This is a genomic window from Bacillus sp. MYb78, from assembly GCF_002975115.1.
Taxonomy (GTDB): domain Bacteria; phylum Bacillota; class Bacilli; order Bacillales; family Bacillaceae_G; genus Bacillus_A; species Bacillus_A cereus.
This window is the reverse complement of sequence record NZ_PCOB01000013.1, coordinates 57,672-152,795: the sequence shown is the minus strand read 5'-3', so window position 1 is coordinate 152,795 and position 95,124 is coordinate 57,672. Positions and strand designations below refer to the sequence as shown.

Genomic DNA, 95,124 nt, shown 5'->3' with positions numbered 1-95,124 from the left:
TTTCAGCAACACTCTCACTTCACGTCTAAACGCTTATAGAGAAACGTGTCGCGCCGGCAGCTTGCATGAGATCAATTGAAATCTTAATGGAAAGCACAGAGTTACATGATCGTCTATGGGAAAACGGTCGTTATTTAAAACAAGGGTTAAAAGAACTTGGCTTTAACATTGGGGAAAGTGAAACGCCAATTACACCTTGTATTATTGGGGACGAAGTATTAACACAAGAATTTAGTAAACGTCTAAATGAAGAAGGCGTATACGCAAAATCTATCGTGTTCCCAACTGTAGCAAAAGGAACAGGTCGTGTTCGTAATATGCCTACAGCAGCTCATACGAAAGAAATGTTAGATGAAGCAATTCGTAAGTATGAAAAAGTAGGGAAAGAAATGGGCATCATTTAAGTAACGACATCTTTTGAATAGCTTGCAAATGAGGAGTGGGGAAAATGAAAAAAATTCTAGTAACCGGTTCTTTAGGGCAAATTGGTTCTGAACTAGTAATGAAACTTCGTGATGTATACGGCGCATCAAATGTTATTGCAACAGATATTCGTGAAACAGACAGTGAAGTAGTAACGTCTGGTCCATTTGAAACGTTAGATGTAACAGATGGACAAAAACTACATGATATCGCAAAGCGTAATGAAGTAGATACAATTATTCATTTAGCAGCTTTACTTTCAGCAACAGCAGAAAAAAATCCGTTATTTGCATGGAATTTAAATATGGGTGGACTTGTAAATGCTCTAGAAGCAGCTCGTGAATTAAACTGTAAGTTCTTCACACCAAGTTCTATCGGTGCATTCGGTCCATCGACGCCAAAAGATAATACACCGCAAGATACAATTCAGCGTCCTACTACGATGTATGGGGTAAACAAAGTAGCAGGAGAATTACTATGTGATTATTATTATCAAAAGTTTGGTGTAGATACGCGCGGTGTCCGTTTCCCAGGTTTAATTTCTTACGTAGCTCCTCCAGGAGGCGGAACAACTGATTATGCAGTTGAAATTTATTATGAGGCGATTAAAAAAGGTGCATACACCTCATACATTGCTGAAGGAACGTACATGGACATGATGTATATGCCTGATGCTTTACAAGCGATCATTTCATTAATGGAAGCTGATCCAAGTAAGCTAGTGCATAGAAATGCATTTAACATTACAGCAATGAGCTTCGAGCCAGAGCAAATTGCAGCGTCAATTCGTAAACACATTCCGACGTTTACAATGGATTATGCAGTAGATCCAGCTCGTCAAACAATCGCTGATAGCTGGCCAAACTCTATTGATGCAACAGCAGCAATGAAAGAGTGGGGCTTCAAAGCAGAATACGATTTAGATAAAATGACAACTGACATGCTGGCTAAGTTAAAAAAAAAGCTCACAGCTGAGTTAGTGATGAATTAATAGGAAGAGTCGATTCTTAGGAATCGGCTCTTCATCATTTTTGGAGGGAGAGAAGTCTTATGCAGAGAGTTGATGTCGTATATGCACTAATACATGACGAAGAAACAGATAAAATATTAATGGTACATAATGTAGAACAAAACGTTTGGTCATTGCCAGGCGGGGCTGTGGAAAAAGGTGAAATATTAGAGGAAGCACTAATAAGAGAAGTGAAAGAAGAGACAGGTTTAACAGCTGCGTTAGGTGGACTTGTTGCGATTAATGAAAAATTCTTTGAAGAATCAGGGAATCATGCACTATTTTTTACATTCCGAGCGAATGTAGTAAAAGGTGAACTTATTGCGGAAGATGAAGGTGAAATTTCTGCAATAGAGTGGGTGGATCGAACAATTGCGAATGAGCGCTTCCCATACTATGACGGAGGATTTGAATCTTTGTTAGAAGTAGCCATTCCATACAAGTTTCAACCAGAAACAAAGTAATTGAACGAAAAAACAGGAGCCACAAGGCTCCTATTTTCTATTCAATCGTCTTCAGTAATAATTTTTTCAGTAATGGTTTAATCTTCAATCGTAAATCTTCAGCGTGATTTGCAACTAAGAAGTGATGGTTATAAATGTTTTTCATCAATTGATAAGTTGCTTCTTTCGCTTCGCCTTCTTCGATGAAGATACCGATTACTTCCATACCACTTTTACGCGCGAGTTTAACAGCTTCATGCGTATCTAAAATTCCGTCTTGTTGATAGTCTAGCGCAGAAGGCTCACCGTCTGTGAAGACTAGTAAGAATTTATGTTTCTCAGGTCTTTTGGCAAGCTTTTCAGAAACGATACGAATAATATATCCGTCGCGGTTATCTTCTTCTTCACGAAGTTGCATAATTTCTGGACCGACGTTTGGTAACGTTGAGTTTTTATAATTTACAACTTCATGGATAACGTTCGGCTTATCTTCAGGTTTAGCGCTAGAGGCATCTTCCCAAAATCCGCTAATAGCGTGCGGGATTTTTAAAGATTTTAAAGCTTCATGGAATAGTACAACACTCTTCTTCGTTTCTTCCATTTTGTTATACATAGAACCAGAACAGTCAACTAACAGTTGGAATGCAACATCGAGTTCTTGTGACTCTTGTCCTTTTTTATAAAACATCCGCGGTTGTTTTTCGGTATAAATACGAAGGAATTTCTTACGAAGTCTTCCGTAATATTTATCACTATTCGCATTCGTTTTATTTTCAATCGTTTTTTCGATAATTTTCTTTAATTCTTTTACATCTTTATTGACGACTGATTTGATAGCTTGGTAATCTTTTTTCTCATCAATATTTACTTTGCGAGCTTCTTTAAATGTATGAGAAGCACCTACATTATACTTCCCATATGCACCGTCGTGCTGGCTAGAAGCGTGTGAAGCCCTTGCTTCTTCTGTATCAGCGCCATCAAAGTTGGATTGTGTACTTTTTTGAGAAGTACCTTGTACAGAACCAAGTGCTTGGTCGCCATCTTCTGATTCACGAGCAGTATCGCCCATCATGTTTGTTTTTGTTCCGCTTTCTAATTCAAAGCGTAAAAAGTTCTCGTTTTCGTTATTTTTATTTTCACGATGCCATGTGGAGAAACTTTCATCCATTTTGTTTTTATTTTCATCGTCATCTATAAGCTGCGTATCATCATTTGCTAAATCTTCGACGCGACAGTTCTTTTCGTCTGCAAGAACAGATAAGTAAAGTGGAGCATGTCCGAAATAGTTGTTAAGCATATCACTTTCAAGAAGCGCCTCTAAGCGATAGCGAATTTTCTCAACGATATACATAATATCTTCTGTATTACGTGCTTGGAATGCTTCATGTAAAATCGCTTCAATTTGCTCAAAATATTCATTATTAAACATTTCATATTTATCGCTCGTTAATGAAAGATAGCATAGGCAAAATAGACGATCACCGTGATAATTACGAACGCGGTTTATTTCATTTTGAGAGCCGAAATAATTGCGGTACATTTCTTTTCGGCGTTTAAAAATATGTTTCGTGCCAGGACGTAAGTTCTTTACGATTTCCTCAACGCGTAAATCTTCTAATAGAACAAATAATTGTGTTAAAAACTTTTTTAGGGGCGATTCTTGCAATTCAATCGCATACGAACGAATTAAAGTCATGTCCGAGTAATGTTTATTACCAAGTGCTTTTAAGAACACTTCGCTTTTTAATCCGATTACTGTATCTTCTTCTTTTCGATCATCCCAAAAGTGACTAATGACAACTTTCTTTTCAATTTCGTCGTAGTATGCTTTATAGCCATATTCAAGATAGGCATCGTCTTCTTTTAGAAGGGCATACATTAAGTTTTCCATTTGTAGAAACAGCGACGCATCAATTTTTTTGTCACTAAAAATTTGTCTCATAAATTATCCCTCAAAGAAATAACTTTCTGCTAATTCACGGACAGTCATTTGTTCTGTTTCATCATTAAGTTTTGCAATTATGCTTCGTTCAATCGCTCGCATAACAGGAATATATACACCTAAATCACATGCGTCGATAATACCACGAATACTTGCTGCTTCTTCACTTACACGTCCATCGCGAGCTAAAGGCATAAGGTCGCTTGCAAATGCAACAAACTTTTCAATTGTTGCAACATCATTTAATTTTGATTCTGCTAATAATAGTTCTTTTAATGTGTCACCTTGAATGTAAGGAACTTCAATAATAACGAAACGGTTTTTTAATGCTTCATTTAGTTCACTTGTTCCAACGTAACCTTCGTTAATCGCAGCAATTACACGGTATTCGTCATCACCGTATACAACCTCTTGTGTAAATGGGTTTGTGATCATTTTACGGTAATCTAATGCGCCGTGAAGTAGCGGTAAAGTTTCAGGTTTTGCCATATTGATTTCGTCAATATATAGGAAGTGACCGTTCTTCATTGCTTTCATAAGAGGACCGTTAACGAATGAAACTTCAGATGCACCATCTTTCGTTTGTAGTGTGTTGTATCCTAAAATACCTTCTACATCTAAGTCGACAGAGCAGTTAATGCTATGCATTGGTTTTTGGAATAAAGAAGAAAGAGTTTCCGCTAGTACTGTTTTACCACTACCAGTCGGTCCTTTTAATAGAATGTTCTTGCCAAGAAGAAGTGCTGTAATCGCATCTTCAATAATGCTATTATCAGACGCTTTATATATTTTCGTTCCGATTAAATGTGCATTTTCACCAGCTTCTTGTTTATTCTTTTCATGAATCGTAGAAAGCTGTTGTTTTAAATCAGAATGTATATGAAATTGTTCTAACATGTATTTCCCACCTAACATTATTTTCATAAAGTAATACATCTTATGATAACTTGTTTTAATATGGTATGCAAAGAAAAGGAAGGAGGATAAAGGGAAAAGAAAAAGCAATCAAGATGAAGTTGATTGCTTACAGTAAAGGAGAAATGAGCCTCATGAAAGACTCCAATATGCGTTTTTTTATACTTCTTTTTTGGAAAGAGTTCCATTTAATTTCAGTTGAATGTTTAAAGTCTTCTTCAAAATCACGTTTAATATCGTGAACTGTTTTTGATTCATAAAGTACGCTAATAATTTCGTAATTCAATTCAAAGCTACGTACATCCATGTTTGCTGTTCCAATAGTTGCAATTATATCATCAACGAGTACAATTTTTGCATGCATAAAACCATCTTTATAACTGTAAATAGAAGCACCAGCTTTTAAAAGCGGAGTGAAATAGGATTGAGATGCTTGATCACTAATGATGCTATCACTTTTACCTGGATATAAAATCCGTACATCTATTCCGGCAATTGCACTTAAGCGTAATAATGTTAAAGTTTCTTGATCTGGAATAAAGTAGGGTGTAGCAATCCAAATTGATTTTTTTGCAGAGCCCATAACAGCTAATAATGTATTACGAATACTTTTATCATCGGAGCTTGGTCCGCTGGCTACGATTTGAACAGCACCTTCTGCATTTGAAATCTCTTTACCTGGGAAGTATTGTCTATTCATGAATTGATCCCAGGAATAAGTATTTAAACCACTAGAGGCATAGAGCCAGTCTTCTAGAAAGATTGCTTGTAATTTATATAATGCTTTTCCTTCTATTTTTAAATGACTATCACGCCAAACAGGAAATTTCTTTGAACGACCAAGATATTCATCACCGACATTGAGTCCTCCGGTAAAACCAATTTCTCCATCTACAATAACAATTTTTCGATGGTTACGATAATTGACAGTTTCAAGTAACCAAGCTGAAAAAATAGGGTCAAATTCTACAATTTCAATCCCAGCTTCTTTCATAGGTTGTAAAAATCGTCTTCTTAACGTATTACTTCCAAGGCCATCATAAAGGAAGCGTACAATAACACCATCTTTTGCTTTTTGTATTAAAGCATCTCGAACTTTTGTACCAATTTCATCAGATTTATAAATGTAGTATTGAATATGTATATGATGTTTTGCCTGCTCTATAGCTCGCAAAATTTCTGGAAATGTTTGATCTCCGTTTGTTAAAAGTTTTGTAGTTGTTTTATCTGCGGCAGGACCGCCTCCAAATTTTTGTATGACTTCTGTTAAATGTAAGGAACGTTCATTTAGTGGGACTGTGAGTAATAACTCTAGTCTTCTTCTTTCTAATATTTCACGGAATAATTTTCTTTGTTCTTCTGAACGATGGAGATGTTTTTTTCTTCTCCAGCGGCTGCGTCCGAAAATAGCGTATAAAAGCACACCTATAATAGGAAGAAGTGCTAATACTAAAAACCATGCTAATGTACTTTGTGGAGATCTATTTTCTATAAAAATAACGAATGAAATTCCTACGATTGTGATGGACCATAGAGCACCGACAAATGTATATAACGAGATATACGATGTATTTAATAGGAACAGAACGATAGATACAATTGTAAATATTAATAGTAATTGAACGATAGGTTTTTTCATTTCTATATAATTCCCCTAATCTTTTTTCAATATAGACTTCTTAAATAGAAGATGTAATATGACATCTTTATTATAAGGTGTTTTGCTTTTTTTACAAAATATAGACATTTCACCTATACTTTCCGCATTTGTCCTACATACAGTGTACTATCCCATTTTTTATCTCACTCTTAACGCATATGAAAATGAAAAAATCGAAAAGGAGCGGAGAAACATGAATTATATAGAAAATAATGGATTGTACTATCGGAATCATCATGGTGGGCACAATCATAACGGCGGACATCATCACCATGGAGGACACAATCACTATGATCACCATCATCATCACGGAGGCGGATGGGGCTGGGGTGATGGTAGTTCATGGGGAGGCGGATTTTTCCCTGGAAGCTTTGCAGGAGGAGTGTTAGGCGGACTGACAGCGGGTGCATTAACAGGTGCAACAAGTGGAGGATATTATCCGGCTCCATATCCAGTAGCTTATCCATCACCATACCCTGTAACGTATCCAATGCCATACCCAGGTTATCAGCAAATACCATATTCGTATTAAACTAAAAAAGAGGCTATCCTCTTTTTTAGTTTAATACGGTATTTATTTATAAAATACTTCCAAAATTAAGGTGAAAATATGTTAATATTTTGTTATTGTAATTCAAAAACATATACATTGATGTAGAGTTTTATATTATTATTCGTGAATAGTTATGTAGTATGTTCTAATTTCTATTTCGTTATTAAAAACAAAGAGATCAGATGTGAGTGGTATTAGTTGGAAACAAGGCTTGCATAGAGCCACTTAAAGGGATTGCAGTATAATAAGGCGCGAAATAATTAGGGAGATGAGAAGCTACTAGTTATAATTGGAACGGTATAATATTGCTTTTTATTACAAATAATATTATGTTATTTTAATCGGTCTATTTAAAAAGATAATTTATGTAATGGGCTAGTATTAGAAAATGAAATATCTCTATTTCTATGAAGAGAAACAGGTTGTGTTTTAGTCAGATAGAAGCAAGGAGAGATGCGCATGCTAGAACAGAGAGGTCATGCATTATATGACTCTTCATTGCGAGATTTAAAGTTAGCATTAGATGAGTCTTCAATTGTTGCAATTACAGATCGAAAAGGTCTTATTACATATGTAAATGATAAATTTTGTGAAATCTCTAAATACAAAAGAGAAGAATTAATTGGAAAAGATCACCGTATTTTAAATTCAGGACATCATCCAAAAACCTTTTTTCAAGACTTATGGAAACGTATTTTGAATGGGAAAGTATGGACAGGTGAGATTCGGAATCGAGCAAAAGATGGTACATATTATTGGGTCAAAACAACAATTGTTCCATTTTTAAATGAAAAAGGAGAGCCATACCAGTTTATCGCAATTCGAAATGATATTAGTAGTAGAAAAGAAGCGGAACATAGATTGCGGCTAAGTGAAAGTCGTTATAGGGAGCTTGCCTATCATGATGCTTTAACGAGTTTGCCTAACCGTTTACAATTAATAACGACCGTTAATAAATTGATTGCAGATAAAAAAGAATTTGGTATGATTTACTTTGATTTGGACCGTTTTAAATTAGTAAATGATACGTTAGGTCATATGATAGGAGATTTACTTTTAAGCGAAGTTGCTTCAAGGTTGCATTATGTACTAGGAGAGAAAGATGTTCTGGCTAGGCTAGGTGGCGACGAATTTGTGCTGTTAACAAAAAATCATAGACAAGATGATATGAGTCAGTTAGCGACATCTGTGTTGTCATGTTTCCAGGCACCATTTATGCTTGAAGGCCATGAAGTATACATTTCAGCTAGTCTAGGACTTTGTTCTTATCCACAAGACGGACAAGATGTGGAAACTTTATTGAAAAACTCTGACTTAGCTATGTATAGTGCAAAAGAACAGGGGAGAAACGCTGCATGTTTCTTTACAGATGAGCTACGCGCGAAAATAAATCGTAGAATGAAAGTTGAGTTTGCTTTGCAAAAGGCAATTCGTGATGAAGAGTTAGATGTAGCATTGCAGCCTATTATTGATTTGAAAACGAAGAGATATTCTGGTATAGAAGCTCTAGTACGTTGTATGACAGAAGACGGACCTATTTCACCAAGCGAATTTATCCCTGTTGCTGAAGAGTCTGGACTTATTATAAAGCTAGGAGACTGGGTATTAGAAAAGTCATGCCGATTGTTTAAAACATTGCCAAATTATCAAGAAGGACTAAAGTTATCTGTGAATTTATCTATACAACAATTAATGCAGAAACGTTTTATTTTGTCTGTACGTAGCATTTTAAAGAGAACTGGTTTTCCTCCGAACCGTTTAATATTAGAAATAACGGAAAGCATTGCAGTTCGCCATTTTGATTATATTATTGCTACATTACAAGAATTAAGAAATATGGGTGTTTTAATTGCTTTGGATGATTTCGGAACTGGCTATTCTTCCTTATATTATTTAAAACAACTACCACTGGATATTGTAAAAATTGATCGTAATTTTATTCGTGAATTTCATTATGATCACGCACAACCAGAACGAACGATTGTAAAATCCGTTATTGAAATTGCTCATAGTTTAAATTTAGCAGTAGTTGCTGAAGGGGTAGAAACAGTAGAGCAAGAGAGTTTGTTACAATCAATGAGCTGTGATTATGTACAGGGATTTTATTATGCGAAACCTTTATCTGTAGGAGAGCTAAAAGAAAAGTTAATTACAGATTTTTAATAAAAAAGAGAAGCCAGCAGCTTCTCTTTATTTAATCCGTTTTTTGTGAGTCTTTCATTAGTACAGGATAAAGAATAAGACCTAATACGAACAATCCAATTCCTAAGAAGAACGTTTTTAAGTCAGCAGTTCCTGTTTTGATAACCCAAATTGAGTATACAAATGCTAATGTAGTGATGATCCCGTCCTTTATTCGAGAACCAGGCATTATATCATACGTTTCTCCTGTAATAACCAGTTTGAATTGGTACAGAGTAGAAACAAGGTATGGAATTAAATAGGCTAATGTTGCTACGACGATAGCGAAACTATACGCTTCTGAAACAGTACCAGAAATCGTTGAAAATAAGAAGATTTGCGTCATTACATTTGTAATCAATAATGATTTTGAAGGACTACCTTTTTTATTTGTTTTCCCGAAAAACTTAGGGAAAAGTCCATTCTTTGCTGCCTGGTAAGGTACTTCTGAACTAACAACAATCCAGCCAACTGTAGATCCAAATAAAGATATAAGAGCGAGTAAAGCCATTATATATGCACCTTTATTTCCAATTGCTAAATTTAATGCGTCTACTAAAGGTTTTTGAGACTCTTTTAAAGCATCTTGCGGAAGAGCTCCCATTGTAAGTAAAGTAATTGACATGTAAATAAGAAGAGCGATAATTAATCCGAAAATCGTAGCTTTTTTTACATCGCGCTGTGATTTTGCACGATTAGAAAGCATAACTGCTGATTCAATACCGATAAATGCCCAGAGTGTTGCAATAGCAGCTGAATTGATTTGTCCACCTAATGAGATTGATTGTCCTGCTTCATTCATAAAGGTTTGACCATCTCCGAAATTAGAGGCGTTGAAAATGAATAATGTAATTACAATAAACATTGTAAATCCGATAATTTTTGCAATGGTAGCAAGTAGATTCATGTTTCCAGCTCGATCAATATTTTGAGAAAGAATATATTGAATTCCCCACAGCATAAGGCTACATACGAGGAAAGTTAACCCTTTTCCGAGTTCCAGTGAAAATCCATTTATTGAAAAAAGAATTTGCTTACTTTGTAAAACTGGAAAGAATGTTGATAAATATCCAGCAAAAGAAATAATAACAGATGCTGTTGCAGCCCAGTTAGCAGCCCAATATCCCCATGCCATACTATATCCTGCAACTTTACCAGCTTTTTTTGAAGGAAACATCGCTTGAGCATAGCTTTGTGGTCCAGCTTTTAATTCTGGTTTCCGAATCGCTAAATTTCCAAATACAAGTGCAATCATAAATACGCCAAGGCCTGTAATACTCCATGCGAGTGTAGAACCCATTGGCCCTGATACTTGTGCTAAATTTGCTGGTAGCATAAATACGCCACCGCCAACCATATTCCCGATAACAAATGCTGTTAAAACCCATAATCCCCATTTTTTCGTTTCCATTTTTGTTAACTCCTTTGTAGTAAGTTTTGCTTAAACATCATTTTTTACTAGCTTTTTGACAATAAAAAAAGAGCCATGTAGATAAAAAAATACCTACATGGCTCTTTCGCCAAAGCGTAGGTACAACGGGAATAACCCTTGTACCTACGCGTAATTTTTCCGCTAGGTTTCAAGGGTTACGTATGATGATGATGTTTTTGTGCAAATGTAACTACAGTTGTTGTATAAGTAAGCATAGTTCTTTGCTCCCTTTCTCCTCTGATTTTGAAGTTAGTATACTACATGTTTTTTTGAATGAAAAGAAAAATATAAAAATTTTTATAAAAATACGTTTTAAAGATTAAATATTTACCTATATTTTTCTTGTACTGGAAAATAAGTGAGAGATTGGCAGAAGAGTGAAGCATGTTATAATACATATAGAATTAGAAGGTGACAAGGGGCTATTGTAGATGATGAGTAAGTATGAACAAATTTATACAGAAATCAGTAAATCTATTGATAATAAACAATTAAAAGAGGGATGCAAAATCCCATCAGAAACAGAATTAATGAAGCAGTATGAGGCAAGCCGAGGCACGGTAAGAAAAGCTGTAGATTTACTGCAAGAGCGTGGATATGTGCAAAAAATTCATGGAAAAGGTGTTTTTGTTTTAAAGCGAAAAAATATTGAATTTAATTTTGGCGGTATTGTAAGTTTCCAAGAAGAAAATGAACGTTTAGGACGTCATTGTATTACGGAAGTTGTGGAAATGGACAAAGAAAAAGCCACAAAAGAAATTGCGAAATTATTAAATGTAAAAGAAAAAACAGAGATTGACCATATTAAACGTGTACGAAATATTGATGGAGAAAAAGTAATTTTAGATATAAATCATTTTGTATCTGAGTTTATTCCAGGATTAACGAAAGAAATTGCAACTGCATCGATTTATAAATACATCGAGAAAGAGCTTGGGCTACATATTAGTTATTCGCAGAGGGTAATAGAAGTACAGCCATGTACAGAGGATGACAGAAAGTATTTAGATTTAAATGGAACAGACTATGTTGTCGTTGTGAAAAACTTTACACATTTGTATGATGGAAGTCAGTTTGAATATACAGAATCACGCCACCGTTTAGATATTTTTCACTTTTCGGATGTGGCACGCAGGAAGTAAAGAGGTGGAACAAAATATTGTTTCATCTCTTTTTTTATAAAAAAAACACAAACTCGTATATACGAGTGTTGACTAACTTATATATACGAGTTAATATGTAATTGTAAACGGTATCAAAAACAGAAAAGAGGGACGGGAATATGGGGAAAGACTATCGTAAAACAGCAGAGGAAGTGTTGCAGTATATTGGTGGGAAAGAAAATATTGAACAAGCTGCACATTGTGTGACGAGGCTCCGTATCGCTTTAAAAGATGAAAGTAAAATAGATAATGATAAATTACAGTCTGTTTCATTAGTGAAAGGAGCGTTTCATAACGCTGGTATATTTCAAGTTGTAATTGGTCCAGGGGATGTAGATCGTGTTTACGCTGAATTGATAACGCTTGCAGGTATGAAAGAATCGACTGTAGCTGACGTAAAAGACTCTGGAAATCAGAAGTTAAATCCAGCTCAAAAGTTTGTAAAAATATTTTCGGATGTATTTATGCCGATATTACCAGCGATCGTAACAGCTGGTTTACTAATGGGTATTAACAATCTATTAGGGGCAAAGGACTTATTTTTTGATGGGAAAAATTTATTAGATGTTTATCCGAACTTAGGCGGGCTTTGGGATTTAATTAATATGATGGCCAATACAGCATTCGTATTCTTACCAGCACTTGTCGGGTGGTCAGCAACGAAGCGTTTTGGTGGTAGTCCAATACTAGGGATTGTTATGGGATTAATGCTTGTGCACCCGGCCTTATTAAACGCTTGGGACTATGGAAAAGCAGCGACTGGTTTAGAGGGTCAAAAGATTGAGTACTTCAATATTTTAGGACTGTTCCAAATTGAGAAGGTAGGATATCAAGGACAAATTTTACCTGTTTTAGTAGCAGCATTTGTATTAAGTAAAGTGGAAATTTTCTTAAAGAAACATGTACCAAATGCAATTCAATTATTAGTTGTACCAATTACAACAATCGTTGTGACAGGTGTGTTAGCATTAGGAATTATCGGTCCGGTTACACGTCATATCGGAGATTTATTAACAGTAGGATTAGTAGGTGTATATGAAACAGTACCAGTAGTTGGAGCAGTATTATTTGGAGCATTATATGCACCGCTCGTAATTACAGGTATGCATCATATGTTTATTGCAATTGATTTACAATTGATTGCACAGCATGGAGGTACATTTATTTGGCCGATGATCGCTCTTTCTAACATTGCGCAAGGTAGTGCGGCACTTGCGATGTTCTGGATTTCTAAAAATCAAAATGATAAAAGTATGGCATCGACATCAGCCATTTCAGCATACTTCGGTATTACAGAACCAGCGATGTTTGGTGTGAATTTACGAAATAAGTTCCCGTTCTATGCAGCGATTATTGGATCGGCTATTGCAGCTATATTTATTACGTTAAATGGTGTATTAGCACCTGCTATCGGAATTGGCGGATTACCAGCATTTATTTCTATCATTCCGAAATCGATTCCAATGTTTATTGTCGGAATGATTATTGCAGTTGTAATCCCATTTACTTTAACATGGTTATTTGCAAAAAGAGTCAAACAGAAGTAGGAGGAAGTTAAACATGAAGGATTGGCATAAAAGTGTAGTCTATCAAATTTATCCGAAGAGCTTTAATAGTTATTACAATAGAGAAACCGGTGATATAAAAGGGGTTACAGAGAAACTAGATTATTTAAAAGAACTCGGAGTGGATTATATATGGTTAACACCGATATACCAATCACCACAAAATGATAATGGATATGATGTAAGTGATTACTACAGCATTGATCCATCTTACGGAACGATGGAAGAGTTTGAAGAACTTTTAGAGGAAGCGAAAGTACGTAACATTGAGATTATGCTTGATATTGTTGTAAATCATAGTTCGACTGAACATAAGTGGTTTAAAGAAGCGAAGGAAGATCAAAATAGTCCATATCGTAATTACTATATTTGGCGTGATGAAAAAAATAATTGGCAATCTAAGTTTGGTGGATCTGCTTGGAAATATGATGAGAAGACGGAGCAATATTATTTACATTTATTTGATGAAACACAAGCTGATTTAAATTGGGAAAATGAAAAACTTCGTGAAGAAGTATATGATATGATGCGTTTTTGGCTGGATAAAGGAGTAACAGGATTCCGATTAGATGTCATTAACTTAATTTCAAAAGACCAATGCTTCTTAAACGATGAAGGTAGTACTGCGACAAGTGATGGACGCAAGTATTATACAGATGGTCCGCGTGTTCATGAATATTTACAAGAGATGAACCGAAATGTTTTTGAAGGAAAAGATGTAATTACAGTTGGAGAAATGTCATCTACGACAATTGATAATTGTATTAAATATTCTAATCCTGAGCGTAATGAATTAAGCATGACGTTTAGTTTCCATCATTTAAAAGTAGATTATCCGAATGGTGATAAGTGGACGAAAGCAGAGTTTGATTTTATTAAATTAAAAGAGATTATGTCTAACTGGCAAATTGAAATGCAAAAAGGCGGAGGATGGAATGCGTTATTTTGGTGTAATCATGACCAGCCTCGCATCGTGTCACGCTTTGGTGATGATGGAAAGTACCGAAACGAATCTGCAAAAATGTTAGCGACAGCCATGCACATGCTGCAAGGAACGCCTTATATTTATCAAGGGGAAGAAATCGGTATGACGAATCCTAAATTTGAGTCCATCGAGCAATATCGTGATGTGGAATCGTTAAATATATACGATATAAAGCTAAAAGAAGGGCTATCAAAAGAAGAGATTATAGGGATTTTAAAGCAAAAATCTCGTGACAATTCGCGCACTCCAATGCAGTGGAATGAAGAGATGAACAGTGGTTTTACAACAAGTACACCTTGGATTTCAGCGGCTGAAAACTTTAAAGAAATAAACGTAGAGAAGGCATTAGAAGATAAAGAGTCCGTATTTTATCATTATAAAAAGTTAATAGAACTTAGAAAAACGTATGATGTAATTACTGAAGGAGAATATGCTATTTTGGATAAAAATGATCCTAAAATTTGGGCATATACTCGTACTACAGAAAGTGAAGTACTACTTGTTATAAATAACTTCTATGAAGAAGAAATAACTTACTCTATACCAGCGCACGTTCAATTAGATGGAATGAAACAAGAAGTACTACTGTCGAATTATAAAGATGCCAGCAAGGATATTGCAAAACTTAACTTAAGACCATATGAATCAATTGTGTATCGATATACGAAATAAAAGGTTGTATGCCGCATGGGCATACAACCTTTTATTTTAGGACACCACTGTACAAAATGTTTACCTCTACCTCAGGTTTGAATTTTACTTTTGCATAATCTTTATTCCAATTTTTCTTCTTCCATAAGTCAGGGTGATAGGCGATAAGGTGTCTGCCGATACCGAAAGCATCACAGTTTGCTTTTTGTAACTTTTTCGTTATCTTTTTAGCTTCTTTCGTAAGTTGTTTAGACAATTCTTTATTTAGTTTTTTTCTTTCATCCATTTTGTAAAGATTATCTCTCGGAGCTTCAAGCGCTATAACTTTTAGTTGGAGCTTAATGTGAGCATAAACATTTCCTTTTTTATCTGTTGTTATTTTTAAGTCTCGTTTTAACTTTCGATTGCTAATTTCCATTGTTAAATAATCAGATGTTTTCTCTGATTCACCGCTAGTAAGCTTTTGGGTTATACGGGCACTTGTTCCCATTTTTCCGGTTAATAATACGAATAAAACAGATTGTTTCAAAGGTAAATGCCCAGTTAATTTATCATTGTTAAATAAAGCTAGACCGTTTGTAATTACTTCTTTTCCTTTTATTTTTATAGAAGGGAGGGTAAAGTCTTTACCGGGATCTAACATTTTTGTAGCAGCTGTTTCTAAAGTTTCTTTTGGAAATACACTCATATCTTCTAAGCTTTTCACTTTTTTCTTTAGAAAATCTCCAATTAGTAAATTTCCTACTTTCTTTTTTTCTAGTATCTCCGATGTTTCACCATCTACTGCAATAAGTTTTACTAAAGCAGTTGGGTTTGTTGGGTCCCGAAAGCTGACATCTAAATAAGGTAATATACCTTTTTTTAGGATTTTGGTTCCTAGTAATTGAACGCCATATTTAAAATAGAGAATATTCCCAGTAACATTTTTTTTTAGGGCATCGCTTGTATCCCTTATGTTATGCCCCGTTGCTGAATGTATTTCATTTTCGAATGAAGATTGCTCTCCGCTTGAACTTTTTACGAGCTCGATTGTTTGCTGGAGTTTATTCTCTTCCGTAATATCAGATCCAATACTATAAGCTAACCTTGCTTCCCTTAATGGTTCTTGATCCCAACAGCCAGAAAGGAGGGAACTAGCACATAATATAGAAAGTAATTTAACTTTTCTTGTGAACATACTGTTCTCCTTTCTTATTTCGTATCACAGAATAAAGTAGAAATAAAAGAGGGAGGACAACAATAAAAATATACGTGAACTTATCAGTGAAAGTTGAGATTACTTTTAATTCTTCAGGTGTATCTATAAATAAGGCTACACTAAAAGCAATAATACCAATGATTGGAACAGCTTTTTTATGATTAGCAAGATTGAATATATGTCCCACTCCGATTGAAGCAGCGCAATAATAACTAGCGATAGAAGCTGCAACTGTTATCATCCATATGGGAATGAATAGTAAATCAGTCCGGTCTATAATCCCAATATGTAAGGAACGTAATAAGTAAGCAACTGGTTCTGGAATAAGCTCAATTTGTTTTGGACTAAATACGATAAAGCAAATCCAAACAGTAAAAGTATAAAAAAGTGTTACAAATCCATTAGCGATAGAAATGGCCTTCAGTTTTGCGACAGAACTGCCATTTACTTTTGGAAAAGCGATAAGAATAATTTCAAAACCATACATGGCTGTAATTGTTTCCTTGGATGCTTGAATTATATTCCACCAGCCGGCTTCTGTAATGGGAAAAATATAAGAAAAATCAGCTCGGGAAAGCCCTAGGGCAATTAAAAGGGCCATTGGAATAATGAGGATAGAGGCCATGACATAAAATCGTACGATGACTTTAAAAGTGTTATAAGCTACATAACAACAAGCTATTGTAAATAGCATGAGAATGGCAGACCAAGGAGTAGCTTGTAATATCCAAACTTTAATGACATTACAAGCATTTAACATAACTGTCATACCGATAAGGGTAAAATAAAAAACATAAGCAAAACCTAATAGTTTTCCAAACTTATTACCAAATAGCATACAAACACTTTCGTACATATCTGCATCAGGAAATCGTTTTAAGAAAAGCCACATAAGTAAAATAATAAGCTGAATGCAAGCCCAGCGATGAGAGCAGAAATCCATCCGCCACCTTTCGCTATCGGGTGAAGACGGTTTGGTAAAGAAAGTATACCAACTCCGATTTGGCACTGAATAACGAAAAAGGTAAATTGAACAAGTGAAATTTTACTTTGCGTGTTTGTCACCGTCCTCATCCTCTCTCGTTACATGTTGTCGTTGCATTTTTTTCGGTTTTGGATCATGTGGTCGTTCCCAAAATGACCAAATTGGAAGTCTTACAAAAGAATCTTTCATATCTTTGATCCGCATCGGGGCAACAGGAGAAAGATATGGTGTATGAAACGAATGAAGCTGACATAAGTGAACGAAAGTTATAATTAGACCGAATGATATTCCTACATATCCGAATATGGCAGCAAGAAGCATTAACGGAAAACGAAGAATTCGAACTGCTGAACTCATATCATTTGATGGAACGAGAAAAGATGAGATTGCAGTTAAAGCTACAACGATAATCATTGTGTAAGAAACGAGTCCGGCTTTTACAATCGCATCACCAATTACTAAACCACCTACAATACCGATTGTTTGTCCAACTCGGCTTGGCAAGCGAATACCAGCTTCCCGTAATAATTCGAAAATCAATTCCATTAAGAGAGCCTCAAAAATGGGAGGGAGAGGTACTTTTTCTAATGAAGCCTTAATTGTATAAACGAGCTCGAGTGGCAACACATCAGGATGAAAAGCGACGGTTGCGATATATATAGCTGGTAGGAGAAATGCAATTAAAAAGCTCACTAGGCGAATCATTCGGACGAAAGAACCAACAATCCAGCGGTTATTATAGTCATCTGGTGATTGATAGAAAGCGAATAACGTAACAGGAACGATAAGAGCTGTTGGATCTCCGTCAGATAAAATAGCAACTCGTCCTTCCATTAAATTTGCTGCGACTCTATCTGGACGCTCTGTATTTAATTGCTGTGGAAATGGTGAGAAAGACGTATCCTCTATAAATTCTTGTATATATCCTGGAGGCATAAGTGCATCTGTTTTAATCGTTTGCAACCTTCTTTTTACTTCTGTAACTAAATCGTCATTAGCTATGTTTTGCATATAAGCAATAGCTACTTTCGTGTGCATTTCTTCACCGAGTGTAAAATATTTAACAACTACATTTGGACTCTTAATGAGTTTACGAATAGAGGCTAAATTCGTTGCTAAATCTTCTACAAAACCAGTATGCGGTCCACGTACAATACCTTCATTATCAGGCTCTGTTATATCTCTTTTTAAAGATAGAGCCGTTTCAAAAATGCAAAAGCTTTCGACATGTTCATGAAAATATAAAGATTTACCTTGTAATAAAAGCTGCACACCATAATTTAAATTCGTTTCTTTTTTCATATTTAATGTAGAAAAAGCTTTATCTAAAGATAAATCCGATCGCGTTAATAATGGCTCAAGAGCTAATTGATGAATTAGATTTGGGTCTGCTAAAGATTCGATATATATGATTATTCCTTTTCCGTTTTGAAAAGGGAGATCTAATTTTTTTATATCATCAGAATGAGAAAGTTTATTTTCAATGTAATTAATGTTCTCAGGGAGTGATGGAAACATATGCTTTTGTTTTTTACTCTCTTGCTGTTCTTTTTGCTCTGTCATAATTTCCACCTCTTTTAGTATAAAGTTACTTCTGTTAATTTTTGCTTTTTGTGAGAAATTTATGCTTGGATTATTTTTGAAAAAGCAGCTTGAAAGTTACGTTACGTCATCTTTTATACTATAGAAAATAGGATATAGGGGATGATATAAATGACTTTGAGGCATATGTGGGGATGGAAAGAAGTTTTATATTTATTTGTGTTTGTATTTATTATTGTTCCAGTAACTGTTGAATCTCTTTTTTATGACTATGCTTTAAAAATAATAGGTAACTCATTATATGCTGGGGTATTAATGGGATTTATAATGGCAGTGATATTTACTACTGTAGTTTATCTTTTTTGTATAAAAAGGTATAAACTCTCGTGGAAAGATATTGGAATTCGGAAGCTTTCATGGAAAAATCTCTTATGGACAGTTGGAGCGGTTATTTTCTTAATTGTAGCTAGTATTGCTGTATTAGTGATAATGGAGAAAATGGGTATTTCTTTTGAGAACAGTAAGACGGAGACGGTCCAAAATGATAAATCAATCTATTCATTCTGTATCGCGGTAATTGGAGCAGCAATTATATCACCAATCTATGAAGAGATTTTATATCGAGGTGTTTTTTATACATTTTTTCGTGATCGATATGGCATGTGGGGCGGTATGTTTATAAGTTCCATAATATTTACCGTTGTCCATATTCCAACATATAACACATTACCGGTGAACTTTTTAAGTGGAGTAGTATTTGCTTGGTTATATGAGAAAACAAATTCTATTTTATCGGCTATGATTGCCCATGCATTATTCAATTTCATAGCAGTACTTCTCACATTTGTGTCGAATTAAGAAGATATATAGGAGGGATATATATGGAAATAGCTGTAGAACGTGTTTTTACGAAAGAGATTTTAAAAAGAGCAGCGGGTTTGTTTCATGTAACAGTAGAAGAAAAGCCACTTGGGGATTTTGAGAATTATATTTTTAAGGCGAAGGGTGATAATGATGAAGATTACGTATTACGTTTAACACATTCTTCTCATCGCTCTAAACAAGAGGTAGAGGCTGAACTAGATTTTTTACGATATGTTGCGGAGAATGGGGCAAAGGTAGCAGGGCCTCTTCATTCAAAGTCTCAAAATCTTGTAGAAGAGATTAGAGCAGAGGATGGGACTTTCTTTTTCGCTTCCTTATTTACATATGCAAAAGGTGAGCAAGTAAAAGGAGAAGAATCGCCTTATTGGGGCGAGCCTCTCTTTGAAGCGTGGGGAAAAGCGATTGGACAACTGCATCGCCTTACAATGGATTATCCTAAAACAGACTACCGTGATACGTGGGAAGAAGACGAAAGTGGAATTGCTAATGAATTAGAAGATGAGAAAGTGAAAGAGGTTGCTGCTGTATTAATGGGGGAAATAAAGACTCTTCCAATTGGAAGAGAAACATTCGGCCTTATGCACGGCGATATTCATCCAGGTAATTTCCATTATGATGGGAAAGAGCTTACAATCTTTGATTTTGATGATGCGGCCTATAATTACTTCATTCATGATTTGGCAATGGTTCTTTATTACTCGGTCCTTTTTACACCGTGGACAGTGGAGGAGAAGACGACATTCGCTCGTAAACAGTTACAAGTGTTAAGAAAAGGATACGAATATGAGCACAGGCTGGCGGATAGTTGGTATGAATCGTTACCACTATTTTTACGCTTACGTGATATAGGTTTATATGGAACGCTTCAAAAGAAGTTTAAAGGGAAAGATATGCCTGATAATTTCTTGAAATTATCGGAAGAGCTATACGGAAGAATTATCGAAAAAGAAGCAATTGTGAATATATAATACATTTAGTTCAAAACAAAGTATATAAAACAAATATATACTTTGTTTTTTTATACAAAAATATGTTTACTTTATTAAAATAATATTGTCCTAGATTCGGTATACACTTATAATTTTATATATATTCTGAATATTCTTTATAAAAAGAGGAGGGGGAATGTTGGAAGCTATCGTAAGTTGGATCAATAATATTGTTTGGAGTCCAGCACTTGTTTATTTATGTTTAGGAGCAGGTTTATATTTTTCCATTCGAACGAGGTTTTTACAAGTAAGGCATGTAGGAGAAATGGTGAAGCTTACATTTCAAGGAGAAAAATCGGATGCTGGTGTTTCTTCGTTCCAGGCGTTAGCACTTTCTTTATCAGGGCGCGTTGGAACAGGAAATATTGCGGGTGTTGCAACGGCTGTTGCATTTGGTGGTCCAGGAGCTGTCTTTTGGATGTGGGCGGTAGCTTTTCTAGGAGCAGGTTCTGCTTATGTAGAATCGACACTTGCACAAATATATAAGACGAAGCATCAAGGGCAATTCCGTGGTGGTCCAGCTTATTACATTGAAAAAGGGTTAGGGGTTAAATGGTATGCATTAGTATTCGTTGCAGCAACAATTCTTGCAACGGGGATGCTGTTACCGGGTGTTCAGGCAAATAGTATTGCTGTAAGTTTGGAAACAGCTTTCGGTATTAATACTTCTGTATCTGGAGCGGTATTAGTAGCGGCATTAGCGCTTATTATTTTTGGTGGAGTTAAGCGAATTGTTAACGTAGCGCAAGTTGTAGTGCCATTTATGGCGCTTGGTTATATTTTAGTAGCTTGCGTCATTGTTGCTATGAATATTGAAAAATTACCAGATGCTTTCATGTTAATTTTAAAAAGTGCATTTGCATTAGAAGCAGCTTTTGGTGGAATTATTGGTTTAGCAATCTCTTGGGGAGTAAAACGTGGTATTTATTCCAATGAAGCAGGACAAGGAACTGGGGCCCATGCGGCGGCAGCTGCTGAAGTATCACATCCAGCTAAACAAGGGTTAGTACAAGCATTTTCCGTTTACATTGATACATTATTCGTCTGTTCAGCAACAGCATTTATGATGATTATTACAGGCATGTATAACGTATTTGATGCAAGCGGAAAAAACTTTATTGTCAATAAATTAAATGGTGCACAGCCGGGTCCTGGTTATACACAGGCAGCAGTAGAATCTGTTTTTCCTGGATTTGGAAATGGTTTCGTTGCAATCTCTTTACTATTCTTCGCGTTTACAACAATTATGGCGTATTACTACATTGCAGAAACGAATATTGCATACTTAAATCGTGATAAAGACCGTCCTTGGATGTCCATCGTACTAAAATTTGTATTCTTAGGAGTCGTATTCTATGGTTGTGTAAAAACAGCTGCAACAGCATGGGCTTTAGGTGACATTGGTGTAGGGATTATGGCATGGGTTAACATTATCGCGATTTTACTACTACAAAAACCAGCATTGATCGCATTAAAAGACTATGAAAAGCAGAAAAAAGAAGGGAAAGATCCAGTATTTGATCCGCAGGAATTAGGAATTAAAAATGCTGATTTCTGGGAGCATGAGTACGGGAAAGATAAGAAAGAAGAAGTATCTTAACAGAATAGAAATGAAGAAGCAAAGGGGAAACTCTTTGCTTTTTTTTATGGACAAATTGAAGCTAAAAGTTATTTTTGGGACTGTTTTTGAATATAAAAAGAATGTACATGCTTTGTTAGGGGAAGGGGTGAGTATGTTGATAGAGTTTCGTAACGTAAATAAATATTATGGCAACTTTCAAGTTTTGAAAAATATTAATGTGCAAGTGAAAAAAGGCGAAGTGGTAGTAGTAGTTGGTCCTTCAGGATCAGGAAAAAGCACGTTGCTTCGGTGTATAAATCAGCTAGAGACAATTACCGACGGAGAATTAATCGTACAAAATACGGAGGTACACAATGCAAAAACAGATATGAATGAATTACGCCGAAATATCGGGATGGTTTTTCAGCATTTTTATTTATACCCGCATAAAACGGTTCTTCAAAATATTACACTAGCACCTATTAAAGTAAATAAAGTTTCCAAAGAAGAAGCAGAAAAAACAGCAATGTTTTATTTAGAGAAAGTAGGAATCCCGGAGAAGGCTAATGTATATCCGCATCAACTATCCGGAGGACAACAGCAAAGGGTAGCAATTGCTAGAGGACTTGCGATGCAACCGGAAATTATGCTGTTCGATGAGCCTACGTCTGCTCTTGATCCGGAGATGATCGGGGAAGTACTTGATGTTATGAAAACGCTAGCTAAAGAAGGGATGACGATGGTCGTCGTCACGCATGAGATGGGATTTGCAAGAGAAGTAGCAGATCGAATTTTATTTATGGATGATGGCAAAATCATTGAGGATACAACACCAGTGCAATTCTTTGCAAGTCCTGAACAAGAAAGAGCGCGTCTATTTTTAAGAAGAGTGTTAAATCATTAAAGGAGGAATTTCATGCTTAAAATGAAAAAGTTGTTTACGTTAATCGTATTTTCATGTTTATTCGTACTTGTCGTTGCTGGGTGCGGAAGTAAAAAAGATGAGGCGAAAGAAACGAATACGAAGCAAGGCGGGGCTGTTGAACAAATTAAGAAGCGCGGGAAACTAGTAGTTGGAGTGAAGAATGATACGAACTTATTTGGCTTGAAAAATCCTTCAACAGGGCAGGTAGAAGGATTTGATGTTGATATCGCAAAGGCGCTTGCGAAAAAAATCCTTGGAGATGAAAAGAAACTAGAATTAAAAGAAGTAACGTCTAAAACGCGTATTCCACTACTGAAAAACGGTGACATTGATGCAATTATCGCAACAATGACAATTACGGAAGAACGTAAAAAAGAAGTTGATTTTTCAGATGTATATTTTAAAGCAGGGCAATCGTTACTTGTGAAAAAAGGAAGCAATATTAAGAGTATTGATGATATAAAACAAGGTGTGAAAGTATTAGCTGTAAAAGGCTCAACATCTACAAATAACATTCGTCAAAAGTCACCAGAAGCGACTGTATTAGAATTTGAAAATTACAGTGAGGCATTTACGGCGTTAAAAGCAGGAAAAGGTGATGTTTTAACGACAGATAATGCAATTCTTTACGGTATGGCAAAACAAGATTCAAATTATGAAGTTGTAGGGAAAATTTTCACGGATGAACCGTACGGAATTGCAGTGCAAAAAGGTGCAGATGATTTAACGAAAGAGATTAATAGCTTGCTAAAAGATATGAAAGCGAATGGAGAATACGATAAATTGTATGAGAAATGGATTGGTCAAAAACAAGAAAAATAAAGTGACACTTAATTGGAATAAATAATAAGAGTGAGAGGATGAGGGATGCTCATCCTCTTCTTGTAAAGAAAGAGGGGAGAATATGTGCCTGATTTTTCTATACTAACGAATAACATTGATATGTATTTAGAAGGCTTTAAGTATACAGTTATGTCTAGTGTAATTGCATTAATAGGAAGCTTTATTTTAGGAGTAATTTTGGCGGTAATGCGTATTGCACCGATTCGTATTTTAAATTGGGTAGGATCAGCTTTTGTAGAGTTTGTAAGAAATATTCCACTCGTATTAATTGCATTTATATTTTATTTCGCTTTACCTGTAATAGGAATTACTTTAAATGGTTTTGTAGCAGGAACAGTTACGCTTACGGTATATACGGCAGCGTTTATTGCGGAAGTTATTCGCGCTGGTATTCTATCAGTTGCGAAAGGTCAGATGGAAGCAGCACGTTCCTCAGGATTGACTTATACGCAAGCAATGTACCATGTCGTTTTACCTCAAGCGATGAAAATCGTAATCCCTCCTTTAGGAAATCAATTTCTCAATTTAGTAAAAAACTCTTCCATACTCGGAATTATCGCTGGTACGGATTTGATGTATCAAGGAGATTTAATTTCAACGAAGACGTTTGTTACGTTTGATGTCTATATATTTGTCGGGATGTTTTATTTAATATTAACAATTCCGCTCAGTATGCTAGTGCGTTATTTAGAAAAACGCTTGGCAAAGGAGGCGGTGTAAATGGATTTTAAGGGAGCAATTACAGGAGATCATATTCTATTTTTATTAAAAGGATTACTTATAACATTAGAGGTAGCGCTCGTAGCAATTGTACTTAGTTTTATTATTGGAAGTGTAATCGGTATATTGCGCTACACGAAAATACCTGTCGTCTCACAAGTATTAGGAGTTGTAGTTGAAGTGATTCGAAACTTACCACTACTGTTAATTATATTTTTCACGTATTTTGCACTTCCAGAAGCAGGCTTGAAATTAGAAATTATAACAGCTGCAATTGTTGCTTTAACAATATTTGAGGCAGCAATGATATCTGAAATTGTTCGAAGTGGTCTGTTATCTATTGAAAAAGGACAGATTGAGGCCGCAAGATCTTCAGGATTAACGTATGTGCAAGCGCTTTGGCATATTATTTTGCCACAAGCATTAAGGAGAATGGTCCCGCCGCTTGTCAGTCAGTTTATTTCATTGCTGAAGGATACGTCGCTAGCGGTTGTTATATCACTCCCAGAGCTTATGCATAATGCTCAAATTATTAGCGGGCAGAATGTAAATTATATGATTCCAACGTTTATAGTAGTAGCTTGTATGTATTTTATCGTAAATTATAGTTTATCAATTTTATCGAGAAGGTTAGAACTCTGTTGACTCTTACAATATATGTAAGGGTTTTTTCCTTGTTTATCCTTATTTTCCTCTAAATAGAATCTAAATCTTGCAATAATTAGATTTTTTATATTATTTTATCAGAAAAGTTTTAATTTTATATAGAAAATGTAATCGCTTTCGTGTATATTTTTATTATCAGAAAATTTTAACAAGACATAGGGGTATGGTAGGGGGAGGATTTAGATGCAGCAACCAACGAATGAGAAATTACATCGTACGATGAAGAGTAGACATTTATTTATGATCGCACTTGGTGGTGTAATCGGAACTGGTTTTTTCTTAGGTTCAGGTTACACTATTAATCAGGCTGGACCAGGGGGGGCCATCCTTTCATATTTAGTAGGCGGATTTATTATGTATTTAACAATGCTTTGTCTTGGAGAGTTAACGGTAGCAATGCCAGTTTCAGGTTCTTTCCAAAAGTATGCAACGAAGTTTATTGGACCAGGAACGGGCTTTATGATCGGCTGGCTATACTGGCTTGGCTGGGCAGTAACAGTAGGACTAGAATTAACGTCAATCGGTTTAATGATGAAAAGATGGTTTCCAAATGTTGATGTTTGGGTATGGTGCCTTGTATTCGGCGTTATTCTATATGCGTCAAATGCTATCTCAGCGAAAAGCTACGCTGAATTAGAATTTTGGTTTTCTAGTATTAAAGTAATTACAATCCTTGCATTTGTTGTTCTTGGTGGTAGTGCATTATTAGGATTTATATCATATGACGGAAAAGAAGCAGCACCTCTTTTCTCTAACTTTGTAAGCGATGGTGGACTTTTCCCGAATGGACTAGCTGCCGTATTACTTACAATGATTACAGTTAACTTCTCGTTCCAAGGAACAGAGTTAATCGGAATTGCAGCGGGAGAAAGTGAAAATCCAGAAAAAACAATTCCACGTGCGATCCGTAATACAGTATGGCGCATTATGTTATTCTTCATTTTAACAATGACGATTTTAGTAGGATTAATTTCTTGGAAAGAAGCAGGCGTAATTGAAAGCCCATTTGTAGTCGTATTTGATAAAATTGGTATTCCATACGCAGCTGATATTATGAACTTCGTTATTATTACTGCGTTATTATCTGTAGCGAACTCTGGATTATATGCAGCGACGCGTATACTATGGTCACTTGCAAATGAAGGAATGGCACCAACTTCTTTCAAGAAAGTAAATAAACGTGGTATTCCAATTACAGCGCTAGTCGTAACGATTGCGGTAGCTGGATTATCCCTATTCACAAGTTTCCTTGCAGAAGATACAGTATACATGTACTTATTATCGATAGCTGGTTTATCGGCTGTTTCAAGTTGGATCATTATTGCTCTATCGCAACTTCGCTTTAGAAGTCAGTATATAAAAGGCGGAGGAAAGTTAGAGGACTTAAAGTATAGAACACCACTATATCCGATTGTTCCAATTTTAGCTTTAATTACAAATAGCATCGTTGTTATTAGTTTAGCGTTTATTCCTGAACAAAGAATGGCGTTATACTGCGGTATTCCATTTATCATTTTCTGCTATATATATTATTATTATATGAGTAAGAAACAGCAGAAACCGATGAAAGTGGAGATGGACAAAACAAATGAAACTAACAATCAAACACGATGATATAAAGGCAGATTTATCGTACGCTCAATTAGCGATTGGAAAAGAAAACGGGTATTCACCGTTACAATTACTCGTTTCTTCTATCGCAGGATGTAGTGCAATTGTCTTTCGAACAATTTTAGAAAAGAAACGTATTACATACGATACGTTTACGATCGAAACTGAAATTGGTAGAAGTGAAGCTTTATCCAAACCAGTTGAAAGTGTTCATTTGCACTATAAAATTAAAGCGGAAAACATTACAGAAGAGCAGTTGGACAAAGCATTGCAGCTTGCAGTGAAAAATTGCACGATTGTTCAATCTGTAAAAGACAGTATAAAAGTTACGGAAACAATTGAACTAATAAAGTGAAACATAAAAGCGTGAGAGTATAGCTCTCACGCTTTTATGTTTTTAACAGAGGAGGAAGTATTATGAAATGTTTAGGTTGTAAATTAGCAAACGAAGAGGAAAAAATATATAAAGTATATGAAGATGATTATGTAACTTGCTTTTTAGATCATGCGCCTTTCTACCCAGGACATACTTTAATTGTGCCAAAGCAGCATGTTGTAGAAGTAGACGAATTAGATGACGTTGTAGCAAGATCAATTATGGATGCTTCTAAGCTGATTGCAAAAGCGATTAAGGCATTATATAAACCAGATGGAATTACAGTTTGTCAAAATGGTGGAGTATTTAACGAGTTAACACATTACCATATGCATGTCGTACCAAGATATAAAGAGCGTTCGTTTGCTGAGTTTTATACGGTGCAACCGGAGGAAAAGAAGAATCATAACTTTGAAGAGATAAAGAATTTGTTAAAAGAAGCGATAGAGCAAATACTGCATATTGAAAAGGTGTAAAAGAATTTTTCTTAGAGATACAGTCAGGAAAATTCTAATATTAAAAAGCCCAATTTCTTAGTTACAATAGAGAAATTGGGCTTTTGCTTATTCTATTATTAAATTTTATCTATAAAAAGATTTTGCAGTGTCACAAAGTTACAGTGCTCATTCGTTATATAGAGTGAGAGGAGGAATTATATGAAAGTTACAAACAACGATTATGAAAAGATGGAAGAGCTATATGAGTTGTATGAACAAAAAATTTATTATGTAGCTTATTCTATTTTAAATAATATTCAACAGGCTGAAGATGCGGTTCAAGAGACGTTTATTACTCTTTATAAGAACTTGGAAAAGCTCCATAGCTTGAGCACTGAAGAGCTTAAACGCTATATTTTGAGGGTCGCGAAAAACAAGGCGATTGATAGTTACCGGAAAAATAAACGACATGAAACATTTTTAGAAGAATATGAAAGAGAATCAATAGAAGCAGTAGATGAAAATATTGAAGAGTGGGAAAAACGTAAAATGTCTGAGGTTCAAATTGATACATTGCTAAACGAGTTAAATGAATCTAACAGACAGGTGTTTAAGTACAAAGTCTTCTATAACTTAACGTATCAAGAAATTTCAAGTGTAATGGGGATTACGGAGGCTAATGTCCGCAAGCAGTTTGAACGCGCTCGAAAACGAGTCCAAAATATGATAGGAGGTATACAACATGACGAATTCAAAGAACTCCAAAGAAATATATGAACTTGCTGAAAAAATTGCTTTAGATGATTTTGATAAATCCGAAGAACAACATGAATTTTCACATACATATACGCGCAAAAAGAAATTGTTTATGGAGGAAATGAAGCTGAAAGATGGACAACCACAGAAAAAGCGTAAAAGACATCGTATGTTAATCGCTGCTGCCTGCTTATTGATTGGTATGCCGACAACCGTTTTTGGTGCAGTGAAAGTCTATAATATGATTGTCCAAAAACAAAATTACGAAGTAAATGTTTCAGTAACAAACAAGGACTCGAAAAAGAGTGATAAGTGGTATAAGTTGAAGATTGGTAAATTGCCAGAAAATATGGAAGCAATTGATGACTCTGCTATGAAATATTCATTTAAAGATAACGACGCAAATGGAGGCTTTTCATTTAGTCTTTGGAGAGTAGGGGAAAATGCGGACTTTCAAACTTTATATTCAAAAAGCTACGAAGAAAAAGAGATAGGTGGCAAGAAAGCAGTAATTGTTCATAAAGAAACTGGAAACAACAATGTAATGTTTGATAGGAAGGTCTTTCTCTTTTTTGAGAAAGAAGGGATTATGTTAGAAAGTTTTATTGGATCAGATATAAATGAAGAACAAATGATAGATGTCTTAGGGAATATTTCACTTGAGCCCACGTCAAAAGAAAAGGCATCACATATATCAAATTATGATAAAAAGTATTTTAGCCAAGCAGATGAACCTAAAAAACCTAAAGTGATTCCTTTGAAAAAAGATAGCAAACGACTATTTCATATAGGGCAAAAGGTTCCAGTAACGATATCTATGGATAACAGCCAAATTGAATATGTGATAGAAAAAGTTGAAGTTTTTGATTCGATTAAAGATTTTAAACAAGAGAACTTTAATGAACTTGGCCTAGGGATATTAAGCAAGAAGAAGGCTTTAGATCAGACGGGAAAACTGCTATCGTACAAACGGGATGTATATAAATTAGGGAATGGTAAAGATTCAATTGATACATTAGTAGATTCGCAATTAGTTAATGTTAAATTTGTCTACTTGACAACAACAGTGAGAAATATTGGTAAACAGGCGACAGAAGAAATCTATATGCATCCATCCATAAAGCAGCTTAAATTTGAAGGGAATGCATGGAAATACGCTAAAGAAGAGGGAATGGATGCAACGCGTATTATGACGGGAGAAGTTGATTATTTAGAGCCTCACGGAGATGGGAAAAGCTTCTACAATATTGGCAATATCCGACCAGGAGAAACGGTAAAAGTTAACTTCGGTTATTTTGTAGATGAAGATAAACTAGATTCAATCTTTTTGGATGTTTTTAATTACAGAGGGACTGGCGACACTGAAAATATGAATGCGAAACATCGTTGGTGGTTTGATATTCGTCAATAGTAACAACTGAACAAAAAAGCTGCTTATATTTAGCAGCTTTTTTCGTCTTCATACATATGTAAAACTTCTTTTGCGCGTATACGTAAACCATCTATCAATTCTTTCGGTTCTAAAACTTTTGCATCTTTTCCAAGTCTATAAAATAAAGGAGTAATAAAGTTAATCTCACTTTTATCAATTGTTGAATGTATATATCCTGTCCCATCTTCGTTTACTACAACGAATTCCTCAAGATAAGGAACGCTTTTACATTGGCGTACGCCTTCTGTTGTCAGTAAAACATGTAACTGAGTAGGATTGTGTACTACGTTAGAGTTAGAGGCAAACCACTCTTCTAAATTCATGAATGTATCTGTATTTTCTTCCATTGATAATATTGAGAGAATACGATCAACGCGATACAGTAATACTTTTTTTCTACCGAAGTCATAGGACGGTAAGTACCATAACCCGTCGTGAGCATATACACCAATCGGATGAACATGTTTTGTTTTTATCCCTGATTTAGATTCGTATTGAAAGTGTAAATTTTTATTTTCAATAGCCGCTGTTAACACTTTGTTTAAAAGTGGGGTCTCAATTGTTCTCTTCGGATTCCAAAAGGAGATATAAGAACGTATTTTATCAACTTTCGCTTTCGCCTCATGTTGTAGAGAGCTATATAGTTTATGAGTGACAGAATTGATTTCTGTATTAAAAGGCAAGTCTCTGTAGTAGCTTAAAGATTGAAAGGCAAAAAAGATGGAGACCGTTTCTTCTTCCGTAAATAAGATAGGTGGAATGACCCTAGTTGTTAATACTTTATATCCTCCATTACGACCTTGTTCAGCATAAATGGGTAATCCCATATCACTTAAATCTAAAATGTATCTATGAACCGTACGAACGGAAATGTTAAATTCATCAGCTATTTCTTGAGCTGTAAATGTTTTTTTCGCAGAAGCAAATATAAGAATATCTAATAAGCGTTTAGCTTTTGACAAATGTATCACCTTTTCTTTTTAACATGACATAAATTGTCATGTTTTATTGTTAGTATATTGTTTACATCATATGTTATCAAGATGAGATGCAAGGAGGAAAAGATATGTCACGTGAAATAGTTTTATTTATAGCGGCGAGCTTAGATGGATATATTGCGAAAGAAGATGATGATTTAGAGTGGGGTTAATGGAAACAGAAGGAGAGGGAGATAACGGTTATACAGAAATGTATGAAACAATTGATACAATAATAATGGGAAAGAGAACGTACGATTATGTAGTAGAGCATACAGAGACATTCCCGTATTTAGATAAAAAATGTTATGTGTTTTCTAATTCAGAAAAAGGCACGAACGGACATGTAGAGTTTGTAAATGAAGATGTAGTGGAGTTTACAAAAAGGTTAAAAGCACAAGAAGGATCTAAAATATGGATGGTCGGTGGAGGAAGTCTATTAAGAGAGTTCTTTAAGAATAATCTAATTGATGAATATATCGTTACGATTACACCGCATATATTAGGTTCTGGAGTTCCGTTATTTCAAGACAAGAACCCGGAAATTAATTTAACTTTAACGGATACGAAACGTTTTGGGCAATTTGTAAATTTATATTATAAAGTAAAATGATAAAGTGAAACTTTAATCAGTGGGGGTTTTGTTCATCTCCCACTGATTATTAGTTGAACCAATCGGGCTTTTACGGGCAGTTGATCCCCCACCTAACTTCTTTGCTTCCGCTGAATTTTGATGTAGGGGTCTTACTGCCCGTTAATGCGGGATAAAGAAACACGACTATTGATGATAGTCGTGTTTCTTTATGGATGGTAATGAAATTATAAAACAAGATCCATGATCAACTTCACTCGTGACAGTAATCGTCCCGCCGTGTAGTTCTACGATCTCCTTCACGATAGAGAGCCCTAAGCCAGTTCCACCTGTAGCGCGTGTTCTTGCTTTATCGACACGGTAAAAGCGGTCGAAAATGTGAGGGAGGTCTTCAGGTGGAATACCTTCGCCTTCATCTTCAATTGTAATGGAGATACGTTTATGTTCTTCTGTAATAGAAATGTTTATATGAGAATGTTCTTTTGAATGTCTATAAGCGTTATTTAAAATGTTTACTATAACTTGTTCAAATCGCTGTTCATCTAAGTTTACTAGCAGTGTAGGAGAACAAGAGAAAGAAACTTTAATGTATCTTTCTTTATACATGGCGTTTACTTTTTCAGCTATACGAGTAAGGAAGGTGTGTAAATGCACTTCCTTTACTTGAATAGAAAAGTTATGTTGTTCCATTTGTGCAAGTGAAAATAAATCTTGAACTAAGTTTGTAATGTAATCAGATTCATCTTTTATAATCGATAAATATCGCAAACGTTGCTCAGGAGAGGTGCTTTCTTTTAAAGCAATGTCAGCATAACCTCTTACGTATGTTAACGGTGTTCGTAATTCGTGAGCAACACTTGCTAGAAATTCACTTCGCTCTGTTTTCATATAATGTAAATCATTTGCGAGCGTTTGAATAGATGATGCTAGTTCGCCAATTTCATCATTTCGAGTAGTCGTTAACGAAACGGACAAATCGCCTTTACTCATTTTTTCAGTGGCATGTTTCATGTGTAACAATGGTTTTGTTAATAAACGTGATAATAGAAAGATGGTGATGGCTGTTAGTAGAAACGTAATGACTCCGGCAATAATGAATTGTCTTGTTAGCCCGTTAACCATTTCCTCGATTGATTCCGTCCCGAGAAACATATATACGTAGCCTTCCGTTTTTCCAGCCACTACAATGGGGCTAACTGTACATATATAATTAGATGTTTTCCAATGATTCTCTATAATTGCTCCGTCATGATCTGTCCGTGTTTGCATCTTTTCAATATGCTTTTTTATAGTAGTATTTATTTCATTGGATTTAGCTAGTACCTCCTTATTTGCATTTGTAATAACAACAGTAGTTTCGGCTTCGGATTCCATTAGTGCAACATGGGAGATTGTTTGCTTATCAAAATACTTTTCAAGGACATCTCTGTGACTATTTCCGCGCTTTAATAAAGCTGTCATTTCTTCATTTACTCTATTGTTGACAAGGCTATAATAAAGCGAGACAAATAGAACACTTTCGATTAAAAGTGTAACAATCAAAAAATAAAATCCGAGCTGAATAGAAATTCGCTTCATTGCTTTGCTCCTTAATCTAGAGTATCAACCCATCGATATCCGACTCCGTAAACAGTTTTTAAATGATGATCAATAGGGAAATGTGCTTTTCGCAATTTATCACGTAAATTACGAATATGTGAATCGACTGTGCGATCTTCTGTATTTGTGTTTAACCCCCAAATTCGTTCGATGAGCTGATCACGGTTTAATACGTAGTTCACATGGCGTAAAAATAATCCGAGTAAAGAAAATTCAATTGGTGTGAGAAGGAGCTCTTCATTATGGACAGAAACGAAGTGTTTTGTTTCATCCCATACAATACCGTGATATTGGATTTGTTTATGTTCATTTGTACGTCTTAAAACGGCTTCAATTCTTGCGAAAAGTTCTTCTTCATGGAAAGGTTTCGTTACGTAATCATCGGCTCCGAGTTTTAATCCTTGAACGACATCTACTGTTTGATCACGAGCTGTAACCATAATGATAGGAATGTTACTAAAAGATCGGATTTTTTTGCACGTTTCCCATCCGTCCATCTTTGGCATCATAATATCGAGTAAAACAAATTTAAAGTTTTGATTTTCTATATGTAAAATAGCTTCTTCTCCTGAATTCGCACATACGCAGTTATATCCAATTGGAGTAAGATAAAGAGTTAATAATTCAAGCATTCTCGGTTCATCGTCTACGAGCAGTATATCAATCATAGAGAGCCCTCCATATTTATAATCGTTACTTAAAGTGTAATGCAAAATCATGAAGAAATGGTGCAGATTATGATGTGTCTGCATAATTTCTTCAGAATTGCTTGTTATTGTGGAGTTGAAATTACATTTTAGGTAATCATATTGGCTCAAAAATGATTAATACGGAGGCGGTATAGTGAAAAAAATGACCCGAATTTTTGGGATAACAATAATTACAGCAGTTGGTCTTGCTGCATGCGGACAAACGAATACAGACCATAAAAACCATGAATCTACAAAAGAGAAAAAAACAGAGCAAAAGGAAATGAAAATGAATCAGGAGGTAACGGCGCCAAAAGAAATGAACGAAGGGGCATCGAATGATTTATTAACGACAAGTTTAAAAAATGTGACGAGGTTAAATACAAATGATCCCCTGCAAATGGCAGTGTTAACTTCGCAAACGATATGGCCAGCAACCCATAAAGAGAACCAGCCAGGTGCTGTTATTTTAGTACCAGTGAGCGAGTGGCAATTAGGTATTGCGAGTGCAGACCTTATTCATCATCCGAATAACGGACCGATTTTATTTATAGAAAAAGAAAAAATACCAGAAATGACGTTAAAAGAAATAAAACGATTAAATCCAATCGGAACGAAAGATGGAACACAAATTATGGTGATGGGGGATGTAGGTACTAGCGCGCTTGAACAATTAAAAGGTTATAAAATAAAACAAATAAAAGAAACGAACCCAGCTATATTTGCTAAAGATGTTGATAAGGAGTATGCCGATATAACAGGAAGCTACCCAAATAGTGTTATTATCGGTTCGTCTGCAGAAGAAGGACGTTTATATACAACCCCCGCTGTAAACTGGATTTCTCATATGCCGGAACCACTACTCTATACAGAAAAGAATAAAGTGCCAGAAGCGACAATAGAGGCATTAAAGATGAGAAAAGATAAAGCAAATATATATGTACTAGGACCAGAAAAAATCGTTTCAAAAGAAGTAGAAAAAGAGTTAAGCAAATACGGGAAAGTAACGCGTATTAGCGGTGAGACTCCAACAGAAAATTCTATCGCATTTGCGAAGTTTAAAGATGAAAAAACAAAATTTGGCTGGGGATTCACAAAACCTGGTCACGGTTTATCATTTGTTTCAAGCAAAACACCAGATTTAGCAGTTGCTGGGGCACCTTTTTCACATATGGGTAAACACGCACCTGTTGTCTTGTTAGAAGAAGGGAAAGCTTCACAACCAGTGTATGACTTCCTTGCTACTATTCAGCCGAAGTTTAAAGATGATCCAACACTTGGACCATATAATCATGGCTTCTTATTAGGAAGTACGAGTGATATTTCATTTGAAACACAAGGAATACTAGATGAGAGGTTAGAAATTGTTCAGGAAAGTGGTCAAGGACACGGTGGACATTAATGAAATGAGAAAAGACGCTACTGATATAGCGTCTTTTTTTATTTTTCTCGACAAAATATGACAAAAAAGTTGTAACTGTTTCTGTTATGATAGTTTCGGAAATCTTACATTTTACATAATCGGAGGAAAAAGAATGTATAAAAAATTGGGTACTATTGCTTTAACAGGTGCACTTGCTTTTAGTTTAGCTGCTTGTGGTGAAACTGAAGTTAAAGAAGTGAGTAAAAACGATGCTCCTAAACAGGCTGAAAAGAAAGATAAAAAGGAAAAAGCTGAAAGCAAGATTTATAAAATTGGAGATACGGTAGAAGTTAATGGTCTACAGCTTACTTTCAGTTCAGCTAAATTCGTTGAGCCTAACGAATACATAAAAGCTGAAAAAGGGAAAGTACTAGAAATCGCTTTTAACGCTAAAAATAATGGCAAAAAAGATATATATTTTGGAACTTCTGAGTTGAAAATTGCTGATACTAACGGCAACCAATTCAAAGAGTACTTTGGTGGGGACAATACGTTTATAAACGAAAATATTGCGCCAGGTAACCAAATTACAAACAAAATGTTATTTGATGTACCAGAAGGCGATAAGTTTGTTGGTACATTTAAACCTACATTTACATTTGACGAGAAATCAGTGAAATTTGAATTTGAAGTTGCTAAATAAGGAGAGATTGAAATGAAAAGAACAGCTGAATTTGTATTAGGTCTTATTGGAGGTATTTTTGGTATTATTTGTGCATTTGTTGCTTTATTGATCGGCGGTATGGGAGCTGCTTTTGAAGCTGATGGAGCAAATACTGTTATTGGTTTAGGTTGGGGAGCTGTGGCTCTATCAATCTTAGGAATTGTTGGATCTGTTATGGTAAGAAGTAAAGCGAAGGTTGGCGGTATTATGATGACTGTGGCTGCTATCGGTGGATTTATTTGTATTTCTATAATTTACTTATTACCAGGCGTATTATTATTAATCGGTGGGTTAATGGGTATATTCCGTAAGGATAAAGCAACTGTATCTGCATAAAATGAGCACTCGAAAGAGTGCTCTTACTATTTTCATTAAATTAGCATAAACTCCTCTAATCCTAAACTATCCAAACTAAACCTCATATATGAAGTGGAAATATCTATAGAACTTTAAATGAATTCCCTTGGTAGCTAATATCTTGATCCTTGGATTATTCAATTAAATGAACTAAATTACATGTGCATTTTTCATCCATCCAAACAAAGTTCTCTTCATTTGACATACTGTAGAATCCGAAATCATTGTACGTTAAATCAACAATAGGTGATAGTATATTTAAAGTTTCCTAAAAAAGAAGCTACGAAGGTAACATCTTTTTAGGAAACTTTTACATAGTAAAAAATCTTCTACTCGTTATATAATAGCTTTCGTGCAGTCGGCTAGATTTTCTTATGGAGAAAATCAAATTATAAAGGAGTAGAGGAGTGGTATTTTGTTTCAAACGATAAAAAATGATTGGTTTTCTAATGTGAGAGGGGACGTGTTATCAGGAATTGTCGTTGCTTTAGCGTTAATCCCTGAAGCGATAGCTTTCTCTGTTATTGCAGGCGTGGATCCGACAGTTGGACTATATGCAGCCTTTTGTATTGCAGTTACCATTTCATTTGTTGGCGGAAGAACTGGGATGATTTCAGCTGCAACAGGTGCAATGGCATTATTAATGGTAACGCTCGTTAAAGATCATGGTTTGCAATATTTATTTGCTACAACAATATTAACAGGTATTGTCCAAATTATTTTTGGCGTGTTCAAACTGAGCTCATTTATGAAGTTTGTTCCGAAATCTGTTATGAGTGGTTTTTTAAATTCACTTGGAATTTTAGTTTTTACAGCGCAATTACCGCATTTTAAAAATGCAACTTGGCAAATGTATGCACTCGTTGTATTAGGACTTGCAATTATATATTTATTTCCACGTATTACAACGGTTGTACCTTCTACGCTTATTTCAATTATTATTGTGACGAGTATTGCACTTATGAGCGGATTACAGTTGAAAACAGTAGGGGATATGGGAAGCCTACCGAAAGAATTACCGTTCTTTAGTATTCCTGATGTGCCATTTACATTAGAAACATTAGGGATTATTTTACCTTATGCAGTTATGCTTGCAATTATTGGTTTACTAGAGTCTTTATTAACAGCTTCAGTTTTAGATGATATGACGCATACAGAAAGTAATAAGCATAAAGAGGCACGCGGACAAGGGATCGCAAACATCGTCGCTGGTTTCTTCGGAGGAATGGCAGGATGTGCAATGATCGGTCAATCTGTTATTAATATTAAATCAGGTGGACGAGGTCGCCTATCAACATTTGTAGCGGGCGGATTTTTAATCGTATTACTATTCGTTTTAGGAGATTATGTCGTTCATATTCCGATGGCAGCTTTAGTTGCGGTTATGATTATGGTTTCAATCGGAACGTTTGATTGGAACTCTGTAACAACGATTCATAAAGTACCAAAAGGAAACGCATTTGTTATGATCGTAACAGTTGTGATTGTCCTAATTACACATAACTTAGCAGTAGGTGTAATTATCGGAACAGTAATTAGTGCGGTGTTATTTGCATTCAATATGGCAAAGATTCACGTGAAACATTTATATATTGAAAATAAGAAAATATACGAAATTCACGGTCAACTTTTCTTTGCATCCACAGCCGATTTCATAAATAATTTTTCATTTAATGAAGATGTAAAAGAAATTGAAATGAATTTTACTCATGCGCACGTATGGGATGATTCAGCGGTGGCATCAATTGATAAAGTTATCATAAAGTATGAGCAAAGTGGTGTGAAAGTAAGTATAACAGGATTAAATGAACGTAGCTCAAAACTTGTTGCAAATTTAGCTACTTATAATAAAAGAATTGCTAGTTAAAAGCCTCCTTTTTAGGGGGCTTTATTATATAATACGAGTAGGATAACGAAAAGGGGATTCAGCATATGTACAAACAAATTATATTAGCATGTGACGGTTCTGAACATGCACTTCGAGCAGCGGAACATGCAACATATATTGCGAAATGTAGCGAAGAAACAAATGTTGAAGTTGTGTACGTAGTAGATAATAGAACGGCAAAATCAGATATTATACAAGGTCAAACAGATTTAGAAACAATATCGGCTAGTCGAAAAGATAAATTAAAAGAGATTGAAGTTTTATTAAAGAAAGAGAACATATCTTATACAATTACGATATTACATGGTGATCCTGGAGATACAATTGTTCAATATGTAAATACAGGAGATATAGATCTTGTTATAGCGGGAAGTAGAGGATTAAATACACTGCAAGAAATGGTACTTGGTAGTGTAAGTCATAAAATAGCAAAACGAGTGAAATGTCCGGTGATGATTATAAAATAAAATGTAACTAAAGACCTTAGTATAGCTGAGGTCTTTTTTATGTATAAATAACTCTCATTTGTGGAAATACTAGATATATAAGTTGAAAAGATGTTAACTTACAAATTTGTAAGTTAGTTGTTAGAGAAATCGATGTTATGAAATTTTTCCCATTGGTAAAATAAAAGTATCAAAGGGGAGATAGGGAGGATGGAAGCAATGAAATCATTTCAAAATTTGTCATATAGTCAAGGGGTAAGCTTAATTTGTTTAGGGGGATTTGCTGGATCTGTTACGTTAGCTGTTTTAATAAAGGTATTTCATCAAATCTTTTAATATTAGAGTAGGGAAGGAATTGGTTGTTATCATTAGTAGGAAAAGCAATGAAAATAAAAAATAGCTCTTAGCATGTATGTAAATGCTAAGAGCTATTTTTATGTTTATTTTTCTACTTCTGGCTTCTCACTTGTTACAGTAACGTCTTTCCAATGTGAAGTTATTTGATTCACTTCAGTGTTGACATCATAATTTTTTACGCGCTTATTAACACCTGTTAAATCAAATGTGTAATGAATTGGAATCATCGGTGCTTCGTCATGAATTAATTTTTGCCATTTATCGTATACTTCTTTACGATATTTTTCATCAGTAGCTTTTTCTGATAATCCTGCTTCTAATAACTTCGTATTTTCATCATTTACCCAGCGTTGATAGTTGAATCCGGCATTTTTGCCCCATAGGCCAGAAAGGTCAGGGTCAGAGCCAGTGTTCCAAGCACCGGCAAAAATATCAACCTTCGGATCATCTTTTTTAATCATATCACGCATAGCATTAAATTCGTGTAAGCGTCCATCAACAAGTTCTACTTTTAAGCCGATATCTTTCCAAGATTGAATGTAGAATTTAGCCAGCGGTTCACTTGTTTCACTACCACTACTAGTTAAGAAGTTAATCTTCAATTCATTACCTTTTGGATCTTCACGGAATCCATCACCATTTTTATCTTTATACCCAGCTTCATCTAATAGTTTTTTCGCTTTATTTACATCGAAATTATACGCACCAACATCATTATTATGGTACTTTGGCATAGATGGTGGAATTGGAGAGTTAGCTGGAACGCGAAGTCCGTGATATACTTTCTCTCCTAATTTTTCTCTATCAATTGCATGTGCCATCGCTTGACGTAAACGAACGTCTTTGAACTTATCGTTATCCATTACAGCTTCATTCTTTGCTTTGTCCATATGTCCGAACTTAAATCCGATATAAGTGTAAGCAAGGTCAGTTTTACCAATTAGTTGTGTGTTTTTTAATTTACTTACGTTCGGATATTGATCAGCAGTAATTGCTGCAATATCAATATCACCTTTTTTCAGAGATGCACTAACAATAGATGGATTTACAACTTTTAATGTTACATTTTTTAGCTTAGGTTTGCCGCCCCAGTAATCATCAAAACGCTCATACTCAACTGATTCACCAGGAACGATTTTCTTCACTTTAAATGGACCGAATCCAATTGGATTTTGACGGATTTTATCTGATTCAGCTAGTTTTTCAATTGGTACATCACCTAAATATTTTTTAGGTGTAGGATATGTCCAAATACCAGTTTTTAGTGAAGGGTTTACTTCTTTATAAGTAATGGAAATTGTTTTTGGATCGACTACTTTAATACCAGAAATTTTGTCAGCTTTTCCATTGTGATATTCTTCCATACCTTCAATCATTTGCATTTGTGTATCGTAACGGATACCTGTATATTTGCTATTACCGATTATTAAGTAAGAATATTCTAAATCCTCAGCTGTTACAGGATTACCATCGTGCCATTTTACATTATCTTTAATTTTAATTGTAATTGTTTTTTTATCTTCAGAAATTGTATAAGTTGCAGCACCGTCATTTGTAATTTCCCAGTTTTTATCTGTAGCTAATAATTGTTCATCAAAGAAATCCATAATCTCTGAATCTGGAGCAACTTCATACAATACCCTACTTAAAACACCAGCGAAAGGTGAATTTGAAACGAGTCCATAAGTTAATGATCCGTCTTTAATTTCTTTACCGTCATTTTTTACAGCAGCACTAAATTTATTTGTTTCTACTTTTTTTGTGTTTGCCTTTTTACTACCGCTATCAGCACCCCCACATGCAGATAGTAATAATGTTGAAGCAGCAAGTGTACTTAATACTTTGTACAGTTTTGGTTTGTTCATAACTTCTCCACCCCTTATCCTTTTCTTTGTCTCGCATCAGCCGCACGCTTTAACGCTTGACCAATAAAATTTATACACAGCATCAACACTAAAATCATGATTGATGCGGGTAACCAAATCCACCACTTTTCTTGTAATACATCTGGGTTAGTTGCGTAACTTACAAGTGTACCAAGACTTGGTGTGCTCTCTGGTAGACCGAAGCCTAAGTAAGTTAAACTAGATTCAATTCCGATGTTACCAGCAAGATTTAATGTGATATTTACGATAATAATAGAACTTAAATTAGGTAATATTTGCTGGAAGATTATTTTCCAATTTGGTGTTCCTAATGTTTTTGATGCAGATACGTAATCAAGTTCTTTCTCAGTCAATACTTTAGAGCGTATAAGCCTTGCTTTTCCGACCCATAAGAAAGCGGTCATTATGAGAATAAATGTCGTAATATTGAAAGTTGGAACGAGTGAGATAAACACGATAACAATCATTAAGAATGGTAAAATCATCATAAAGTCGATAAAACGCATAATGATGTTATCGACAACTCCTCCAAAATAGCCAGCAATTAGTCCCGTCGTAAGACCGATAAGGGTTGCTAAAAGAGTGATGGCTAAACCAACCGTAAAGGAGTTACGTGTACCAATAATTAATTGTCCGAAAATATCACGGCCTCCATAATCAGTTCCTAACCAATGTTCAGCAGAAGGAGGGTCATAAATAGCGAATAAATCGACTCGGACGATATCTTCTTGCTTCATAATAAATGAAGTTGCGTAAACGGCTATTAATATTAAAGCTAAAAAGAATAGAGAAAACATTGCTAGTTTATCTTTACGAAATTCTCGCCACATAATGGAGAAACCAGAGGGGCTCTTTTCGTAATGAATGACTTCAGTTTGTTTTTCAGGATTTGCTAACATAACGTTTCTTCACCTCCATTAATCAATACGAATACGTGGATCAACGATGCTTAGAATAATATCGGAAAGAAGAGTCCCGAGTAGCGTTGCGAATCCAGTAAATAATACAAGAGCAGTTACGACACTGAAATCACGTTGAGTGATAGATTGGAAAAATAGTTGTCCAATTCCTGGATAGCCGAAAATATTTTCTAGAATAATAGAGCCTCCAACTAAACCTGTAATTTCATATCCTAAAAATGCTGCAATTGGTAAAAATGAATTTCTTAAAATATGTCTGGAATATACTTTAGATTCTGGTACACCTTTTGCTTTTACTGTGCGTACAAAATCTTTATGTTTCGTATCGATAATTTCACTTCGTAAATATTGTACAGTTCCTACAGTTCCAATTAATGCCCCAGATAAAGCTGGTAAAATCATATGATTGAATTTACTTAAATAGTAATCAAATGATCCTGTTGCAACTTGTGGATCAACGCTACCACTCGTAGGGAAAATTGGATATAAAAAGCCGAATAAGAATAACATTACTAACCCGAAAATAAATAGTGGTGTACCGAATCCTAAAAAGTTATAGAGCGTAATGAGTCGATCAGCCCACGTATCATTCCAACGTCCACTTATAACTCCAAGTGGAATAGCAATTAAGTAAGTAAGAATAAGAATAAGAAGAGCTAACAGTATGGTATTGCCAAGACGTTCCCCGATAATATCTGTTACTTTTATTTTATGTGCGTAAGAAATACCGAAATCCCCTTGTACAGCATTTGAAATCCACCTTACATATTGAGTGGGAATAGGATCGTTTAAACCTAGTTTTTCACGTTGTTCTTCGAGCACTTTTGGATCGGCTTTTGGGTTTGCTAGTTCAGCGCCACTTAATGCATCACCTGGCATTGCCTTAGCCAGTGTAAAGACGAGTACGCTTAATATGAATAATTGCGGTATCATAACTAAAACCCGGCGTAATATAAATTTCCACATGTTTTATCACTCCCTTAAGGTAATGCCACCCGGTGTGTTGGCGAGATTGGTTTTAAATCGTAAGCACGACCATTTTCATTGAAATAACTTTCGTATGATTTCTCATACTCAACGCTTACCTCACGACGCAATTTACGTTGTTGCTCGCGGTTTTCTGGACGAATATCAGGAATAGCTGATATTAGGCGCTTCGTATAGATGTGCTGTGGATTATTATAAATTTCAGCACTAGTTGCTTCTTCCACAATGCGTCCGCGATACATAACACCGATACGGTCACACATATGGCGAACTACACCTAAATCATGACTAATAAATAGGTATGTTAGTCCGAGTTCAGATTGTAAATCTTGCAAGAAGTTTAAAACTTGAGCTTGTACCGACACGTCAAGCGCGGATACAGGTTCATCTGCGATAATAAGCTTCGGTTTTAGTGTAAGTGCGCGTGCAATACCAATCCGCTGTCTTTGTCCACCGGAAAATTCATGTGGGTATTTATACATAGACTCAGGATTTAATCCAACTTTATCAAGATAATCTTGAACAGCTCTACGCTCTTCATCAGGTGAGAGTTTCTCAAAATTTCGAAGTGGTTCAGCGATAATATCCATAACACGTTTCTTCGGGTTTAAGGATGAATAAGGATCTTGAAAAATCATCTGAATATCTTTTCGTTGTTCTCTTAGTTCTGAGCGACTTAATTTTGTTAAATCTCTATTATTAAAATGAATGCTACCGCCTGTCGCTTTTGTTAAGTGCATAATTGCTTTTCCAGTTGTTGATTTGCCGCTCCCAGATTCCCCAACGATTCCGTATGTTTCGCCAGGTTGTAGTTCGAAGCTTACGCCATCAACAGCACGAACGTAATCTAATGTACGGCCGAAAACACCACCTTTAATTGGAAAGTGTACTTTTAAATCTTCTACTTTAAGCAGTGCCATGAGTTACGTCATCTCCTTTCTTATGTTGGAAGTTGAAATGTTTGTAGCAAGTGCAACGTACCCAATGGTCTTGTTTTACTTCATGTAAAACGGGATTTTCTTCATGTTGATCAGGTCTAATCCATGGAATCCGTGCTTGGAATCGACAACCTGTGCGAGGTAACTTAGCTAATGTCGGTACAACGCCTTGAATAACATGTAATTTTTCTTTTTCAGCAGATGCAGACGGGATTGAATTTAATAAGGAACGAGTATATGGATGAAGAGGGTTATTAAAAATCTCTTCGACTGTTCCTGTTTCTACAACTTGTCCTGCATACATAACGACGATACGATCAGCGGTTTCGGCCACGACGCTTAAATCGTGTGTAATTAAGATGATGCCCATTTTCGTTTGTTCTTGAATGGAACGTAATAAATCTAAAATTTGCGCTTGAATGGTTACGTCAAGTGCAGTTGTTGGCTCATCTGCAATAATGAGCCCTGGCTTACAAGCAATTGCAATTGCGATAACAATTCTTTGTCTCATTCCGCCAGATAATTCGTGTGGGTATTGTTTATATGTAAGTTCTGGTTTTGGAATACCAACTTGATGAAGTAGTTCTAAGGTGCGTTCTTTCTTTTCAACTTTTGAAAGGCTTGTGTGGTAGTCTAAGTTTTCTTCGATTTGTTTTCCAACTGTCATAAGAGGATCGAGTGCTGTAAGAGGTTCTTGGAAAATCATTCCGATATTTGAACCGCGTACTTTATTTATTTCGGCGGTTGACATGCTTAGTAAGTCCTTATCTCTATAGTAAAGCTGCCCTTGTAATTTTGTATTTGCTTCATTATGCAGTCGCATAATGGAAAGGGCAAGTGCACTTTTTCCGCATCCTGACTCACCAACGATAGCAACAATTTCATTTTCATGAACAGTTAAGGATACATTATCAACTGCTGCATGATACTGATCTTGTATACGAAAGGAAGTTTGCAAGTTTTCAATACGAAGAAGTGAATTCTTCATGGCTATCCCTCCATCTTTTCTGAAAAGACTAAATATTTTGTATGTTGTTATTTTAATATAAATTGACAATGTTTGACAAGGGTAAGTTGAAAAAATATTCAAAAATCTTTTTATATAAAAGTGGAATGCAGTTGTATTAGGTATTTAAGTGATTTGGAAACGCTAACATATATATGAGAGGAAAATAAATCTTTTGTAAGAAAAAAGATTTATATGTAGAAAAAAGAGAGGCATTCTGGAAAGAATGGTCTCTCTTTTTTTGATAAGTATAATATTTGTACTTAAGCTTGCTTTTGTTTTGTTGACCCTGTATTTAAAGTAAGGGCAAGGAAGAACATTGCAAGTATGCAAGATGCAAGTAATAAGATGAATCCGCCATCCCATCCGAATGCATCTACGATAAAGCCCATAGCGGCACTAGCGAAAGCAGCTCCGCCTAAGTAACCGAAGAATCCAGTTAAGCCTGCTGCAGTTCCAGCAGCTTTCTTTGGTGCTAAGTCTAGAGCGTGTAGACCAATTAACATAACCGGTCCGTAAATTAAAAATCCAATTGCGACAAGTGCGATACTATCAACCATTGGATTACCAGGAGGGTTTAACCAGTAAACAAGAACTGCGATAAATACACCAACCATAAATAAAATACCAGCAGGTGCACGACGTCCTTTAAATAGTTTATCACTCATCCATCCGCAAAGAAGTGTACCTGGAATACCAGCCCATTCATATAGAGCGTAAGCAGTACGTGAGCTACTATGAGTAAAGCTTTTTTCTTCTACTAAATAAGTAGGAGCCCAGTCTACAACGCCGTAACGTACGAAATATACGAAAACGTTCGCAATAGCGATGTACCATAAAAACTTATTGTTTAGTACGTATTTAAATAAAATTTCTTTTGCCGAAAGTTCGCGTTCGCGATCTTTTATTTTCTCATCTGGTGGATATTCTCCAGTATGCTCTTCAATAGAAGGTAGTCCACAAGATTGAGGCGTATCTTTCATTGTAATTAATACATAAATACCAACTAAAATTGAAAGAATACCTGGGAAGTAAAAAATACTTTTCCAGTCATCTGCGAAGAAGTATAAGCCTAATGTTACAAGAGAAGGCATAAGCGCGCCGCCGACATTATGAGCGACGTTCCAAATAGACATTTTTGTACCACGTTCGCTAATAGAGAACCAGTGAACCATCGTACGGCCACAAGGAGGCCAGCCCATACCTTGTACCCATCCATTTAAAAACTGAAGTACAAACATAAGTATAATGCTCGTTGTAATGAAAGAAAATGAGCCGAAAATAATATTAATGATACCTGATAAAAATAGCCCAGCTGCTAAAAAGTAGCGAGGATTACAACGATCGGATACGATACCCATCAAGAATTTACTTAATCCGTAAGCGATAGATACTGCTGAAAGGATAACCCCAAGTTCCCCTTTACTAAAGCCTTGCTCGATTAAGTATGGCATTGCTAGTGAAAAGTTTTTTCGAACAAAGTAGTAACCTGCATAACCGATGAAGATACCTAAGAATACTTGTAAACGTAATTTACGGTATTCGCTATCAACGCGATCAGCTGGTAAGCGTTCCGCGTGGGGCGCAGGTTTAAATAATTGTGTGAAAAACATAAAATGAAAATCCTCCCCTAATTAATTCGAAGCGTTTTAAGACAGAGAACATAAAAAGGCCATGAAATATAAAAAAGTTTCCTTTTTTATGATTCATAGCCGTGTACTCCGTTTCTCCGTGACTGTCAATATTAACTTCGTCGAAAATTATACAACTTTGTGACAAAAATGTAAACGTTTTTATAAATAAAAGTATTGACGGATTTTGTTCGCGGGATTAATATTTAAATACGTTAAATATTTTATTGTTTAAATAAGAGGTGGATAACATGCCAAATGATATGACGCATATCGATAAAATTCAAGCTCTTGCCTTTTCGATTGGAAAGAAAATGCAGACGGAGTTATTAGAACAAATGCAAGCAACAGGACTTACACCACCGCAGTTTTATATTTTAAAGATTTTAGATCATTATGGGGCTTCAAGAGCGACAACATTAGCAAAAAAGATGTATGTGAAGCCTAGCGCGATTACAGTGATGATTGATCGTCTAATCGATCAAGAACTTGTAGAACGCTATCACGACAAAGATGACCGTCGTGTTGTCATCATCGAGTTAACGAAAAAGGGGAAAGCTAGAGTAGAAGAGGCAATGACAGCTCGCAACGAGCATATTGCAAAATACTTTTCACATTTAGAGTTGCAAGAAAGAGAAGATTTATTACGTCTCTTTGAGAAGTTAGAAACCATTATTTGCGGGACACAAGAGAAAAAAGAGAATAACTAAGAGGAATTGAGGAGATTACATGGAGCAACAAGAAAATCAAAATAGAAAGTTGTTGTTAATCGGTTTAGTAATCGCGATGCTATTTGCTGCATTAGATGGAACAATTGTTGGTACAGCAATGCCACGTATCGTCGGTGACCTAGGCGGATTAAGTTTAATGACATGGTTAACGACAGCTTATATGTTAACATCAACGACAGTTGTACCAATTGCAGGTAAATTAGCGGATTTACTTGGTCGTCGTAACGTATATATAACAGGGCTAGTTATTTTCATGATTGGTTCGGCGTTATGTGGTATGGCGAATGGTATGACAGAATTAATTATTTTCCGTGGTATTCAAGGTCTTGGTGGCGGTATTATGATGCCAATGGCTATGATTATTATTGGAGATATGTTCACGGGAAAAGAACGTGCGAAATGGCAAGGTATTTTTGGTGCGTTATACGGTCTTGCTTCTGTAATTGGACCGCAAGTTGGTGGTTGGATTGTAGATGCAGTGAACTGGAGATGGGTATTCTACATTAACTTACCGGTTGGTATTTTAGCAACAATCTTTATTGCAATGGGATTAAAATCACATAAACAAACAGGACCAATTAAAATTGATATCGCTGGAATCTTTACGATGATTCTAGGTGTTGTAAGTTTATTGCTTGCGCTAACGTTTGGTGGAAAAGATTATGCATGGGATTCTTGGCAAATTATCGGTTTATTCGCACTAGCTGTAATTGGTATCGTTAGCTTTGTTATTGTTGAAACGAAAGCTGAAGAGCCGATTTTACCAATGCATTTCTTTAAAAATCGCACATTTACAATACTGAATGCGATTGGATTCTTTATGAGTATTGGAATGTTCGGCGCGATTATGTTCGTACCATTCTTCATGCAAGGTATTGTAGGAGTAAGTGCTGCTGAATCAGGAACAATTATGACTCCAATGATGATTACAATGATTGTAATGAGTATTATCGGTGGGCAACTTGTATTAAAAGTTGGTGTAAAACCACAAATTATCGCAGGTATGCTTATTATGGCCGGTGGTTTCTGGTTATTAACAACGATGGATATGCACACAACGAAGCTTACAGCTACTTCTTATATGATGGTTATCGGTTTAGGAATGGGTCTTGTAATGCCGACATTAACATTAGCGTTACAAGAAAGCTTCCCGAAAAAAGACCTTGGTGTCGTAACGTCATCAAGTCAGTTCTTCCGTCAAATTGGTGGAACATTTGGTATTACAATTTTAGGATCAATTATGAATAACACTTCAGGTACAACGTTAACAAATAAATTAGTACCTGTATTAGATACATTCCCGAAAGAAGCGGGACAAATGGTAACGAAATTTAAAGATATGATTCACACAGATCCACAAGGTTTATATTCGATGCTATTTAGCCCAGAGGCATTAAAACAAATGCCAGAAGCGTTTGCTAACAGCATTGTACCTATTTTGAAAAACTCTTTAGTAGACTCGCTTCATACTGTATTCTTAACAGGATTAGTATTTATCGTAGTAGGTGCCATCTTTACGATTTTCTTACAAAAAATTAAACTATCAGATCGTAAAAAAGATGCTGAAGAGCCTGCTGTAGAAGAAAAAGAAAAAACTGTATCATACTCGTAATGAAGAAGCATCGCCTTATGGCGGTGCTTTTTTGAGTATAACCTTAAAAGCTTTTTAGTGAGAAATGATTGACGTATTTTTAGAAATACGTTATATTATTTTCTGTAAACGGTTACATGAAGTGAGGAGAAAAGAGAATGAGTACGATTAAAGACGTTGCGAAATTAGCGGGAGTATCTGTTGCGACCGTTTCCAGAGTTCTAAATAAAAATGGATATGTTCACGAAGATACATTAAAAAAGGTAGAGCGTGCAATTGAGATGTTAGATTATAAGCCTAGTACAGTAGCGCGTTCACTGTATAATAAAAAGTCTCGTTTAATTGGCTTAGTTGTTCCAAATATCGTGAATCCGTTCTTTCCAGAAGTTGCACGTGCCGTAGAAGATGTAGCACATAAACAAGGTTACACAGTTGTTCTTTGTAACTCTGATGAAAGTTTAGAAAAAGAGAAACAATACATTGATGTACTTAGACAAAATAATGTAGATGGATTTATTGTAGCAACGAATCCACAAAATAGTGTTAATTACATGAATTTATCTGTTCCGGTTGTTGCGATTGACCGTATGTTTAATGAGCGTATTCCTACTGTATATGCAGATAACTATGCAGGAAGTCAGGCTGCGACAAAGTTGTTACTAGATAAAGGATGTAAACATATTGCACATATTCGCGGTCCACGTGATGTGAGTACTGCAAATGAACGTTTTGAAGGTTTTGTAGACGTTATTACGCAAAATAATCTTTCGTATATGATTGCGGAGAGTACGTTTGATCCAGCAAATAGTGAGCGTGTAGCGATGGAATTATTAGAAGGATACCCGCATATTGATGGTATTGTTGCTGGGAATGATTTAATTGCGATTGGTATTGTAAAGGCTGCACTTCAAAAGGGGATTGCCATTCCAGATGATTTACAAATTATCGGATTTGATGGAATTTCTTTAACAGAAATGATGTATCCATCTATTACAACAGTTGCACAACCGATATATGAGATGGGAAAAATTGCAACAGAGTTGTTGTTAGAGCAAATGGAAGGAAATGCATTAGAAGAGAAACACTATCGTCTACCGATTAAAATTATTGAACGAAATACAACGAAGTAAGGAGATGAAACAGATGCCAAATATTGCAGTAGTAGGTAGCATTTCAATGGACTTAGTGGCTGTTTCAAAAAAACGGCCGAAAGCAGGAGAAACAGTAATTGGTGAAGCGTTTCATACAATCCCTGGAGGGAAAGGGGCGAACCAAGCGGTTGCTGCAGCTAGATTAGGAGCAAATGTAGCAATGGTTGGAGCGGTAGGAAATGATGATTACGGAACGGTAGTTAGAAAAAATTTAGAGAACGAACGTATTTTTATCGACTATGTGGTACCGGTTACAGATGGAACGACAGGAATTGCTCATATCGTTTTAGCAGAAGAAGATAACAGTATTGTTGTCGTACAAGGAGCAAATGCTCTTGTAAATAAGTCAGTTGTAGATCGCTCAAAAGACCTTCTTATAAAAGCAGATATGGTTGTTCTGCAACTAGAAATTCCACTTGAAACAGTAAAATATGTATTGGCTATTTGTGAGGAGCATAATATTCCAGTTATGTTAAATCCAGCGCCAGCACAAGTGTTATCAGAAGATATTTTAGAAAAGGCAACTTATATTACGCCAAATGAACATGAGTGCCGCATTGTATTAGATGATTTTACATCACCAATTGAAGATTTATTGGCGAAGTATCCAAATAAATTATTGATGACAGAAGGTTCTAACGGTGTTCGTTTCCATAATGGAACGGAGATTGTACATGTTCCTAGCATTGCTGTTGATGTAGTGGATACAACTGGAGCTGGTGATACATTTAATGGTGCGTTAGCAGTTGCACTTTCTGAAGGAGAGACACTTCAAAAAGCAATTCGTTTCGCGAATATTGCCGGTGGTCTTTCTGTAACGAAACTTGGGGCACAGGGCGGTATGCCAACGAGAAATCGAGTACGTGAAGTGCAGGTGATTGTTGGATGAAAAAGCATGGTGTATTAAACAGTGAAATCGCGGCAGTCCTTGCTTCACTTGGGCATACAGACACGGTTGTAATTGCTGATTGCGGGTTACCGATTCCGGATGGAGTAAAACGAATTGATTTAGCTGTTGAGATTGGAAAACCGAGTTTTTTAGAGGTGTTACAAGTTGTAGCTGATGATATGGCAATCGAAAAAGTGACGTTAGCAGAAGAAGTCATTATAAATAATGCGGAAGTAAATAAAGAGATCGAGCAAAAATTAATAGAGCCAGCATTTGAGTATGTATCTCATGAACAATTTAAAGAGCATACAAAGAAAGCGAAGGCGATTATTCGTACAGGCGAGGCTACGCCTTATGCAAATGTAATTTTACATGCAGGCGTGATTTTTTAATAAAGGGAAGTGATGGGAATGCATATTGAAATGAAAAACATTTCAAAGGCGTTCAATGGCAATCCTGTTTTGAAGAATGCACAGTTTATGATTGAAACAGGAGAAGTTCATGCATTGATGGGGGAAAATGGAGCGGGTAAATCAACGCTCATGAAGATTTTAACAGGTGTATACAAAAAAGATGGTGGAACAATCACGATTGATGGGCAAGAACGTACGTTTAAAAATGCGAAAGAAGCTGAAGAGTACGGCATCGCATTTATACATCAAGAACTAAACATATTGCCGAATTTAACAGTAGCTGAAAATATGTTTCTCGGTAAAGAGTTAATGTATGGGAAAACAGGTATTTTACGCACTCGACAAATGAACGCGATTGCGCAGCAGCAACTAGCAGAGCTAGGATTGCATGTAAGAGGTGCTATGTTAGCAGAGGAACTATCGGTTGGACAACAGCAAATTATCGAAATTGCGAAAGCGTTAATGACAAACGCGAGCGTTATTATTATGGATGAACCTACTGCGGCACTGACGGATCGTGAAATCGAAACGCTCTTTACAGTAATCAATAAGTTACGTAAAGAAGGTGTTTCATTCGTGTACATTTCGCATCGTATGGAAGAGATTTTCTCAATATGTGATGCCATTACGATTTTGCGTGATGGAGAATACGTCGGAAAGAGATTAATTCCAGAAACATCATTTGATGAAGTAGTGAGTATGATGGTGGGGCGCAGCATTGGTGAACGTTACCCAGAGCGAAATAGTCAAATTGGTGATGTCATTTTTGAAATGCGTAACGGAACGAAGAAAGGGAAATTTGAAAATGTTTCGTTTCAAGTGAGGAAAGGTGAAATCCTTGGTGTAGCTGGTTTGATGGGGGCTGGTCGCACTGATATTATGAAAGCGATATTTGGTTATGAACCTTTAGATTCTGGACAAATTTTTATAAATGGACAAGAAGTAAAGATTGATAGTCCGATAGATGCAATTAGACAAAGAATTGCTTTCATTACAGAAGATAGAAAGTCTGAAGGATTAGTGTTAGATTTTTCAATTCGAGAAAATTTAGCTTTACCGAATTTAGAAAGTCTTTCAAAGGGAAGTGTTCTAAGCAACGAGCTAGAACAGCAGTTTACAGAAGATATGATGAAGCTTCTTAATGTGAAAGCATCTAGCGGGGAGCAGGCAGTGAAATCTCTTTCTGGTGGAAATCAGCAAAAGATTGTAATCGCAAAATGGCTAGGCATTCATCCGCAATTACTCATTTTAGATGAGCCAACAAGAGGTGTAGATGTTGGAGCGAAAAAAGAAATTTACTCTATCATGAATAAGCTTACAGAGCAAGGCGATGCCGTTATTATGGTATCATCTGAGCTTCCGGAAGTTTTAGGGATGAGTGATCGAGTTCTTGTTATTCATGAAGGAAAAGTCGGCGGCATTTTAGGGAAAGATGAGGCATTACAAGAGTCTATTATGGCACTAGCTACAGGGGGAGAGTAAGGATGGCTAAGAAGGGGAATGTATTACAACAACTCGGTTCTTTAATCGGTTTAGTATTAATTATCGTCGTAATTACAGTTTTAAATCCAGCGTTCATTGAAATTCCAAATTTATTTAATATACTGCGTCAAGTATCGATTAATGCGCTTATTGCATTCGGAATGACCTTCGTAATTTTAACAGGGGGTATTGACTTATCGGTAGGTTCTATTTTAGCATTATCAAGTGCACTTGTTGCTGGAATGATGGCAAGTGGCATGGATCCGTTCCTTGCAATGGCAGTTGGACTATTAGCAGGTCTTGTAATGGGAATTGTAAACGGTATCATCATTGCGAAAGGAAAAGTAGCTCCATTTATTGCAACTTTAGCAACAATGACTATTTTTCGTGGGTTGACGCTTGTTTATATGGACGGACGTCCGATCACTGGTCTTGGTGATCATTTAATGTTCCAAATGTTTGGCCGCGGTTATTTTCTTGGTATTCCGGTACCAGCTGTTACAATGATGATCGCTTTCGCAGTACTGTACTTCATTTTGAAGAAAACGACATTTGGCCGTCGTACATTTGCAATTGGTGGAAATGAAGAAGCAGCAGCACTATCAGGTATTAATGTTACGAGAATTAAAGTAATGATTTACGGTCTTTCCGGAATTTTGGCAGCGCTTGCAGGTATTGTCTTAACATCACGACTAGATTCTGCACAGCCGACTGCAGGTACTTCTTACGAATTAGATGCAATTGCAGCAGTTGTATTAGGTGGAACAAGTCTTTCTGGGGGAAGAGGATGGATTGTTGGTACATTCATCGGTGTACTAATTATCGGTGTACTAAATAACGGTTTAAATTTATTAGGTGTATCTTCTTTCTTCCAACAAGTTGTAAAAGGACTTGTAATCTTACTAGCTGTATTAATTGATCGCCGAAAAGAAGCATAATGGAGGGACAGTTCATGAAGAAATGGTTACTTATACTCGTTGCATGTATTATGGTCATTACTGCTGGTTGTTCAATGGAACCACCAGAATGGGCAAAGGATTCTAGCGATAAAGGTCGAAATAAAACTATTAAAGTTGGATTCTCTGTTTCAACTTTAAATAATCCCTTCTTTGTAACTTTGAAAAAGGGTGCAGAAAAGAAAGCGAAAGATAGCGGCATCGAATTGATTGCTGTTGATGCGCAAAATGATGCAGCGAAGCAAACGAACGATGTTGAAGATTTAATTCAAAAGGGTGTCGATGTAGTTGTTATTAATCCGACCGATTCAGATGCTGTTGCTTCAGCGGTAAGTGCGGCAAATGCAGCAAATGTTCCTGTTATTACAGTAGACCGCGTTGCGAATTCAGGTAAGGTTGTTTCTCACATTGCATCTAATAATATCGAAGGTGGTCAAATGGCTAGTGATTACATTCGTGAATTAGTCGGCGAAGGAGCAAACGTTGCTGAGTTAGAAGGAATCCCTGGATCGTCTGCTGCTCGTGAACGTGGGAAAGGATTCCATAACGAAGCTGATAAGTCTTTAAAAGTAGTTGCCAAACAAGCGGCTGATTTTGATAGAGCGAAAGGATTATCTGTTATGGAAAACATTTTGCAAGCAAATGGTGATATTAAAGCCGTGTTTGCGCATAACGACGAGATGGCATTAGGTGCACTTGAAGCATTGAAGTCTGCTGGAAAAACAGATGTAGTAGTTGTTGGATTTGATGCAACAGAAGATGCTGTGAAAGCGGTTAATGATGGGCGTATGGCTGCAACAGTCGCTCAAAAACCGGAATTAATCGGAGAGAAGGCGATGCAAACAGCAAAAGAGATAACACAAGGTAAAAAAGTGGACAAATCTATTCCGATTGAATTAGAGCTTATTAAGAAAAATAAATAAATATAAAATGAAAATTAGGAAGGAAGAATAACAAATGAAATTTTTTATTGATACAGCAAACATTAACGAAATTAAAGAGGCAAATGCATTAGGCGTAGTAGCTGGAGTAACGACAAACCCATCACTTGTAGCAAAAGAAGGCGTAGATTTCCATGAGCGTATTCGTGAAATTTGCAGCTTTATAGAAGGACCTGTAAGTGCAGAAGTAATTAGCTTAGAAGCTGATAAAATGATTGAAGAAGGAAAAGAATTAGCGAAGATTGCTCCAAACGTTGTTGTAAAAGTTCCAATGACAACAGAAGGTTTAAAAGCAGTAAAAGCATTCTCAGATTTAGGAATTCGTACAAACGTTACATTAGTATTCTCAGCAGTTCAAGCATTACTTGCAGCTCGCGCTGGTGCAACATATGTATCACCATTCTTAGGTCGTTTAGATGATATCGGTCATAACGGTATGGATTTAATTCGTCAAATCGCAGAAATCTTTGCAATTCATGGCATCGAAACAGAAATCATTGCAGCATCTGTACGTCACAGCGTTCACGTAACTGATGCAGCATTAAACGGTGCACATATTGCAACAATCCCAGCAAACGTAATTGCTTCATTAGTGAAGCACCCATTAACAGATCAAGGAATTGAGAAATTCTTAGCTGATTGGGAAAAAACACAAGAGAAATAATAGAAAATCAAGAATCCTAGTTTAATTGACTAGGATTCTTTTTTATTTAAAAGAATTTTCATGCAATTTTGCATATTGTCTTTTAAATTTGTTATATAAGATATTTAATATATATCACATAACTCTTTATTTTTCATATTTCGATATAAAGTGAAACGTTAATCAGTGGGGGCTTTGTTCATCAGCACACTGATTATTAGTTGAACCAAGGGATAAACAGATAGAGGGTCTGACCAGAAAACTGGAGGGCATGATTCTATAACAGAAAGTTTAATGTTTATAGAATTATGTCTTTTTATATAGGGAGGGTAGTAAACAGAGATTTCGACAAAAATGCACCGATTTATCTGAATTTTAAGTTTTATAAAAGGAGAGAAATAGAATGAGAAGAAAAGCGCCATTTAAAGTGTTATCGTCATTAGCAATTGCGGCAATTATCGGATGCACATCTGTAATGAGTGCGCCGTTAGCATATGCAGAAACGCCAGCAAAAGAGAAAGAGAATGTGTCTACAACGCCAATTGATTACAATTTAATTCAAGAAGATCGTTTAGCGGAAGCTTTGAAAGAAAGAGGAACAATTAATCCAGCATCTTCTAAAGAAGAGACGAAAAAGGCTGTCGAGCAATATATTGAAAAGAAACAAGGAGATCAGGCGAACAAAGAAATTCTTCCAGATGCTCACTTACAAGAAACGTCTGATTTCACAAAAAAAGTAAAAGAGAAAAAGATGGAAGAAAAGGAAAATGTAAAAAAGACTGAAAAAAATATTAATCTTGAGCAAAAGCCAGAACCAAATAAAAAGCAATTAAATGGGCAAGTTCCAACTTCAAAAGCAAAGCAAGCTCCATATAAAGGATCTGTTCGATCGGATAAAGTATTAGTGCTACTCGTTGAATTTAGTGATTATAAACATAATAATATTGATCAAACACCAGGTTATATGTATTCGAAAGACTTTAGTAGAGAACATTATCAAAAGATGTTGTTCGGTAAGGAGCCGTATACATTATTTGATGGTTCAAAAGTAAAAACGTTTAAACAATACTATGAAGAGCAGTCTGGTGGTAGTTATACGACAGACGGATATGTAACGGAGTGGCTAACAGTTCCAGGAAAAGCATCTGATTATGGAGCTGATGGTAGCAGTGGTCACGATAATAAAGGTCCGAAAGGTGCACGTGATTTAGTGAAAGAAGCTTTGCATGCAGCTGCTGAGAAAGGACTAGATTTATCTCAGTTTGATCAGTTTGATAGATATGATACAAACGGGGATGGGAATCAAAACGAACCTGACGGTGTAATTGATCATTTAATGGTAATCCATGCTGGTGTTGGTCAAGAAGCAGGTGGTGGTAAATTAGGTGATGATGCGATCTGGTCACATCGTTCAAAATTAGCAGTAGATCCAGTAGCGATTGAAGGTACAAAATCAAAGGTAGATTACTTTGGTGGTAAAGTAGCAGCACATGATTACACAATTGAACCAGAAGATGGAGCTGTAGGTGTGTTTGCACATGAATTTGGACATGATCTTGGATTACCAGATGAATATGACACGAAATATACTGGAAATGGTTCACCAGTCGAAGCTTGGTCATTAATGAGTGGAGGTAGTTGGACAGGGAAAATCGCAGGAACAGAACCGACTAGTTTTTCACCACAAAATAAAGACTTCTTACAAAAGAATATGGGTGGCAACTGGGCAAAAATATTAGAAGTAGATTACGATAAAATTAAGAGTGGTGTGGGAGTTCCTACCTATATTGATCAAAGTGTTACGAAATCAAATCGTCCAGGCGTTGTACGTGTTAACTTACCAGGTAAAAGTGTTGAAACGATTAAACCGGAGTTTGGAAAGCATGCATATTATAGTACAAGAGGCGATGATATGCATACAACGTTAGAGACACCATTCTTTGATTTAACAAAAGGAACAAATGCAAAATTCGATTATAAAGCAAATTATGAGTTAGAAGCAGAGTGCGATTTCGTCGAAGTACATGCAGTAACAGAAGATGGAACGAAAACATTAATTGATAGACTTGGAGAAAAAGTAGTCCAAGGAGATAAAGATACAACAGATGGGAAATGGATTGATAAATCATATGATTTAAGTCAATTTAAAGGAAAAAAAGTGAAACTACAATTAGACTATATTACAGATCCGGCTGTAACATATAAAGGTTTTGCGATGGACAATGTAAATGTAACTGTTGATGGACAAGTTGTATTTTCTGATGATGCAGAAGGACAGTCTAAAATGAATTTAAATGGTTTTGTTGTTTCTGATGGGACAGAGAAGAAAGCTCATTATTACTACTTAGAGTGGAGAAACTATGCGGGATCAGATAATGGTTTAAAAGCAGGAAAAGGTCCAGTGTATAATACAGGTCTTGTCGTTTGGTATGCAGATGATAGTTTCAAAGATAACTGGGTTGGGGTGCATCCAGGTGAAGGATTCCTTGGTGTTGTAGATTCTCATCCAGAAGCGCTAGTTGGTAATTTAAACGGAAAACCAGCACACGGTAATACGGGCATGCAAATTGCAGATGCTGCATTTTCATTTGATAAAACACCAGCATGGAGTGTAAATTCATTAACACGTGGTCAGTTTAACTATTCTGGATTACAAGGTGTTACAACTTTTGATGATTCAAAAGTATATAGTAACAAGCAAATTGCAGATGCAGGAAGGAAAGTTCCAAACCTTGGACTTAAATTCCAAGTTGTTGGACAGGCAGAAGATAAATCGGCAGGCGCTGTTTGGATTAAACGTTAATAACATAAAAGCACATTCTTCATATGAAGAGTGTGCTTTTTAATTTGTACAGTAAGTTATTATTTTAGTTTATGTAATACAAGTGTTTATTCATGTGTAGTGTATCAAATTATGTGGGGAAAGGAAATATTTCCGAGGAAATTGTCGAAGTATCGTTGGTATTGATACACTTTTTTTGTAAAAGAAGAAATGTAGTATTGTCTTTACAGTTTAATTTATTTACATTGTTACTTGGCTATACACAAAAGTAATATATTCGGCAATAAAAGAGCGCTATTGGATAGTGCTCTTTTTTATGAATAGAAAGGAGTGAGTTAAATGAAAGAAGTAATTGAATGTCCACAGTGTGAAGGGATATTACTGCGCAACATATTATGGATCTCCCGCATCCTTTTTCATTCAGGTGTCCACATTGTAAGGTGAAATTAAAAGAAATGAGGATCACACCATGTTTAATATTAGTGGCAATTTGTATCATTCCACTATTTATTATGATTGGAGAGAGTATTAAGGAATTACTAGTAAAATATTTTTCTATTATAGACGGTGTACCAACTGTACTTATTTTCTTCTTATTTTGTTATCCATTGTATTATCTCTATGAAAAATATAATGCCATATTGTTTATTAAATACGGCTTGTTGAAAGTTAAAAGTTGAATAGGGGTTTATCATTAAAAAAAGACAACGATGGATTATCCCATCATTGTCTTTTTTACTTTGCTTCTTACATAAATCATCCCAGCAAATGTTAATAAAAATGCTGTCCCGATAATGAAGCTAATGCTAGGTGATGCTCCGATTGCGCCGACTGTAAAGGAGCCAGCAACAACTCCTAATGAGAAGAAGGCATAAAATAATCCGAATGCCTTTCCGCGATTATCGTCTGTAGTATTTTCAACGAGTAAAGCGTTAATAGACGGAAAGAGGATTGCGAATCCAATTCCATAAATCATCATTACGATAAAGAGCATACCTTTTGTAGCAAATAATCCGAGTAAAGATAATGCGAATGCCATAACTGCAATTCCGATTAGCATTAGTTTCGAACGATTAAATCGATCGTAAATACGATTTGTTGGAAGCAAGAAGAAGAGGATAGCAGTTATACCGAATACACTTAACATCATGCCTGTTGTGGATGCTTTAAGCGCTAATGCCTCAACTTTTACTGGTAACATATAAGTGACAATTCCTTGTGAAAACATTAATGTGAAAGCACCAATATATGCTTGTAATAACGGTTCTGATTTTAAAAGTTCAACCATATCTTCTTTGTTCATCATTTGCGTTCTTGATGTATCTTTTCTTGATACGTTATTTGGTAAGAAGAATAGAGATACGATCGTACCAAGAGCCATTAAAATAGAAATAGTAATAAAGACCCACTCTACGCCAGCTGTTGCTTTCATAATACCGCTGAAAGCAGGTCCTACGATTGCGGCTGTTCCAACAGCCGCACCAGATAGAGCCATTGCTTTTCCTTGTCTTTTTGCATTTGTTTGTTTTGATAAAAATGTAAAGGCGGCAGGAATTAAAAAGCCATCACTAAATCCATGCATAAAGCGCACAACTAATAGTTGTTCACCACTTTGAACAACGGTGTATAACAAGACTATGAAACTCGTAATTCCCATGCTTATATAAAGGATTTTTTTTGCACCAAATTTATCGACAGCGGCTCCAGCAATAATATTACCGATCATATTAGCGAATGAGTACATACCGACAACTAGCCCGATAATAAGAGGAGTTCCTCCAAGGCTTTGAGCGAAAGTACTCATAATAGGTAATTGTGAAAATGTATCTAAAAATGCCACGATAACGATAAAGTAAATAAAATATTTCAAGCGATATTCACCTCTCCTATGCTATTATGGCACAATGCTAATTTCACCTGCAATGAAATTGAATTAACAGATGTGGAAAAAAGTACAAAGTGACAAAATATTGAACGTTATTTGTAAAAAATTAGTGGGAACGTGATTGTTTTTTTGAAATATATGGATAGAAGTATTATAATAGAATTGTAAACTTCACCAGGTTAAGTATATACATAGAGAGGGATGTATAAAATGAAAGCACTACTTTGGCATAATCAACGTGATGTACGAGTAGAAGAAGTACCAGAACCAACAGTAAAACCAGGAACAGTGAAAATCAAAGTTAAATGGTGTGGTATTTGTGGGACAGACTTGCATGAATATTTAGCAGGGCCTATTTTTATTCCAACAGAAGAACATCCATTAACACATGTGAAAGCACCTGTTATTTTAGGTCATGAGTTTAGTGGTGAGGTAATAGAGATTGGTGAAGGAGTTACATCTCATAAAGTGGGAGACCGCGTTGTTGTAGAGCCAATTTATTCTTGTGGTAAATGTGAAGCTTGTAAACATGGACATTACAATGTTTGTGAACAACTTGTTTTCCACGGTCTTGGCGGAGAAGGCGGCGGTTTCTCTGAATATACAGTAGTACCAGAAGATATGGTTCATCACATTCCAGATGAAATGACGTATGAACAAGGTGCGCTTGTAGAACCAGCAGCAGTAGCAGTTCATGCAGTACGTCAAAGTAAATTAAAAGAAGGGGAAGCTGTAGCTGTATTTGGTTGCGGTCCAATTGGACTTCTTGTTATCCAAGCAGCTAAAGCAGCAGGAGCAACTCCTGTTATTGCAGTTGAACTTTCTAAAGAACGTCAAGAGTTAGCGAAATTAGCAGGTGCGGATTATGTATTAAATCCAGCAACTCAAGATGTGTTAGCTGAAATTCGTAACTTAACAAATGGTTTAGGTGTAAATGTTAGCTTTGAAGTAACAGGTGTTGAAGTTGTACTACGCCAAGCGATTGAAAGTACAAGCTTCGAAGGACAAACTGTAATTGTTAGTGTATGGGAAAAAGACGCAACAATTACTCCAAATAACTTAGTATTAAAAGAAAAAGAAGTTATTGGTATTTTAGGATACCGTCACATCTTCCCAGCTGTTATTAAATTGATTAGCTCTGGTCAAATTCAAGCAGAGAAATTAATTACGAAAAAAATTACAGTGGATCAAGTTGTTGAAGAAGGATTTGAAGCACTTGTAAAAGATAAAACACAAGTGAAAATTCTTGTTTCACCTAAATAAGATAGAATCGAAAAGAGTAGCCCTTTTCTAGAAATAGAAGAGGGCTACTTTTTTTCTGTACAGAAAGGTGATAGACTTTCCTGTAACTAAAGGTATTTTGTTTGGAAGGGGAAGTCTAATGCTTTCATTTATGTTGACATTGAAACGGATGCTAAAAGCTTGTTTGCGAGCATGGAAAGATAAAGAATTTCAAGTGTTATTCGTATTAACAATTTTGACATTAATATCTGGTACAATCTTTTATAGTACAGTGGAGGGGTTACGTCCTCTGGATGCTTTATATTTTAGCGTTATGACGCTGACTACTGTCGGTGATGGACAATTTAGTCCCAAAACTGACTTCGGAAAGATATTTACGATATTATACATATTTATAGGGATCGGATTAGTGTTTGGATTTATACATAAGTTGGCAGTTAATGTACAATTGCCAAGTATATTATCGAATAGAAAAAAAGAGTAAAGCATGTGTATGCTTTACTCTTTTTTTACATTAGTTTAGACAAGCCTTAATAATAGTTTATTAAAATGAAAGTGTATTCATTCATTATATTCACTGTGTATAAAGTTATAATGATATGAACATTTGCATATTTTAATTTAGTGATAGAAATTTCGTGAAAGGTGGGATATTCTAGTCATAGGTTAACCGGACGACATCATAGGATCCTAACAAAATGTTTACAATAATTCAATTATAAAATGGAGGATTTTATATGAAAAAGAAAGTACTTGCTTTAGCGGCAGCTATTACATTAGTTGCTCCATTACAAAGTGTTGCATTTGCTCATGAAAATGATGGGGGACAGAGATTTGGAGTTATTCCGCGCTGGTCTGCTGAAGATAAACATAAAGAAGGCGTGAATTCTCATTTATGGATTGTAAACCGTGCAATTGATATTATGTCTCGTAATACAACACTTGTAAAACAAGATCGAGTTGCACTATTAAATGAATGGCGTACTGAGTTAGAGAACGGTATTTATGCTGCTGACTATGAAAATCCTTATTATGATAATAGCACATTTGCTTCACATTTCTATGACCCTGACAATGGGAAAACTTATATTCCGTATGCAAAGCAGGCAAAGGAAACTGGAGCTAAATATTTTAAATTAGCTGGTGAGTCTTACAAAAATAAAGATATGAAACAAGCATTCTTCTATTTAGGATTATCTCTTCATTATTTAGGGGATGTAAACCAACCGATGCATGCGGCAAACTTTACGAACCTTTCGTATCCACAAGGATTCCATTCTAAATATGAAAACTTTGTAGATACGATAAAAGATAATTATAAAGTAACGGATGGAAATGGATATTGGAACTGGAAAGGTACAAATCCAGAAGATTGGATTCATGGAGCGGCAGTAGTTGCGAAACAAGATTACGCTGGCATTGTAAATGATAATACGAAAGATTGGTTCGTAAGAGCAGCTGTATCACAAGAATATGCAGATAAATGGCGCGCTGAAGTTACACCAATGACAGGTAAGCGTTTAATGGATGCACAACGTGTTACTGCTGGATACATTCAGCTTTGGTTTGATACGTACGGAAATCGTTAAGTATTTGAAAAAGGTCAAATCTCAGAATAGAGTATTTGGCCTTTTTATGACTATACAATACATGGAGGTATGAAACGTGAAAGGTAAATTGCTAAAAGGTGTACTTAGCTTAGGGGTTGGTTTAGGAGCTTTATATAGCGGAACTTCAGCTCAAGCAGAAGCATCTACAAATCAAAATGATACATTAAAAGTGATGACGCATAATGTATATATGCTATCAACAAACTTATATCCAAACTGGGGACAAACTGAGCGTGCTGATTTAATCGGGGCGGCAGATTATATAAAGAATCAAGATGTTGTTATATTAAATGAAGTGTTTGATAATAGTGCCTCAGATCGTTTATTAGGCAATTTGAAGAAAGAATATCCAAATCAAACAGCAGTATTAGGTCGTAGTAGTGGAAGCGAATGGGATAAAACGTTAGGGAACTATTCATCTTCAACTCCTGAAGATGGTGGCGTTGCGATTGTGAGCAAATGGCCAATCGCTGAAAAGATTCAATATGTATTTGCAAAAGGATGCGGGCCAGATAATTTATCGAATAAAGGATTTGTATACACGAAAATTAAGAAAAATGATCGTTTCGTTCACGTGATTGGGACGCATTTGCAGGCTGAAGATAGTATGTGCGGAAAAACTTCACCAGCATCTGTACGTACGAACCAATTAAAAGAAATTCAAGATTTTATTAAAAATAAAAATATACCAAATAATGAGTATGTGTTAATTGGTGGTGATATGAACGTAAATAAGATAAATGCAGAGAACAATAATGATTCAGAGTATGCATCTATGTTTAAAACATTGAACGCTTCTGTACCATCTTATACTGGACATACAGCGACTTGGGATGCAACGACAAACAGTATTGCAAAATATAATTTCCCTGATAGTCCTGCCGAATATTTAGATTATATTATTGCAAGCAAAGACCATGCGAACCCATCGTATATAGAGAATAAGGTGTTACAGCCGAAATCTCCACAATGGACTGTTACATCGTGGTTCCAAAAATATACGTATAATGATTACTCTGATCATTGCGAATTGCATAATATCAACCTTTTAAAGGGCGTAGGTCACGAATTGGTAACGAAAATGATAAATCTTGTTCCATAAACGCAACTACTTCCGCTTGTTTTGACGGATATAAATGACTATATGTATTTAACGTTGTTGACACATCCGAATGTCCTAGTCTCTGGGCTACCACAAGTGGACTAACACCTCTATTTATTAAATAAGATGCATGGGAATGTCTAAATTCATGAAGTAGAATTTTAGGTATTTCAGAAGAAGCAACATATTTGGCAAAACGTTTATGAAGGGTGGCTGTCGCTATACTTGTGTAAAATTCACCAAATACAATATAATCATTTTTTATCGGTGCCCCTAATGTAGCATGTTCTTTTAATGTTTTCAATAAGTCTATGACAAGAGATGGTAGCATAATAATACGATTTGAGGCTTTGGTTTTTGGTTTTGTAATTTGTCTGTTATAGTTGGTTTTATTAATATTAATCGATTTTTCTTCAAAATTAATATCTGCCCATGTTAATGCTAGCAATTCGCCAGTTCTTGCACCGCTATAATAAAGAGTCGTAAAAAAGGCTTGATATAGTAAATCATCTACTACATGAATGAATTGTTTAAACTCATCAAATTCCCAAAAGTTTAATCGTTTATTCGATTCTTTTTCAAAGTTGCCAGCAATTCTCGCAGGATTACTTGTGAGACCATAAAATTTTATTGCGAAATTAAAAATTGAGGACAGTACGGTATGAATCTTTTTCAAATAAACAGCTGAATACTTATGAATAATTTCGTTTTGGTAGATCATGATATGCTTAGCAGTTATATTGTTGATTTTTGATTTTCCGAACTTTTCTAGTAAATGATTTTCAAGGATGGCTTTAATGGTGTTAATTGAAGATTGTTTTCTCCTTTGGCAATACCAATCAAAATAACTATCCGCGACTTGAGCGAATGTAAAATTTGAATTTGTTTCTTTTTCAATTAACATTTTTGCTTCAGCTTCACGTGCTTCTTTTTTCGTTTTAAACCCACGACGTTTTACTTGTTTTTGGGTACCATCAAACTGACGGACTCTGACCACAAAAAAATATGTTCCTCGTTCTTTATCTTTGTAGACCACCATAAGAACCCCTCCTGTATATATAAAGATTGATAATTAAATTTATTGGGTAGATTATAACTTGTTTGTTACCAAAAGAAAAGACTCTCAAAATAAATTGAGAGCCTTTCTTTGACTTTAACCACTTTAATTTTAATAACATATTACCTACATGAAAATAAAATTGCCGTTTAAAACAGTATAACATATTTAGATTTGAAATTACTCAAGAAATAAACACTCCCACTACTATTAGTAGAAAACCAGTCATGATGATACAAGTAAGGGTAAAATCATATTACCATAATAATATCGTGATACATATTGAGAAAGTTTGAAAATTGTTTCTTATGATATTCTAATATAATTCAGAATTGGTTGGGTGCACTACTTAAAAATTGGCGGGTTTCTACGTTAATTTGAGTGGAATATAATGAATAATGAACCAATATTCATTACGAATATAAAATATGTGAAAATGCATTCAAATATTTTCAAGTTTTTTCTTTAATGCTATATTGAGAAATAAGTTTTAGAGTGGAATAGAATGCGAGTCCGTGCTAAAATTGGCTCTGTATACAGTATATGGGTTTCTGTCAAGTTAATAGACAGAATAATCGTAAAAAACAAAAAATAAAAAACAGAAAACATAAAAACTCGCAGAGCGTGTGTAAGGGGTGCTTCTGCCAAAACCTCTCACACCGTTCATCCTAAAGCTATCTTAGGAAAAACACTTGCATCATACGAGTTCCTCTTTAGTTTAACAGACATTCATCATTCGTAGTGCGGTTTAGAGGTTGAGAAAATGGGATGGTGAATTTTTATGTTTTAGAGAGGGGGAAATGTTTTTATGAGCTTTAATCAAAAAATATGTGATTTGATTGAAGATAGAGAGGATTTAAATTTAACAATTGTGGCCGAAAAAATGGATGTTCCTCTGCACTATATGTCAAAATTTAAAAATCAGGGAACAATTAGTTTTTGCAATTTACTTAAACTATCGCATGTTATGTCATTAAGTACAGTTGAATCAAAAGATTTGATGTATAACTGGTGTCTAGAATTAAATTCTACAGAATTAATTAAGCAGAGCTTCGAATATGCAGCTATTATTAGAGATACTGAATTATTAAACGAACTTATTAATAAGCATTTAAGTGAAGAAACATCTATACGAGAATATGTAGGCGTATATAAAATTTTGTATGATTACATGAAAGATACATTGCCAGGGAATGATATCGAGGTAGAACTGGAGAAATACGGAAAAATTCAAGATCCAGTTTTACGTGTTTTATCGGAAATTATGAAATGTTACAATTATTATTTTGATAAAAATTTTGAACGTATGTTTACAATTGGAAATGAAATTGAAAATTCTATTTTAGCTGTGAGTGAAAGCCGAAAATTATTTATAAGGAATTGTTATATTCACAGAATTGCAGAGCTATTTTGTACAGTTTGTTTGCAACTTAATGATTTAGAAGCTACTAGGCATTATGCGTATATTATAATTAACGCAAACATCTGTAATAAAACTGTTGCTGATGCATATTACCGACTAGGTATGTCTTATTTAATAGAGGATAAAGGACTTTGTTTACAGTATCTTGAACAAAGTCATGAAGTTTCTAAAAAATCGGGGATATTTGAATTAGAACAAGAGACAAGACATAATCTCTTATTGGCAAAAATATATTATGAAGATAGAGTATTAAATTTTGAAGAGATTGATCAAATAAAGAAGGCTTTTTATCAGAAAGACGATGATGATTTTGTGATCTTCTTTAGAGCTATTGCAAGTAAGGATTATGGAATTATGCATGAAGTTCTTGAACATTTTTTTGCACAATCTAATTATTTTTTTGCTGGTTTAATTGCAAGAAAGTTATATAATGAGGGTGATAGTCATCCAACATTAAAATGGATTATGGGGTACAAAAAAGAGAAAAGAGGGATTAATTTTGAAGAAAATTGTATTAGTAATTTGTGCAATGACATTCATAATACCAATAACAGACAAGGTACTCGAAACAAAGAGTTATCAAATTAATAAAATACAAAAGATGGAACAGGGGACAAAACCTGGGGGCTGAAATAAAAAAAGACAACCAAAAGTTGTCTTTTTTTTATTGTATTTGATTTTATTTGGGGTAATTAGTAGCTAAAAATTTATTTTTAAAAGTTTTGCGAGTAAGATATTTAATAAATTTCAAGATGATAGAATGTAAGTGAGAGATGAGAATGAAAAAACATAGGGGGAATAGAAATGACGAGAGAAGAGATTGTAGAACTATTTTTGAGCACAATAGATGAAACTAAACCGGAATTAATTGAAGAGTACATAGAAGAAAGTTTTAGAATTTAAAAGATAGCCCGTCTCCAAGATGAGGGGCTATTTTTTTTCGTTATTATGATAATCTTCTAATGTTTTGGTTATTGCCAACATCTGTTGAAGTACAATTTCCTGTTTTTCCTCAGGGAGCGTATCTAATCGTTCCATAATTTCCTTGAATTTTGTGTGTTTCTTTATATCTAATTCGTTACCACGTCCTAGTAGGAAATCAGTTGTTACTTCTAATGTATCAGATAATTTTGCAATAGTATCTGGTGAAGGAAAACGTTCTTCGGATTCATAATAACCAATTACACGAGACGAAGCCCCTACCTTTTTCCCTAGGATTTCTTGCGTCCAGTTACGTTGTTTTCTGAGTTTTTTTATTCTAGCCCCTATACCCATCAATTTAATCACCTCATAAAGTTATTCATTTGAACAACTTGTTCTCTTTGGGATTAATCATAGCACATTATGTTCGAAAAGTCATTGACAATGTATAAATTGTTCGATATGATTGTAATCGAACAAAACGTTCTTGTGGGAGGTAGACATGAAACAATCAATAATTTATCATAAAATCGCAAAACATTGTGGGGTTACTGAAAGATATATAAGAATGCTGGACAAAAAAGAGCGCAGCCCATCCATGGAAGTTGCTAAAAAAATAGCTGACTTTTTAGATGAATCAATAGAGGAGATTTTTTTTAACTCCGATACGAACGAAACGTTCGTTTTTGAACGATTTTATCCAAAGCTAATTGAAGGGAATACTTCAATCAGGAGTTGATGTAAATATAAAATATACAGGGAGTGATATGTATGTACAAAAACTTATTTATTGCTCGAAAAGAGCAACGTATGACCCAAGAAGCAATTGCAAATTTAATCCATATTTCACCGAGAACATATTTTGCTAAGGAACACGGTAAAAGTGATTTCACCCTAAAAGAAGCTCAAAAACTAGCAAAATACTTCAAAACAACAGTGGACGAGCTGTTTGAAAAATAATGAAAGGATGGTAAAAGAAAATGACACCTGAAAAGTTGTTCGAAGAGAAAGAGTATTTAGTAATCGCAGCGATCAAACAAAGATTTGGAAGTATAGCAAGAGCAAGACAAATTGCAGAAATGAACAATATGGAGTTGGACGATTTAATTCAAGTAGGTCGTATGCATTTATGGCGGTGTTGTATGAAATGTGATGCAGAGAGAATAGATACATTCCATGCATACGTGATGAAAGGTATGAAATGGGCCATGAGTGATGAGCTACATATGAAAGGAATGCCTTTTAAGGTAAGTAGAAAAGTGAGCCATGAGGAAAGGAATCAAATCAATATTCATTCAATTGATTGGCATCGAGATGAGGAATCAGTAAATGAATATTATGCAGTTTCTCCTATCGATGTGGAAGAAGAAGCGTTGTTATCAGTTGAATTTGAAGAAGTAACGAGTGTGCTGGAGAAAAAGGAAAAATTAATCATTCAGCACGTGGGTGAGGGATATACCACAAGAGAAATTGCAAGGAAATTAGAGATGGGGAAATCCACAGTGAATAGAAAGAAAAATGAAGCGTTTTTAAAAATTAATCCTGATTATAAACCGTTAAACTTAAGAATATTTTTCTTGGGCACAAGAAGAAACAGGAGAAACCGCCAGTTGGGGCTGACGGTCTAATAAAAACACATGTTGAGGTCATTATAGCATGAAATGAGCTCATGTAAAGGAGGGCAAACATGAAAAACGGTAAAAGGCCAACTAAACGAGAGAAGATACATATTAATGCATATAATTTAAATTCTGATAACTGGTTGATCTATAAGAAGGCAGATGGGCAACTACATTTAGTGCATCGTCATACGAACTCAACACGAGTCATTCCAAGTGCATAGGGATAAAATTCTCACTCGTCAATTTTGGAGTGGCAATTATTCATACAAGGAGAGAAATAATCATGACTAAATCAGTTCTAACAAAGGATCTTGAAAAGAAACAAATACTCGATAAATTCTTAAAGCATTGCGAACAACAACAAGTTAAAGCGCTACAAAAGAATGACCCATATCTATTTTGTATCTGGATTAAAGAAGCCCGATTAGCCCGAAGGGAATTGGCAGCACTCTACCGCGCGAAAGAAAAGTGTGATGAGGAACGAGCGCATATTCATGGGATTGTTCACCGCTTGAAAAGTATCGGTGTGAATGCAGATGTTGTGGAGAGGGTGCACTATATTACATTGGCAAACTAATGAGGAAAGGGATAGGTGGTAATGTCTACATTTCATGAGCATAAAAGCCTGAAAATTCGTAAGGATCAAATATGCTTAGGGTGTTTGAAAAACATACCTAGTGACTCTGATGTGGTTAACAATACAGGGAAATCTGAATATGAGTTTTATGATTACTATCTCCATACGGAATGCCATGAGTTTTTAAAACAACATAGTGAATACCTAGAGGAAGGTGTTTGGGATGGGTGTGTGAATGAGATTAAATTGGAAATGGAAAAGGAGAATGAAAATGAAGAATAATCAAGAGAATCAAGTAACAGCCTAGCCATAATCAGTGTGTGGAAAACAAAATGAAAAGGTGGATGAGTGAGATGAATAACATGAAAGAGGCACTAAGGGAATTGAACAAACGTGTAGAATCGCTTGAACAAAGGTTAACAGCGGAAGCATCTGTACCCGAGGCTATCGAAGAAGATGGTCCACAAGAAAACCCCTCTTTGTTAAAAAATATGCTAGAAGAGGGAAAAAGTATTTTGATGCAGGTTCATGAGAATGAGAAATTTTCCTTAAACGTCAATGAGACGAGAGGAATTAATGCAACGGGGCCTGCAGAAATTATCATACAACATCCTGGTTCAAAAGAAACAGTCGCTCATTTAGAAGAGGCTGTAGAGAAAACGATTTTAGGGTTAACAGAATGGATTCAGTTTGTATGTAGAGGTTCCTCTACGGATGATTTAAAAAGACTTTCAGATATTGTTATGGCAACGTCGGAATTGTATAAAGCTTTTAAGAGTTAATTCTTTAGCAATTTGCATTTCATCATTCATAGGGAAGCACCTCCTTCTGTCTATTACATTCGACAAAAAGGAGAAAAATCCTACATGTGTTGGAAGAGGTGATTTGTATGTTAGAAAACCCAAAAATTATAGGTAACCAACACGATTCCACCAAACAAGATTTCGAACATTACTGTAGCGATTGTGACGGTGAGTTGTATTTCGGTATGACGTATTACGTGTTTGAAGGTAGCCTTATTTGCGAAGATTGTCATGGGAAGTTTTTAGAGCGACACGGCACACGTTTTGTCGCAGGGGAATAAAAAAGAACTCACGGCAATGAGTTCCTTAGAAAAAATAAATTCGAAGCCAGTATAACACAGAGAGCGAGTGAAAGAAATATGCAAGCGAAAGTATTGGCAAATACATTACATATGAATCGTAAGGCTTGGTTAGAAGCACGTAAGCAAGGACTAGGTGGTTCAGATGTGGCAGCCATTGCTGGCTTAAGTAAATGGAAGTCGCAAGTACAAGTGTTTCTTGAGAAAACACAAGCTATCGAACAAGAAGATATACAGAGTGAAGCCGCTTATTTTGGGAATGTATTAGAAGAAGTAGTTGCCCAGGAATTTGCCAAACGTACAGGTTTAAAGGTACAGCGTCGAAATGCCATTCTACAGCACCCAGAGTATCCTTGGATGCTTGCAAACGTGGATAGGCTCATCGTAGGAGAAAAAATTGGATTAGAATGCAAAACAGCGTCTGAATATTTGAAAAAGGATTGGGAAGGCGAAGAGATACCTGTTGCTTACCTTCTCCAGTGTCAGCATTATATGGCTGTGACAGGCTATGAAGCATGGTGGATTGCCGTATTAATTGGTGGCAACAAATTCGTGTACAAAAAGATCGAACGGGATGAGGATATAATCCAGTATCTTATCAATATGGAACGGGACTTTTGGCTGAATCACGTCGAAAAGGATGAACCGCCTATGTTTGACGGTTCAGAGGCATCTACACAATTACTGAAGCAAATGCATCCGGAATCTATAGAAGATAGCTCTATCAGCTTAGGAAAGCAAGAAGAGCTACTTATTGAAGCGAGGGACCAAGTAGATAGAGAAATGAAGGCACTACAAGAACAAAAGGCAGAGTATGAGAACAAGCTGAAAGCGAAATTAGGTTCTCATGAGAAAGGGACAACAGAGAATTACACCGTTCATTGGAAGTCCTATACGAGTAATCGTTTTGATAGCAAACGATTCAAAACAGACCATCCTGATTTATACAAGGAATATGTAAATGAAACTATATCAAGAAAATTTTTAGTGAAATAAAAAACAGGGAGTGGATTACACATGGCTACAAATGAAAAGTTGAAAAACCAGTTAACAAATCGAAAAGAAAGTACTCCAGTTACACCGGAGCAAACTGTAGAAGCATACATGAAGAAAATGGCGCCAAGAATGGCGGAAGTATTACCAAAGCATATGGATATGAACCGTATGAGTCGCATTGCCTTAACAACAATTCGAACGAATCCAAAGCTTCTCGAATGTGCAGTTCCTTCTCTTATGGGGGCTGTGATGCAAGCCGTACAGCTAGGATTGGAACCAGGATTACTAGGACACTGTTACATCTTACCGTATAAGCGTGAAGCGACATTTATCATCGGGTATAAGGGGATGATTGACCTCGCAAGACGGTCTGGTCATATTCAAAGTATTTATGCCCATGCTGTACATGAAAATGACGAATTCGAATATGAGTTGGGGTTACATCCAAAATTGGAGCATAAGCCATCACATGGGGATCGTGGCGCATTTATTGGAGCGTATGCAGTTGCTCATTTTAAAGACGGTGGGTATCAAATGGAGTTTATGCCGAAAAGTGAAATTGAGAAACGCCGAAAACGTTCTGCAGCCGCTAATTCTAGCTATAGCCCTTGGAGTAGCGACTATGAAGAAATGGCGAAGAAAACCGTGGTTCGTTACATGTTTAAATACTTACCGATTAGTATTGAAGTTCAGACACAAGCCCAGCAAGATGAAGTGGTGCGAAAAGATATTACAGAAGAGCCAGAGTTTATTGAAGTGGATCCAATTGAAGGAGAACAGGTAATAACAGAAGATGCTGGACAACAAGAATTCCCGATTGAAGGATGAGCAAATCAAAGGTGCTCCTCTCCCATAAATTATGGGAGAGAGCGCAATCCAAAGAAGAACTAAAGCATTCTATTGCAAGATATATACAGGCTGGGTATCCAAACTATCGAATTGAAAAAGTGGTCAAGGAAAAGGGGAGTTACCTAGCAATTTGCAGGAGGGGGAATAGACATGAGTAAGTTGTTGTTAGAGGATGAGCCATTAGTTGTTTTACCGAAACTTGCTACAGTAATTGGATTAAATGAAGCCATTATTCTTCAGCAACTGCATTATTGGTTAGAAAAAAGTAACAACGTAAAAGATGGTTTTGGATGGATATACAACACATATGAAGAATGGAAAAGCCAATTTCCATTTTGGTCAGAAAGTACAATCAAGCGAACATTGAAGAAGTTACAGGAACGAAAAATTATTATTGTAGGAAACTATAATAAAATGAAAGTAGATCATACAAAATGGTATCGGATTGATTATGAGGTACTAGACAACATCGAACAGGAGGCTGCAAGTCAAATTGACCTGACGTCAGGTCAATTTGCCCCGACGAAGAGGTCAAATTGCCCCGACGAACAGGTCAAAGTGACCAGACCAATACCAGAGACTACTACAGAGATTACTACAGAGAATGTAAGTAGTAATAGTAGCGCCTTCGCTTTTTACGAGAACAATTTCGGTGTTTTAAATTCATTCATGGCAGATAGCATAGGCCATTGGATTCGAGACACGAGTGAAGAACTTGTGATTGCGGCAATGGAACGAGCTCTGAAAAGACAAGCGAAATGGAACTATGCGGAGGGAATTTTAAAACAGTGGACCAACAGTAACATTCGTACGCTATCGGATGTGAAAGCATCTGAGGAAGCATTTAAACGACAGAAACAGTCTAAAAAGAGAGCAGGAAAAGGTGGTATATCGAATGGGAGAGCTGAAGCAAGTAAAACATTCTTCGAAAAATATGATTTCTCAAAACGCTAGAAGAAAAGCTGCAGATCAATTTGAACTGTCACCGAATCGATGTAAAAATACGTTTTTGGTTGGGAAAAATGCCTTCAAAGATACATGCAATAAACGTATGTTAATTGATAAAGGGACAGGAAAAGAATTTTGCCCGCAATGTCAAACTGTTGAAAAAGAGGATCAGCAGCTAGCAAAAGAAACGCAAGAATTACAAGAGAAGGCGAAAATTATCAAGTTATTTAAGGATTTTGAAGATGGGAGCTTGATTAATCAAAAGTTAAAGAAGGCAACGTTTCAAAATTATGTTCCGCCAAGTAAACAGCTTACAGAAGCAAAAGAAGCATGTGAGCAGTATGTAAGAACTTTTAACAAGAAAGTCGGGAAAAATATCATGCTTGTTGGCGATTATGGGACAGGGAAAAGTCATTTAGCGGTAGCGATGACAAAGGAATTAATGAGACGTGGTGTAAGTGCATGTTTTATCACAGAAGAAAAATTATTTACGAAGTTGAAGGCTACATACAACCGCAAAAGTGAAATGACAGAAGACGAACTACTTACCATGCTTTCTAAAATGGATTGTTTGGTTATTGACGATCTTGGTGCTGAAAAAGAACCAGATGATGAAGAAGAGTTAAAAAAGCATAAATGGGCCCAAAAGAAATTGTTTGAGATTATAGATAGCCGAATTGGAAGGCACACCATTTATACAACCAACCATGCAGTCACAGCTTTATATGGGATTTACAATGAGCGGATTTTTAGTCGCATCTTTGATGATGAAACGGAAGTGATTGAAATGAACGGTAACAATTATCGGTTAAGAAGATTTGAAAAAGAACAAGAAATTGAATTCTAAGAAGTGAAAGGAGAATTAGGTGGATGAATAAAGTGTCGGTTGAGAAGAAGTTGGCGTTTATTGATTGGGTATGGGATCAATTAGAACCTCAAGAGCATAGCGCATTTCGATTGCTTTACAGGTTAGGGCAACATGAGAAGTTTCAAGAGAGAATTCGTTTTGTAGAAAATGCGAAAAAATATTCATATGGCATAGAAATGTCGGCAACATGTTCCGTGAGAAGTGGCTTTACATTCTTTGGACCAACAGGGAAAACCAATGATTCGGGTGTAGCGTTTCATTATTTTAGTGCCCAGGACACAGAAAGCAAGATACACATTCAAATAAATTTTAAAGGCAAATACAGTCATGATTTATACATGGCGGTATTGGAAGATGATGAGCCTTCACTAGAAACGGATTTACCTGATGAAGAGTATGTGAGAGTAGAGGAAGCTATTACATACATGGAGAATCTCGGCAAGCGCCAACTCATCGATTATGCACTCGACATGAAGGATGAAGCACTATTTAAAAAGCTGGTTATGAAATAAGGGTGAGAGGAATTGAGCAAATACAACAACAAAAAAGTGAACCTCGATGGCTACGTATTTGATTCACAAGCGGAAGCAAATTATTACGAAGGCTTAAAAATACGCAGTGCAAGAGGGGAAATTCAAGGGTTTGAACGGCAGCCAGTATTTAATCTACAACCTGCATTTAAAAAACAGGACAAGAGCTTTCAAGCCATTACATACATAGCGGACTTTCTGGTGTACTTGCCAAATGGTGAGGTGGAGGTCATAGACATAAAAGGCATGATCACCGAAACTTTCAACGTGAAACGAAAGTTATTCGAGTATAAATATCCACACTTACAGCTGATTTTGCTGAAGCATGTGAAGAAATACGGTGGTTTTATCACATTGGATGAGTACAACAAGTTACAACGAGCGGAGAAGCGAGCAAAAAAACAAAATGAAGCAGAATAAAGGGAGCGGATCATAATGGCATATATCGAATTTAAACCAGTGTTAAAGAAAGTGAACTTAAAACCTGATGGGAAGAAAGAGATTGTGTTAGAAGTAACAGATTCCTCGCTACAAGGGAAATTGGATTCTCTGTCTGAAATGATTGATGCAAAAGTATTTGTTTCGCTAGAGTCTATGCAAGTCAACTTTAATGTCACGATTAATGCGAAAACAAATGAGCCGGTTACGCAGTACGAAGTCGATGAGAAAGGAATGGTACAAGAGGTAAAATCAACATTCGAGCAAATAGAAGCGGATCTAGATATGCCAGAAGAAAAGATTCAGACTCGTGAAGAAAAAGAACAAGCGGACCGTGAGATTATCGATGCTTTTATCATCAGCGGTTTAGCACCGAACTTTGAGGGTATGCCAAATAAACTTCCGGACATCGTGAAACGTCGTCTAGAGGGAGAATCGTACTTGAAATTGGCGAATGAGCTGAGCATGTCCTCGGGTCAAATTATTGAGGTAATCGATGAATACCGTAAGCGTGTAGCACCATTAGCGATAAAGTGGCATGAGTGGAAAGAGCAGCAGCCAGAACCAGCAGAGGAGACAAAAGGGGAAGAAAAACCGGAAATGGAGAATCAAGTCTCGGAAGAGTTCGAAATAGCGGATGAGGACAAGCCTTTCGATGAAGCTTGATAAGAAATCCATCCGGATTCAAATATTAGATCTACAAGATGAGAAATGCGCGGGATGTGAAAAAGTGCCAGCATACAGGAAGTCAGGGAATCGTAAGACTTCCTGGTGTGCGGATAACTGTAGGGTTGGGAAGCGAATCAAACAATTAGGCGGCAGCTTACTGGAAGGGAGAAATGAAACGATGGCAGAGCAGATGGCTGAAGAGAGAAATTGGGATGTATTATGTGAGAAGGCGGAGAAGTTACGGGAACAGAAATTATCTTGGGCAAAAATTGCAAATCGTCTTGGTGTGAGTGAAAGCACATTGTATCACAATGTTGCAAAACGACGAGAGAAAAAAGAGGGGGTTAGGAAGTGCGCTAAGAGGTCGGGAACGAAAAAGAGTGCAAAACCATTGGTCCAGGGTGCAAAAGTTATTAGGGAGGAAAATGAACATTCTGAAGAGAGAGATAATGGGATGCATCAAATGGAATTAAAAGCGGAACTTGAAAAGTTAAAAAAACAATTTCAAAATCGTGAGGAAGAATACACAATGTTGCTTGGTGAACGCAACCAATTAAGCGAAAAGAAATGGGAACTGGAAGCTGAATTACGTAAAGTACAAATCAGAATCAGCGCGGCAGAAGAAACAGCAGAAATGGAACGGAAACATCGCTTGGAATTACAAGCAAGAGCGCAAGCATTAGGGATCGCATTAAAAGCAGTATTGTAGGTGAGTAATGTGAAACTCACCAAGGAAGAACGCATACGACTCACCTATCAAATTGGAGATATTATTGAACAGAAATGTAGGCGGTGTTATTACAATCGCTCAGATGATGCGAGCTTCAGTATCAACATTTGTGCAAAATGCCCGACTGGTCAAACATTACGTCAGTTGGGTAGATATTTTGATACAGAGCCGAGAAGTCGCGGAGGGAAGACTGGAAATATGCCGGATGGATTGACACCAGCGCGTGTGAGAGAACTCAATGACCAGGGGATTCCAGATAAAGAAATTAGTATCATGTTTGAGCGAAGTCCATCCTACGTTGGGAAAGTGAAAAATAGATGGAGAAAGCAAGGGTTATGGCAAGGGCCGAATCAGGTGCCGAAGAAGTCAAGTAAGCGGAAAAGGAGAAACAGGCATGATGAAAGCGATTGAAGATGTGAGAGCGATGCCAGATGAGGAGTTTATGAGTAAGTATGAAGATTTGGTACATCACTTTATCTGGAAGAGATATAAGGGCATGTTAGAAATAGTTAAAGCGAATACAGGTTTGGAGATAGAGGACTTAGTGCAGTACGGGATGATTGGTCTCATAAAAGCGAGAAGGGATTTTAATCATGAGCTCGGTTATCAGTTCTCTACGTACGCGATACCAAAAATTCATGGAGAAGTTGGAAAGTTTATTATGAATAGTCACAAGATAAAGGTGCCAAGAGCTTTATATCAACTGAGAGGGAAAATGATGAGGCAAGGATTGATGGAGGAAGATGGAGAGACGATTTGTAAACAATTAGAAGTGGCTCTTCCAGAAGTGAAAGAGGCATTACAATATCAACCCAATACAAAATCTCTACAGGATGTAATGTATACATCGGCGGGTGGTGGTAGTGAAGAAATTCTGTTGGAAGACATGCTGGAAGATACACAAGTAATCGAAGAGACAGAGCAAGTCGAGAATCATATGGTCCTTCAATCATTTTACCAAACACTTGAGCATCCAGAATTAATCGTGTGGGATATGCATTCGAAACATAAAACGCAGCAAGAAATTGGGAATAGAGTGGGGAGATGTCAGGTTCAAGTTAGTCGAATATTAAAACGAATTCAGCAAAGAGCCGCTGAGTTTGGGAAAGAGCAGGGATTAGGGAAATGAAATATACCAATGCATGTCTCTTGATAATGTTAACAAAATAGTTATAGCAGAAAAAATAAAAGAACCCGCTGTTTATAAACGGATTCTTGGTAACAGGAGCACCAGGAACACTAGGAGCTGGTCCGAAGCAACCTGAGTATTCACTTGGATGATAGTACTATATTCGAAGGAGATATAAAGGTGAATGGGAATGAAATAAAATATTTATTCTTACAGAAGTGAGGTAGATGTAATGGAGCCATTTTTATGGATAGCCATCTTTATTTTGCTTGGCCACATTGTTTTTACAAAGTTGGATGTAAAACAGCTAGAAGAACGTTTAGATACTTATAAGGAAACGCTGGATATACAAAATGAAAAGATTGATGACTTATGGAAATATATTAATAAATGTTAACCAAAAATCTATTTTAGCATGAAAATTTAAAAGGACCCACTGGGGATGGGCCCTTTTAAGGAAGCTAAGTATATGGATACTACCTATATATTACCAAAAAAAGAGTCTTTGTTCTATATGCTGGTGTTGAGAAAGTTTTTCATGATAATTTCATTTTGCAGAGAAATGAGGATGAAACGTGGGAAAAGTTGAATTTAATCAAGATAGTTTTGGACAACAGTTAATTATTACAGGTTTAGCAAGATTAGTTGAGGCGGAAGGTTTAACACCGCATGAAGCGTTTGATGTTTTAAGGCTCATTCAAACCAATACATTTCATGCGTTAGCTGATTTACACAAGGAATACAAAAACAACAAATAATAACGTCACTTTTGTAGAAAAGGGGAAATGAAAAATGACAAAAATGCAAACATTCGCACATAATATGTTCGGAAATTTAGAGGTTTTTATCAAGGATGGAAAAGAGTACTTTCCGGCGACAGATGTTGCAAAAGTATTAGGATACACTAATCCGCACAAAGCAATTAGGGATCACTGTAAACAAGAAGGGGTGAACGAAACGTTAGTCCCTACTAATAGTGGCAAACAAATGAAAAAATTCATTAACGAACCCAATTTATATCGTCTAATCGCTAAATCCAAACTCCCACAAGCGGAACAATTTGAAAAATGGGTATTTGAAGAAGTGCTCCCAAGTATTCGAAAACATGGTGCATACATGACACCGCATACGATTAACGCCTTACTACAAGACCCAGATTTACTGATTGGTCTCGCGTCCCAACTGAAACAAGAACAACAGGCAAGGCAAGTGGCAGAACAAAAGAACCTTATGTTGACACAGCAAGTCGCAGAGCATGCATCTAAGATTACATACCTCGATCAAATTCTTCAGTCAAAAGATACCGTAACAGTATCACAAATTGCAGCCGATTATGGTTTATCTGCAGTTCGATTAAATAAAATTTTAAAGGACGAAAAAATACAGTACAAAGTAAACAACCAATGGCTGCTGTATGCCAAACATCAAAACAAAGGGTATACGAAATCGCAAACAATTGATGTGACACATTCGGATGGTAGCAAATCCGTAAAGATGAATACACGCTGGACGCAAAAAGGCAGATTATTTATCCATGATATGTTAACGAAACAAGGTATTATCCCGGAAATGGATAGGGAAGCAGTTTAAAGCTGGAGTTAGAAAAAACGACCTCATAAAGCAGGGTGAATTCGCGTTTAAATTATTTTAGAATGCCATAGGTATCGGGTGAGTAATAACGTGTTGAAAAGTAGAATAGGACGCTTAAATTAGAAGTAGGAATTTTTTTAAAAAAAGAGGAACCCTTTTGTAAGGGTTCCTAAGGTAGCTGACAAGCTAACAAGAAAAGAAATAATAATGTATATGTAGTATAACGTATTAACGCAAATGTATGCAAAATAAAAACAGCTAATTTTACTTAGCTGTTTTATGGGGAAATTTTCTCATGCTTGCTCACACTTGTAATGGTGTAGAAACAAATCCTATAGATGGCGTATTTATAGTATGAATTAACTTTTTCTTTTTATACGTAAAAAAATAAAACGAGCACTTGTGCCAGAGTGCTCGTTCTTGAAACCTTAAATCATTATTGTTATGTGTGAGTCATGAACAAGTAATGATTGGAAAAGTAAGGATTCAAGATAATATATGTACATGAAGTGAAATGGTGACAACAACAAAAGCGGTTAGTCTTCTAACCGCTTTTTTGCCTGAAAAGAAAGCAAGTAAAATGAGGATTACAGTGTAAAGAGAAAAGCTGATGTCAACAGCTTACAAATAGTATGAACAAAGAAAACTATTTTATGCAGGAGGGATACGATGAATCAATTATCTCTTTTTACATATGTCAACGAGAAAGAAATACGCCCTTTTGTGATAGAAGAACTGAAAAAGTATAAGGTATTACGTGTACGGTTTCAAAATCAGCGAGAACGGATGGAATTAGGAGCAGATCTTTTGTTTCCAGAGTTGAGAAAGTTGAATGTTCATGAACTTAAGTACAGACAATTACAACGAGCGTTTGAGCATGCGCTAGATCAGGATGAACAACGAATATTAGAAATGAAATATATGAGTGCGACAGAGTTAAATGATGATTACATTTATACGGTACTAGGGATGAAGCGAGGTAAGTTCTACCGGAAAAGGAAGTCAGGTATTCTTAACTTTGCCACGGCATTAGAGATGATATAAGAAAAGAATGGAACTTTTGGGGTACTGTTTGAGGTACTAAATCGGGTACTTTTTTATAGGGGAATCAAGGGTACGATATTTTTACAGATACTGTTTGGAAGACAGTGTGCTGTGGGGATAGCGTATCCACCATCATGTGGAGTGATGTGAGTGGGCCCCATTATCAAAACGTTACCGAAGAACGGGCATGGGCGGTAGGAACCCGCGATAGGACGAAAAGACCAATGGAATTTATTTTATATTCATATACCAAGTTGGCTGTGATTCTGTGTAGAAGAGCGGTCAATTTGTTTTTATATTATGATTTGAGGAAAGGAAACTCCTTGTTCTTATCGAATGTAAGCTATAGGAGGATGATAAAATGAAATATTTAGAGATTTGCATGAATGGTGGATATAAACATCAGGTCCATATGCCATTAGAAACATTTGAAAGTTGGATTACAGATAAAGACGGGTTATTACTCAACAGATTACTCCTTGTTGGAGATGTTATGATAAACCCAGCTAATATATCTATGGTCAGGGTAAAAACAAATGATAATTTTGAAGTACCAGAAGTATATAAGCCTAAATAATGTATGAAAGCAAAGCATCCTTAATGGGTGCTTTTCCTATGTCACCTTTTGATACAGACAAGCATATATTAGAGCATGGGACAACCCTCCGTTGTTTCATATTCAATCTCATATTAACTCCTTTTTTAGAGCATCTACTGGCGCAGATGCTCTTTTTTTGTCTGATTGCAAACATATTTTACGCCTGAATAGGAGGTTTGGTACATATGATGTATACAGCTATTTTAAAACGCAATGTTAAGTTTTGACCAATGATGAAATGATTGCGGAAGAGGAGGAATCGTATGGTGAACGTAAAGGATTTAACTACAAAAGATTTAAGTGAGGAATTAGCGAAACGTGAAGGTGTTACAAAAATAGAAGTAAATGTATATGAAAAGATTGAATTTGGCGGAATTGTCGTGGAAGGACCAGCGATTATCTTGGTGAATAAAGATTAGTTAGTTTAGGTTCGGTGGACAACGTAGACATCTAAAAAAGAAAAGTGGTGAGGTGAGAATTTTGCATACCAAAGTTACGTTTTTTATGAAAATGAATGGGGAAAATAAAGATGCGACTGCTTATGTAAACTGTATGACAAAAGTGGAAGCTTTTTTGCTAGCTAACACGGATAGACAGGTAATTGATAAACTGTTAACGCAGGTTGATGAGGAAGAAAAAGTATTTATCAAAGCCAATTTAGCTGGATGGAAGCATCATTCTCAATGAATATAGTGTCTCACAAACTGTTGTTTATGAGACGGTTACACATAGAGCCTAATAGCAACGTTCACTGTGTGTCAAAACTATGTATTAAAAACTATTGATTTTGATACATGAAATTGATACAATGAAACCATCAAAGGTAAGGGGATGGTTTTATGATATTTGGATATGCACGTGTTTCAACGAAAAAGCAAAGTTTGGATATGCAATGGGACGAATTAAAGCAGTATGGATGTGAAGAAATAGTCACAGAAAAGGAAAGCGGAGTGAAAAAAGACAGGGTTGAGCTTCAATCCCTTCTTGGAAAGCTTCGAAAAGGTGACACATTGGTTGTCTACAAGTTAGATCGTTTAGGAAGAACGATGCATCAGCTTGTGAACTTGCTCCAAGAATTTCATGAAAAAGGGATTCACTTTGTATCGATTAAAGATGGGATTGACACCTCGACAACAATGGGCAGGTTTTTATTCCATATATTCGGTGCGATGGCTGAAATGGAGAGAGAGGTAATCAATGAACGTGTGGTAAGCGGTGTGGCTGCAGCAAAGGCAAGAGGAAGAGAAGGCGGTAGAAAGAAAGCTCATACACCACAACAGATTGAAGGTATGATGGAAATGCTGGAAGCTGGTAAAACAAAAGTGGAAGTATGTGAGATGTTTGATGTAGCAAGAGCCACTTTATACCGTTATATAAGAGAATTCGAAGCGAATAACACGCAGTTAAAGTAGCAAAATATTTGCTGCTTTTTTATTTTTAGTGAGGTGATACATATGGGGAAAGGGAAAGCACACCCTTGGCTGACAAAAGAAGGGTTACTAAAAATAGAAGGATGGGCACGTGATGGACTGGTAGAAGAACAGATTGCCCATAACATGGGTGTGAGTCGTTCTACGCTGAGCAATTGGAAGAATAGACATCCACTGATTATACAAGCGTTAGCAAAAGGAAAAGAAGTATCAGATCGTGAAGTAGAGAATGCATTATTTAAGCGAGCGACAGGTTACACGTATGAAGAAGTCACTGTGGAAAGGGAAAAGGTGGACGGTGAGTTTCAAAGCATAGAAACCAAACGAGTGAAACGACAAGTCCCACCTGATACAACAGCCATTATCTTTTGGCTCAAGAATCGAAAGCCAACTGTGTGGCGTGACCGACGTGAGATTGATCACAGTGGTGAGATGAAACAAACCGTTGTACAAAAGCCAGAACTTAGCAACCTGTCTGTGGAGGAGCTGAAACAAATTGAGTCAATCCTTACCAAACCTACCGACAGTGGAGGAGATACAAAGGGAAATAGCACGTCGTGATTACTATGAGTATGTGTGTTATGTACATGAAGGTAGATATAAGAAAGCACCGCATAGTGAGTTTGTTGGTGGTGTCATTCAGGAAGCGATTGATAAAAAGAAACAAATGAATGCAAGCGAGATTCCAACCACGAACCAATACATTGCTATCAATATGCCACCACGTCATAGTAAGTCGATGACCATTACGGAGACGTTACCATCTTATTATTTAGGAAACTTTCCAGAAGATAGAGTAATTGAAATAAGTTATAGTGACACATTTGCTCGCCGTTTTGGTAAGAAGAATAAAGAAAAGGTCAAAATGTATGGTACTGATTTATTCGATATCCAAATATCCAAAGAAAGCTCGGCACATGATGAATGGTTACTGGATAATGAAATAGGTGGCATGATCTCACGTGGTGTGTTATCAGGTATCACTGGTATGGGTGCTGACTTAATGATTATCGATGACCCGATTAAGAACCGTGAGGAAGCTGATAGTGAAACGCATCGAGGTAAGATATGGGATGAGTGGATAGATAGCTTCTCTACTCGTTTACATCCGGGTGCAATTGTCATACTGATTCTAACAAGATGGCATGAAGATGATTTACAGGGTAGGTTGCTAAGTAAGGAATATGGTGAACCATTACCTTGGCAAGTGTACAATCTTCCATTAGAAGCCGAGGAAGATGATGTAATAGGACGAGCAGTAGGCGAACCATTGTGGCCAGAACGATATGGGTTAGAGTTCATACAAGAACGGAAACGATATCCAAGTAGCTTTAACTCATTGTATCAAGGCAGACCAACCGCAGCGGAAGGGAATCTATTAAAGCGTAAATGGTGGCAATATTATGATACGCTGCCGAAGATGGTTCATACGATTATGAGTATCGATGCAACATTTAAGGATGAAGCAGACAGTGACTTTGTGTGTATTCAGGTGTGGGGGAAGAATGGGGCGGATATGTATTTGATTGATAATTTGAAAGCACGTATGAACTTCCCAACTACCCTACAAGCCATTCGCAATATGGTACGAAAATATCCGAAAGCCCATGCCAAACTAGTGGAAGATAAAGCGAATGGCCCGGCAATTATTTCGATGTTAAAGAATGAAATCGGCGGTATGATTCCGGTGAATCCACAAGGTGGTAAGGTTTCGCGTGTGAATGCAGTCTCACCATATATTGAATCAGGTAATGTGTATTTACCAAGGCAAGCACCTTGGGTGCATGATTTTGTGGAAGAGTGCGCATCCTTTCCGCAAGGAAAAAATGATGACCAGGTAGACGCAATGTCACAAGCATTAAACCGATTTATCTATTATCATGCGAATGAAAAATTCATTCCAAAAGAGCCAGTGACATTAGAAGAAAAGGTACATCGCCACATTATTAGACTATCGAGAGGGCGAAGGAAAGGAGGGCAACTACAATGACGTATGTTGTCTTTTTTGTATTATTTGCAGTCATTGTATTTCTTGGTGTGTTTGCATATGAAATGGAGCGTGTACATCAAGGGGAACGTGATGTGTGGCAACAAGAGCGTAAGGAATTGTATGATCGTATCCAAGCCTCCTCTTTTGCCGAATACAAGCAGGGTGAAGTGAAGATGGTGAAAGCACAGAAAGAAGAACAGCCTGTACCAATATACCATTTAGAATAGGAGTGGCCACGATATGGCTAGAGTGTTTCATTTAACGTTAGGTAGTATTGAAAAATTCGCGGTAGCGGATGATTATGAGGAAATGTATGAAAAGAGAGCTGAAATTGACCCGACATTTGCCTATACACCTGTAGAGATAAAAGAACTGTGTGTGGAAGGATATGAAATCAAAGCGGAAAAGAAAGTGTCGAAGTCGAAAGTAAAGAAATCTTAAAAGAGCTTGCGTATCAAAACGTATAGGCTCTTTTTCATGTAAAGGCGGTGAGAAACATTGTTTGGTCTCAATAAACCAAAGGAACAAAAGCAAGAACAGAAAAGTCCTGATGATTGGGTGTCTCTTGTGGAAGAACGTATTACCCAAGCCGAGGACTGGGAAGAAAAACGTCAAATGATGGCACAAGTAAACTATTATCGCGGTAATCAGTGGCTTGTATGGAATCCAACTAGTAAAAAGATGATCACTGCACCTCTTGAAAATGGAGAACAACGCATTACAGTGAACCAAATTAGACCGCGTATGATGGTCAAGCTCGCGAAACAAATTAAAAATCGCGTGAAATTCGATGTTGTACCTGATAGTAACGATGAAACACGCATTGAAATTGCGAAAGCAGCATCAAAATTTCTTAAATATTGGTGGGAACAAACAGGAATGGATCGTAAAACACGTGATATTTTCCTGAATAACGGTGTAAAAGGCTGGTGTGCCGCAAAAGTATATTTTGATGCGGAAGCTGGTCAAGATATTACGCCAGGGGAAGGCGAAGTTGGTTTTGAGGAAGATATGCAACGTTTATATACGGGTGAAATTCGGTGTCGTATTTGTGACCCGCTCACTGTATACATTGACCCCGCCGCTGAAATGGACGAAGAGATTCGTTGGATTGTGGAAAGAAAGCCACGTGATATTGATTACATTAAAGAGCGCTACGGAAAAGATGTCGCTGCTGATGAGAATGTAGGGTTTGCGGCTGCATTTGATGTGACACCACAAAATGGATTCAACTCGACTAGTAAAAAACGCCCCAACATGGCAATGGTGGATGAAATGTGGGTAAAACCGTGTGGTAAGCATCCAAATGGATTGAAAGTTACGATTGCAGGTGGACAATTGCTGGATATAGACGAAAATGCTGGGGACATTCCTTTCTTTATCTTTGGTGATATTCCGATACCAGGGAGCGTAAAAGCGGAAGCATTTATTAAAGATATGTTGCCGATTCAGCGTGAAATCAATATTATGCGCTCTATGTTTGCCACACATGCAAGGAAAATGGGGAATAGTATGTGGCTTGTGCCCATGGGGTCAAGTGTGGATGAAGATGAAATTACAAATGAAGAAGGTGGAATTGTTCACTATACACCGATAGAGGGTGTGAGACCGGAAAGAGTTGGTGCGCCAGATATCCCGTCCTTCTATGATCGTATCTTAAATAATCATGATGCTGATATCGACGATTTATCAGGTGCGCGTGAAATCTCACAAGGACGTTTGCCGTCTGGATTAGATACGTATAGCGGATTGTCTCTCATGGTAGAACAGGAGAATGAGAAGCTTGCCGTTTCTTCTCAAAACTATGAGCATGGGATGAAGCGTTTATTGCAACGTGTACTGTTGCTGATGAAGAAACATTATACAGAGGAACGTATGGCCCGTATTCTTGGTCCGGATAATGATATTGAATTAGTAAGCTTTACTGGGTCTGATTTAAGCGGTGGAGAGGACATTAATATTATTCAAGGTTCTTCTCTCCCTGAAATGAAATCGGCGCAACAAGACCGCATTATGACCATGTGGGATAAAGGGGCAATTGTTAAGAAAGACGGCTCACCAGATACCCAAGGATTTTTAAAATTAATGGGTATGGGAGATAGTAATGAGCTGTTTGAAATGCAGCAGCTTGATGAAAACAAAGCAAAAATGGAAAACAAGCAGTTCGAGGAAATTGCACAGAATCCAGAGTCGTTACAAGCATTGCAACAATACAGCATCCAGCAACAACAGTTTGAGGAGCAAGCCCAAGCGATGCAAGCGCAAGGTGTAGACCCCATGCAGGCTGGCATGCAACCTCCACAACTACCACTGGCGACACCGCAGGTGCGTGATTTTTATGACCATGAAGTGCATGTATATATTCATAATGCATTCCGAAAATCAAGCTTATACGATGAATTACCGCCTGAAGTGCAACAGTTAGTTGATGACCATGTACAGCAACATATGGAGGCACTCAATGCGCCAATGGAAGCGGATAGAAGGCAGCAGATGGAACAAGAACAACACATGCAAGAAGCGCAGAAAGCTATGAAAGAACAAGACTTACAGTTACAACATCGTAAATTAGATATTGAAGAAAAGAAAGTAGAAAAACAAGTGCAGAAGGGTGAGAGATAAATGGATTTAACTATTGGTGATTTTGGTTGGGCATTGCATCGGTTAAAAGAAGGAGAAAGGGTATTTCGTTCCGGATGGAATGGTAAAGGGATGTTTCTGTATCTGGTTAACGGGAACGATTTTTCTACCGCGTTTAGATATGGATATGGAGAGTATGCAGGGGAACCGCGATTTGAGGATTCAATTGCTATTAAAACCGCGCAGAATACAATATCCGTAGGTTGGAAGCCAACCAACTTGGATATGTTCGCAAATGACTGGGAGGTTGTAGAATAATGACTTTTGGCCAAGCGCTTGAAGCATTGAAACAAGGTAAGACAGTGGCTCGTAAAGGTTGGAATGATGTAGGTATGTGGGTAAGACTCGTAAAGCAGGGGGAGTTTGATATCTCTTTTGAGGTGGTAGGTGGTAACAAATGCAAAGGACTCCTCCCCTGGATTGGTATGAAAACAGTTGATGATACATTTGTTCCTTGGTTAGCATCACAAACAGATATGTTAGCAGAAGATTGGGAGGTTGTTGAATGATGAAATTCGGACAAGCAATTGAAGCAGTTAAAAAAGGGAATAAAATTGCACGTAAAGGTTGGAACGGGAAATGTATGTTTGTTTATTATGTGCCTGCTGCATCATATCCACCAGCTACAGATATTATGAAAGAAGCATTTGGCGGAGAAAATGTCCCGTATCGTGCATATCTTGCATTGAAAACAGCCCAAAACGATGTTGCTACATGGTCCCCTAGCACTTCTGATGTGTTAGCAGAGGATTGGATGGTGGTTGAATAATGAAAAATAAAATTACACAAGAAGATATTAACGCTATTTTAGATAAAACACAGTGGACGGTAGAAGAGTTTCACGGTAAATGTACAGTAGTTGTTGCTAAATTACCGAATGGTTTCATTCTGACGGAATCCAGTGCATGTGTTGACCCTACTAATTATGATGTAAACATTGGAATTGAATGTTGCAAAGACCGAATTGTTGATAAGATTTGGCATTTAGAGGGCTACAGATTGCAATGTGAATTAGCTAAGTAAGTCGCTATAAAAAGCGGCTTTTTTATATACAAAAATTCGGGCGTTGAATGTGGACTTGCGCCCACCCACAGGAGGAAAGAAATATGTTAAAACCATTTCGTTTACGTTTAGGTAATTTTCAATTCTTTAATGGTTTGGAAGGTGGCGGAGAAGCAGTAATTGAAACTGCATCTTCTGGCGTTGAAGGTGGGGAAAGCGCACCTCCACAAGGTGCAGGTGAGGTCACAAATCCACCTGAACAAATTGAGCAACCGCCAATAGAAAATAATCCAGAAGGGCAACCACCAGAAAATATTGAACAATCTCAAGCTTTTGCGAAGAGATTACAAGAACGTACACAAGCGGCTCTTATGGAAGAACGTCAGCGTTGGGAACAAGAAGTTTCTGAACGATATGGTAACTATGACAAGTATGATCGTGCGATTAACTTTTTTCAACAACAAGCAGGGTACAACGATCTTGATAGTATGATGCAAGCAATTGAACAACAAGACTTATTACAACGTGCTGAAAAGTTTGGTGTGACGCCTGAAATTCAGCAGAAATTAGAGAGTCTGGAAGCAAAGGCACAAAGAGCAGAAGAACTGGAATATCAGCGTGAACAGCACCAATTATCACAACGATTCACTCAAGCGTTAGGGCAATTCGCGCAAGAAAAAGGCGCAGATGCAGCAGCGTTAGAACAATTTATGGTGGAACAAAATGTTCCTAATTTTGAAGTGGCGTATAACGCCATGCGTGCGCAGCAGTTAGAAGAACAGCTTACTTCAGCAAAAGAAACGGCCATTCAAGAATATTTACAAAGTAAGAAAGCGCCGAAGGTGGAAGGTCCTGGTGTAACAGGACTTGTCTCGGATGAACCAACTACAGATTTTAAAGTGGCGCGTGAAAGAGCATTACAACGATTACGATCAGCAAACCAACAAATTTAAGGAGGTATCCTACTTATGGGTGCTACATTAACGACATTAGCGGATGTTTTAAAAATCGATTACTTGCCAGGGATTAAAGAACAGATTAACAATGCGAACTACATCGTTTCACAGTTAGAAAAGAAAGTGGAAAAGATTAATGGTGATGGTTCGAATTTCTTAATTCCTCACCACTTTGGACGTAACACGGGGGTTGGAGCAGTTGCTGAAAATGGTAACTTACCAACAGCGGGGCAACAAGCGTATAAGAGCTCGACAGGTACAGTACGTATGGTGGCTGGTCGTTTAGAACTTACCGTACAAACCATTGAATCATCGAAGAAAAATGAAACGTCTTATCTTCGTGCAGTAGAATCTGAGGTAAAAGGTTTAACAACGGATATGAAGAACTTCCGTGCACGTGTTACCTTCGGTAATGGTTCAGGACGTATTGCGAATTGTACCGCACAGGCAACGGCTGCGAATGCACTTGTGGTAAGTAGTGTGAAGGGATTCTTCGTTGGACAAAAAGTAGATATTGTCAATGCGACAGGTAGCGTGACAACCAGCAATCGAACTGTTACAGCAATTGATCGTGCAGCGACTACCATTACGATTGATGGTGCTGCAGTTGCAACTGCGGCAACAGATGGCATTGTGTCAGCTGGGTCTTCTAATTTAGAGCCAATGGGGTTAAATGGAATTATTGATGATAAGCTCATCTTACAAGGGTTAAATCCTTCCACATATACATGGTGGAAAGCAAATATGTTTGCCAATAATGGAACGGCTCGTCCGATTTCCGATGCGCTACTACGTTTAGTGATGGATGAAACATCTATTGTGAGTGGAAAAGAAACAGACTTTCTTATGGGTTCGCATGGTGTACGTGCAGCATACGAGGCTGTACTGACTACAAATAAACGCTACACAAATGTAATGCAGTTAGAAGGCGGCTATTCTGCATTAGAGTTTGATGGAAAACCATTCTTAGTAGACCGTTATATGCCGGCAGGTATTGTGTGGGGAGGAAATTATGACGATTTAGGATTATACCGTGTAGCGGACCTTCAGTTCATGGAAGAGGATGGTTCGATGTTCTCGCGTGTACCGAATAAAGCGGCATATGAAGCGACCGCGTATATGTTAGAAACAATGGTATGTCACGCACGTAATGCCTTCTGGCAACTGTCAGACGTGCAAGAAGCAACTGGATATACGAAATAAATTGAGAGGAGCGACTAGCTCCTCTTTTTTAAACTTCACGGAGGTATAGATCATGGGCGTGTATGAACGACGTGGATTTCAGCGAACATTTTTAAATGATATCTATCATGTGGAAGAACAGTTACAATCCTATGATCCCCACTTGTATCTTATGTGGAATCCTAAAAATGGGGAACATGTCATTATGGATGGACTATTAGATATGTCGATTATGAAAATTCCACAAATCGGATTTGAAGAATTAGATTCTCGTACGATAGACCACATTAAGAGAATCCATACAGTGAACGGATTCTCCGCTGTTCAAACTGTGGAAGATACTGAGAAAAAGAGACAAAAAGAAGAAGAAAGAAAACTGAATGATCTAGCGGAAGATTATGCGAGAGAATCAAAAGAAGCATTTTGGAACGCGCATGCATATGGCCGTGTGGATGGCGTACAAAAATATGTACAGGGTGTAAATGTGGGGGGGAATCATAGTGAATCTGCAAGAACTAATCCTGCAAGTGAACCGGGATGTTGACGACATTTTTGAAAATGGAGATATTCAACATTGGCTCAATCGTGCATTAGATGATATCACCCCGATTGCAAGGATAGAAAAGAAAGCCACTTTAACATATCCATACAAATTACCAAATGACGTACAAGATATAGAACGAGTGATGCAAACGAACAAAGTATTTCCGCGTATACCTGTAGGGGAAGAAAATCAGCAAGGGTATTGGGTGTGGGGAAATGAATTGATGTTACAAGGCGGGAGTCAACAACCTATTGAGGTCTATTATTATAAAAAGTTAAGTCATCTAAAAGGAATGGAAGATGTACCTGAAATTGATAGTCCCTATCACGATTTATTAATTTTATACGCTGTTGGACAACTACAGTTTATGGATGGAGATTATGCGGATAGGCCAGATCGTATGCAGCGATATGAACAACGTAGGCAACAATATGCCGTCTTTCGTGAGAAACGGAAAGTAAAGAGGTCAGGTGTGCGAATGAAGACCATCCACGAGTATAGTGATGCTCCTACCTTCCTTGCGGATTGAAAGGGAGTGATGAGGAGTGAAGGATACTGCTGAATTCAAAGATTTTTCAATGGGATTGAATGATACAGTGTATGCAAATGTAATTGGGGATAAAGAACTAAGTAAAATAGAAAATGCAGTGATTGGTGTGGGGGAAATTCGGAAACGAACAGGTTATAAACAAGTTGCTTATGTAGGAGATAAGATAACAGGTGCCTATACATTTCTCAAGTCGGATGGCACAAATGAGCTATTGATGATGGGTGACCGTTTGAGGAGATGGAATGGGAAGTTCTTTGTTGATATCCCAGGTCCGCCCTCTACTGGTGACAGAGCGAATTTTATCACGATGAAAGACCGAAAAGGAAACCGTGTTGTTTTAGTTGCCAATAATATTTCTCTAAAAGTGTATGCTGAAAATCAATTGTCATCTGTAACAGCATATGTACCTACGGCGGATGAACAAAGAAATCCAGGATTGAATGATATAGGTTCTTTATTTAACTGCAAATACATGGCTTTCTTTGGCGGGCGGTTATTTGTTGTGGGTCATGACATAAAGAATCGGGTTTCATTCTCCCACATCGATCCCAAACTTGGATACGCTGTATATGATTATTTTCCCGCCATTAATTTTTTTGATGTGGCAAGTAATGAAAATGATGAAATCGTAGGGCTGGTAACGTTTCGAAATAGTTTAATTATCTTCTGCCGGCATTCCATATGGGCTTTATATGGAAAAACAACATATGATTATGAATTAGTAAAGATCAATACACCAACGGGCTGTATGGCACCTGAGAGTATTCAAGTAGTTGGAAATCAAATTTTTTATTTGAGTGATACACATGTATATGGATTATTTGCGAATGACTTTAATATGGTAAGTGCACAAATTATAACCAAGCAAATAGAATCGACAATGCGTGCGATCCCACTTACAGAAAAAAATAAAGCTGTTGCAGGTTATTTTGAAGGGAAGTACTATCTATCTTTTCCAAATGGAAAAACACTTGTCTATGATGAATTGCTGGTGTGTTGGACTGTTTATTCGAATATCAAAGCGGATGTATTCGTAAACTATGATGGGAATTTTTATTTTGGAAGCAATAAAAATGCGTATGTCTTTCATCCTGAATATCATGATGATGGAAAGCCGATTCCTTTTCGCATGGAAACCAAGTATTTTGATTTTGGTTTGATGACACAAGACAAAAAGATTCATCGGATATGGTTGCATAGTAATCAACCCAACGGGTATCGGTTAGGAGTGAAATTAGATTTTGAAACCAAGCAGGTAGATGGTACAAGACCAAATGCTGCGAATGTTTCCAATTGGGATGAAGCGATTTGGGACCAGAATACATTTGATAGAATCGAAATGTATATTAATCGCCTACGGGTAAATAATCGAACGAAAAAAATAGGCATGATTATCGAGGACGTAACTCATATACGTCCTTTTGTTGTATACGGCATCGGGGTTCAGTATGAATTGAAAAGAAGAAAGGAGACGTCCTATGGTACAAATTCAAAGAAAATATAATTTTATGCCAGGTACAACCATTTCATCTGGGCAAGTAAATGAAGAATTTACGAATTTAATTAATGCTCATAATGACAATGATGGGATTTTACAAAATTTAAATGAGTATGGGTTCTATAAAAATAACATACGAGTGGGAAAGACAGAGTTTATTCAGATAAGTCGTGGGCAAACGTTGCAGAAACAAATCTTATTTACTCCTGCCTTTTCCCAAATTCCGTTTGTTACAGTGACAGCGGCGAATGGAGATATTGGAACAGGAGACATCGTGGTATATCTTTCACAAGTTACGGTAACTTCTTTTACACTTACTTTGCACAATAAGAATACAACAAGAGATACTTCACTGGCTTTTCATTATATGGCTATTTCAATGGGATGAGGTGAGTTTGTATGACGAATTATCCAGTGTTTACAACGCCAGAACGGCGTAATTTAAGTATGCAAGATGCACGCTTACAAGCGAATGACGAGCTGGGTTCTTTATATGAAAGAGCATTGCAAAACATGCAAACGAGTGTAGCGGATAGTCAAACGCAAGCAGCAGAACAAGCAGCTGCAAGAGGGATGGGAAGCTCGGGTTTATCACAAGATGCGATGAATAAAATCGCGATTGCAGGTTTATCACAAAGAGGAAATTTAGAGGCAGAGCGTACACAAAAAATTGCTTCTTTAGCTCGCCAACTGATGGAACGTGACCAAGACCTTGGTTTCCGTGAACGCCAACAGGCGTTTCAGGAATGGAGTGGAGAACAAGGAATGAAGATGGATCAAGACCGTTTTGCCTATCAACAGAAAAATGATTTACGAAACCATAATTTTGATAAAGAGCGCTTCAATTATCAACAGAAAAATGACACATTAAATCGTGATTTAGAGCGTGATAAGTTTGATTATACGAAAGACAAAGATTGGAGAGATTATCAATTTGATAACAAACGATTTGACCATCAAGTGAAAAATGATGATCGAAATTATGGTTTGGATAGGGATCGCTTTAACCATACGGTTCGAAATGATGATAGAAACTATGATTTGGATATCAATCGTTTCAACCACACCGTGAAAAATGATGATCGAAATTATGATTTAGACCAACAGCGTTTTAATTATACGATTTTTAATGATGGTAGAAACTATAGTCTTGATAAAAATAGATTTAACTATCAAATGAAAAATGATGATCGAAATTATAATTTAGACCTGAATCGTTTTAATTATGGAAAGGAAAAAGACTTGCGTGATTATAACTTAGATGTGAGCCGATTTAATCACTCCGTAAATAATGATAATCGGAATTACAATCTCGATTTGAGTCGTTTTAATTATGGGAAACAAAAAGATACACGTGATTATAACTATCAAGTAAGTCGGGACAGTGTATCGGATAACCGTTGGCAGCAAGATTATAATTACCGGGCCGGTCGCGACAGTGTATCCGACAATCGTTGGCAACAAGAATTCAATTATCGTTCTGGGAGAGATGGTGTATCTGATAGCCATTGGCAACAGGAGTATAACTTAAAAAAGCAAGCAGCCGCCTCTAGAAATAGTGGTGGAGGTGGCGGCTCGCGAGGAACGTCAAGTAGTGGAAGTTCTTCAAGCAGTTCACCAAGTGTAAGCTCAAAATCTTCATTGAATGGTTATACACGCGATCAAATTAATTGGTACAGTAACCCAAATAATGCCCCGTATGCATATGGACAAAAGAAGGAAGAAGTAAAGAAAGCACCATCTTATGTGGAGTCGCTGTTATTGAGGAAACCATGGGAGTCTTCTTCTTTGTTGAAACAGTTTGGGCCGAAAGGATTTTGGTAAGGAGTGTGAAGTATGCCTCGTAAAAAGAAAAGTGACATAGAAAGAGAACAAGCTTCTTCTATGGTGAAGGATTGGGAAAAAGACAATGGTGGTCTAGATGATAATCAGCGTGCTACGCTTCAACGCATGATTGAACTCAATTCAAATACAGCTCAGCAAGATGTTCGTCGTGTGGATTATTATAGTGGGAATCAAGATAAATATGAAAGAAGTACGCAACCCATTCAAGTTCGGAATGAAAATACAGGTAGTCTTGTAAAAAAGAAAAAAGAAATCTTCGCATTGAAAAATGGTGAGGAAGATGAACCAGTAGAGAATGTGTATCAAAATCTTGAATTTGATAAGAACAATGAGGATCATAGAAAACCACCAGAGAGAAATCCATTTTTAGATCAAATAAAAGCAGCTAACAGTATTTCACAATCCATATCCACAGACTGGATGAAACAACAAGAAGAAGCTAGTCGTACCAATCGTATGATGGGTACGATTGATCGTATCGCGAAACAGTCACCTCCTCAGGAAGGGGGTTTTTTTGGTGACTTGAAATTTGCCGCGCAAAAGTTTGGTGAAATGATTAAACCACCAGAAGGTAAAACTCGTCAGCAAGTTTGGGATGAGTACATGAAAGATGGCGGGAAAAGTGAAGCCACAAAAGAGGTAAATCGCTTTGCGAATCGTACTATGGATTCTACGTTACTCAATGCGCCAAGTGCGGCCATGAAAAAAGTACGAGGACAGGATGCGGTAGATTGGCAAGATCATCGTGAAGGTGTGGGAGAAAATGTCGC

At 36.5% G+C, this 95,124-nt stretch carries 101 protein-coding genes and 4 pseudogenes (1 of these 105 cut by a window edge); 86 read left to right on the top strand and 19 right to left on the bottom strand.

Features of this window, described 5'->3' with window-relative positions:
- Positions 1 to 56 precede the first annotated feature (56 nt).
- The 3 genes and pseudogenes from CQ064_RS22295 to CQ064_RS22285 all read left to right on the top strand — a co-directional run.
- A pseudogene (locus CQ064_RS22295) lies at positions 57 to 404 on the top strand (aminotransferase class I/II-fold pyridoxal phosphate-dependent enzyme); the annotation flags it as partial.
- A 44-nt stretch (positions 405 to 448) separates the two neighbouring features.
- Positions 449 to 1,414 carry an L-threonine 3-dehydrogenase gene (locus tag CQ064_RS22290; RefSeq protein ID WP_000723149.1) on the top strand — a complete coding sequence of 322 codons (966 nt, stop codon included), beginning with the start codon at positions 449 to 451 and terminating at the stop codon, positions 1,412 to 1,414.
- A gap of 59 nt (positions 1,415 to 1,473) precedes the next feature.
- Positions 1,474 to 1,896 carry an NUDIX hydrolase gene (locus CQ064_RS22285; RefSeq protein WP_001189938.1) on the top strand — a complete coding sequence of 141 codons (423 nt, stop codon included), beginning with the start codon at positions 1,474 to 1,476 and terminating at the stop codon, positions 1,894 to 1,896.
- Positions 1,897 to 1,933: 37 nt separating this feature from the next.
- On the opposite strand, the gene CQ064_RS22280 is transcribed toward CQ064_RS22285, so the two are convergent.
- From CQ064_RS22280 to CQ064_RS22270, 3 genes are all read right to left on the bottom strand, one after another.
- Positions 1,934 to 3,817, bottom strand: coding sequence for a vWA domain-containing protein (locus CQ064_RS22280; protein ID WP_001248842.1), 1,884 nt, complete (start codon positions 3,815 to 3,817; stop codon positions 1,934 to 1,936).
- 3 nt (positions 3,818 to 3,820) lie between these two features.
- Positions 3,821 to 4,714, bottom strand: a complete 894-nt coding sequence (locus CQ064_RS22275) for an ATP-binding protein (RefSeq protein ID WP_000892988.1) — start codon at positions 4,712 to 4,714, stop codon at positions 3,821 to 3,823.
- 127 nt (positions 4,715 to 4,841) lie between these two features.
- A complete protein-coding gene (locus CQ064_RS22270) occupies positions 4,842 to 6,371 on the bottom strand; it encodes a cardiolipin synthase (RefSeq protein ID WP_000743037.1) in 1,530 nt (509 codons plus the stop codon).
- A gap of 214 nt (positions 6,372 to 6,585) precedes the next feature.
- Here CQ064_RS22270 and CQ064_RS22265 point away from each other — a divergent pair, with 214 nt between their 5' ends.
- Both CQ064_RS22265 and CQ064_RS22260 read left to right on the top strand, forming a co-directional pair.
- Positions 6,586 to 6,924: a hypothetical protein gene (locus CQ064_RS22265; protein WP_001106381.1), complete on the top strand. Its 339-nt coding sequence runs from the start codon at positions 6,586 to 6,588 to the stop codon at positions 6,922 to 6,924.
- Between the two features lie 480 nt (positions 6,925 to 7,404).
- Complete coding sequence (locus CQ064_RS22260; RefSeq protein ID WP_000893346.1) at positions 7,405 to 9,108, top strand: putative bifunctional diguanylate cyclase/phosphodiesterase; 1,704 nt, start codon at positions 7,405 to 7,407, stop codon at positions 9,106 to 9,108.
- Between the two features lie 31 nt (positions 9,109 to 9,139).
- Here the strand turns inward: CQ064_RS22260 and CQ064_RS22255 are convergent, their stop codons facing one another.
- Positions 9,140 to 10,537 carry an amino acid permease gene (locus CQ064_RS22255; protein WP_000448446.1) on the bottom strand — a complete coding sequence of 466 codons (1,398 nt, stop codon included), beginning with the start codon at positions 10,535 to 10,537 and terminating at the stop codon, positions 9,140 to 9,142.
- A 452-nt stretch (positions 10,538 to 10,989) separates the two neighbouring features.
- Between CQ064_RS22255 and treR the strand changes: the two genes are divergently transcribed.
- The 3 genes from treR to treC all read left to right on the top strand — a co-directional run bounded on the left by treR (position 10,990) and on the right by treC (position 14,943).
- Positions 10,990 to 11,700: a trehalose operon repressor gene (gene treR, locus CQ064_RS22250; RefSeq protein WP_000987242.1), complete on the top strand. Its 711-nt coding sequence runs from the start codon at positions 10,990 to 10,992 to the stop codon at positions 11,698 to 11,700.
- Between the two features lie 140 nt (positions 11,701 to 11,840).
- Positions 11,841 to 13,268 carry a PTS system trehalose-specific EIIBC component gene (gene treP, locus CQ064_RS22245; RefSeq protein WP_000513958.1) on the top strand — a complete coding sequence of 476 codons (1,428 nt, stop codon included), beginning with the start codon at positions 11,841 to 11,843 and terminating at the stop codon, positions 13,266 to 13,268.
- Positions 13,269 to 13,281: 13 nt separating this feature from the next.
- Entirely contained in the window at positions 13,282 to 14,943 is a 1,662-nt protein-coding gene (gene treC / locus CQ064_RS22240; protein ID WP_000656153.1) for an alpha,alpha-phosphotrehalase, read from the top strand.
- Positions 14,944 to 14,974: 31 nt separating this feature from the next.
- On the opposite strand, the gene gerKC is transcribed toward treC, so the two are convergent.
- From gerKC to gerKA, 3 genes and pseudogenes are all read right to left on the bottom strand, one after another.
- A complete protein-coding gene (gene gerKC, locus CQ064_RS22235; protein ID WP_000495126.1) occupies positions 14,975 to 16,099 on the bottom strand; it encodes a spore germination protein GerKC in 1,125 nt (374 codons plus the stop codon).
- Positions 16,080 to 17,185, bottom strand: a pseudogene (locus tag CQ064_RS22230) (GerAB/ArcD/ProY family transporter). Before CQ064_RS22230 ends, gerKC begins: the two are co-directional and overlap by 20 nt.
- Complete coding sequence (gene gerKA, locus CQ064_RS22220; RefSeq protein WP_000139244.1) at positions 17,166 to 18,668, bottom strand: spore germination protein GerKA; 1,503 nt, start codon at positions 18,666 to 18,668, stop codon at positions 17,166 to 17,168. The pseudogene CQ064_RS22230 and the gene gerKA overlap by 20 nt, the downstream one beginning before the upstream one ends.
- 150 nt (positions 18,669 to 18,818) lie before the next feature.
- Here gerKA and CQ064_RS22215 point away from each other — a divergent pair, with 150 nt between their 5' ends.
- The 12 genes from CQ064_RS22215 to CQ064_RS22160 all read left to right on the top strand — a co-directional run bounded on the left by CQ064_RS22215 (position 18,819) and on the right by CQ064_RS22160 (position 29,827).
- A complete protein-coding gene (locus CQ064_RS22215) occupies positions 18,819 to 19,505 on the top strand; it encodes a CPBP family intramembrane glutamic endopeptidase (RefSeq protein ID WP_000175239.1) in 687 nt (228 codons plus the stop codon).
- Positions 19,506 to 19,528: 23 nt separating this feature from the next.
- Complete coding sequence (locus tag CQ064_RS22210; RefSeq protein ID WP_000401638.1) at positions 19,529 to 20,500, top strand: phosphotransferase enzyme family protein; 972 nt, start codon at positions 19,529 to 19,531, stop codon at positions 20,498 to 20,500.
- Positions 20,501 to 20,660: 160 nt separating this feature from the next.
- Entirely contained in the window at positions 20,661 to 22,121 is a 1,461-nt protein-coding gene (locus CQ064_RS22205) for an alanine/glycine:cation symporter family protein (RefSeq protein ID WP_000387486.1), read from the top strand.
- A complete protein-coding gene (locus CQ064_RS22200) occupies positions 22,066 to 22,986 on the top strand; it encodes an amino acid ABC transporter ATP-binding protein (protein ID WP_015055081.1) in 921 nt (306 codons plus the stop codon). Before CQ064_RS22205 ends, CQ064_RS22200 begins: the two co-directional genes overlap by 56 nt.
- Positions 22,987 to 22,998: 12 nt before the next feature.
- Complete coding sequence (gene glnH / locus CQ064_RS22195) at positions 22,999 to 23,829, top strand: glutamine ABC transporter substrate-binding protein GlnH (RefSeq protein ID WP_000916477.1); 831 nt, start codon at positions 22,999 to 23,001, stop codon at positions 23,827 to 23,829.
- 84 nt (positions 23,830 to 23,913) lie between these two features.
- Positions 23,914 to 24,570: an amino acid ABC transporter permease gene (locus CQ064_RS22190; RefSeq protein WP_001112681.1), complete on the top strand. Its 657-nt coding sequence runs from the start codon at positions 23,914 to 23,916 to the stop codon at positions 24,568 to 24,570.
- A complete protein-coding gene (locus tag CQ064_RS22185) occupies positions 24,571 to 25,215 on the top strand; it encodes an amino acid ABC transporter permease (RefSeq protein WP_000345984.1) in 645 nt (214 codons plus the stop codon).
- A gap of 204 nt (positions 25,216 to 25,419) precedes the next feature.
- Positions 25,420 to 26,850 (top strand): amino acid permease, encoded by a 1,431-nt coding sequence (locus CQ064_RS22180; RefSeq protein WP_001187093.1) that lies wholly within the window; start codon positions 25,420 to 25,422, stop codon positions 26,848 to 26,850.
- On the top strand, positions 26,825 to 27,202 hold the full coding sequence (locus CQ064_RS22175) for an OsmC family protein (protein WP_000778853.1): 378 nt from the start codon (positions 26,825 to 26,827) through the stop codon (positions 27,200 to 27,202). The genes CQ064_RS22180 and CQ064_RS22175 overlap by 26 nt, the downstream gene beginning before the upstream one ends.
- A 62-nt stretch (positions 27,203 to 27,264) precedes the next feature.
- Positions 27,265 to 27,699 carry an HIT family protein gene (locus CQ064_RS22170; RefSeq protein WP_000649889.1) on the top strand — a complete coding sequence of 145 codons (435 nt, stop codon included), beginning with the start codon at positions 27,265 to 27,267 and terminating at the stop codon, positions 27,697 to 27,699.
- A 180-nt stretch (positions 27,700 to 27,879) separates the two neighbouring features.
- Positions 27,880 to 28,437, top strand: coding sequence for an RNA polymerase sigma factor (locus CQ064_RS22165; RefSeq protein WP_000869277.1), 558 nt, complete (start codon positions 27,880 to 27,882; stop codon positions 28,435 to 28,437).
- The gene (locus CQ064_RS22160) at positions 28,403 to 29,827 is read left to right on the top strand and encodes a DUF4367 domain-containing protein (RefSeq protein ID WP_000185127.1); all 1,425 of its coding nucleotides are present in this window, start codon (positions 28,403 to 28,405) and stop codon (positions 29,825 to 29,827) included. Before CQ064_RS22165 ends, CQ064_RS22160 begins: the two co-directional genes overlap by 35 nt.
- A 29-nt stretch (positions 29,828 to 29,856) precedes the next feature.
- Here the strand turns inward: CQ064_RS22160 and CQ064_RS22155 are convergent, their stop codons facing one another.
- Positions 29,857 to 30,810, bottom strand: coding sequence for a helix-turn-helix transcriptional regulator (locus CQ064_RS22155; protein WP_000030268.1), 954 nt, complete (start codon positions 30,808 to 30,810; stop codon positions 29,857 to 29,859).
- A gap of 104 nt (positions 30,811 to 30,914) precedes the next feature.
- Between CQ064_RS22155 and CQ064_RS22150 the strand changes: the two are divergent.
- Positions 30,915 to 31,438, top strand: a pseudogene (locus CQ064_RS22150) (dihydrofolate reductase family protein).
- 165 nt (positions 31,439 to 31,603) lie between these two features.
- On the opposite strand, the gene CQ064_RS22140 reads toward CQ064_RS22150, so the two are convergent.
- A complete protein-coding gene (locus CQ064_RS22140; protein WP_000822580.1) occupies positions 31,604 to 32,995 on the bottom strand; it encodes a sensor histidine kinase in 1,392 nt (463 codons plus the stop codon).
- Positions 32,996 to 33,006: 11 nt separating this feature from the next.
- Positions 33,007 to 33,684: a response regulator transcription factor gene (locus tag CQ064_RS22135; protein ID WP_000565468.1), complete on the bottom strand. Its 678-nt coding sequence runs from the start codon at positions 33,682 to 33,684 to the stop codon at positions 33,007 to 33,009.
- Between the two features lie 175 nt (positions 33,685 to 33,859).
- Between CQ064_RS22135 and CQ064_RS22130 the strand changes: the two genes are divergently transcribed.
- The 6 genes from CQ064_RS22130 (at position 33,860) to CQ064_RS22105 (ending at position 38,819) form a co-directional block, all read left to right on the top strand.
- Positions 33,860 to 35,107: a hypothetical protein gene (locus tag CQ064_RS22130; RefSeq protein WP_000738870.1), complete on the top strand. Its 1,248-nt coding sequence runs from the start codon at positions 33,860 to 33,862 to the stop codon at positions 35,105 to 35,107.
- Positions 35,108 to 35,240: 133 nt separating this feature from the next.
- The gene (locus CQ064_RS22125; RefSeq protein WP_000277054.1) at positions 35,241 to 35,771 is read left to right on the top strand and encodes a DUF4352 domain-containing protein; all 531 of its coding nucleotides are present in this window, start codon (positions 35,241 to 35,243) and stop codon (positions 35,769 to 35,771) included.
- A 12-nt stretch (positions 35,772 to 35,783) separates the two neighbouring features.
- Positions 35,784 to 36,128, top strand: coding sequence for a DUF4064 domain-containing protein (locus CQ064_RS22120; protein WP_000831286.1), 345 nt, complete (start codon positions 35,784 to 35,786; stop codon positions 36,126 to 36,128).
- Positions 36,129 to 36,564: 436 nt separating this feature from the next.
- Positions 36,565 to 38,016: a SulP family inorganic anion transporter gene (locus CQ064_RS22115; RefSeq protein ID WP_000487919.1), complete on the top strand. Its 1,452-nt coding sequence runs from the start codon at positions 36,565 to 36,567 to the stop codon at positions 38,014 to 38,016.
- Positions 38,017 to 38,081: 65 nt separating this feature from the next.
- Positions 38,082 to 38,504 carry a universal stress protein gene (locus tag CQ064_RS22110; RefSeq protein WP_000278001.1) on the top strand — a complete coding sequence of 141 codons (423 nt, stop codon included), beginning with the start codon at positions 38,082 to 38,084 and terminating at the stop codon, positions 38,502 to 38,504.
- 198 nt (positions 38,505 to 38,702) lie between these two features.
- Positions 38,703 to 38,819 carry a DUF4027 family protein gene (locus CQ064_RS22105; RefSeq protein ID WP_002094283.1) on the top strand — a complete coding sequence of 39 codons (117 nt, stop codon included), beginning with the start codon at positions 38,703 to 38,705 and terminating at the stop codon, positions 38,817 to 38,819.
- A gap of 104 nt (positions 38,820 to 38,923) precedes the next feature.
- Here CQ064_RS22105 and opp4A read toward each other — a convergent pair whose 3' ends face one another.
- From opp4A to glpT, 6 genes are all read right to left on the bottom strand, one after another.
- Positions 38,924 to 40,705, bottom strand: coding sequence for an oligopeptide ABC transporter substrate-binding protein (gene opp4A, locus CQ064_RS22100; protein WP_001039729.1), 1,782 nt, complete (start codon positions 40,703 to 40,705; stop codon positions 38,924 to 38,926).
- A 14-nt stretch (positions 40,706 to 40,719) separates the two neighbouring features.
- Entirely contained in the window at positions 40,720 to 41,625 is a 906-nt protein-coding gene (locus CQ064_RS22095) for an ABC transporter permease (protein ID WP_000880730.1), read from the bottom strand.
- 18 nt (positions 41,626 to 41,643) lie between these two features.
- Positions 41,644 to 42,612 carry an oligopeptide ABC transporter permease gene (gene opp4B / locus CQ064_RS22090; protein WP_000265452.1) on the bottom strand — a complete coding sequence of 323 codons (969 nt, stop codon included), beginning with the start codon at positions 42,610 to 42,612 and terminating at the stop codon, positions 41,644 to 41,646.
- A gap of 14 nt (positions 42,613 to 42,626) precedes the next feature.
- The gene (locus CQ064_RS22085) at positions 42,627 to 43,553 is read right to left on the bottom strand and encodes an ABC transporter ATP-binding protein (protein WP_001196381.1); all 927 of its coding nucleotides are present in this window, start codon (positions 43,551 to 43,553) and stop codon (positions 42,627 to 42,629) included.
- A complete protein-coding gene (locus CQ064_RS22080; RefSeq protein WP_000798236.1) occupies positions 43,540 to 44,559 on the bottom strand; it encodes an ABC transporter ATP-binding protein in 1,020 nt (339 codons plus the stop codon). Before CQ064_RS22080 ends, CQ064_RS22085 begins: the two co-directional genes overlap by 14 nt.
- Positions 44,560 to 44,840: 281 nt before the next feature.
- Positions 44,841 to 46,190, bottom strand: coding sequence for a glycerol-3-phosphate transporter (gene glpT / locus CQ064_RS22075; protein WP_000466382.1), 1,350 nt, complete (start codon positions 46,188 to 46,190; stop codon positions 44,841 to 44,843).
- Between the two features lie 269 nt (positions 46,191 to 46,459).
- On the opposite strand from glpT, the gene CQ064_RS22070 reads away from it, so the two are divergent.
- From CQ064_RS22070 to CQ064_RS22020, 11 genes and pseudogenes are all read left to right on the top strand, one after another.
- Entirely contained in the window at positions 46,460 to 46,918 is a 459-nt protein-coding gene (locus CQ064_RS22070) for a MarR family winged helix-turn-helix transcriptional regulator (protein ID WP_001132365.1), read from the top strand.
- A gap of 19 nt (positions 46,919 to 46,937) precedes the next feature.
- A complete protein-coding gene (locus CQ064_RS22065) occupies positions 46,938 to 48,551 on the top strand; it encodes an MDR family MFS transporter (RefSeq protein WP_000437647.1) in 1,614 nt (537 codons plus the stop codon).
- A 137-nt stretch (positions 48,552 to 48,688) separates the two neighbouring features.
- The gene (rbsR, locus tag CQ064_RS22060) at positions 48,689 to 49,660 is read left to right on the top strand and encodes a ribose operon transcriptional repressor RbsR (RefSeq protein ID WP_000104050.1); all 972 of its coding nucleotides are present in this window, start codon (positions 48,689 to 48,691) and stop codon (positions 49,658 to 49,660) included.
- A 13-nt stretch (positions 49,661 to 49,673) separates the two neighbouring features.
- Positions 49,674 to 50,570 carry a ribokinase gene (gene rbsK, locus CQ064_RS22055; RefSeq protein ID WP_001132859.1) on the top strand — a complete coding sequence of 299 codons (897 nt, stop codon included), beginning with the start codon at positions 49,674 to 49,676 and terminating at the stop codon, positions 50,568 to 50,570.
- Entirely contained in the window at positions 50,567 to 50,962 is a 396-nt protein-coding gene (rbsD, locus tag CQ064_RS22050; RefSeq protein ID WP_000716151.1) for a D-ribose pyranase, read from the top strand. Before rbsK ends, rbsD begins: the two co-directional genes overlap by 4 nt.
- Before the next feature lie 18 nt (positions 50,963 to 50,980).
- On the top strand, positions 50,981 to 52,465 hold the full coding sequence (gene rbsA / locus CQ064_RS22045; protein WP_000546782.1) for a ribose ABC transporter ATP-binding protein RbsA: 1,485 nt from the start codon (positions 50,981 to 50,983) through the stop codon (positions 52,463 to 52,465).
- 2 nt (positions 52,466 to 52,467) lie between these two features.
- Complete coding sequence (locus CQ064_RS22040; protein ID WP_001074649.1) at positions 52,468 to 53,403, top strand: ABC transporter permease subunit; 936 nt, start codon at positions 52,468 to 52,470, stop codon at positions 53,401 to 53,403.
- A 14-nt stretch (positions 53,404 to 53,417) separates the two neighbouring features.
- A complete protein-coding gene (gene rbsB, locus CQ064_RS22035; RefSeq protein WP_000758973.1) occupies positions 53,418 to 54,344 on the top strand; it encodes a ribose ABC transporter substrate-binding protein RbsB in 927 nt (308 codons plus the stop codon).
- Positions 54,345 to 54,378: 34 nt separating this feature from the next.
- Complete coding sequence (fsa, locus tag CQ064_RS22030; RefSeq protein WP_000667666.1) at positions 54,379 to 55,026, top strand: fructose-6-phosphate aldolase; 648 nt, start codon at positions 54,379 to 54,381, stop codon at positions 55,024 to 55,026.
- 382 nt (positions 55,027 to 55,408) lie between these two features.
- Positions 55,409 to 57,808, top strand: coding sequence for a M6 family metalloprotease immune inhibitor InhA2 (gene inhA2, locus CQ064_RS22025; RefSeq protein ID WP_001252973.1), 2,400 nt, complete (start codon positions 55,409 to 55,411; stop codon positions 57,806 to 57,808).
- A 318-nt stretch (positions 57,809 to 58,126) separates the two neighbouring features.
- Positions 58,127 to 58,467: pseudogene (locus CQ064_RS22020) on the top strand (hypothetical protein).
- Positions 58,468 to 58,502: 35 nt separating this feature from the next.
- On the opposite strand, the gene CQ064_RS22015 reads toward CQ064_RS22020, so the two are convergent.
- Positions 58,503 to 59,657, bottom strand: a complete 1,155-nt coding sequence (locus CQ064_RS22015) for an MFS transporter (protein ID WP_000873271.1) — start codon at positions 59,655 to 59,657, stop codon at positions 58,503 to 58,505.
- A gap of 225 nt (positions 59,658 to 59,882) precedes the next feature.
- Between CQ064_RS22015 and bdhA the strand changes: the two genes are divergently transcribed.
- The 4 genes from bdhA to sph all read left to right on the top strand — a co-directional run bounded on the left by bdhA (position 59,883) and on the right by sph (position 63,626).
- Complete coding sequence (bdhA, locus tag CQ064_RS22010; protein ID WP_000645827.1) at positions 59,883 to 60,935, top strand: (R,R)-butanediol dehydrogenase; 1,053 nt, start codon at positions 59,883 to 59,885, stop codon at positions 60,933 to 60,935.
- 118 nt (positions 60,936 to 61,053) lie between these two features.
- Positions 61,054 to 61,398, top strand: coding sequence for a potassium channel family protein (locus CQ064_RS22005; RefSeq protein WP_000948241.1), 345 nt, complete (start codon positions 61,054 to 61,056; stop codon positions 61,396 to 61,398).
- A 253-nt stretch (positions 61,399 to 61,651) separates the two neighbouring features.
- Entirely contained in the window at positions 61,652 to 62,503 is an 852-nt protein-coding gene (gene cerA / locus CQ064_RS22000) for a phospholipase CerA (protein ID WP_000730997.1), read from the top strand.
- Between the two features lie 76 nt (positions 62,504 to 62,579).
- Positions 62,580 to 63,626 (top strand): sphingomyelinase C, encoded by a 1,047-nt coding sequence (gene sph / locus CQ064_RS21995; protein WP_000676798.1) that lies wholly within the window; start codon positions 62,580 to 62,582, stop codon positions 63,624 to 63,626.
- Here sph and CQ064_RS21990 read toward each other — a convergent pair.
- Positions 63,565 to 64,665 carry a tyrosine-type recombinase/integrase gene (locus tag CQ064_RS21990; RefSeq protein ID WP_000262043.1) on the bottom strand — a complete coding sequence of 367 codons (1,101 nt, stop codon included), beginning with the start codon at positions 64,663 to 64,665 and terminating at the stop codon, positions 63,565 to 63,567. The two genes, sph and CQ064_RS21990, sit on opposite strands and share 62 nt — an antisense overlap.
- An 826-nt stretch (positions 64,666 to 65,491) precedes the next feature.
- Here CQ064_RS21990 and CQ064_RS21985 point away from each other — a divergent pair.
- Positions 65,492 to 66,694, top strand: a complete 1,203-nt coding sequence (locus tag CQ064_RS21985) for an AimR family lysis-lysogeny pheromone receptor (protein WP_000009558.1) — start codon at positions 65,492 to 65,494, stop codon at positions 66,692 to 66,694.
- 342 nt (positions 66,695 to 67,036) lie between these two features.
- Here the strand turns inward: CQ064_RS21985 and CQ064_RS21980 are convergent, their stop codons facing one another.
- Positions 67,037 to 67,381 (bottom strand): helix-turn-helix domain-containing protein, encoded by a 345-nt coding sequence (locus CQ064_RS21980; RefSeq protein ID WP_000511081.1) that lies wholly within the window; start codon positions 67,379 to 67,381, stop codon positions 67,037 to 67,039.
- 148 nt (positions 67,382 to 67,529) lie between these two features.
- Between CQ064_RS21980 and CQ064_RS21975 the strand changes: the two genes are divergently transcribed.
- From CQ064_RS21975 to CQ064_RS21770, 43 genes are all read left to right on the top strand, one after another.
- Complete coding sequence (locus tag CQ064_RS21975) at positions 67,530 to 67,766, top strand: helix-turn-helix transcriptional regulator (protein ID WP_000813894.1); 237 nt, start codon at positions 67,530 to 67,532, stop codon at positions 67,764 to 67,766.
- 32 nt (positions 67,767 to 67,798) lie between these two features.
- Positions 67,799 to 67,987: a helix-turn-helix transcriptional regulator gene (locus tag CQ064_RS21970; RefSeq protein ID WP_000277640.1), complete on the top strand. Its 189-nt coding sequence runs from the start codon at positions 67,799 to 67,801 to the stop codon at positions 67,985 to 67,987.
- Positions 67,988 to 68,007: 20 nt separating this feature from the next.
- Entirely contained in the window at positions 68,008 to 68,655 is a 648-nt protein-coding gene (locus tag CQ064_RS21965) for a sigma-70 family RNA polymerase sigma factor (RefSeq protein ID WP_000187072.1), read from the top strand.
- Between the two features lie 59 nt (positions 68,656 to 68,714).
- Positions 68,715 to 68,870, top strand: a complete 156-nt coding sequence (locus tag CQ064_RS33710) for a DUF6906 family protein (RefSeq protein ID WP_000788396.1) — start codon at positions 68,715 to 68,717, stop codon at positions 68,868 to 68,870.
- Positions 68,871 to 68,932: 62 nt separating this feature from the next.
- Positions 68,933 to 69,226: a hypothetical protein gene (locus CQ064_RS21960; protein WP_000167564.1), complete on the top strand. Its 294-nt coding sequence runs from the start codon at positions 68,933 to 68,935 to the stop codon at positions 69,224 to 69,226.
- A 21-nt stretch (positions 69,227 to 69,247) separates the two neighbouring features.
- Positions 69,248 to 69,508, top strand: a complete 261-nt coding sequence (locus tag CQ064_RS21955) for a hypothetical protein (RefSeq protein ID WP_000102854.1) — start codon at positions 69,248 to 69,250, stop codon at positions 69,506 to 69,508.
- Between the two features lie 71 nt (positions 69,509 to 69,579).
- Complete coding sequence (locus CQ064_RS21950) at positions 69,580 to 70,008, top strand: hypothetical protein (protein ID WP_001061882.1); 429 nt, start codon at positions 69,580 to 69,582, stop codon at positions 70,006 to 70,008.
- A gap of 107 nt (positions 70,009 to 70,115) precedes the next feature.
- Entirely contained in the window at positions 70,116 to 70,310 is a 195-nt protein-coding gene (locus CQ064_RS21945; protein ID WP_000892407.1) for a hypothetical protein, read from the top strand.
- A 78-nt stretch (positions 70,311 to 70,388) separates the two neighbouring features.
- Complete coding sequence (locus CQ064_RS21940) at positions 70,389 to 71,324, top strand: YqaJ viral recombinase family nuclease (protein WP_001148168.1); 936 nt, start codon at positions 70,389 to 70,391, stop codon at positions 71,322 to 71,324.
- A gap of 21 nt (positions 71,325 to 71,345) precedes the next feature.
- Positions 71,346 to 72,152, top strand: a complete 807-nt coding sequence (gene recT, locus CQ064_RS21935) for a recombination protein RecT (protein ID WP_000224586.1) — start codon at positions 71,346 to 71,348, stop codon at positions 72,150 to 72,152.
- 171 nt (positions 72,153 to 72,323) lie between these two features.
- The gene (locus tag CQ064_RS21925; RefSeq protein WP_000040570.1) at positions 72,324 to 73,127 is read left to right on the top strand and encodes a DnaD domain-containing protein; all 804 of its coding nucleotides are present in this window, start codon (positions 72,324 to 72,326) and stop codon (positions 73,125 to 73,127) included.
- Positions 73,069 to 73,968, top strand: a complete 900-nt coding sequence (locus tag CQ064_RS21920) for an ATP-binding protein (protein ID WP_000504261.1) — start codon at positions 73,069 to 73,071, stop codon at positions 73,966 to 73,968. The genes CQ064_RS21925 and CQ064_RS21920 overlap by 59 nt, the downstream gene beginning before the upstream one ends.
- 23 nt (positions 73,969 to 73,991) lie before the next feature.
- A complete protein-coding gene (locus tag CQ064_RS21915; RefSeq protein WP_001045406.1) occupies positions 73,992 to 74,501 on the top strand; it encodes a YpiB family protein in 510 nt (169 codons plus the stop codon).
- Between the two features lie 12 nt (positions 74,502 to 74,513).
- Positions 74,514 to 74,939 (top strand): DUF1064 domain-containing protein, encoded by a 426-nt coding sequence (locus CQ064_RS21910; RefSeq protein WP_000049838.1) that lies wholly within the window; start codon positions 74,514 to 74,516, stop codon positions 74,937 to 74,939.
- Between the two features lie 15 nt (positions 74,940 to 74,954).
- Positions 74,955 to 75,623, top strand: coding sequence for a hypothetical protein (locus CQ064_RS21905; protein ID WP_000323349.1), 669 nt, complete (start codon positions 74,955 to 74,957; stop codon positions 75,621 to 75,623).
- Positions 75,613 to 76,335, top strand: a complete 723-nt coding sequence (locus CQ064_RS21900) for a zinc-finger domain-containing protein (RefSeq protein WP_000762586.1) — start codon at positions 75,613 to 75,615, stop codon at positions 76,333 to 76,335. The genes CQ064_RS21905 and CQ064_RS21900 overlap by 11 nt, the downstream gene beginning before the upstream one ends.
- Before the next feature lie 9 nt (positions 76,336 to 76,344).
- Complete coding sequence (locus tag CQ064_RS33705) at positions 76,345 to 76,767, top strand: hypothetical protein (RefSeq protein WP_000778925.1); 423 nt, start codon at positions 76,345 to 76,347, stop codon at positions 76,765 to 76,767.
- The gene (locus tag CQ064_RS21890) at positions 76,751 to 77,485 is read left to right on the top strand and encodes a sigma-70 family RNA polymerase sigma factor (protein WP_000973815.1); all 735 of its coding nucleotides are present in this window, start codon (positions 76,751 to 76,753) and stop codon (positions 77,483 to 77,485) included. Before CQ064_RS33705 ends, CQ064_RS21890 begins: the two co-directional genes overlap by 17 nt.
- 232 nt (positions 77,486 to 77,717) lie before the next feature.
- On the top strand, positions 77,718 to 77,882 hold the full coding sequence (locus CQ064_RS33700) for a hypothetical protein (protein WP_000433162.1): 165 nt from the start codon (positions 77,718 to 77,720) through the stop codon (positions 77,880 to 77,882).
- A gap of 178 nt (positions 77,883 to 78,060) precedes the next feature.
- Positions 78,061 to 78,243: a hypothetical protein gene (locus tag CQ064_RS21885; RefSeq protein WP_000520931.1), complete on the top strand. Its 183-nt coding sequence runs from the start codon at positions 78,061 to 78,063 to the stop codon at positions 78,241 to 78,243.
- A 34-nt stretch (positions 78,244 to 78,277) separates the two neighbouring features.
- The gene (locus CQ064_RS21880; protein ID WP_000164425.1) at positions 78,278 to 79,075 is read left to right on the top strand and encodes a phage antirepressor KilAC domain-containing protein; all 798 of its coding nucleotides are present in this window, start codon (positions 78,278 to 78,280) and stop codon (positions 79,073 to 79,075) included.
- A 669-nt stretch (positions 79,076 to 79,744) separates the two neighbouring features.
- Positions 79,745 to 80,119 carry an ArpU family phage packaging/lysis transcriptional regulator gene (locus CQ064_RS21875; protein WP_001072816.1) on the top strand — a complete coding sequence of 125 codons (375 nt, stop codon included), beginning with the start codon at positions 79,745 to 79,747 and terminating at the stop codon, positions 80,117 to 80,119.
- A gap of 361 nt (positions 80,120 to 80,480) precedes the next feature.
- The gene (locus CQ064_RS21870) at positions 80,481 to 80,696 is read left to right on the top strand and encodes a hypothetical protein (RefSeq protein ID WP_000876114.1); all 216 of its coding nucleotides are present in this window, start codon (positions 80,481 to 80,483) and stop codon (positions 80,694 to 80,696) included.
- A 284-nt stretch (positions 80,697 to 80,980) separates the two neighbouring features.
- Positions 80,981 to 81,136, top strand: a complete 156-nt coding sequence (locus tag CQ064_RS21865; RefSeq protein ID WP_000248554.1) for a BC1881 family protein — start codon at positions 80,981 to 80,983, stop codon at positions 81,134 to 81,136.
- Between the two features lie 85 nt (positions 81,137 to 81,221).
- Positions 81,222 to 81,404, top strand: coding sequence for a hypothetical protein (locus tag CQ064_RS21860; protein ID WP_003269487.1), 183 nt, complete (start codon positions 81,222 to 81,224; stop codon positions 81,402 to 81,404).
- Positions 81,405 to 81,556: 152 nt separating this feature from the next.
- Positions 81,557 to 82,129: a recombinase family protein gene (locus CQ064_RS21855; protein WP_000576172.1), complete on the top strand. Its 573-nt coding sequence runs from the start codon at positions 81,557 to 81,559 to the stop codon at positions 82,127 to 82,129.
- 42 nt (positions 82,130 to 82,171) lie between these two features.
- Positions 82,172 to 82,708 carry a hypothetical protein gene (locus CQ064_RS21850; RefSeq protein WP_000515245.1) on the top strand — a complete coding sequence of 179 codons (537 nt, stop codon included), beginning with the start codon at positions 82,172 to 82,174 and terminating at the stop codon, positions 82,706 to 82,708.
- Positions 82,644 to 84,137, top strand: a complete 1,494-nt coding sequence (gene terL / locus CQ064_RS21845; protein WP_153580147.1) for a phage terminase large subunit — start codon at positions 82,644 to 82,646, stop codon at positions 84,135 to 84,137. Before CQ064_RS21850 ends, terL begins: the two co-directional genes overlap by 65 nt.
- The gene (locus CQ064_RS21840; RefSeq protein WP_000222862.1) at positions 84,134 to 84,364 is read left to right on the top strand and encodes a hypothetical protein; all 231 of its coding nucleotides are present in this window, start codon (positions 84,134 to 84,136) and stop codon (positions 84,362 to 84,364) included. The genes terL and CQ064_RS21840 overlap by 4 nt, the downstream gene beginning before the upstream one ends.
- 13 nt (positions 84,365 to 84,377) lie before the next feature.
- Positions 84,378 to 84,578 (top strand): hypothetical protein, encoded by a 201-nt coding sequence (locus CQ064_RS21835; RefSeq protein ID WP_000124815.1) that lies wholly within the window; start codon positions 84,378 to 84,380, stop codon positions 84,576 to 84,578.
- 57 nt (positions 84,579 to 84,635) lie between these two features.
- Positions 84,636 to 86,759 (top strand): portal protein, encoded by a 2,124-nt coding sequence (locus CQ064_RS21830; RefSeq protein ID WP_000467413.1) that lies wholly within the window; start codon positions 84,636 to 84,638, stop codon positions 86,757 to 86,759.
- Entirely contained in the window at positions 86,760 to 87,035 is a 276-nt protein-coding gene (locus CQ064_RS21825) for a DUF2829 domain-containing protein (RefSeq protein ID WP_000366284.1), read from the top strand.
- Entirely contained in the window at positions 87,035 to 87,286 is a 252-nt protein-coding gene (locus CQ064_RS21820; protein ID WP_003269488.1) for a DUF2829 domain-containing protein, read from the top strand. The genes CQ064_RS21825 and CQ064_RS21820 overlap by 1 nt, the downstream gene beginning before the upstream one ends.
- Positions 87,286 to 87,546, top strand: a complete 261-nt coding sequence (locus CQ064_RS21815; protein WP_000668389.1) for a DUF2829 domain-containing protein — start codon at positions 87,286 to 87,288, stop codon at positions 87,544 to 87,546. The genes CQ064_RS21820 and CQ064_RS21815 overlap by 1 nt, the downstream gene beginning before the upstream one ends.
- Positions 87,546 to 87,800, top strand: a complete 255-nt coding sequence (locus CQ064_RS21810; RefSeq protein ID WP_000791085.1) for a Gp49 family protein — start codon at positions 87,546 to 87,548, stop codon at positions 87,798 to 87,800. Before CQ064_RS21815 ends, CQ064_RS21810 begins: the two co-directional genes overlap by 1 nt.
- Before the next feature lie 83 nt (positions 87,801 to 87,883).
- The gene (locus CQ064_RS21805) at positions 87,884 to 88,732 is read left to right on the top strand and encodes a hypothetical protein (protein ID WP_000917220.1); all 849 of its coding nucleotides are present in this window, start codon (positions 87,884 to 87,886) and stop codon (positions 88,730 to 88,732) included.
- Positions 88,733 to 88,747: 15 nt separating this feature from the next.
- Complete coding sequence (locus tag CQ064_RS21800; protein ID WP_000501401.1) at positions 88,748 to 89,938, top strand: phage major capsid protein; 1,191 nt, start codon at positions 88,748 to 88,750, stop codon at positions 89,936 to 89,938.
- Between the two features lie 52 nt (positions 89,939 to 89,990).
- Positions 89,991 to 90,461, top strand: coding sequence for a hypothetical protein (locus CQ064_RS21795; RefSeq protein WP_000539502.1), 471 nt, complete (start codon positions 89,991 to 89,993; stop codon positions 90,459 to 90,461).
- Positions 90,418 to 90,990, top strand: coding sequence for a phage adaptor protein (locus CQ064_RS21790; protein ID WP_001053142.1), 573 nt, complete (start codon positions 90,418 to 90,420; stop codon positions 90,988 to 90,990). Before CQ064_RS21795 ends, CQ064_RS21790 begins: the two co-directional genes overlap by 44 nt.
- Positions 90,991 to 91,006: 16 nt before the next feature.
- Complete coding sequence (locus tag CQ064_RS21785; protein WP_000655417.1) at positions 91,007 to 92,515, top strand: hypothetical protein; 1,509 nt, start codon at positions 91,007 to 91,009, stop codon at positions 92,513 to 92,515.
- Complete coding sequence (locus tag CQ064_RS21780) at positions 92,490 to 92,897, top strand: H-type lectin domain-containing protein (RefSeq protein ID WP_000250065.1); 408 nt, start codon at positions 92,490 to 92,492, stop codon at positions 92,895 to 92,897. Before CQ064_RS21785 ends, CQ064_RS21780 begins: the two co-directional genes overlap by 26 nt.
- Before the next feature lie 11 nt (positions 92,898 to 92,908).
- Positions 92,909 to 94,333 (top strand): hypothetical protein, encoded by a 1,425-nt coding sequence (locus CQ064_RS21775; protein WP_000186342.1) that lies wholly within the window; start codon positions 92,909 to 92,911, stop codon positions 94,331 to 94,333.
- Positions 94,334 to 94,345: 12 nt separating this feature from the next.
- Positions 94,346 to 95,124, top strand: partial view of an LPD38 domain-containing protein gene (locus tag CQ064_RS21770; RefSeq protein WP_001137510.1) — the 5' portion only. It continues 3,490 nt past the right edge of the window; 779 of the gene's 4,269 nt are visible here — the first part of the coding sequence; it begins with the start codon at positions 94,346 to 94,348; its stop codon lies beyond the right edge, outside the window.

Excerpts from the sequence above, each read along its gene's own strand:
- CQ064_RS22290 (WP_000723149.1), top strand. The coding sequence starts at position 449 with ATGAAAAAAATTCTAGTAACCGGTTCTTTAGGGCAAATTGGTTCTGAA.
- CQ064_RS22285 (WP_001189938.1), top strand. The coding sequence starts at position 1,474 with ATGCAGAGAGTTGATGTCGTATATGCACTAATACATGACGAAGAAACA.
- CQ064_RS22280 (WP_001248842.1), bottom strand. The coding sequence starts at position 3,817 with ATGAGACAAATTTTTAGTGACAAAAAAATTGATGCGTCGCTGTTTCTA.
- CQ064_RS22275 (WP_000892988.1), bottom strand. The coding sequence starts at position 4,714 with ATGTTAGAACAATTTCATATACATTCTGATTTAAAACAACAGCTTTCT.
- CQ064_RS22270 (WP_000743037.1), bottom strand. The coding sequence starts at position 6,371 with ATGAAAAAACCTATCGTTCAATTACTATTAATATTTACAATTGTATCT.
- CQ064_RS22265 (WP_001106381.1), top strand. The coding sequence starts at position 6,586 with ATGAATTATATAGAAAATAATGGATTGTACTATCGGAATCATCATGGT.
- CQ064_RS22260 (WP_000893346.1), top strand. The coding sequence starts at position 7,405 with ATGCTAGAACAGAGAGGTCATGCATTATATGACTCTTCATTGCGAGAT.
- CQ064_RS22255 (WP_000448446.1), bottom strand. The coding sequence starts at position 10,537 with ATGGAAACGAAAAAATGGGGATTATGGGTTTTAACAGCATTTGTTATC.
- treR (WP_000987242.1), top strand. The coding sequence starts at position 10,990 with ATGATGAGTAAGTATGAACAAATTTATACAGAAATCAGTAAATCTATT.
- treP (WP_000513958.1), top strand. The coding sequence starts at position 11,841 with ATGGGGAAAGACTATCGTAAAACAGCAGAGGAAGTGTTGCAGTATATT.
- treC (WP_000656153.1), top strand. The coding sequence starts at position 13,282 with ATGAAGGATTGGCATAAAAGTGTAGTCTATCAAATTTATCCGAAGAGC.
- gerKC (WP_000495126.1), bottom strand. The coding sequence starts at position 16,099 with ATGTTCACAAGAAAAGTTAAATTACTTTCTATATTATGTGCTAGTTCC.
- gerKA (WP_000139244.1), bottom strand. The coding sequence starts at position 18,668 with ATGACAGAGCAAAAAGAACAGCAAGAGAGTAAAAAACAAAAGCATATG.
- CQ064_RS22215 (WP_000175239.1), top strand. The coding sequence starts at position 18,819 with ATGACTTTGAGGCATATGTGGGGATGGAAAGAAGTTTTATATTTATTT.
- CQ064_RS22210 (WP_000401638.1), top strand. The coding sequence starts at position 19,529 with ATGGAAATAGCTGTAGAACGTGTTTTTACGAAAGAGATTTTAAAAAGA.
- CQ064_RS22200 (WP_015055081.1), top strand. The coding sequence starts at position 22,066 with ATGCTGATTTCTGGGAGCATGAGTACGGGAAAGATAAGAAAGAAGAAG.
- glnH (WP_000916477.1), top strand. The coding sequence starts at position 22,999 with ATGCTTAAAATGAAAAAGTTGTTTACGTTAATCGTATTTTCATGTTTA.
- CQ064_RS22185 (WP_000345984.1), top strand. The coding sequence starts at position 24,571 with ATGGATTTTAAGGGAGCAATTACAGGAGATCATATTCTATTTTTATTA.
- CQ064_RS22180 (WP_001187093.1), top strand. The coding sequence starts at position 25,420 with ATGCAGCAACCAACGAATGAGAAATTACATCGTACGATGAAGAGTAGA.
- CQ064_RS22175 (WP_000778853.1), top strand. The coding sequence starts at position 26,825 with ATGAAACTAACAATCAAACACGATGATATAAAGGCAGATTTATCGTAC.
- CQ064_RS22170 (WP_000649889.1), top strand. The coding sequence starts at position 27,265 with ATGAAATGTTTAGGTTGTAAATTAGCAAACGAAGAGGAAAAAATATAT.
- CQ064_RS22165 (WP_000869277.1), top strand. The coding sequence starts at position 27,880 with ATGAAAGTTACAAACAACGATTATGAAAAGATGGAAGAGCTATATGAG.
- CQ064_RS22160 (WP_000185127.1), top strand. The coding sequence starts at position 28,403 with ATGACGAATTCAAAGAACTCCAAAGAAATATATGAACTTGCTGAAAAA.
- CQ064_RS22140 (WP_000822580.1), bottom strand. The coding sequence starts at position 32,995 with ATGAAGCGAATTTCTATTCAGCTCGGATTTTATTTTTTGATTGTTACA.
- CQ064_RS22135 (WP_000565468.1), bottom strand. The coding sequence starts at position 33,684 with ATGATTGATATACTGCTCGTAGACGATGAACCGAGAATGCTTGAATTA.
- CQ064_RS22125 (WP_000277054.1), top strand. The coding sequence starts at position 35,241 with ATGTATAAAAAATTGGGTACTATTGCTTTAACAGGTGCACTTGCTTTT.
- CQ064_RS22120 (WP_000831286.1), top strand. The coding sequence starts at position 35,784 with ATGAAAAGAACAGCTGAATTTGTATTAGGTCTTATTGGAGGTATTTTT.
- CQ064_RS22110 (WP_000278001.1), top strand. The coding sequence starts at position 38,082 with ATGTACAAACAAATTATATTAGCATGTGACGGTTCTGAACATGCACTT.
- CQ064_RS22105 (WP_002094283.1), top strand. The coding sequence starts at position 38,703 with ATGAAATCATTTCAAAATTTGTCATATAGTCAAGGGGTAAGCTTAATT.
- opp4A (WP_001039729.1), bottom strand. The coding sequence starts at position 40,705 with ATGAACAAACCAAAACTGTACAAAGTATTAAGTACACTTGCTGCTTCA.
- CQ064_RS22095 (WP_000880730.1), bottom strand. The coding sequence starts at position 41,625 with ATGTTAGCAAATCCTGAAAAACAAACTGAAGTCATTCATTACGAAAAG.
- opp4B (WP_000265452.1), bottom strand. The coding sequence starts at position 42,612 with ATGTGGAAATTTATATTACGCCGGGTTTTAGTTATGATACCGCAATTA.
- CQ064_RS22085 (WP_001196381.1), bottom strand. The coding sequence starts at position 43,553 with ATGGCACTGCTTAAAGTAGAAGATTTAAAAGTACACTTTCCAATTAAA.
- CQ064_RS22080 (WP_000798236.1), bottom strand. The coding sequence starts at position 44,559 with ATGAAGAATTCACTTCTTCGTATTGAAAACTTGCAAACTTCCTTTCGT.
- glpT (WP_000466382.1), bottom strand. The coding sequence starts at position 46,190 with ATGTTTTTCACACAATTATTTAAACCTGCGCCCCACGCGGAACGCTTA.
- CQ064_RS22070 (WP_001132365.1), top strand. The coding sequence starts at position 46,460 with ATGCCAAATGATATGACGCATATCGATAAAATTCAAGCTCTTGCCTTT.
- CQ064_RS22065 (WP_000437647.1), top strand. The coding sequence starts at position 46,938 with ATGGAGCAACAAGAAAATCAAAATAGAAAGTTGTTGTTAATCGGTTTA.
- rbsR (WP_000104050.1), top strand. The coding sequence starts at position 48,689 with ATGAGTACGATTAAAGACGTTGCGAAATTAGCGGGAGTATCTGTTGCG.
- rbsK (WP_001132859.1), top strand. The coding sequence starts at position 49,674 with ATGCCAAATATTGCAGTAGTAGGTAGCATTTCAATGGACTTAGTGGCT.
- rbsD (WP_000716151.1), top strand. The coding sequence starts at position 50,567 with ATGAAAAAGCATGGTGTATTAAACAGTGAAATCGCGGCAGTCCTTGCT.
- rbsA (WP_000546782.1), top strand. The coding sequence starts at position 50,981 with ATGCATATTGAAATGAAAAACATTTCAAAGGCGTTCAATGGCAATCCT.
- CQ064_RS22040 (WP_001074649.1), top strand. The coding sequence starts at position 52,468 with ATGGCTAAGAAGGGGAATGTATTACAACAACTCGGTTCTTTAATCGGT.
- rbsB (WP_000758973.1), top strand. The coding sequence starts at position 53,418 with ATGAAGAAATGGTTACTTATACTCGTTGCATGTATTATGGTCATTACT.
- fsa (WP_000667666.1), top strand. The coding sequence starts at position 54,379 with ATGAAATTTTTTATTGATACAGCAAACATTAACGAAATTAAAGAGGCA.
- inhA2 (WP_001252973.1), top strand. The coding sequence starts at position 55,409 with ATGAGAAGAAAAGCGCCATTTAAAGTGTTATCGTCATTAGCAATTGCG.
- bdhA (WP_000645827.1), top strand. The coding sequence starts at position 59,883 with ATGAAAGCACTACTTTGGCATAATCAACGTGATGTACGAGTAGAAGAA.
- CQ064_RS22005 (WP_000948241.1), top strand. The coding sequence starts at position 61,054 with ATGCTTTCATTTATGTTGACATTGAAACGGATGCTAAAAGCTTGTTTG.
- cerA (WP_000730997.1), top strand. The coding sequence starts at position 61,652 with ATGAAAAAGAAAGTACTTGCTTTAGCGGCAGCTATTACATTAGTTGCT.
- CQ064_RS21990 (WP_000262043.1), bottom strand. The coding sequence starts at position 64,665 with ATGGTGGTCTACAAAGATAAAGAACGAGGAACATATTTTTTTGTGGTC.
- CQ064_RS21985 (WP_000009558.1), top strand. The coding sequence starts at position 65,492 with ATGAGCTTTAATCAAAAAATATGTGATTTGATTGAAGATAGAGAGGAT.
- CQ064_RS21980 (WP_000511081.1), bottom strand. The coding sequence starts at position 67,381 with ATGGGTATAGGGGCTAGAATAAAAAAACTCAGAAAACAACGTAACTGG.
- CQ064_RS21975 (WP_000813894.1), top strand. The coding sequence starts at position 67,530 with ATGAAACAATCAATAATTTATCATAAAATCGCAAAACATTGTGGGGTT.
- CQ064_RS21970 (WP_000277640.1), top strand. The coding sequence starts at position 67,799 with ATGTACAAAAACTTATTTATTGCTCGAAAAGAGCAACGTATGACCCAA.
- CQ064_RS21965 (WP_000187072.1), top strand. The coding sequence starts at position 68,008 with ATGACACCTGAAAAGTTGTTCGAAGAGAAAGAGTATTTAGTAATCGCA.
- CQ064_RS33710 (WP_000788396.1), top strand. The coding sequence starts at position 68,715 with ATGAAAAACGGTAAAAGGCCAACTAAACGAGAGAAGATACATATTAAT.
- CQ064_RS21960 (WP_000167564.1), top strand. The coding sequence starts at position 68,933 with ATGACTAAATCAGTTCTAACAAAGGATCTTGAAAAGAAACAAATACTC.
- CQ064_RS21955 (WP_000102854.1), top strand. The coding sequence starts at position 69,248 with ATGTCTACATTTCATGAGCATAAAAGCCTGAAAATTCGTAAGGATCAA.
- CQ064_RS21950 (WP_001061882.1), top strand. The coding sequence starts at position 69,580 with ATGAATAACATGAAAGAGGCACTAAGGGAATTGAACAAACGTGTAGAA.
- CQ064_RS21945 (WP_000892407.1), top strand. The coding sequence starts at position 70,116 with ATGTTAGAAAACCCAAAAATTATAGGTAACCAACACGATTCCACCAAA.
- CQ064_RS21940 (WP_001148168.1), top strand. The coding sequence starts at position 70,389 with ATGCAAGCGAAAGTATTGGCAAATACATTACATATGAATCGTAAGGCT.
- recT (WP_000224586.1), top strand. The coding sequence starts at position 71,346 with ATGGCTACAAATGAAAAGTTGAAAAACCAGTTAACAAATCGAAAAGAA.
- CQ064_RS21925 (WP_000040570.1), top strand. The coding sequence starts at position 72,324 with ATGAGTAAGTTGTTGTTAGAGGATGAGCCATTAGTTGTTTTACCGAAA.
- CQ064_RS21920 (WP_000504261.1), top strand. The coding sequence starts at position 73,069 with ATGGGAGAGCTGAAGCAAGTAAAACATTCTTCGAAAAATATGATTTCT.
- CQ064_RS21915 (WP_001045406.1), top strand. The coding sequence starts at position 73,992 with ATGAATAAAGTGTCGGTTGAGAAGAAGTTGGCGTTTATTGATTGGGTA.
- CQ064_RS21905 (WP_000323349.1), top strand. The coding sequence starts at position 74,955 with ATGGCATATATCGAATTTAAACCAGTGTTAAAGAAAGTGAACTTAAAA.
- CQ064_RS21900 (WP_000762586.1), top strand. The coding sequence starts at position 75,613 with ATGAAGCTTGATAAGAAATCCATCCGGATTCAAATATTAGATCTACAA.
- CQ064_RS21890 (WP_000973815.1), top strand. The coding sequence starts at position 76,751 with ATGATGAAAGCGATTGAAGATGTGAGAGCGATGCCAGATGAGGAGTTT.
- CQ064_RS33700 (WP_000433162.1), top strand. The coding sequence starts at position 77,718 with ATGGAGCCATTTTTATGGATAGCCATCTTTATTTTGCTTGGCCACATT.
- CQ064_RS21880 (WP_000164425.1), top strand. The coding sequence starts at position 78,278 with ATGACAAAAATGCAAACATTCGCACATAATATGTTCGGAAATTTAGAG.
- CQ064_RS21875 (WP_001072816.1), top strand. The coding sequence starts at position 79,745 with ATGAATCAATTATCTCTTTTTACATATGTCAACGAGAAAGAAATACGC.
- CQ064_RS21870 (WP_000876114.1), top strand. The coding sequence starts at position 80,481 with ATGAAATATTTAGAGATTTGCATGAATGGTGGATATAAACATCAGGTC.
- CQ064_RS21865 (WP_000248554.1), top strand. The coding sequence starts at position 80,981 with ATGGTGAACGTAAAGGATTTAACTACAAAAGATTTAAGTGAGGAATTA.
- CQ064_RS21860 (WP_003269487.1), top strand. The coding sequence starts at position 81,222 with ATGAAAATGAATGGGGAAAATAAAGATGCGACTGCTTATGTAAACTGT.
- CQ064_RS21855 (WP_000576172.1), top strand. The coding sequence starts at position 81,557 with ATGATATTTGGATATGCACGTGTTTCAACGAAAAAGCAAAGTTTGGAT.
- CQ064_RS21850 (WP_000515245.1), top strand. The coding sequence starts at position 82,172 with ATGGGGAAAGGGAAAGCACACCCTTGGCTGACAAAAGAAGGGTTACTA.
- CQ064_RS21840 (WP_000222862.1), top strand. The coding sequence starts at position 84,134 with ATGACGTATGTTGTCTTTTTTGTATTATTTGCAGTCATTGTATTTCTT.
- CQ064_RS21835 (WP_000124815.1), top strand. The coding sequence starts at position 84,378 with ATGGCTAGAGTGTTTCATTTAACGTTAGGTAGTATTGAAAAATTCGCG.
- CQ064_RS21825 (WP_000366284.1), top strand. The coding sequence starts at position 86,760 with ATGGATTTAACTATTGGTGATTTTGGTTGGGCATTGCATCGGTTAAAA.
- CQ064_RS21820 (WP_003269488.1), top strand. The coding sequence starts at position 87,035 with ATGACTTTTGGCCAAGCGCTTGAAGCATTGAAACAAGGTAAGACAGTG.
- CQ064_RS21815 (WP_000668389.1), top strand. The coding sequence starts at position 87,286 with ATGAAATTCGGACAAGCAATTGAAGCAGTTAAAAAAGGGAATAAAATT.
- CQ064_RS21810 (WP_000791085.1), top strand. The coding sequence starts at position 87,546 with ATGAAAAATAAAATTACACAAGAAGATATTAACGCTATTTTAGATAAA.
- CQ064_RS21805 (WP_000917220.1), top strand. The coding sequence starts at position 87,884 with ATGTTAAAACCATTTCGTTTACGTTTAGGTAATTTTCAATTCTTTAAT.
- CQ064_RS21800 (WP_000501401.1), top strand. The coding sequence starts at position 88,748 with ATGGGTGCTACATTAACGACATTAGCGGATGTTTTAAAAATCGATTAC.
- CQ064_RS21795 (WP_000539502.1), top strand. The coding sequence starts at position 89,991 with ATGGGCGTGTATGAACGACGTGGATTTCAGCGAACATTTTTAAATGAT.
- CQ064_RS21780 (WP_000250065.1), top strand. The coding sequence starts at position 92,490 with ATGGTACAAATTCAAAGAAAATATAATTTTATGCCAGGTACAACCATT.
- CQ064_RS21775 (WP_000186342.1), top strand. The coding sequence starts at position 92,909 with ATGACGAATTATCCAGTGTTTACAACGCCAGAACGGCGTAATTTAAGT.